The 112,237-nt window shown below is 63.7% G+C and carries 106 protein-coding genes and 1 pseudogene (1 of these 107 cut by a window edge); 53 read left to right on the top strand and 54 right to left on the bottom strand.

Translation table 11 applies throughout. From position 1 onward, the window contains the following. The 8 genes from ABD842_RS05845 to ABD842_RS05810 all read left to right on the top strand — a co-directional run. A protein-coding gene (locus tag ABD842_RS05845; RefSeq protein WP_345111356.1) for a HAMP domain-containing protein crosses the window boundary here: on the top strand, nt 1-269 show its end. 4,159 nt of this gene lie to the left of the window's left edge; only the last 269 of its 4,428 coding nucleotides appear in the window; the start codon falls outside the window, past its left edge; it ends in the stop codon at nt 267-269. Between the two features lie 73 nt (nt 270-342). Continuing rightward, the gene (locus ABD842_RS05840; RefSeq protein ID WP_345111354.1) at nt 343-885 is read left to right on the top strand and encodes a chemotaxis protein CheW; all 543 of its coding nucleotides are present in this window, start codon (nt 343-345) and stop codon (nt 883-885) included. 51 nt (nt 886-936) lie between these two features. Beyond that, on the top strand, nt 937-1,332 hold the full coding sequence (locus ABD842_RS05835) for a response regulator (RefSeq protein WP_345111351.1): 396 nt from the start codon (nt 937-939) through the stop codon (nt 1,330-1,332). A 76-nt stretch (nt 1,333-1,408) separates the two neighbouring features. Continuing rightward, nucleotides 1,409-2,500, top strand: a complete 1,092-nt coding sequence (locus ABD842_RS05830; protein ID WP_345111349.1) for a chemotaxis protein CheB — start codon at nt 1,409-1,411, stop codon at nt 2,498-2,500. Continuing rightward, a complete protein-coding gene (locus ABD842_RS05825; protein WP_345111347.1) occupies nt 2,497-4,134 on the top strand; it encodes a chemotaxis protein CheA in 1,638 nt (545 codons plus the stop codon). Before ABD842_RS05830 ends, ABD842_RS05825 begins: the two co-directional genes overlap by 4 nt. Before the next feature lie 75 nt (nt 4,135-4,209). After that, complete coding sequence (locus ABD842_RS05820; RefSeq protein ID WP_345111345.1) at nt 4,210-4,824, top strand: chemotaxis protein CheC; 615 nt, start codon at nt 4,210-4,212, stop codon at nt 4,822-4,824. A 148-nt stretch (nt 4,825-4,972) separates the two neighbouring features. Further along, the gene (locus ABD842_RS05815; RefSeq protein WP_345111343.1) at nt 4,973-6,064 is read left to right on the top strand and encodes an agmatinase family protein; all 1,092 of its coding nucleotides are present in this window, start codon (nt 4,973-4,975) and stop codon (nt 6,062-6,064) included. A 120-nt stretch (nt 6,065-6,184) separates the two neighbouring features. Beyond that, nucleotides 6,185-6,520 carry a phage holin family protein gene (locus ABD842_RS05810; RefSeq protein ID WP_345111340.1) on the top strand — a complete coding sequence of 112 codons (336 nt, stop codon included), beginning with the start codon at nt 6,185-6,187 and terminating at the stop codon, nt 6,518-6,520. Between the two features lie 80 nt (nt 6,521-6,600). Here the strand turns inward: ABD842_RS05810 and ABD842_RS05805 are convergent, their stop codons facing one another. From ABD842_RS05805 to ABD842_RS05790, 4 genes are all read right to left on the bottom strand, one after another. Beyond that, the gene (locus tag ABD842_RS05805; protein ID WP_345111337.1) at nt 6,601-7,404 is read right to left on the bottom strand and encodes a DUF4349 domain-containing protein; all 804 of its coding nucleotides are present in this window, start codon (nt 7,402-7,404) and stop codon (nt 6,601-6,603) included. 151 nt (nt 7,405-7,555) lie between these two features. Beyond that, nucleotides 7,556-8,860: a UDP-N-acetylglucosamine 1-carboxyvinyltransferase gene (gene murA / locus ABD842_RS05800; RefSeq protein ID WP_345111335.1), complete on the bottom strand. Its 1,305-nt coding sequence runs from the start codon at nt 8,858-8,860 to the stop codon at nt 7,556-7,558. A 112-nt stretch (nt 8,861-8,972) separates the two neighbouring features. Then, the gene (locus ABD842_RS05795; RefSeq protein WP_345111333.1) at nt 8,973-9,716 is read right to left on the bottom strand and encodes a DUF4290 domain-containing protein; all 744 of its coding nucleotides are present in this window, start codon (nt 9,714-9,716) and stop codon (nt 8,973-8,975) included. A 167-nt stretch (nt 9,717-9,883) separates the two neighbouring features. Continuing rightward, a complete protein-coding gene (locus tag ABD842_RS05790; protein ID WP_345111330.1) occupies nt 9,884-12,139 on the bottom strand; it encodes an ATP-dependent helicase in 2,256 nt (751 codons plus the stop codon). Between the two features lie 420 nt (nt 12,140-12,559). Between ABD842_RS05790 and ABD842_RS05785 the strand changes: the two genes are divergently transcribed. Continuing rightward, a complete protein-coding gene (locus ABD842_RS05785; protein WP_345111328.1) occupies nt 12,560-13,138 on the top strand; it encodes a DUF3109 family protein in 579 nt (192 codons plus the stop codon). Nucleotides 13,139-13,223: 85 nt separating this feature from the next. On the opposite strand, the gene ABD842_RS05780 is transcribed toward ABD842_RS05785, so the two are convergent. The 12 genes from ABD842_RS05780 to ABD842_RS05725 form a co-directional block, all read right to left on the bottom strand. Beyond that, nucleotides 13,224-13,589 (bottom strand): PIN domain-containing protein, encoded by a 366-nt coding sequence (locus ABD842_RS05780; RefSeq protein WP_345111325.1) that lies wholly within the window; start codon nt 13,587-13,589, stop codon nt 13,224-13,226. Then, a complete protein-coding gene (locus ABD842_RS05775) occupies nt 13,586-13,831 on the bottom strand; it encodes a hypothetical protein (protein WP_345111323.1) in 246 nt (81 codons plus the stop codon). Before ABD842_RS05775 ends, ABD842_RS05780 begins: the two co-directional genes overlap by 4 nt. A 101-nt stretch (nt 13,832-13,932) precedes the next feature. After that, on the bottom strand, nt 13,933-15,276 hold the full coding sequence (gene accC, locus ABD842_RS05770) for an acetyl-CoA carboxylase biotin carboxylase subunit (protein ID WP_345111319.1): 1,344 nt from the start codon (nt 15,274-15,276) through the stop codon (nt 13,933-13,935). Nucleotides 15,277-15,412: 136 nt separating this feature from the next. Next, a complete protein-coding gene (gene accB, locus ABD842_RS05765; protein WP_345111316.1) occupies nt 15,413-15,889 on the bottom strand; it encodes an acetyl-CoA carboxylase biotin carboxyl carrier protein in 477 nt (158 codons plus the stop codon). A 31-nt stretch (nt 15,890-15,920) separates the two neighbouring features. Beyond that, nucleotides 15,921-16,484 carry an elongation factor P gene (efp, locus tag ABD842_RS05760; RefSeq protein WP_345111313.1) on the bottom strand — a complete coding sequence of 188 codons (564 nt, stop codon included), beginning with the start codon at nt 16,482-16,484 and terminating at the stop codon, nt 15,921-15,923. Between the two features lie 211 nt (nt 16,485-16,695). Next, nucleotides 16,696-17,709, bottom strand: coding sequence for a beta-ketoacyl-ACP synthase III (locus tag ABD842_RS05755; RefSeq protein ID WP_345111311.1), 1,014 nt, complete (start codon nt 17,707-17,709; stop codon nt 16,696-16,698). Nucleotides 17,710-17,762: 53 nt separating this feature from the next. Beyond that, entirely contained in the window at nt 17,763-18,704 is a 942-nt protein-coding gene (gene plsX, locus ABD842_RS05750) for a phosphate acyltransferase PlsX (RefSeq protein WP_345111309.1), read from the bottom strand. 62 nt (nt 18,705-18,766) lie between these two features. Next, nucleotides 18,767-18,991, bottom strand: a complete 225-nt coding sequence (rpmF, locus tag ABD842_RS05745) for a 50S ribosomal protein L32 (protein WP_345111307.1) — start codon at nt 18,989-18,991, stop codon at nt 18,767-18,769. Between the two features lie 65 nt (nt 18,992-19,056). Next, nucleotides 19,057-19,590, bottom strand: coding sequence for a YceD family protein (locus ABD842_RS05740; RefSeq protein ID WP_345111304.1), 534 nt, complete (start codon nt 19,588-19,590; stop codon nt 19,057-19,059). A 76-nt stretch (nt 19,591-19,666) separates the two neighbouring features. Further along, a complete protein-coding gene (locus ABD842_RS05735; RefSeq protein WP_345111301.1) occupies nt 19,667-20,035 on the bottom strand; it encodes a helix-turn-helix domain-containing protein in 369 nt (122 codons plus the stop codon). A 333-nt stretch (nt 20,036-20,368) separates the two neighbouring features. Further along, on the bottom strand, nt 20,369-21,427 hold the full coding sequence (gene pdxA / locus ABD842_RS05730; RefSeq protein WP_345111299.1) for a 4-hydroxythreonine-4-phosphate dehydrogenase PdxA: 1,059 nt from the start codon (nt 21,425-21,427) through the stop codon (nt 20,369-20,371). 101 nt (nt 21,428-21,528) lie between these two features. Then, on the bottom strand, nt 21,529-22,983 hold the full coding sequence (locus tag ABD842_RS05725; protein ID WP_345111296.1) for a leucyl aminopeptidase family protein: 1,455 nt from the start codon (nt 22,981-22,983) through the stop codon (nt 21,529-21,531). Between the two features lie 220 nt (nt 22,984-23,203). On the opposite strand from ABD842_RS05725, the gene rsmA reads away from it, so the two are divergent. The 7 genes from rsmA (at nt 23,204) to ABD842_RS05690 (ending at nt 29,316) form a co-directional block, all read left to right on the top strand. Beyond that, nucleotides 23,204-24,034: a 16S rRNA (adenine(1518)-N(6)/adenine(1519)-N(6))-dimethyltransferase RsmA gene (gene rsmA / locus ABD842_RS05720; protein WP_345111292.1), complete on the top strand. Its 831-nt coding sequence runs from the start codon at nt 23,204-23,206 to the stop codon at nt 24,032-24,034. A 19-nt stretch (nt 24,035-24,053) separates the two neighbouring features. Then, nucleotides 24,054-24,461 carry a hypothetical protein gene (locus tag ABD842_RS05715; RefSeq protein WP_345111289.1) on the top strand — a complete coding sequence of 136 codons (408 nt, stop codon included), beginning with the start codon at nt 24,054-24,056 and terminating at the stop codon, nt 24,459-24,461. A gap of 7 nt (nt 24,462-24,468) precedes the next feature. Beyond that, nucleotides 24,469-25,425, top strand: coding sequence for an NAD(P)-dependent oxidoreductase (locus tag ABD842_RS05710; RefSeq protein ID WP_345111286.1), 957 nt, complete (start codon nt 24,469-24,471; stop codon nt 25,423-25,425). A gap of 103 nt (nt 25,426-25,528) precedes the next feature. Continuing rightward, entirely contained in the window at nt 25,529-26,002 is a 474-nt protein-coding gene (gene greA / locus ABD842_RS05705) for a transcription elongation factor GreA (protein WP_345111283.1), read from the top strand. Nucleotides 26,003-26,149: 147 nt separating this feature from the next. Then, complete coding sequence (locus ABD842_RS05700) at nt 26,150-27,022, top strand: nuclease A inhibitor family protein (protein WP_345111280.1); 873 nt, start codon at nt 26,150-26,152, stop codon at nt 27,020-27,022. Nucleotides 27,023-27,044: 22 nt separating this feature from the next. Next, nucleotides 27,045-27,629 (top strand): hypothetical protein, encoded by a 585-nt coding sequence (locus ABD842_RS05695; protein ID WP_345111277.1) that lies wholly within the window; start codon nt 27,045-27,047, stop codon nt 27,627-27,629. 22 nt (nt 27,630-27,651) lie between these two features. Then, nucleotides 27,652-29,316 carry a M28 family peptidase gene (locus ABD842_RS05690; RefSeq protein ID WP_345111275.1) on the top strand — a complete coding sequence of 555 codons (1,665 nt, stop codon included), beginning with the start codon at nt 27,652-27,654 and terminating at the stop codon, nt 29,314-29,316. A gap of 154 nt (nt 29,317-29,470) precedes the next feature. Here the strand turns inward: ABD842_RS05690 and ABD842_RS05685 are convergent, their stop codons facing one another. The 11 genes from ABD842_RS05685 to ABD842_RS05635 all read right to left on the bottom strand — a co-directional run bounded on the left by ABD842_RS05685 (nt 29,471) and on the right by ABD842_RS05635 (nt 44,235). Next, nucleotides 29,471-30,568, bottom strand: a complete 1,098-nt coding sequence (locus tag ABD842_RS05685) for a tartrate dehydrogenase (protein ID WP_345111272.1) — start codon at nt 30,566-30,568, stop codon at nt 29,471-29,473. Between the two features lie 119 nt (nt 30,569-30,687). Further along, nucleotides 30,688-31,995: a cation:dicarboxylate symporter family transporter gene (locus ABD842_RS05680; protein WP_345111269.1), complete on the bottom strand. Its 1,308-nt coding sequence runs from the start codon at nt 31,993-31,995 to the stop codon at nt 30,688-30,690. Between the two features lie 119 nt (nt 31,996-32,114). After that, on the bottom strand, nt 32,115-33,026 hold the full coding sequence (locus ABD842_RS05675; protein WP_345111266.1) for an AEC family transporter: 912 nt from the start codon (nt 33,024-33,026) through the stop codon (nt 32,115-32,117). Nucleotides 33,027-33,177: 151 nt separating this feature from the next. Then, nucleotides 33,178-36,072 carry a TonB-dependent receptor gene (locus ABD842_RS05670; RefSeq protein WP_345111263.1) on the bottom strand — a complete coding sequence of 965 codons (2,895 nt, stop codon included), beginning with the start codon at nt 36,070-36,072 and terminating at the stop codon, nt 33,178-33,180. A 127-nt stretch (nt 36,073-36,199) separates the two neighbouring features. After that, a complete protein-coding gene (locus tag ABD842_RS05665) occupies nt 36,200-37,558 on the bottom strand; it encodes an MFS transporter (protein WP_345111261.1) in 1,359 nt (452 codons plus the stop codon). 158 nt (nt 37,559-37,716) lie between these two features. Further along, nucleotides 37,717-38,991 (bottom strand): sensor histidine kinase, encoded by a 1,275-nt coding sequence (locus ABD842_RS05660; RefSeq protein WP_345111258.1) that lies wholly within the window; start codon nt 38,989-38,991, stop codon nt 37,717-37,719. After that, on the bottom strand, nt 38,991-39,671 hold the full coding sequence (locus ABD842_RS05655; protein ID WP_345111255.1) for a response regulator transcription factor: 681 nt from the start codon (nt 39,669-39,671) through the stop codon (nt 38,991-38,993). The genes ABD842_RS05660 and ABD842_RS05655 overlap by 1 nt, the downstream gene beginning before the upstream one ends. Before the next feature lie 200 nt (nt 39,672-39,871). Continuing rightward, the gene (locus ABD842_RS05650; RefSeq protein ID WP_345111252.1) at nt 39,872-40,993 is read right to left on the bottom strand and encodes a WG repeat-containing protein; all 1,122 of its coding nucleotides are present in this window, start codon (nt 40,991-40,993) and stop codon (nt 39,872-39,874) included. Between the two features lie 84 nt (nt 40,994-41,077). After that, nucleotides 41,078-42,001 (bottom strand): hypothetical protein, encoded by a 924-nt coding sequence (locus tag ABD842_RS05645; RefSeq protein WP_345111249.1) that lies wholly within the window; start codon nt 41,999-42,001, stop codon nt 41,078-41,080. 181 nt (nt 42,002-42,182) lie between these two features. Continuing rightward, nucleotides 42,183-43,622 carry a DNA/RNA non-specific endonuclease gene (locus ABD842_RS05640; protein WP_345111246.1) on the bottom strand — a complete coding sequence of 480 codons (1,440 nt, stop codon included), beginning with the start codon at nt 43,620-43,622 and terminating at the stop codon, nt 42,183-42,185. Nucleotides 43,623-43,659: 37 nt separating this feature from the next. After that, complete coding sequence (locus tag ABD842_RS05635) at nt 43,660-44,235, bottom strand: helix-turn-helix domain-containing protein (protein ID WP_345111244.1); 576 nt, start codon at nt 44,233-44,235, stop codon at nt 43,660-43,662. 465 nt (nt 44,236-44,700) lie between these two features. Here ABD842_RS05635 and ABD842_RS05630 point away from each other — a divergent pair, with 465 nt between their 5' ends. The 3 genes from ABD842_RS05630 to ABD842_RS05620 all read left to right on the top strand — a co-directional run bounded on the left by ABD842_RS05630 (nt 44,701) and on the right by ABD842_RS05620 (nt 47,930). Continuing rightward, on the top strand, nt 44,701-46,488 hold the full coding sequence (locus ABD842_RS05630) for a DUF885 domain-containing protein (protein ID WP_345111242.1): 1,788 nt from the start codon (nt 44,701-44,703) through the stop codon (nt 46,486-46,488). A 125-nt stretch (nt 46,489-46,613) separates the two neighbouring features. Then, nucleotides 46,614-46,970 (top strand): thioredoxin family protein, encoded by a 357-nt coding sequence (locus ABD842_RS05625; RefSeq protein ID WP_345111239.1) that lies wholly within the window; start codon nt 46,614-46,616, stop codon nt 46,968-46,970. A 207-nt stretch (nt 46,971-47,177) separates the two neighbouring features. Further along, the gene (locus ABD842_RS05620; protein WP_345111236.1) at nt 47,178-47,930 is read left to right on the top strand and encodes a YdcF family protein; all 753 of its coding nucleotides are present in this window, start codon (nt 47,178-47,180) and stop codon (nt 47,928-47,930) included. A 166-nt stretch (nt 47,931-48,096) separates the two neighbouring features. Here ABD842_RS05620 and ABD842_RS05615 read toward each other — a convergent pair whose 3' ends face one another. Beyond that, nucleotides 48,097-49,497 (bottom strand): NAD-dependent succinate-semialdehyde dehydrogenase, encoded by a 1,401-nt coding sequence (locus ABD842_RS05615; protein ID WP_345111234.1) that lies wholly within the window; start codon nt 49,495-49,497, stop codon nt 48,097-48,099. 271 nt (nt 49,498-49,768) lie between these two features. Here ABD842_RS05615 and ABD842_RS05610 point away from each other — a divergent pair, with 271 nt between their 5' ends. The 7 genes from ABD842_RS05610 to ABD842_RS05580 all read left to right on the top strand — a co-directional run bounded on the left by ABD842_RS05610 (nt 49,769) and on the right by ABD842_RS05580 (nt 54,130). Then, a complete protein-coding gene (locus tag ABD842_RS05610) occupies nt 49,769-50,302 on the top strand; it encodes an RNA polymerase sigma factor (RefSeq protein WP_345111231.1) in 534 nt (177 codons plus the stop codon). Between the two features lie 2 nt (nt 50,303-50,304). After that, nucleotides 50,305-51,147 carry an anti-sigma factor gene (locus ABD842_RS05605; protein WP_345111228.1) on the top strand — a complete coding sequence of 281 codons (843 nt, stop codon included), beginning with the start codon at nt 50,305-50,307 and terminating at the stop codon, nt 51,145-51,147. 98 nt (nt 51,148-51,245) lie between these two features. Continuing rightward, a complete protein-coding gene (locus ABD842_RS05600; protein WP_345111226.1) occupies nt 51,246-51,401 on the top strand; it encodes a hypothetical protein in 156 nt (51 codons plus the stop codon). A 58-nt stretch (nt 51,402-51,459) separates the two neighbouring features. Next, nucleotides 51,460-51,798, top strand: a complete 339-nt coding sequence (locus ABD842_RS05595; RefSeq protein WP_345111223.1) for an arsenosugar biosynthesis-associated peroxidase-like protein — start codon at nt 51,460-51,462, stop codon at nt 51,796-51,798. 80 nt (nt 51,799-51,878) lie between these two features. Next, nucleotides 51,879-52,538 carry a rhodanese-like domain-containing protein gene (locus ABD842_RS05590; RefSeq protein ID WP_345111220.1) on the top strand — a complete coding sequence of 220 codons (660 nt, stop codon included), beginning with the start codon at nt 51,879-51,881 and terminating at the stop codon, nt 52,536-52,538. 39 nt (nt 52,539-52,577) lie between these two features. Next, nucleotides 52,578-53,177 carry a TIGR04282 family arsenosugar biosynthesis glycosyltransferase gene (locus ABD842_RS05585; RefSeq protein WP_345111217.1) on the top strand — a complete coding sequence of 200 codons (600 nt, stop codon included), beginning with the start codon at nt 52,578-52,580 and terminating at the stop codon, nt 53,175-53,177. Nucleotides 53,178-53,236: 59 nt separating this feature from the next. After that, on the top strand, nt 53,237-54,130 hold the full coding sequence (locus ABD842_RS05580) for a hypothetical protein (protein ID WP_345111215.1): 894 nt from the start codon (nt 53,237-53,239) through the stop codon (nt 54,128-54,130). Nucleotides 54,131-54,165: 35 nt separating this feature from the next. Here the strand turns inward: ABD842_RS05580 and ABD842_RS05575 are convergent, their stop codons facing one another. From ABD842_RS05575 to ABD842_RS05565, 3 genes are all read right to left on the bottom strand, one after another. Beyond that, a complete protein-coding gene (locus ABD842_RS05575) occupies nt 54,166-55,485 on the bottom strand; it encodes an MptA/MptB family glycosyltransferase (protein ID WP_345111212.1) in 1,320 nt (439 codons plus the stop codon). Continuing rightward, nucleotides 55,482-56,951 carry a cellulose synthase family protein gene (locus ABD842_RS05570; RefSeq protein ID WP_345111209.1) on the bottom strand — a complete coding sequence of 490 codons (1,470 nt, stop codon included), beginning with the start codon at nt 56,949-56,951 and terminating at the stop codon, nt 55,482-55,484. The genes ABD842_RS05575 and ABD842_RS05570 overlap by 4 nt, the downstream gene beginning before the upstream one ends. A 124-nt stretch (nt 56,952-57,075) precedes the next feature. Further along, entirely contained in the window at nt 57,076-57,789 is a 714-nt protein-coding gene (locus tag ABD842_RS05565; RefSeq protein WP_345111207.1) for a glycosyltransferase family 2 protein, read from the bottom strand. A 172-nt stretch (nt 57,790-57,961) separates the two neighbouring features. Here ABD842_RS05565 and ABD842_RS05560 point away from each other — a divergent pair, with 172 nt between their 5' ends. The 4 genes from ABD842_RS05560 to ABD842_RS05545 all read left to right on the top strand — a co-directional run bounded on the left by ABD842_RS05560 (nt 57,962) and on the right by ABD842_RS05545 (nt 61,086). Further along, the gene (locus ABD842_RS05560; protein ID WP_345111205.1) at nt 57,962-58,432 is read left to right on the top strand and encodes a peroxiredoxin; all 471 of its coding nucleotides are present in this window, start codon (nt 57,962-57,964) and stop codon (nt 58,430-58,432) included. Between the two features lie 145 nt (nt 58,433-58,577). Further along, complete coding sequence (locus ABD842_RS05555) at nt 58,578-59,294, top strand: GAF domain-containing protein (RefSeq protein WP_345111203.1); 717 nt, start codon at nt 58,578-58,580, stop codon at nt 59,292-59,294. Nucleotides 59,295-59,411: 117 nt separating this feature from the next. Continuing rightward, a complete protein-coding gene (locus ABD842_RS05550; protein ID WP_345111200.1) occupies nt 59,412-60,401 on the top strand; it encodes an alpha/beta fold hydrolase in 990 nt (329 codons plus the stop codon). A 118-nt stretch (nt 60,402-60,519) separates the two neighbouring features. Then, nucleotides 60,520-61,086 carry a hypothetical protein gene (locus ABD842_RS05545; RefSeq protein ID WP_345111196.1) on the top strand — a complete coding sequence of 189 codons (567 nt, stop codon included), beginning with the start codon at nt 60,520-60,522 and terminating at the stop codon, nt 61,084-61,086. 15 nt (nt 61,087-61,101) lie between these two features. On the opposite strand, the gene ABD842_RS05540 is transcribed toward ABD842_RS05545, so the two are convergent. The 3 genes from ABD842_RS05540 to ABD842_RS05530 all read right to left on the bottom strand — a co-directional run bounded on the left by ABD842_RS05540 (nt 61,102) and on the right by ABD842_RS05530 (nt 64,162). Next, nucleotides 61,102-62,460 (bottom strand): 4Fe-4S binding protein, encoded by a 1,359-nt coding sequence (locus tag ABD842_RS05540; RefSeq protein ID WP_345111193.1) that lies wholly within the window; start codon nt 62,458-62,460, stop codon nt 61,102-61,104. 45 nt (nt 62,461-62,505) lie between these two features. Then, complete coding sequence (locus tag ABD842_RS05535; RefSeq protein WP_345111190.1) at nt 62,506-62,730, bottom strand: hypothetical protein; 225 nt, start codon at nt 62,728-62,730, stop codon at nt 62,506-62,508. 88 nt (nt 62,731-62,818) lie between these two features. Continuing rightward, the gene (locus tag ABD842_RS05530; protein WP_345111187.1) at nt 62,819-64,162 is read right to left on the bottom strand and encodes an NAD(P)/FAD-dependent oxidoreductase; all 1,344 of its coding nucleotides are present in this window, start codon (nt 64,160-64,162) and stop codon (nt 62,819-62,821) included. Between the two features lie 273 nt (nt 64,163-64,435). Between ABD842_RS05530 and ABD842_RS05525 the strand changes: the two genes are divergently transcribed. Both ABD842_RS05525 and ABD842_RS05520 read left to right on the top strand, forming a co-directional pair. Further along, complete coding sequence (locus tag ABD842_RS05525) at nt 64,436-64,804, top strand: hypothetical protein (RefSeq protein ID WP_345111185.1); 369 nt, start codon at nt 64,436-64,438, stop codon at nt 64,802-64,804. 243 nt (nt 64,805-65,047) lie between these two features. Continuing rightward, nucleotides 65,048-65,740 carry a carboxypeptidase-like regulatory domain-containing protein gene (locus tag ABD842_RS05520; RefSeq protein WP_345111182.1) on the top strand — a complete coding sequence of 231 codons (693 nt, stop codon included), beginning with the start codon at nt 65,048-65,050 and terminating at the stop codon, nt 65,738-65,740. A 73-nt stretch (nt 65,741-65,813) separates the two neighbouring features. Here the strand turns inward: ABD842_RS05520 and ABD842_RS05515 are convergent, their stop codons facing one another. From ABD842_RS05515 to ABD842_RS05505, 3 genes are all read right to left on the bottom strand, one after another. Next, complete coding sequence (locus ABD842_RS05515; RefSeq protein WP_345111179.1) at nt 65,814-67,298, bottom strand: APC family permease; 1,485 nt, start codon at nt 67,296-67,298, stop codon at nt 65,814-65,816. Between the two features lie 157 nt (nt 67,299-67,455). Then, entirely contained in the window at nt 67,456-68,007 is a 552-nt protein-coding gene (locus ABD842_RS05510) for a hypothetical protein (protein ID WP_345111176.1), read from the bottom strand. A gap of 38 nt (nt 68,008-68,045) precedes the next feature. Continuing rightward, nucleotides 68,046-68,615 (bottom strand): hypothetical protein, encoded by a 570-nt coding sequence (locus tag ABD842_RS05505; RefSeq protein WP_345111173.1) that lies wholly within the window; start codon nt 68,613-68,615, stop codon nt 68,046-68,048. Between the two features lie 153 nt (nt 68,616-68,768). Between ABD842_RS05505 and ABD842_RS05500 the strand changes: the two genes are divergently transcribed. Further along, nucleotides 68,769-71,501, top strand: a complete 2,733-nt coding sequence (locus tag ABD842_RS05500) for a hypothetical protein (protein ID WP_345111170.1) — start codon at nt 68,769-68,771, stop codon at nt 71,499-71,501. 166 nt (nt 71,502-71,667) lie between these two features. On the opposite strand, the gene corA is transcribed toward ABD842_RS05500, so the two are convergent. After that, entirely contained in the window at nt 71,668-72,888 is a 1,221-nt protein-coding gene (gene corA / locus ABD842_RS05495; RefSeq protein ID WP_345111167.1) for a magnesium/cobalt transporter CorA, read from the bottom strand. 176 nt (nt 72,889-73,064) lie between these two features. Between corA and ABD842_RS05490 the strand changes: the two genes are divergently transcribed. The 3 genes from ABD842_RS05490 to ABD842_RS05480 all read left to right on the top strand — a co-directional run bounded on the left by ABD842_RS05490 (nt 73,065) and on the right by ABD842_RS05480 (nt 76,345). Then, the gene (locus ABD842_RS05490) at nt 73,065-74,048 is read left to right on the top strand and encodes a hypothetical protein (RefSeq protein ID WP_345111164.1); all 984 of its coding nucleotides are present in this window, start codon (nt 73,065-73,067) and stop codon (nt 74,046-74,048) included. A gap of 73 nt (nt 74,049-74,121) precedes the next feature. Continuing rightward, complete coding sequence (locus ABD842_RS05485; RefSeq protein WP_345111161.1) at nt 74,122-75,414, top strand: MATE family efflux transporter; 1,293 nt, start codon at nt 74,122-74,124, stop codon at nt 75,412-75,414. A gap of 4 nt (nt 75,415-75,418) precedes the next feature. Next, nucleotides 75,419-76,345, top strand: a complete 927-nt coding sequence (locus ABD842_RS05480; protein ID WP_345111158.1) for a glycosyltransferase — start codon at nt 75,419-75,421, stop codon at nt 76,343-76,345. 8 nt (nt 76,346-76,353) lie between these two features. Here ABD842_RS05480 and ABD842_RS05475 read toward each other — a convergent pair whose 3' ends face one another. Then, nucleotides 76,354-78,009 (bottom strand): ArnT family glycosyltransferase, encoded by a 1,656-nt coding sequence (locus ABD842_RS05475; RefSeq protein ID WP_345111156.1) that lies wholly within the window; start codon nt 78,007-78,009, stop codon nt 76,354-76,356. A gap of 224 nt (nt 78,010-78,233) precedes the next feature. Here ABD842_RS05475 and ABD842_RS05470 point away from each other — a divergent pair, with 224 nt between their 5' ends. Both ABD842_RS05470 and ABD842_RS05465 read left to right on the top strand, forming a co-directional pair. Next, nucleotides 78,234-79,865 (top strand): hypothetical protein, encoded by a 1,632-nt coding sequence (locus tag ABD842_RS05470; protein WP_345111153.1) that lies wholly within the window; start codon nt 78,234-78,236, stop codon nt 79,863-79,865. Between the two features lie 104 nt (nt 79,866-79,969). Continuing rightward, nucleotides 79,970-80,947, top strand: coding sequence for an acyl-ACP desaturase (locus ABD842_RS05465; protein WP_345111151.1), 978 nt, complete (start codon nt 79,970-79,972; stop codon nt 80,945-80,947). A gap of 75 nt (nt 80,948-81,022) precedes the next feature. Here ABD842_RS05465 and ABD842_RS05460 read toward each other — a convergent pair whose 3' ends face one another. Next, nucleotides 81,023-81,658 (bottom strand): hypothetical protein, encoded by a 636-nt coding sequence (locus ABD842_RS05460; protein ID WP_345111148.1) that lies wholly within the window; start codon nt 81,656-81,658, stop codon nt 81,023-81,025. Nucleotides 81,659-81,728: 70 nt separating this feature from the next. Further along, nucleotides 81,729-82,010 (bottom strand): DUF427 domain-containing protein, encoded by a 282-nt coding sequence (locus tag ABD842_RS05455; protein WP_345111146.1) that lies wholly within the window; start codon nt 82,008-82,010, stop codon nt 81,729-81,731. A gap of 215 nt (nt 82,011-82,225) precedes the next feature. Between ABD842_RS05455 and ABD842_RS05450 the strand changes: the two genes are divergently transcribed. Both ABD842_RS05450 and ABD842_RS05445 read left to right on the top strand, forming a co-directional pair. Continuing rightward, nucleotides 82,226-83,338, top strand: coding sequence for a vWA domain-containing protein (locus ABD842_RS05450; RefSeq protein WP_345111143.1), 1,113 nt, complete (start codon nt 82,226-82,228; stop codon nt 83,336-83,338). Between the two features lie 185 nt (nt 83,339-83,523). After that, nucleotides 83,524-85,071, top strand: a complete 1,548-nt coding sequence (locus tag ABD842_RS05445) for a sigma 54-interacting transcriptional regulator (RefSeq protein ID WP_345111140.1) — start codon at nt 83,524-83,526, stop codon at nt 85,069-85,071. A 300-nt stretch (nt 85,072-85,371) separates the two neighbouring features. On the opposite strand, the gene ABD842_RS05440 is transcribed toward ABD842_RS05445, so the two are convergent. After that, complete coding sequence (locus ABD842_RS05440; RefSeq protein WP_345111137.1) at nt 85,372-88,626, bottom strand: Eco57I restriction-modification methylase domain-containing protein; 3,255 nt, start codon at nt 88,624-88,626, stop codon at nt 85,372-85,374. 139 nt (nt 88,627-88,765) lie between these two features. Here ABD842_RS05440 and ABD842_RS05435 point away from each other — a divergent pair, with 139 nt between their 5' ends. From ABD842_RS05435 to ABD842_RS05425, 3 genes are all read left to right on the top strand, one after another. Beyond that, nucleotides 88,766-89,359: a helix-turn-helix domain-containing protein gene (locus ABD842_RS05435; RefSeq protein ID WP_345111135.1), complete on the top strand. Its 594-nt coding sequence runs from the start codon at nt 88,766-88,768 to the stop codon at nt 89,357-89,359. A 97-nt stretch (nt 89,360-89,456) separates the two neighbouring features. Then, nucleotides 89,457-89,876, top strand: coding sequence for a hypothetical protein (locus tag ABD842_RS05430; RefSeq protein WP_345111132.1), 420 nt, complete (start codon nt 89,457-89,459; stop codon nt 89,874-89,876). 323 nt (nt 89,877-90,199) lie between these two features. Next, complete coding sequence (locus tag ABD842_RS05425) at nt 90,200-90,385, top strand: hypothetical protein (RefSeq protein ID WP_345111129.1); 186 nt, start codon at nt 90,200-90,202, stop codon at nt 90,383-90,385. A 116-nt stretch (nt 90,386-90,501) separates the two neighbouring features. Here ABD842_RS05425 and ABD842_RS05420 read toward each other — a convergent pair whose 3' ends face one another. After that, complete coding sequence (locus tag ABD842_RS05420) at nt 90,502-90,963, bottom strand: peptidylprolyl isomerase (protein ID WP_345111126.1); 462 nt, start codon at nt 90,961-90,963, stop codon at nt 90,502-90,504. 185 nt (nt 90,964-91,148) lie between these two features. Here ABD842_RS05420 and ABD842_RS05415 point away from each other — a divergent pair, with 185 nt between their 5' ends. Beyond that, entirely contained in the window at nt 91,149-91,781 is a 633-nt protein-coding gene (locus ABD842_RS05415) for a fasciclin domain-containing protein (protein ID WP_345111123.1), read from the top strand. Nucleotides 91,782-91,878: 97 nt separating this feature from the next. Here the strand turns inward: ABD842_RS05415 and ABD842_RS05410 are convergent. Next, nucleotides 91,879-92,058: pseudogene (locus tag ABD842_RS05410) on the bottom strand (ribosome small subunit-dependent GTPase A); the annotation flags it as partial. Nucleotides 92,059-92,309: 251 nt separating this feature from the next. On the opposite strand from ABD842_RS05410, the gene ABD842_RS05405 reads away from it, so the two are divergent. Both ABD842_RS05405 and ABD842_RS05400 read left to right on the top strand, forming a co-directional pair. Beyond that, entirely contained in the window at nt 92,310-93,251 is a 942-nt protein-coding gene (locus ABD842_RS05405) for a cytochrome-c peroxidase (RefSeq protein ID WP_345111120.1), read from the top strand. Between the two features lie 41 nt (nt 93,252-93,292). Then, the gene (locus tag ABD842_RS05400) at nt 93,293-94,777 is read left to right on the top strand and encodes a WD40 repeat domain-containing protein (RefSeq protein WP_345111117.1); all 1,485 of its coding nucleotides are present in this window, start codon (nt 93,293-93,295) and stop codon (nt 94,775-94,777) included. A gap of 131 nt (nt 94,778-94,908) precedes the next feature. Here ABD842_RS05400 and rsgA read toward each other — a convergent pair whose 3' ends face one another. From rsgA to ABD842_RS05375, 5 genes are all read right to left on the bottom strand, one after another. Continuing rightward, the gene (rsgA, locus tag ABD842_RS05395) at nt 94,909-95,835 is read right to left on the bottom strand and encodes a ribosome small subunit-dependent GTPase A (protein WP_345111114.1); all 927 of its coding nucleotides are present in this window, start codon (nt 95,833-95,835) and stop codon (nt 94,909-94,911) included. A gap of 51 nt (nt 95,836-95,886) precedes the next feature. Continuing rightward, nucleotides 95,887-97,140 (bottom strand): 3-deoxy-D-manno-octulosonic acid transferase, encoded by a 1,254-nt coding sequence (locus ABD842_RS05390; RefSeq protein ID WP_345111112.1) that lies wholly within the window; start codon nt 97,138-97,140, stop codon nt 95,887-95,889. 147 nt (nt 97,141-97,287) lie between these two features. Next, nucleotides 97,288-97,926: a peroxiredoxin gene (locus tag ABD842_RS05385; RefSeq protein ID WP_345111110.1), complete on the bottom strand. Its 639-nt coding sequence runs from the start codon at nt 97,924-97,926 to the stop codon at nt 97,288-97,290. Between the two features lie 92 nt (nt 97,927-98,018). Continuing rightward, complete coding sequence (locus ABD842_RS05380) at nt 98,019-98,480, bottom strand: Fur family transcriptional regulator (RefSeq protein ID WP_345111108.1); 462 nt, start codon at nt 98,478-98,480, stop codon at nt 98,019-98,021. Nucleotides 98,481-98,761: 281 nt separating this feature from the next. Then, nucleotides 98,762-100,072, bottom strand: coding sequence for an aspartate kinase (locus ABD842_RS05375; RefSeq protein ID WP_345111106.1), 1,311 nt, complete (start codon nt 100,070-100,072; stop codon nt 98,762-98,764). Nucleotides 100,073-100,159: 87 nt separating this feature from the next. Between ABD842_RS05375 and fbp the strand changes: the two genes are divergently transcribed. Beyond that, complete coding sequence (gene fbp, locus ABD842_RS05370) at nt 100,160-101,188, top strand: class 1 fructose-bisphosphatase (protein ID WP_345111104.1); 1,029 nt, start codon at nt 100,160-100,162, stop codon at nt 101,186-101,188. A gap of 70 nt (nt 101,189-101,258) precedes the next feature. Here the strand turns inward: fbp and ABD842_RS05365 are convergent, their stop codons facing one another. The 3 genes from ABD842_RS05365 to yihA all read right to left on the bottom strand — a co-directional run bounded on the left by ABD842_RS05365 (nt 101,259) and on the right by yihA (nt 103,084). Beyond that, complete coding sequence (locus tag ABD842_RS05365; RefSeq protein WP_345111103.1) at nt 101,259-101,870, bottom strand: DUF5606 family protein; 612 nt, start codon at nt 101,868-101,870, stop codon at nt 101,259-101,261. Nucleotides 101,871-101,901: 31 nt separating this feature from the next. Next, a complete protein-coding gene (locus ABD842_RS05360) occupies nt 101,902-102,390 on the bottom strand; it encodes an energy transducer TonB (protein ID WP_345111101.1) in 489 nt (162 codons plus the stop codon). 76 nt (nt 102,391-102,466) lie between these two features. Further along, entirely contained in the window at nt 102,467-103,084 is a 618-nt protein-coding gene (yihA, locus tag ABD842_RS05355; RefSeq protein WP_345111100.1) for a ribosome biogenesis GTP-binding protein YihA/YsxC, read from the bottom strand. A gap of 506 nt (nt 103,085-103,590) precedes the next feature. On the opposite strand from yihA, the gene ABD842_RS05350 reads away from it, so the two are divergent. The 4 genes from ABD842_RS05350 to ABD842_RS05335 all read left to right on the top strand — a co-directional run bounded on the left by ABD842_RS05350 (nt 103,591) and on the right by ABD842_RS05335 (nt 108,157). Further along, nucleotides 103,591-105,801: an OmpA family protein gene (locus ABD842_RS05350; RefSeq protein WP_345111098.1), complete on the top strand. Its 2,211-nt coding sequence runs from the start codon at nt 103,591-103,593 to the stop codon at nt 105,799-105,801. A gap of 128 nt (nt 105,802-105,929) precedes the next feature. After that, complete coding sequence (gene ubiE / locus ABD842_RS05345; RefSeq protein ID WP_345111095.1) at nt 105,930-106,655, top strand: bifunctional demethylmenaquinone methyltransferase/2-methoxy-6-polyprenyl-1,4-benzoquinol methylase UbiE; 726 nt, start codon at nt 105,930-105,932, stop codon at nt 106,653-106,655. Nucleotides 106,656-106,669: 14 nt separating this feature from the next. Next, nucleotides 106,670-107,389 (top strand): type IX secretion/gliding motility protein PorT/SprT, encoded by a 720-nt coding sequence (gene porT, locus ABD842_RS05340; protein ID WP_345111092.1) that lies wholly within the window; start codon nt 106,670-106,672, stop codon nt 107,387-107,389. Nucleotides 107,390-107,407: 18 nt separating this feature from the next. Beyond that, nucleotides 107,408-108,157: an SDR family NAD(P)-dependent oxidoreductase gene (locus tag ABD842_RS05335; RefSeq protein ID WP_345111089.1), complete on the top strand. Its 750-nt coding sequence runs from the start codon at nt 107,408-107,410 to the stop codon at nt 108,155-108,157. Between the two features lie 170 nt (nt 108,158-108,327). Here ABD842_RS05335 and ABD842_RS05330 read toward each other — a convergent pair whose 3' ends face one another. Both ABD842_RS05330 and cdd read right to left on the bottom strand, forming a co-directional pair. Further along, nucleotides 108,328-108,993: an alpha/beta hydrolase gene (locus ABD842_RS05330; RefSeq protein ID WP_345111086.1), complete on the bottom strand. Its 666-nt coding sequence runs from the start codon at nt 108,991-108,993 to the stop codon at nt 108,328-108,330. Nucleotides 108,994-109,072: 79 nt separating this feature from the next. Further along, a complete protein-coding gene (gene cdd / locus ABD842_RS05325; RefSeq protein WP_345111083.1) occupies nt 109,073-109,567 on the bottom strand; it encodes a cytidine deaminase in 495 nt (164 codons plus the stop codon). Nucleotides 109,568-109,806: 239 nt separating this feature from the next. On the opposite strand from cdd, the gene ABD842_RS05320 reads away from it, so the two are divergent. Continuing rightward, complete coding sequence (locus ABD842_RS05320; protein WP_345111080.1) at nt 109,807-111,156, top strand: saccharopine dehydrogenase family protein; 1,350 nt, start codon at nt 109,807-109,809, stop codon at nt 111,154-111,156. A 4-nt stretch (nt 111,157-111,160) separates the two neighbouring features. After that, complete coding sequence (locus ABD842_RS05315; protein ID WP_345111077.1) at nt 111,161-112,123, top strand: hypothetical protein; 963 nt, start codon at nt 111,161-111,163, stop codon at nt 112,121-112,123. The last annotated feature ends 114 nt before the right edge of the window (nt 112,124-112,237 follow it).

The raw sequence follows: 112,237 nt of genomic DNA, 5'->3' as shown, positions 1-112,237 counted from the left end.
TTGCCAACCGCAAAGCCGTGGCTACCAACCGTAGCGAGGCGGCGAAGCGGGCGGCGGCTACTCCGGCCGCCAACCGCCAGCGCGGCGTGGTACCCACCGCTGAGACTGCCCCGGCCGCCAGCCGTGCTTCCGGGAGCAAAACGGAGGCTCCCGCCGGTCAGCGGGCGGCGCGGCGCAGTGCTGCGGCGAAGCCGGCCGCGGCCCCAGCCCCGGCCGCCAGCAATGGCAAAGCCGCCCCAAAGGCGCAGGCGAAAAATAAAGCCAAGTAATAGTATCCGATAACTCTTCGTAGGTAGTCCCATGCCCGAAAAGGCCAGGGACTACTTTTCAACCCCCCTGGGAATGCCTGAAATAGAATCGACCGGCGAGAAAAAGGTAGTAAAGCAGGATAAGCTGATTCAGCTGATCGTGTTCCGGCTTGGCGATGAGGAATATGGTATTCGCATCGAGCAGGTGAAGGAGGTGACGGTGACGCCGGAAATTGCCCGCATGCCCAAGACTCCCCCGTTCGTCAAAGGCATTGCCAACCTGCGCGGTGATATCATTGCCATCATCGACCTGGAGGAGCGCTTCAAGCTGCGCTCGGCCGGGGAGCCCGTCACGGGAGTCAGCTACACGCTGGCCGTCGAGGCCAAGGACTACACCATCGGGATTGTGGTGCGCGAGGTGCCGCAGCCGCTGTCGATTCCGGTTTCCATCATTGAAAAGGCCCCGGAGTTCATCCAGGACATCAACATTCACGACAAATACATCGAGGGCATTGCCAAAGTAGACGAGCGCATCATCATTGTGCTCGACATGCTCAAGCTGCTCACCCCGGAGGAAATTATGCAGCTCCAGCCCAAATCAGAATCTTCCCCTGCTCAGGGCCGTACTAGAGCCTGATTGCTGCGCTGCAATTCCTTTTCCCTTATTTCGCTTCACTGACCCAACCCTATGAAAAACCGCATTCTCATCGTAGACGATTCCTTCTACATGCGCACGATGCTCAAGAACATGCTTACCGATGCCGGCTACGAAGTAGTAGGTGAAGCTGCCAACGGCCAGCAGGCCCTGGAAATGGCTTCTGCCACCAAGCCTGATCTCATTACGCTGGATGTAATTCTGCCCGACAACACGGGATTGGACGTGCTGAAGGGTATCCGGCAGGAACAGCCGAATGTGAAAGTGGTGATGTGCAGTGCCGTAGGCCAGGAAATCATTGTCAACGAAGCCCTCGAAAGCGGTGCTACCGCGTACATCGTGAAGCCCTTCTCGGAAGAGAAAGTCCTGGAAATAGTAGGCAGCGCCCTGCAGAACGCTGCGGAAGAAGCAGGTTCTACCGAAGACTAACTACCTGCCTTTCCTGCGCTGCCCGACTTGTGATAGTCAGCCGGCAGCGCTGATTTCAGCGCGTTTTCCCCACTCAGTGTCCGATTTTTCTGCCCCTTTCACCCTGTTGCTCGGCGACTTGCCCACCTTGGTGCGCATGGAGTTGACCAAGCTGCTGCATGCCGAGCCCGATCTGCGGGTGGTCGGCGCGGCGGCCGGAGCCGGCGAGCTGGTAGCCCAGGCCCGCCGGCTTCGGCCGGGGCTGGTGATAGCCGCAGAAAACCAGCTGCTGGGCCTGGAGCAGCTGGCGCAGCAGCAGCCGGTTCCCGTACTGTTATACAGCAGCGCCGCGCCCCTGGCCGGAATGCTGCGCGAAGCCGCCCGCTGGGGAGTATTCGACCATATCCACCCGCTGCTGGGCCGCAATCATCCCGACTACGGAAACTACTGCCGGGACCTGCTACGCAAGATTCGCTCCGTACGGACTTCAGGCAACGGCCCGAAGGCTGCCGTGACAGTTGCACCCCGCCCCACGACCATGCCCATGCCACCCCGCCGGGTGGTCGTTATCGGGGGCTCAACCGGGGGAACCAAAGCAGTGGAAAGCTTGGTGCGCACCTTGCAGCCTCTGCCCGATACCACAGTTATCATAGCAGTGCATCTGCCGGCGCACTTCACTGATTCTTTCGTCGGGCGGGTGCGGCGCGCGGCCACCATGCCGGTACTTGCCGGGGTGCCCGGCACCTTGCTGACGGGAGGTACCATCATTATTGCTCCCGGTGGGCAGAACCTGATTATCCGGCCCGGCACGCACGGCGCCTGGCTGTCGTGGCAAACTGAGGTAGCCCACGATGCCAGTCCCACCTCCGATGAACCGTCGATTGACCTGCTGATGAAGTCGGTCGTGCGCGCCTTTGGGCGCTATACCACCGGTGTCATCCTGACGGGCCTGGGCACCGACGGCACGCTGGGTGCCCAGCGCATTCAGCAGGCCGGAGGAACCGTTCTGGCGCAGGACGCTGCTTCTTCAGCCGTGTTCGGGATGCCCAAATCGGTTATTCAGGCGGGGCTGGCCAGCGCCGTACTGCCGTTGGCAGAAATACCGCAGTATCTCAACCGTAGCGTCGGGGCCGTCCGCCCAACCCGCAATACGCTGGTGCCATCCTTTTCCCAAATCGTCGCACGATGAAGTCCCGGGAGCAGGAGTACCGCGAAATGTTCATGGCGGAAGCGTTGGAATACTACGACGCCATGAGCCGGCACATCAGTGAGCTGGAGAAAGACCCTACCGACGAAAAGGCTCTGCATGAGCTGTTCCGGGTCATGCACAACCTGAAGGCTAACGCCCGCGCCATGGGCCACGCCGACATTGGGGAGGTGGCCCACCGCATGGAAACCATTTTCGGGTTTATCCGCAGCAAGGAGCGAGCCTTCGAAGGCTCGCTGGTGCCCGTGCTCTTCACCGGCGTCGATACGCTGGGTGGCATGATCCGGGCCGTGGGCGACGGCGAGGAAACTGCCAATGCGGATGCCTTGCTGGCTAACCTAGAGCGGCTGGTGAATGGGGAAGAGCCGTTGCTGGAAGAAGACCAGAGCGCGACCGACGAAGATGCTACCCGCAAGCTGGAGCTGTCGGATCTGGTATACATCCAGATTAAAAAGCTGGATCATCTGCTGAACCTGGTCGGAGAGCTGATTATTGACCGGGACCGGATCATGACCCTAAGCCAGGAAATCGGCCATCCCGCGCTGCAAAGCACGGCCGCCCACCTGTTCCGCATTGCCGACGACCTGCAGTACAGCGTGATGGATGCCCGGCTGGTAAACGTGGGCTCCCTGTTCAACAAGTTTCCCCGGGTAGTGCGCGATGTGGCCACGGCCGAGCAGAAAGATGTGGAACTGACCATCATTGGTCAGGACATCCAGATTGACCGCAACATCCTGCAGATTATCACCGATGCGCTGCTGCACCTGGTGCGCAACGCCATCGGCCACGGCCTGGAGACGCCCGAAGTGCGCCTGAAAGCGGGCAAGCCCGCCGAGGGCCACCTGACCCTGTCGGCCCAGACCGAGCGCGACGACGTGCTGATCCAGGTAACTGACGACGGCCGCGGCATCGACGTGGAAAGCGTGCGGAAAAAAATTGTGGAGCGCGGCCTGGCGACAGCCGAGGTTGCCCGCCATCTGGATCCGGATTCGGTGCGGGCCTTCCTGTTCGAGCCCGGCTTTTCGATGGCCAAGGAGGTAACCGATATTTCCGGCCGCGGCGTGGGCCTCGACGTGGTGAAGCTGGCCATCGACTCGCTCGGCGGGCAGCTCCGGGTCGACTCAGTGCTGGGGCAGGGTACCACCTTTGCCCTGGTGCTGCCCACTTCCATTGCCGTAAAGGGTGCGCTGCTCTTCGAAATAGCCAACCGCAGCTACGCCATTCCGCTCATGCACACCGATTCGGTGGTGTCATTGTGGCCCGATGAGATGCACATTGTGGGCGGGGTACTGCTGGCCCGGGTGCTGAACGAAAGCGTACCCGTGGTGAACCTGCACGAGCTGCTGCACAGCGCGGAAGATGGCGCGCTGTCCGTGGCTACCAAAAGCACCCTTATCGGCCGGCAGGACATCATCATCGTAAACTACAACAACCGGAAGCTCGGCCTTATCGTCGACCGTTTCCTGCGGCAGCAGGACATTGTCATCAAGCCGATGAGCAAGCCTCTGGATCAAATTGACTTGTTTGGCGGGGTCACGCTGCTGGGTAGCGGACAGGTTTGTCTGGTGCTCGATGTGCCGGCCCTAACCCGACTGTTTTTAGCCAAACGACCGTAACAAACGTATTGCAGGCCTTGGGTTGCTTCATATTAGGCAGCTCTACTCAACTGATTGACTCCTATGGATTTGCACATGACGGAACTAGAGCGGGATATTATTCGCGAGATTCTGAACATAGGCTTGGCCCGGGCGGCTGACTCATTCGCTGCCATTGCGCAGGAAAAAGTGCTGCTCGAAGTTCCGAATCTGGATATTATGCCGGGGCATAACATGCTCGACAAAGTGCACGAGTACTCTGGTACGCACGCCGTCATCCAGTCCGATATCCGCGGGGACTTCAACGGTACCACGCTGATGTTCTTCTCGGGCCAGCACGTGCAGCGCCTCTCGCGGGTGTGCCTGCGCATGTCGGTGCCCGAGTCCATCGAGATTGACGAGATGCAGGAATCGTTGCTGCTCGAAATCAGCAACATCATCACCGGCGCCCTGGTCACGCAGCTGGCCAACATTCTCAAGGCCAAGATCTACGGCGCGCCGCCCGTGGCCCCGCGCGGCGACCTGGCCGATTCCCTGACCAGCCTGATGAGCCACGAATCGATGGTGCAGCCGCTGATTTTTTCCGTCATCACGCAGTTTTCGGACAAGGAAAACTCGGTGGAGCTGCCGCTGATGCTGTTCTTTGACCGTACAACCTTCGATAAGATTCTCGAAATCATTCGTACCTACGATTTTCTGGGCGGACAATAGCCCATCGGCTGGTCTACGTTATGGCGTAGCAGCAAGCTGTCCTGTTAAGCACGGTGCCCCGGCTGGTCGACGACCAGCCCCGGGGCCTGCCTGACAGGACAGTTTTTTTATTTTCGCCCTTTCCTTTCTTCGTTAAGCCCCGAACCCTATGCCGCAATCTGCCACCTCCAGCCTGGAGAAAAAGCTGGCCAGCTTCGACCCCAATGCCCTTGGCGATACCGCCGGCGGAGTGTATGGTCTGCCCTTTACCGTAGAGGAAGCCCAGGTCGTTATTGTGCCCGTGCCCTGGGAAGTCACCGTATCGTACCGCGCCGGCACCGCCGAGGGCCCCGAAGCCATCCGGACAGCCTCTTTGCAGGTAGACCTCTACGACCCGGACCTGCCCGATGCCTGGCGTATGGGCCTGGCCATGGAAGAGTCGGACGAAAAGGTAAGCGCCGACAGCCGGGAGCTGCGCACGCTGGCCGCTGACTACATTGCCTGGCTGGAAGCCGGCCAGCCGGCCGCCCAGGCCAGTAAGTTTGCCGGCGCCACCGCCAAGATCGGGGTGCGCGGCAAAGCTCTGGTGGACTGGCTGAAGCAGAAAACCGGTGCCCATCTCGATGCCGGCAAAGGCGTGGTGGTGCTGGGCGGCGACCATAGTACCCCGCTGGGCTACCTGCACGCCCTGGCCGAGCGTCACGAGGAGTTTGGCATCCTGCAGATCGACGCGCACTGCGACCTGCGCCCGGCCTACGAAGGATTTGAATACTCGCACGCCTCCATCATGTACAACGCCCTCAAGCTGCCCCAGGTGAAGAAGCTGGTGCAGGTCGGCATCCGTGACCTGTGCCAGCAGGAAGCCGAGCTGGTGGCGCAGTCGGGCGGGCGCGTGGTGATGTTCCACAACCGGTTTCTGTCGAACGAGAAGTTTGCCAAGAAGTCGTGGAAGAAAGTATGCGGCAAAATCATTGCCCAGCTGCCCTCCAAGGTGTACCTGAGCTTCGACATCGACGGGCTGGACCCCAAGCTCTGCCCGGGCACCGGTACGCCGGTGCCCGGCGGCCTGGAGTTTGAAGAAGCCCTGTACCTGCTGCGCTCCATCGTCGAGTCGGGCCGCACCATCATTGGCTGCGACCTGAACGAAGTAGCGCCCGGCGACACCGAGTGGAACGCCATTGTGGGCGCCCGCCTGCTGTTCCAGATGGCGCACTGGATGGGCGTCTCCCAGGGCCGGCTCAAGGCCCGGGTGGCGGAGTAGCCGCCGGCCCCAACGCCCACCGGAATTTTGCGTATCGTTGTCCGACCTGCCGCGGGGTGGGTCGGACTTCCTTTGTCCCCGTTTTTTGCCCCACCAAACACCATTCAACCACCACCACTTATGGGATTCATCCTCAAACTGCTGCTCACCGCCATCCTGACCTACGTGCTGGCCAAGTTCCTGCCCGGCGCCCACATCGGCGGCTTCACCGACGCTATTCTGCTGGTGGTGGTGCTGGCCGTGCTCAACGCCGTGCTCAAGCCGATCCTCAAAATCCTGGGCTTTCCCATCACGGTGCTCACGCTGGGGCTGTTCCTGCTGGTCATCAATGCCGTCATCGTGCTGCTGGCCGACTATTTCCTGGCCGGCTTCAAAGTCGATGGCTTCTTTGCCGCGCTGCTGTTCAGTATCGTGCTGTCGGTGGTAACGTCGGTGGTGGATATGGTGATAGATTAGGCTGGTACTACAGTGCTTTTACCCGCAAAAAGGCCGGTCACGCGCGTGACCGGCCTTTTTTGCGTGGAGGCGTCCTCGGCTTAAGCGGCCGCGTGCGGCCGGCGGCGCCAGAGCCAGCCGCCGGCCGCGCCCAGCAGGAGCAGGGGCCAGACCGTAGTAAGCACCACTGCCACCGCCACCAGCACCGACCAGCCGCGGTTGAAAGCTGCCAGCAAGCGGGGCACGGCGGGCGGCTCGGGGCTGGTAATTTCTGCGGCGGCAATAACCTGGTAGTAGCGCAGGGTGAGCGAAGCCCAGGTGCTCTGCCGGCCGTAGTCCTTCAGCTGGACCTGGGCCGCCGCAATTTCCGCGCGGGCCTGGCGGGCCTGCTCTTCCAGAAGCTGGATTTCGGCCGGGGTTTTGGCCTGCCGCCGCAGCAGCTGGTACCGGCTTTCGGACGCCTGCCGGGCGCGCAGCCGGCTGCCGGCCTCGAGTACGTCGGCCGTTACGTCGGCCGAGGTTACGTCCTTGCTTTCGATGCGGCCCAGCCTGCCCAGGGCCTGCAGGAGGGGCATAAACTCCGTGGGGGGCACTTTGATGGTCATTTCCTGCCAGTGCTGGCCTTCGGAGCGGGTTTCGTGGGCCGTGCCGACGTAGGCCGCGTGCTCGCGCAGCAGCTGATCCGTCTGGCTGGCTGCCTGCTCAAAATTATCCACGGCCAGCTTCAGCTCTCCGTGGTAGATGACGCTGCGGCCGGGGGCCGCCGCCGCCGTGCCGGTGCCGGACGAAGCCGGGCTGGCGAATTCGGGCGTTAGTCGGGGCGGGGTGGCGCTTTCTTCCTGGGCGGCCTGGCTGCACCCTGCCAGGCCCAGTCCGAGCAGGACCGGGTAGAACAGATGTTTCATCAGAAGTCGGAATAAGGGTTGGAAGGAAAGCTGCGCAGCCTGGCTCTTTATGCGCCGGGCCGTGGCAGGTAACCCGCCGCGGCCCCAAAAAGCCGAAAGCCCGGCCTTGTCGGGCCGGGCTTCGGAGGTAGCTGCGCAAAGGCGGCTGACCCTACAGCCGCCGGATCTGCGCGCCCAGCGCGTTCAGGCGCTTATCAATGAACTGGTAGCCGCGGTCAATCTGCTCCACGTTCTCAATCACGCTACGGCCTTCCGCCGAAAGCGCCGCAATAAGCAGGGCCACGCCGGCCCGGATGTCGGGGGAGGTCATGGTGATGCCGCGCAGCTTCTGGCGCTGGTCGAGGCCGATGACGGTGGCGCGGTGCGGGTCGCAGAGAATCACCTGCGCGCCCATGTCGATGAGCTTGTCGACAAAGAACAGGCGGGACTCGAACATCTTCTGGTGAATCAGCACCGTGCCCTTGGCTTGGGTGGCTACCACGAGCACAATGCTGAGCAGGTCGGGCGTGAAGCCGGGCCAGGTGTGGTCCGATACGGTCAGGATACTGCCGTCGAGGTAAGTGGCAATTTCGTAGTGGTCCTGGGCCGGAATGTGGATGTCGTCGCCGCGAAATTCGAGCTGGATGCCCAGCTTGCGGAAGGTATCGGGAATGATGCCCAGCTCCGGAATCTGGCAGTCCTTGATGGTGATTTCGGAGCCCGTCATGGCGGCCAGGCCAATAAAGGAGCCGATTTCAATCATGTCGGGCAGCATGCGGTGCTCGGTACCGCCCAGGCGCTGCACGCCTTCGATGACGAGCAGGTTGGAGCCGATGCCGTTGATTTTGGCACCCATGCGTACCAGCATCTTGCAGAGCTGCTGCAGATACGGCTCGCAGGCGGCATTGTAGATAGTGGTCGTGCCCTGGGCCAGGGCGGCCGCCATCAGAATGTTGGCCGTGCCGGTTACGGAGGCCTCATCCAGCATCATGTAAGTGCCGGTCAGGCCCTTCTCGGCCTTGATGCGGTAGAAGTCGGTGCCTTCCAGGGTGAGCTTGCCGCCGAGCTTTTCCAGGCCCAGGAAGTGCGTGTCCATGGGCCGGCGGCCGATTTTGTCGCCGCCCGGCTTGGGCAGCTGGCAGCGGCCGAAGCGGCCCAGCATCGGTCCCAGAATCATTACGGAGCCGCGCAGAGCACCGGCCTGGGCAATAAATTCGGGGGTGTCGAGGTAATCCAGATTGACGCTGTCGGCCTCGAATACGTAGGTGTCGGAGGCCAGCTTGCCCACTTTCACGCCCATGTCGCGCAGCAGCTCGATGAGCTTGTTCACGTCGCGGATGTCGGGGATGTTGCTGATGGTAACGGGCTCGGCGGTCAGCAGCACGGCGCACAGAATCTGCAGTGCTTCGTTCTTGGCGCCCTGCGGCACGATTTCGCCTTTCAGCGGAGTGCCGCCGATTACTTCAAATGAGGCCATAGTTTTTTGAGCTGCAAGCTGCAAGCTGTAAGCTACAAGCGGCAAGCTAAATGTCGGTTTGAAAAAATGGGGAGCTGTAAGCTTGCGGCCTATAGCTTGCAGCTCCTAACTACTATTGCGGGGGTTGCTGGGGCTCCTGGCGGCTCTTTTTGCCGCCCCGGCGCTGCTTGTCGCGGCGGTTGTTGTTGCCGCGGCGCACTTCCCGGTCGCCGCCCCGCTCACTGCGGTCGGCCCGCTCACTGCGGACCGGGGCGGCCACGAAGGCCGCGCGGCTACTGCTGGCCACCGGCACGGCCGGCGTGCTGAACTCAAACAGGGCTTCAGCATCCACCCGGATCGGGTCAAGCTCCAGCTTGCCGCCGGAAAGCTCCTTCAGGTGCTTGAGAATGGTGACGTCCTTGGCGTTTTCCTTGCTGTAGGAGCGGTACAGGAACTTCATGGTGCGCCCGATGGCGATGGTAGCCTGCTCCCGCTCGGCCGGGTCTTCCAGGCTGATGGCCTGGGCAATCATGGTGTCCACGCTGGCGCCGTAGGGCTTGAGCTTGGGGCCTTTGCTGGGGTAGGCCACGCGCTGGGGCTCCTTGGCCAGAATGTCCAGCTTGTGCAGCTCGAAGGGCGCATCCACGTCCAGCTCGCCATCGGTCATCTCGAAGATGTGGTTCCAGACTTTCTGCTGGGAGTCGGGCTGCTCGCGCAGGGAGGAGTTCAGGCGAAAGATGAGCTGCACGATCTGCTGGGCGCGCTTGGTGCGCTCGTCCCGGTCGTCGATGGTGCGCAGCTGCTGAATAAGCTCGTAGGTGCTCTGGCCGTATTCGCGCAGCAGCAGCTCGTGTTTGAAAGGGGAAGGTAAAGCCATCAGAAAAAGGCGAAGCCGCGAATAAAACGGCTGTGGAAAGCAGGAAAAGGCGACGCCAAAGCATCAGCCGGTAGGGGCAGGGCCGAAAAAAGGATGGCCGGCGTGCCCAAAAAACAGGCTGCCAGACGCGCCGGCAGCCTTAGGTAAGGTCAAGTTACTATGTTCGGCTAACTAACGACGCGCAATTTCGCAAAACTCAGCAATAACGTCTTCTCACCGACTTCCTCGAACTGAATGATGGCCTTCACCGAGCCATCCTGCTTTTCGAGCTTGGTCACGGCGCCGAACCCGAACTTGGGGTGCTCCACGCGCTGACCAGTCTGCAGGTTGCTGGTATCACTGGGCTTGAAGTCGGCCGGGGCCACGTACTTCGTCGCCACCGTCTTGCGGGGTGGGGTGGGCAGCAGGTTGCTGCGGCGCTCCACCACGTGGCCGAAGGGCGAGTCGCCGGAGCCGGAACCCGGGCCGGAGGAGAACTTGAAGTCGACGTACTGGGGGTCAATTTCGTCGAGGAAGCGGCTTTTCTCGCAGCTGCGCAGGTTGCCCCACTGGTAGCGGGAAGTGGCGTAGCTGAGCGTGAGCTTTTTCTCGGCCCGGGTAATGGCCACGTAGAACAGGCGGCGCTCCTCCTCCAGGTCGGCCCGCGAGGTTATCATCATCTGGCTCGGGAAGAGGTTTTCCTCCATGCCCACGATGTACACGTTGCGAAATTCCAGGCCCTTAGCCGAGTGAATCGTCATGAGCGTGACGGACTCGCCCTCGTCCTTGGCGTCTTTCAGGTCGGTGTCCGTCACCAGGGCAATGTCCTGCAGGAAGGCCGCCAACGACTTGTCTTCGCGCTCGGGGTCCTCGGTGAAGGCTTTCACGCCATTGAGCAGCTCCTGGATGTTCTCGTAGCGGGAGAGGCCCTCGATGCTCTTGTCGGTGAACAGCTCCTCGATCATGCCCGAGTTCTTGGCAATGAACTTGGCCGCCTCGAAGGCGTCCTCCTTACCGGCCAGCACCGCGTAGCTCTTGATCTGCTCGGCAAAGCCCTCAATCGGGTTGGCAATGCGGGTCGTCAGAAACGAGTTGGCGTTGCTGACCACTTCCCACAGCGTGTGGTTGGCTTCCTCGGCCGTGTTGATCAGCTTGCTGATGGTGGTGTCGCCGATGCCGCGCTTGGGGTAGTTGATGACGCGGCGCAGGGCCTGCTCGTCGTTGTGGTTCACCGTCAGGCGCAGGTAGGCCACCAGATCCTTGATTTCCTTGCGCTGGTAGAACGAGAGGCCGCCAATGATTTTGTACTTGATGTTGAGCTTGCGCAGGGCCTCTTCCATAGCCCGGCTCTGGGCGTTGGTGCGGTAGAGGATGGCGAAGTTCTCGTAGGACAGATGGTGGTTCATCTTGTCCTCGAAGATGCTGTTGGCCACCAGCTTGCCTTCCTCGTTGTCGGAGGCGGCCTTGAGCACTTCAATCAGGGTGCCTTCCTCGTTGTCGGAGAAGACGTCCTTGCGCAGCTGGGCCTTGTTGTTCTTGATGACCGAGTTGGCCGCCCGCACGATGTTCTTGGTGGAGCGGTAGTTCTGCTCCAGCTTGAACACCTGCAGCTCGGGGTAGTCCTTCTCGAAGTTGAGGATGTTGGTGATGTCGGCGCCGCGGAAGGCGTAGATGCTCTGCGCGTCGTCGCCGACCACGCAGATGTTGCGCTCCTTGGCCGCCAGCTTGCGCGTAATCAGGTACTGGGAGTAGTTCGTGTCCTGGTACTCGTCGACCATCACGAACTTGAAGATGTTCTGGTACTTGTTGAGCACATCCACGTGGTCCTTGAAGAGCACGTTGGTGTTGAACAGCAGGTCGTCGAAGTCCATGGCGCCGGCCTTGAAGCAGCGCTGCTGGTACTGCTGGTAGATAGCCCCGATCTTGGGCCGCAGGGCCGCCTCGTCGTCCTGCTTAATCACCGGGTCCTGCAGGTACTGCTGCACCGAAATCAGCTTGTTCTTGGCCGCCGAAATGCGCCCCAGCACCATGTTGGGCTTGTAGAGCTTGTCGTCGAGGTCCATTTCCTTCACGATCTGGCCCAGCAGCGTTTTGCTGTCCTGGGTGTCGTAGATGGTGAAGTGGCGGGGGTAGCCGATTTTGTCGGCCTCCGAGCGCAGGATGCGGGCGAAGATGCTGTGGAAGGTGCCCATCCACACGTTCTTGGCCTCGGGGCCCACCACCTTTTCGATCCGGGCCCGCATCTCCTTGGCGGCCTTGTTGGTGAAGGTCAGGGCCAGGATGTTGAACGGGTCGACGCCCTGCTCAAGCAGGTTGGCAATGCGGTAGGTGAGCACGCGCGTCTTGCCCGAGCCGGCGCCGGCAATAATCATGCACGGGCCTTCGATCTGCATCACGGCGCCGGCCTGGGAGGGGTTCAGAAGTTTCTGGTAATCTAATGCCATTCGTCAGGGTAATTCAGCGCCTCGGCTATAGAGGCAAAGGTAAGGCTTTCGGGGCGAGTGCGGAAACGGCGGCTGCCAAGGTGCTAAATTCTTTGGTGGGCTGGCATTTCCTTTAGCAACCACCAAAGCGCTCCGGATGGTTTCCGGGACATTCGACGGCGCAGGCCGCCAATCATTATTGGTTCAACAAAGCCTTGCCTGGCATCCTGCGCTGCCCATCCCGGCCGCACTGCCTGTACATGTATTTTCAAAAAACAAAAAATACATGTACACAGCTGTCCTGGTAGCTGTACATGTATTTTCAAAAAGTGGAAAATACATGTACAGGCTGCTGCTCTCAGCTCGCTGGCTTTAGCCAGTCCCGGCTGCACATGAGGTCAAAACAGCCGTATCTTTGCAGTTCGCTTCTTCGCAACTGCCATGATCATCATCCAGAATACCGTCATTTCCGACGACGTCCGCGACAACTTCTTCGTCTGCAACCTCGAAGCCTGCAAGGGCGCCTGCTGCGTGGAAGGCGACCTGGGCGCGCCCCTGGAGGACGCCGAGCTGCGGATTCTGGAGCAGGAGTACGCCAACATCAAGCCCTTCCTCACCGAGGCCGGCCAGCAGGCCATCGAGGCCCAGGGCCTCTACATTAAGGATTGGGAAGGCGACTACAGCACCACCACCATCAACGACCGGGAGTGCGCCTACGCCCTCTACGACGAGCGGGGCATTCTGAAGTGCGGCATCGAGCAGGCCTACCTGGCCGGGGCCACCTCGTTCAAAAAGCCCATCAGCTGCCACCTGTATCCCATCCGCATCAGCAAGTACGACGGCTTCGAGGCCCTGAACTACGACCGCTGGAACATCTGCAACCCCGCCTGCAGCTTCGGGGCTAACCTGGGCGTGCGCATCTACCAGTTCCTCAAGGAGCCGCTGATCCGCAAGTACGGGGAGCAGTGGTACGGCGAGCTGGTGACGGAAATCGAAACCAACAGCCCGCCGGTGAATTGAACAAGAAAGGCCAGCTGAGAAGTTGGTCTTTCTTATTTAATAGGGGTGAACAGTGCTTATAGCTGAGCAATGAGACAGCCCATTTTTACTTCGCCAACGGATTTACTACTTCCAGCCCTAGTACGCGCCGAAAGTGACCATCCTCTGAAACCAGGGTGCGGCCCTGCAGCCAGGCACTCGCGGCCACAATGGCATCGGCCGCTCGAAGTCGGTAGAGCTGTCCGAATCGTATGGACACTTCAACAACTTCGGCCGAAACAGGGATTATTTGCAGAAGCTCGAATGTGGCCTCAAAGTAAGCCTGCGCTTCGGGCAACAGGCCGTGGAATCCCAATACTTCCACCTGACTAATAGCAGAAACAGCCGTTTCCGGGTTCTCAACCCAGGTGTGCAACTGCAAGGCGGGCTTGGCCGAATGAATGAGGATGTTGCTGTCCAGCAAATAACTCATTGCTCAAAGGGAAGGTCGCGGCCGGCACGCTGCTCCCGCTGCCACGCCAGCGGGTCAGGAATATTGCTCACATCGGCTCCTTTGGCGATAATGAGCAGTAATTCCTCCCGCGTCCGCTTGGGCTTCAACGGCTTTTTTGACACCGTACCATCAGCCGCCACCTGCAACCCTACGGCATCCGCTACGCGCACTAGCTGGCGATAATCGGCATCGTCGGGAATGGTAAGTCGGTGCGGTTCCATATAGGCAAGATAAACAGTAATTCGCTTTTGTGCTTCGCCCAATAGCAAAAACGCCCCAACAAAGCTGTTGGGGCGTTTTTGTAAAAAGGAATCTGAGCGGCTTACAAAGTCGAAAAGTCGAAGGAGTCCAGGAAAGCCGTGGTGAACACGCCTTCCTTGAACTTCTCGTCGTCCATGAGCTTGAGGTGAAACGGAATCGTGGTCTTGACGCCTTCCACCACGAACTCGCTCAGGGCGCGCTTCATCTTCACGATGCACTCCTCCCGGGTCTGGGCCGTGGTGATGAGCTTGGCAATCATCGAGTCGTAGTTCGGCGGAATGGCGTAGCCGGCATACACGTGGGTATCGATGCGCACGCCGTGGCCGCCGGGAATGTGCAGCACCGTGATTTTACCGGGCGAAGGGCGGAAGCCGTTGCGCGGGTCTTCAGCGTTGATGCGGCACTCCATGGCGTGCATCTTGGGGAAGTAGTTGTTGCCCGAAATCGGGACGCCCGCCGCCACCTTGATCTGCTCCTTGATCAGGTCGTAGTTGATGATTTCCTCGGTCACGGGGTGCTCCACCTGAATGCGGGTGTTCATCTCCATGAAGTAGAAGTCCCGGTTCTTATCGACCAGAAACTCAATGGTGCCCACGCCCTCGTAGCTGATGGCGCTGGCGCCGGCGACGGCGGCGTTGCCCATCTTCTCGCGCAGCTCCGGCGTCATAAACGGCGACGGCGCTTCTTCCACCAGCTTCTGGTGCCGGCGCTGGATGGAGCAGTCACGCTCCGAAAGGTGGCACACGCGGCCGTACTGGTCGCCCACAATCTGGATTTCGATGTGGCGGGGCTCCTCCACGAATTTCTCCAGGTACATGCCGTCGTTGCCGAAGGCGGCCTTCGACTCGGTGCGGGCGTCGTCCCAGGCTTTCTGAAACTCGTCGTCCGAGTGAATCACGCGCATGCCGCGCCCGCCGCCGCCGGCCGTGGCCTTCAGAATCACGGGATACTTGATTTTGGCGGCAATCTTCTTGCCCTGCTCCACCGAATCCAGCAGGCCCACCGAGCCGGGAATGCAGGGTACGCCGGCCTTGATCATGGTGGCTTTGGCGGTGGCCTTATCACCCATCTGGTTTATCATCTCGGGCGAGGCGCCGATAAACTTGATGCCGTTTTCCTGGCAGATGCGCGAGAACTCCGCATTTTCACTCAGAAAGCCGTAGCCGGGGTGAATGGCGTCGGCGTTGGTGATTTCGCAGGCCGCAATCAGGTTGGGCATGCTCAGGTAGGAGAGCGTGGAAGAGGGCGGCCCGATGCACACGGCTTCATCGGCGAACTTCACGTGCAGGCTTTCCTTGTCGGCAGTGGAGTACACGGCCACCGTCTTGATGCCCATTTCCTTGCAGGTGCGGATGATGCGCAGCGCAATTTCGCCCCGGTTGGCAATCAGTATTTTCTTAAACATTGGGTCTTAGGGTCTTGGGAACTTGGGGTCTTGGATGGGAAAAAGGAAAGGGCCTTGCGGGCCTGGAATCGGGTTTGGTGCGTAGCAACCAAAAAAACCAACCCTCCAAGACCCCAAGACCCTAAGACCCCAAAAATTACATCGGCTCAATCAGGAACAGCGGCTGGTCGTACTCCACCGGGGTGGCGTTTTCAACCAGGGCTTTTACTACGCGGCCCGAGGCTTCGGCTTCAATCTCGTTGAAGAGCTTCATGGCTTCGATGATGCAAATCACCTGACCTTTTTCCACCAGATCCCCCACGTTCACGAAAAGCGGCGACTCCGGGCTGCTGGAGCGGTAGAAAGTGCCGATCATCGGGGCTTTCAGCGCCACGTGGTTGGTGGCGGCCGGCGCGGCCGGGGCCGCGCCGGGAGCCGCCGGGGCCGGGGCGGGAGCCGGAGCCGGAGCCCCGGCGGGCTGGGGAGCCGCGGGCGCGGCCGAGTAGCTGCTCACCACTTTCGTGTTGGGCTCGCGCTGCACCGAGATTTTAAACTCCTCGGTTTCGATGTTGACTTTGTTCAGGCCGGACTTGGCAATGAAGTCGATCAGGTCTTGTAGTTCTTTGGCTTTCATAGAGGCGCTGGAGGTGGACTTGTGCGGCTGCTTATTTGACTCTTTCGACATAGGAGTAGTCGCTTGTCTTGACGCGGATTTTGGTGTCGGTATCAATGAACAGGGGCACCTGAATCCGGGCGCCGGTTTCCACCGTGGCCGGTTTGAGCGTGTTGGTGGCCGTGTCGCCTTTCAGGCCGGGCTCGGTGTAGGTCACGATCAGCTCCACGGTGGTGGGCAGCTCGGCCGTGAGAGGCTGCTCGGTCTCGGCGTGAAAGAGGATAGTCGCTTCCTGACCTTCCTTCATCAGGTCGTGGAAGGGCACCATGGCCTCGGGCAACGATACCTGCTCGAAGGTGGCATTGTCCATGAAAGTGTAGCCGTAGTCGTCCTTGTACAGGAACTGGTGGGGGCGCTGCTCCACGCGGGCGGTGGTTACTTTCACCCCGGCATTGAACGTGTTGTCGAGCACCTTGCCGGTCTTGATGTTGCGGAGCTTGGTGCGGACGAAGGCCGGGCCTTTGCCCGGTTTTACGTGCTGAAACTCGGTAATGACGTACAGGTCATTGTTGTATTCGAGTACCAGCCCGTTGCGAAAGTCTGCGGTGGTGGCCATGGTGGTGGGAGGGGAGGAATTGATAAGTAGTAATTAATAATTAAGAAGTAGAAATTCGAACAGACCAGTGACAACTCCGGGATGGAGGGCGGATCAATTCTGAATTCCTGATTCCAAATTACTAATTCAAAAAAAAGGAGCCGTCCCGGAAGGTGGCGGGGCGGCTCGTCGGGAGTGCAAGTATAGGAGTTTTCCGCGTTTGGGCCGTGAGCTAAACGGTTTGCGGGTCCGGTTTCGGGTCGTAGGCCCACTTGAGGAAGATGGAACCCCAGGTAAAGCCGCCGCCAAAGGCCGCCAGAATCAGATTGTCGCCCTTGCGCAGGCGCGGCTCGTAGTCCGACAGGCACAGCGGAATCGTGGCGTTGGTGGTGTTGCCGTAGCGCTGAATGTTGAGCATCACCTTGTCGGGACCCACACCCATGCGGTTAGCCGTCGCATCGATGATGCGCTTGTTGGCCTGGTGGGGCACCAGGAAGGCCACGTCATCATTCGTTAAGTGGTTGCGCTCCATCACCTGGGCCGCCACGTTGGCCATGTTGGTTACGGCGAACTTAAAAACCGTGGCGCCTTCCTGGTACAGGAAATGCTCCCGGTTGGCTACCGTCTCCGCCGATGGTGGACGGCGGCTGCCCCCGGCTTTCTGGTAGAGGTACTGTTCGCCGGTCCCATCGGAGCGCAGCACCTGGTCGAGCAGGCCGAAGCCGTCGGTGCTGGGCTCCAGCAGCACCGCGCCGGCACCGTCGCCGAAGATGATGCAGTTGGCGCGGTCCGTATAGTCCACGATGGACGACATCTTGTCGGCGCCGACCACAATGACCTTACGGTACATGCCGCCCTGAATGTACTGAGCACCGGTGGCCAGCGCAAACAGGAAGCCCGAGCAGGCCGCCTGCATGTCGAAGCTGAAGGCATTGGAGGCCCCCACGCCGGCCGAAATGATGTTGGCCGTGGCCGGAAACACCATATCGGGCGTGGTAGTAGCGCAGATAATCAGGTCAATGTCGGCGGCACTGGTACCGGTTTTGTCCAGCAGCTGCTGCACGGCTTTGATGCCCAGCACCGAGGTGCCCTGGTTTTCGCCCTTCAGAATCCGCCGCTCCTTGATGCCCGTCCGGGTGGTGATCCACTCGTCGGTGGTGTCCACCATCTTTTCCAGCTCGGCATTGGTCAGCACGTAGTCGGGCACGTAAGCGCCCACTCCGGTAACGGCGGCAGTGATTTTCATTGGAACGCGCAAAAGCGAAAGTCAGCCCACGACGGGCGCCGGCTGACTTAGGACTAAGACTTGAAAGTAGATTTTATCTGATCCGCAATGCCGGATTCGGCCATTTGGTAGCCCTGCAGCAGCATGTTGCAGATGGCCTGCGGCGTGCTCACGCCGTGGCCGATGATGGCGTTGTCGTTGATGCCCAGAATGGGGCTGCCGCCAATGGCTTCGTAATTGAAATTGTCGAAAAACGGGTCGTGCATCTGCTTGGCGTCGAGAATCTCGTAGATCGACTCCGCCATTTTCAGCAGCACGTTGCCCGTGTACCCATCGCAGACCACCACGTCGGTTTTGTCATTGAACAGGTCGCGGCCCTCGATATTGCCGACGAAGTGAATGTGCGGGTTCACTTTCAGCAGCTGGTGCGCGGCCTGGGTGATGGCCGTGCCTTTGCCTTCTTCTTCGCCCAGGCTCATCAGGCCCACTTTGGGCCGGGCAATGCCGAGCACGTACTGGGCGTAGAGGGAGCCCAGCTCGCCGAACTGCTCCAGCATTTCGGGCTTGCACTCGGCGTTGGCACCCACGTCCAGCAGAATACCGTAGCCACCGGCCAGCTTCGGAGTGAAGTTGGCAATGGCCGGGCGCAGCACGCCCGGAACGGTCTTCACGCTGAACATGGCGCCCACGAGCATGGCGCCCGTGTTGCCGGCCGAGCAGAAGGCTTCCACTGCGCCCGTGTGCAGCAGGCGGTAGCCTACGGCAATACTCGAGTCCTGCTTCTGCTGGTAGGCTTTGGCCGGATGCTCGCCCATCTCAATAATCTGGGAGGCGTGCACAAGTTCCAGGCTGGCAGCCGCGGACCCATGCTGCTGGAGCATGGGTCGCACGGCTTCTTCCTGGCCAATGAGCACAATCTGAGCTTTGCCGGCCAGCTTTGCAGCCGCCAGCACCGCGCCGTCGACGGCAGCTTGGGGAGCGAAATCACCCCCCATTGCGTCCAGGGCTATCTTCATGTACGAGGTATCAAGAGGTACGGAGTCGGGAAGACGGACCGGGGCGACCGGCCAGGCGGCGCTTATTCTTCGTCGGAAGCAGGAGCGGCGGCCGCAGCTACGGGAGCGTAGTCCTTGATGGCTACTTTGCCGTGCAGGTACAGGTCGCCGTCTACGACGTAGGCCTTATGACGCAGGTGCAGCTCGCCGGTGTTGGCGCAGATGGTGATGGCCTTCGGAGTCAGCTGGTGGTGGGTGCGACGTTTGTCGCGGCGGGTTTTGGAGGTCCGGCGTTTAGGATGTGCCATGAGGAGGAAATAGAAACGGTGAGTGTTGAATTTTAAAAAGTCGGGGACAGCGGCCGGGCCGCTGCTTAGTTCAGGTTGCGCAGGGCGTCCCAGCGCGGGTCGCCGGCAGAGTCATCGTCGTCACCATCGCCGGGCTGGCGGGTGGTGAAGATGAGCTTGCTGTCGGACTCCGGATTTTCGTCGGGCTCGTTCTGGAAGCGCGGGTGCAGCTTTTTCATTGGCAGGGCCAGCCCGATGTAGTCGAACAGGTGCTGGGCAATGGGCAGGGTCTGGGTTTCGGGCGTGATTTGCAGCACGTTGTCGTCCAGCTCCAGCTCCCGGTCGCCGAAGCGCACCAGCAGCTGCTCTTTGATATCGACCGGCTGGTCAAACTCGTCCAGGCTCCGGTCGCACACGAGGCGCACGGTGCCGGTGATGTGGAAGTCCAGGGTGATAAGGCGGTCCGTCTTGGTCAGCTCCACGTCGGCGTGGAGGGTGCCGTCCTGCACGAGGTTCTGCTCGAACTGAGCAAAAAAGGCCCGGTCCAGCTCAAACGCAAAGTGGTGCGTTTTGAAAGCCAGTTTGGCAATTGCCAAGTCGTATTGGGAGTCCTTCTTCACGGAAATTTTATTGCAGGGGGCAAAAGTAGTACGTTTTCCCCGTTTTTGAAAAGTAGCGGCTTACGGGCGGCGCGGGCTAAGCGTTTTTGAGAATAAAATCGGAAGGAATACCGAGCCGCTCATACAGGCGCTTGGCCAGGTCGAGCGAAACGCGGCGCTTGCCGCTCAGGATCTGGGAGAGGCGGCCGGCCGGCACTTCCAGCAGTTGCGCCAGCTCCTTTTGCTTGAGCCGCATCTGCTGGCGCTTCAGCTCAATCATTTCGGCCAGGGAAGTCGGCAGATTGGGTATCGGCAGCAGGCCCAGCTTGCTTTCGTAGGCGTCCAGGGCCATGATAAGCTCCCGAAACTCCGTTTCCAGCGCGGCGTTGCCTTCCACCCCGGCCGCCACCAGTGCATCGAGGCGGCGCAGGGCAGTACGGTAATCAGCGGGCGTCTGGAGCGTCATGCAGAAGGGGTAAAGCAACCCAACCGCCGAGCTTCAGCGGTTGGGGACTGCAAACTTACGGCAGAATTTTAAACCCGCAAAGTATATTTCGTTTTCGGAAAGAATATTTCGTTTTGGTGCTGATTTGCGGTTTCGTTTAATTGGTGATTTTGGGCAGCAATAGCCTGACTGCCTGACGCCTGGGATGGGTGAAACGGGTGGCTCAGCGGTGGTGCCACTACCGGCCCGCCGCCGCTGCCAGCGCAGGCCAGCCAGCGGCGGCACCAAGAGGCCACCACCCGATGAAGTGCGGTGGCCTGAGGAAGCTCCGAAGGGCAGCGCGAGCGAAAAAAATTACTCGTGGCGGCCCCCACGGGGCGCGGGACCCGGAATCAGGGGCTTGAGGTCGGCGTACTTATTGCGCTGCTGCACCAGGTCGCAGGCCATGTATACGGCTTCACGGAACGAGGTTTCGTCGGCCTTAAACTGCCCGGCGAGGCTGTAGGCGGTGCCGTGGTCGGGCGAGGTGCGGATGACGGGCAGGCCGGCCGTGAAGTTGACGCCCCGCTCGAAAGCCAGGGTTTTAAACGGAATCAGGCCCTGGTCGTGGTAGAGAGCCAGCGTCGCGTCGAACTTGCGGAACTGGCCGGTGCCGAAGTAGCCGTCGGCGGGGAAAGTGCCATACACCAGGTGGCCTTCCTGCTGGAACTGTTTGATGACGGGGTTGATCAGGTCGGCCTCCTCCGTGCCCAGCAAGCCATTTTCGCCGGCGTGCGGGTTCAGTCCCAGCACCGCCACGCGGGGCTTGTCGATGCCGAAATCCAGCTTCAGGGACTTGATCAGAATGCGCAGCTTGGCGATGAGCAGCTCCTTGGTGAGGCGGGTGCTTACCTCGCGCAGCGCAATGTGGCCGGTGGCGGTGGCCACGCGCAGCTCCTCGCTGGCCAGCAGCATCAGGCTTTCGGGGGCGCCAAAAAAGCTGGTCAGGAACTCGGTGTGGCCGGGGTAGCGAAAATCGTCGGCCTGGGTATTTTCCTTGCTGATGGGGGCCGTCACCAGCGCGTCGAGCAGGCCGTCCTTCAGGTCGCGGGCGGCGGCCAAGAGCGACTGCCGGGCGGCGCGGCCGGAGGCTTCGCTGGGCTGGCCGGGGGTGAGCGTGAAGTCGTCTTCCCAGCAGGTCACGGCGTTGGGCTTGCCGGCGGCAATATCGGCGGCGGCCCGCACCTGGCGGAAGGTGAGGGGCTCGGCCTGCTTTTCCACGGGGAAGTCATCGAACAGCACCGTGGCCGTGCCATACACCACGGGCGTGCAATACTTGAGCAGGCGGCTGTCGAGGAGGGTTTTATAGATGATTTCCGGCCCAATGCCGGCCAGGTCGCCGACTGAAATACCGAGGCGGGGAAGGTTACTCATGGTGTGGTGGTGGGTGCTTGGGGCTGATACTATGCTCGCTCGTCGTGCTGGGCCTGTCGAAGCGGTAGAGATGCTTCGGCAAGCTCAGCATGACGGGCTGTTTATTTCTGGTTCACGAGGAAATCGTAGAGCAGTCGCACGCTGGTGCCGGTGCCGCCTTTGCCGCGGTAGGAGTCGGGGGCGGTGAGGTAGGCGGGGCCGGCAATGTCGAGGTGAATCCAGGGCGTGCCTTCAATGAAGCGCTCCAGGAACTTGCCGGCGGAAATGGCGCCGGCCTCGGCCTTGCCCAGGTTGTTGATGTCGGCAATGTCGGACTTGATGTGCTCGGCGTACTCATCCCAGAGGGGGAATTCTACAATCCGCTCGTGGGTGCGGTGGCCGGCCTGCTTGAGGGCCAGCATCTGCTCCTCATCGGCCGTGCCCATGGCCACCAGGCCTTCCTTGCCCACGGCCCGGGCGGCGGCGCCGGTGAGCGTGGCAATGTCGAATACCAGCTCCGGGTCGTACTTTTTGGCAAAGGCCAGCGCATCGGCCAGGATCAGGCGGCCTTCGGCGTCGGTGTTGAGCACTTCCACGGTCAGGCCGCTGTACATCGTCAGCACGTCGCCGGGCACGTAGGCCATGCCGCCGGGGCGGTTGTCGGTGGCGGGCACCAGGCCGATAACGTGGACCGGCACCTGGTTTTTGGCCAGCGCGTAGAGTACGCCCGTCACGGCCGCCCCGCCCGACATGTCGCACTTCATCATGTCCATCGAGCCCGGCGTGGGCTTCAGGCTTAGTCCGCCGGTATCGAACACCACGCCCTTGCCTACCAGCACGTAGGGCTTGGCGTTGCGGGCATTTTCGGGCTTCCACTCCATAATGGTAAACGTGGGCGGCTCGGGGCTGCCCAGGTTCACGGCCAGCAGGCCGCCCATGCGCAGGGCTTCCAGGCGGGGCAGGTCGAAGATTTCGGTCTGGTAGCCCGCCTCGTCGCCGGCCTCGGCCATGCGCTCGGCAAACTGGGTGGCGTTGAGCTTGTTGAGCGGGGCGTTGATCAGGTTCCGGGCCAGGCATACGCCCTGCAGCACGTTTTGCAGCGCCTGGATGGCCGCGGCTGAAGCCGCGCCGACGAGCAGAATCCGGGTCAGGTCGGCCGCTTTCTTCGCTTTCTCGTCCGTTTTGTAGCCCTCAAACTCGTAGGCCGTCAGGTACAACCCTTCAGCCAGAGCCAGGGCCAGCGTGCCGTCGGCCCCATTGGCGAGGTCCTGCACGTACAGCTCCGCCACTTTGTCGGCCTTGAGCTGGGCGTGGAGCTGGTGGCCGCTTTTGCGCACGGCTTCGGCAATCAGGTGGGCGGAGCCCTTCGCGCTGGCCACCACGAAGTAGTGGCGGTGCGAGTAATGATTGACCGTAATGAGCTTGGAGTCAGCGGCTAGCTGGGCGGCCACGTACTGGCGGGCGGCTTCGGGCAGGTCGGCCAGCGCGGCGGGCAGCTCCGTGGTGCCGGCGGGCAGCAGAAAGACGGAATCAGCGTGGGCGGGCAGCGTGGCGGCGTGGGCTAGTTGAATCGGCATATACGGACGTATCTTTGGGACCATTTAGGCCGCGCAAGGTAGGCGTTTTTTTAGAGGAGCTAGAAGCAAGGAGTTAGAAGACAGGAGGCCAGCTATGGTTGGACTTTGGGTTTTAACTGTCGTCTTTTATTTTCCGAATTTACCGCTGCTGGCCGCGTAGTACTTTCCCGCCTCCAGCGGTTGCCTCCTGGCTTCTAACTCCTGTCTTCCAGCTCCTCCCATGGACCACGTCAGCCCGAAAAAACACCTCGGCCAGCACTTTTTGGCGGAACCCGAAATTGCCCGCCGCATTGTCGAAGCCCTGCGCCTGCCCGACGGGGTGCAGGAAGTGCTGGAAATCGGGCCCGGCATGGGCGTGCTCACCGGCGACCTGCTCCAGCACTCCGAATACCAGACCACCGTCATCGAAATTGACCGCGAGTCGGTAACCTACCTGGAGCGCAACTTTCCCGCTTTGCACGGGCGCATCATCTCGGCCGACTTTCTCAAGCAGGACCTGAGTCAGCTGTTTCCGGGCCAGCCGCTGAGCATTATCGGCAACTTCCCCTACAACATCTCCACCCAGATTTTCTTCAAGGTGCTCGACCACCGCCAGCAGGTGCGCGAGGTGGTGGGCATGCTGCAGAAGGAGGTGGCCGAGCGGATGGCCGAAGGGCCGGGCTCCAAGGTCTACGGCATCCTGAGCGTGCTGCTGCAGGCCTACTACACCGTGGAGCTGTTGTTTCTGGTGCCACCCCACGTGTTTATTCCCCCGCCCAAGGTGCAGTCGGCAGTGCTGCGGCTGCGGCGCAACGACACCGAGAAGCTGGCCTGCGACGAGAAGCTGTTCTTTAAAGTGGTAAAGCAGGCCTTTGCCACCCGCCGCAAAACCCTGCGCAACGCCGTGAAGCCCTTCGGCATGAGCGCCGAGGTCACCACCGACCCCATCTTCACCAAGCGCGCCGAGCAGCTCAGCGTCGCCGACTTCGTCTGGCTGACCAACTACGTGGAGAAGCACCGCGCCGGCGGCACGGCGGACTTTGAGCCGGCAGTGGCCGAAACGGAAGAGTAGGGTCTAGCGAAGCTACCCAATGAAAATCAAGCTTGGTTTGTCCTTCTTCCTGATTGTGCTGGCCGGATTGCTATGGGTAATAAGCGTGTCTAAATCAACGGATTCGGGTAGCTGGATGCCCGTCAGCGGCACGGATAGCTACTATTCCAGAGCTGATTATGAAGGCTTTATCCTCCTAGGGTATAGCAGCGGTTGGTTTTCTTCACCGGAACTTTTACTTGGTGAAATTGATGGCTTCGCCAAAGCGGGGAATCTGCTGATTGTTCGCAAGTCAGAACCGATGCGTTACTTTCTTTATAATGCTGATGCGCCCGACTTGGCCTCGGCAAAAGCATCATTTGTCGGGCCCTTGCACAGAAGTAAGCTGAATCCAATGCTGGTTCAGCAAGCCGGTGATTCAACCATTCATTTCTCGCCTTTCCCCTGATTTAGCCGTGTCCCTCTGCCTCGTCATCGACGAAATGCACCCCTCGCTGCCCGCGCTGCTGGAGCCGCTGGGCGTGCGGCTGCACTACCGCCCCGAGCTGACGGCCGCCGAAGTGCCCGCCGCGCTGGCGGCCCAGCCCTACGACGGTCTGGTCGTGCGTTCCAAGCTGCGCGTCACGGCCGGGCTGCTGGCCCACGGCCCCCGGCTGCGCTACGTGGCCCGGGCCGGCGCCGGCGTCGACAATATTGACGAGGCGGCAATGCAAGCCGCCGGCGTGACGCTGCTCAACGCCCCGGAAGGCAACCGCGACGCGGTGGGCGAGTACGCGCTGGGGCTGCTGCTGGCTTTGTTTCGCAACGTCGCCCGGGCCGACCAGGAAGTGCGGGCCGGCCGCTGGCGGCGCGAAGCCAACCGGGGCGAGGAAATTGGGGGCAAAACCATCGGGCTGCTCGGCTACGGCCATATGGGGGCGGCGTTTGCCCGGCGCCTGAGCGGCTTCGGCTGCACCGTGCTGGCCCACGACAGCAACCCGGCCTGCCCCGGCGACCAGCACGCGCTGCTGGTGCCGCCGGCGGAGCTGCAGGCCCGGGCCGACGTGCTGAGCCTGCACATTCCCTACTCGGCGGCCAACCACAACTTCGTCGACGAGGCGTTTCTGGGCGGCTTCCGCCACCCGATCTGGCTGCTGAATACGGCCCGCGGCGAAGTGCTCGACCACGCCGCGCTGGTGGGCGGGCTGCACAGCGGGCAGGTGCGCGGCGCGGCGCTGGACGTGCTGGAAAATGAAAAGCTGGGCCAGCTCAGCGCCGAGCAGCAGGCACGGTACGATTGGCTGAAAACCGCCCCCAACGTGCTGCTTTCCCCGCACATCGGCGGCTGGACCCACCAGTCGTACGCCCGGATCAATGAGGTGCTGGCGCACAAAATCGGGGCTTTTCTGCGGGCGGCGGTCCGGCCCGGCTAGCGGAAGTTGTCCGGGATTCGTATATTTGTCTCAGAACCTGTTTGGAGAACGGTCGGCGTCGCTGACCGTTCTTCTTGTTTTTTAGCTAATGACCCCACCGACCATGTCTTCTGTAAATTATTACACTCCCGAAGGCCTGCAAAAGCTCAAGGACGAGCTGCAGGAGCTGAAAGTCCGCGGCCGGGCGAAAGCCGCCGAAGACCTGCGCGAAGCCCGCGACAAGGGCGACCTGAGCGAGAATGCCGAGTACGACGCGGCCAAAGACGCCCAGGGCCTGCTCGAGCTGAAAATATCGAAGCTGGAGGAAGTGCTGGGCAACGCCCGCGTCCTCGACGAAACCAATCTGGACCTCACCAAAGTGCTCATTATGAGCAAGGTGAAGCTCAAGAACCTGAAAAACAACATGATCCTGGACTACCTGCTGGTGGCCGAGGAGGAAGCCAACCTCGCCGCGGGCAAGATTTCCGTCAAGTCGCCGATTGGCAAGGGCCTGCTGGGCAAGAAAGCCGGCGACACCGCCGAAATCACCGTGCCGGCCGGTAAGCTGCAGTTCGAAATCCTGGAAATCAGCCGCTAGCGGCAACCGGACAAGCACGCGCCGCGGGACATTTTCCGGCGTGGCAAAAAGGGCGAAACCAGCGGTTTCGCCCTTTTTGCGTTTTGCCCCGTACTTTGGCGCAGTCAGCCTATCCAACTCACTTTCATTTTCTCCCCAAGCCCCGCCATGCCCTCCATCTTTTCCCGTATCGTTTCGGGCGAGCTGCCCGCCTACAAAGTCGCCGAGGACGATGCCCACCTGGCGTTTCTGGACATCACGCCGCTGGTGGAAGGCCACACGCTGGTGATTCCGAAGCGGGAGGTGGACTACATCTTTGATTTGCCCGCGGCCGAGCTGGCGGCGCTGCACCTTTTTGCCCAGCGCGTGGCCCAGGGCGTGCGCGCGGCCGTGCCCTGCAAGCGCGTCGGCGTGGCCGTTATTGGCCTCGAAGTGCCCCACGCCCACATCCACTTGATTCCGATGAACAAGGTGGCCGACCTCAACTTTGCCAACCCCAAAATCAAGGTGGCCGAAGCCCGCATGCAGGAGCTGGCCGCCGCCATCAGCGCCGCCGTACCCGGCGCGGCCGGCAAAACGGGCCAGGCCGGGAAGCCGCTGGAATCCAAAGCCGAGCGCGAAACCACCGAAGCCAACAAAGCGCCCGCCCCCGACGCCGCCATGGAGCAAATCACCAACCTGACCAAGGATCTGCTGTTCGTCAGCGAGTCGGAAGCGCCGCTGACGCCGGTTGCGTACGCCGCCCCGGCCGGGGCACTGACCGAGGCCGCCCTGCTCAAGCTGACCGGTGAGGCCGCCGGCACCCCCGTCGAATCTGTGGAGCTGACCCACTTTCTGCGCAACCACACCGCCGACGACGGCGTGCTTGGCGACCCGGAGCTGGCCAACCGCTACAAGGCCCTGCAGATGTATCTGAAGCAGGAGCTGACCGACACCAAGGTGTACCGCGTCGGCAGCAGCCCGCAGGTGACGGCCTACGCCCTGGGCAAAACCACCGGCGGCCAGCTGGTCGGCTTCAAAACCGTGCTGACCGAAACCTGAGCCGCCGCCGTTTCTCCTGCTGATGAGCGAAGTTCCTCTTCTTGCCCTGCTGACGCTGCTGGTCGTGGGCGGCGGCATTCTGACCCTGCAGCATATTCCCCTGCCCGAAAACTTCAAGGACAAGGAGTACGCGCACCATCTGACCCGGGACGAAAAGGCCGCCCTGGCCCAGGGCGACACGGTCCTAAAAGTTCACAAGGCGTATCAGACGATCTGGAAAACCTACTCCGACCAGGGGCCGCTGCGGGTGGTGCCGGCCGGAAAGGGTCAGTACCGGTTTGAGCCCTACGGGCGCTGGCAGCGGCTAAGTAAGCAGGGGCGGGTGGAGGCGGACTGGGGCTTTACCAAGAACTCCCCGGAATCCTACTGGCGGCAGTACCGGCCCGACGGCTCCCTGGACTTTATGCTGTATTCGGTGCCGGCGGTTAGCGAGGCAGACACCGTCGTTGACACCCGGATGGTGTACTTCACCCTGGGCAGTTCTAAGGACACGGCCGTGGTGGCCCACAGCTTCAGCAAAGGCAACAAGGAGGTTAAAAAGCCCTTTTTCTCGTACGACTCCCGGGGCAAGCGGCCGGTGCCGGCCGGCTGGCAGTTTTCCCGGTGACGTGTTTCCCGTTTTCCCCAGCATGACTTTTTCCTTTTTTTCGGTAGCCCCGCGCTGGGTTTTGCTCCTGATTGCCGGTAGCCTGGCCGCCCGGCAGCCGGTAAGGGCGCAGCGCCCCGCGCCCCTGACCAGGCCCCTGACCAAAGCCCTCAGCCGCGTTAGTGCGGCCGACTTTAAAGCCCACGTAGCCTATCTGGCCGATGATAAGCTGCAGGGCCGGCAGCCGGGTACGCCCGGCTACCAGCTGGCCGTGGACTACGTGACCCGGCAGCTGCAAAAGCGGGGGGTGCAGCCCGCCGGCGAAAACGGGACTTTTGTGCAGAAGGTGCGGCTGCGGCGGGCCTTTGCCGAACCGGCGGGGGCGGTGTTGAGCAGCCCGGGGCACTCGTACCAATACGGGCCGGACTTTACCCTTTACCCCAACCCCCAGCAGCCCGCCGCCACGGTTACGGCCCCGGTGGTTTTTGCCGGCTTCGGTATCAGCGCCCCCGAGCTGGGCTACGACGACTACGCCGGCCTGGATGCCCGGGGCAAAATCGTAGTAGTGACGCGCCGGGAGCCGCGGCAGCTGGCCGGCAACGAAAAGCTCTACGCCACCGACCTGCTCACCATTCTGCAGGCCGCCGCCCAGCACGGCGCGGTGGGCGTGCTGCTGGCCGCGCCCAAGCCCAAAGCGTCTTTGCCCAACCCGGCGAAAGGGCTGGTAAGTGTGCTGGACTCCGCCGGCCGCGTGGTCGTGTCGCGCTCCTACGCCTCCGCCCAGCTGCAGGTGGTGGGCTCGGTGAGTGCCGAAGTGCTGCAGCGCCTGTTCGTGGGCGCGGCCCAGGATACCACCCGCACGTTTGCCGCCCTGCGGGCCGGCCAAGCCGCTTCCCAGCCGCTGCCGGGTACGCTCACGGCCACGACGCGCAGCCGTTATAAGGATGTGGACAGCTACAATGTGGTGGGTAAAATACCCGGTTCCGATGCGCGGCTGCGCGACGAGCACGTGGTGCACAGCGCCCACCTCGACCACCTCGGCTTCGGGGCGGCCGTGCAGGGCGACTCGCTCTACAACGGCGCCCACGACAACGCCACCGGCGTGGCCAGCGTGCTGGAAATTGCCCGGGCCTACGCCAGCCTCCGGCAGAAGCCGAAACGCTCGGTGCTGCTGGTGCTCGTGACGGGGGAGGAGCTGGGGCTGCTGGGCTCGGCCTACTTCGCCAAATTTCCCACGGTGCCCAAGGCCAGCATCGTGGCCGATATAAACACGGACATGCCCACCATCATTGCGCCTTTGCTGTCGGTGGTGCCGCTGGGGGCCGAAAACTCCTCGCTGGAAACCGAGGTAGCCACCGCTGCCGCCCGGCTGGGGCTGACGGTGGAAGCCGACCCCGAGCCGGCCCAGAACCGCTTTATCCGCTCCGACCAGTACAGCTTCGTGGTCCAGGGCATTCCGGCTGTGCACGTCAAGTACGGCAACCGCACGGCCGACGGCCGGAACAACCTCAGCGAGCAGGTGCAGAAGTGGCGCGCCGCTACCTACCACAAGCCCCAGGACGACATCCACGGCACCTTCGACTTCGAGGCCGGCCGCACGTACGCCCAGCTCAACTTCCTGCTCGGCTACCAGGTGGCCCAGAACCCGCAGCGCCCGACGTGGAAGCCGGGGAATTTCTTCGGGCGCCGGTTTGGGGGCGGGCAATAGCCGGCTCCTGCTGTTCGCTTTTTAGGTAAGTTGAATGCGGCTGGCACTAGGCGTTTTCTCGCCTGCCAGTCCACAACAGGCAACAGGTCAACTTGCTTGCCAGAGCCGCGCGGGAAAATTTTGCCCGTGAAACGCATAGGCAGGCCAACAGGAGCTAGTGGCCAGTGGCCGCCGTCGGCTCCGTTTCGAGCGCCCGGCACACGGCCTCCGTCATCTCGGTGGTTGAGCTGGTACCCCCCAGATCAGGAGTACGGACGCGCTGATCCTGCACTACTGTTTCGATGGCGGACATGAGCCGGGTGGCCAGCTCCGTTTCCCCCAGAAACGCGAGCATCAGCTGCGCCGACCAGATGCTGGCCAGGGGGTTGGCCACATTCTTCCCGACCAGGCCAAAGGCCGAGCCGTGAATGGCCTGAAACAGGCTGGGATAGTGGCGCTCAGGATTCAGATTGGCGCTGGGCGCGAGCCCCATGCTCCCCGTCAGCGCCGCTCCAAGGTCGCTCAGGATGTCCCCAAACAGGTTGGAGGCGACAAACACGTCCACGGTTTCCGGTTGGCTCACCATGCGGGCCGTCATCGAATCGACCAGCTGCTGGTCGGTGGCTACGGCGGGGTAGTGGGCGGCAACCTGCTGAAAGACCTCATCCCAGAACACCATGTTGTGCTGCATGCTGTTCGACTTGGTCACGTTGGTAACGAGCCGGTGACCGTGCTGCCGGGCGTAGTCGAAGGCAAAGCGCATGACGCGCTCCGTCACGCGGCGCGTGAAGACGATTGACTGAATCGCCACTTCCCCCGGCTTGCCCTGGTGCACCCGCCCGCCCACCCCGGCATACTCCCCTTCCGAGTTTTCGCGGATGCACACCATGCTGATGGGATGCCGGTGCGGGTTTAGCAGCGGACTGACGACGCCCGCCAGCAGGCGCATGGGCCGCAGGTTCACGTACTGGTCGAAGCCCTGGCGGATGGTCAGCAGCAGGCCCCACAGGGTGATGTGGTCCGGAATGGCGGGGCTGCCCACCGGACCCATCAGAATAGCATCGAAGCCGCCCGCTTCCAGCTGCTGCAGCCCGTCGGCGGGCATCATGCGCCCGGTTTTGTGGTAGTAAGCCGAGCTCCAGTCGAATTCCCGGCACTCGAAGCTGACGCCGCCGTGCAGCTGCGCCAGCCGGTGGAGCACCTGCTGGCTGGCGGCAATAACTTCGGGGCCGATGCCGTCGGCGGGAAAAACCGCGAGGTTGATAGTTTTCATAGGGTGACCTGAAAGGGATAGTCGGTCTTTGCCAAGGGTCCTGGCCTGCTTTCCCGGTAGCAGCGGCGGGCTGGCGGTGGGAGCAAGCCTCTGCCAGGGCGGGCCGGCGCACCGCCGTTTTACCGCTCCGCCCGGCCCGGCCGGGGCGCGGCGGGCTCCACGGGCAGGTTGGGCAAGGAAGGACTATACTGCTCCATGGCCTCGGCAACCGTCGACACGGTCGTTTTGCCGCTCAGCATCCGCACGGCCTGGGCGTGGTCGAGGGCGCCTTCGTTGTGGGCCAGGAAGATGGTGGCTACGCCGTTGCCAATGAAGTTGGTGATGGAGCGGGCCTCCGACATAAACCGGTCGACGCCCAGCAGCAGGGCCAGGCCTTCTACCGGAATTACCTTGATGGCCGTGAGCGTGCTGGCCAGCACCACGAACCCGGAGCCCGTCACGCCGGCCGCACCCTTGCTGGTGACCATCAGAATGCCGATGATGGTCAGCATCTGGGCGCCGGTCAGCTCTACGTGGAATACCTGGGCCAGAAAGAGGGTGGCCAACGACAGGTAGATGGTGGTGCCATCGAGGTTGAAGGAGTAGCCGGCCGGCACCACCAGGCCCACCACCGACTTGGCGCAGCCCAGGCGCTCCAGCTTTTCCATCAGGCCCGGCAGGCCGGCTTCGGAGGACGAGGTGCCCAGCACAATCAGCAGCTCCTCCTTGATGTAGCCCAAAAAAGCCAGGATGCTCAGGCGGCAATAGCGCAGAATGGCGCCCAGCACCAGAAACACGAACAGGGCGCAGGTCATGTACACGGTAAGCATGAGCTTGGCCAGCGGCAGCAGCGTGGCAATACCGTACTTGCCAATGGTAAAGGCCATGCCGCCAAAAGCGCCGATAGGCGCAAAAATCATGACCAGATGCAGGCCCCTGAACACGTACTTCGAGGCCCAGTTGAGCCGGTCGATAACCGGCTGGCGGCGGGGGTAGCGGCTCAGCACCATGCCCACCACGATAGAGACGAGCAGCACCTGCAGGGTCAGGTTGTCGGCCAGAAAGTGCAGCCAGGAAAACTCGCCGGCCCGCTGGGTGAACTCGCCGATGGCCGCGCCGTTGAGGTTGTCGGTGGCCACGCCGGCCCCGGGCTGAATCAGGTAGGCCACGCCCATGCCGATGAGCAGGGCCAGCGTCGTCACGAGTTCGAAGTACAGCAGAGCCTTGCCCCCAATCCGGCCCACCTTCTTCAGGTCGCCCATGCTACTGATGCCCAGCGTGATGGTGAGGAAGATGATGGGGTTGATGAAGAGCTTGACCACGTTGATAAACGCCTTGCCCAGCACGTCCATCCTGACGGCGACGGCCGGTGCGAAGTGGCCGAGCAGGGCGCCGGCCACGATGGCCGTCAGCACCCAGAATGTCAGATTGGTGACAACTTTTTTCATGGAATCGGAAGAGTAAACCAGAGTGCGGATACGGAAAAAGGCGGCCGCCGGCCTTCGCAATACGGAAACCGAGCACTTTGCCCGGGCCAGATGCCGGCCGGGCCGGGGCCGTTACTACCCTAGCCGCTGGTCAGCCACCAGGCCAGCAGCGCCAGCCAGGGCAGGGAGAGGGGAATGCCCAGCCCCACCATCTGCGCGGCCAGGGGCGGATTCAGCCCGTACCGGTCGGCCACCACGGCGGCCGTGTTCATGGGGCCGATGGCCGCGCCCAGCACGCACAGGTCCACCACGCGGCCGGGCTGCTGGGCCAGGCTGTGGTAGAGGCCGTAGATCAGCAGCGGCGCCAGCACCAGCTTATAGGATAAGCCCAGCACCAGGGCCCGGCTTTGGTGGCGGGGGACGGTCAGGTTCATCTGCAGCCCCACCGAGAGCAGGGCAATAACGGAGAAGGGCGCGCTCAGCTTTTCCAGCACCCCGCGCACCAGCTCCGGGTGCTGGTAGCCCAGGGCATTGGCCCCCATGGCCAGCACGAAGGCCAGAAACGGCGGAAACCGCAGCACATCGCCCAGCATGGCTTGCCATGAGGGCTCCTGCGCCCCGTACCAGGAAGCCACGGCCACGCCCAGCGTCACGCCAATCAGAAACGAGCCGGCCTGACTCATCATAATGCCCAGCTCCAGCCCTTCGCGGCCGTAGAGCAGCTCGAAGATCGGGAAGCCTACAAACGAGGTGCTGCTGATGCCGGCCGTCAGAATCAGGGCGCCGATGGTGCCGCGGGAGAACTGCAGGCGGCGGCCCAGGGCGCTGAAAAACAGGTAGCTCACGCCAAATATCAGCCAGGGCGCCAGCACCGGCAGCAGGAAGTGCCGGTCGAGGCGAGCCACGGACAGGTGCAGGAAGGTAAGCGCCGGCATAAAAACCAGCACCAGCAGCTGGTTGAGTACGGCCGGTGTGCTGGCCGGCACCAGCTGCCACCGGCGCAGCACCGCCCCCAGGCCCAGGCACACGAGCAGCAGGACCAGGTTTGTCATGGGCAGGGGCAGGGCAGAGTCAGGTAGAAAAGCAGGCCTAGCGGGTGAGCGGAGCCGAAGCATCCCTGCCGCCTCGTTGCAGCGAAGGCCGCCAGATGCTTCGGGTAGCAATACTTCGTCTCCGCTCCGCCCCGGGGCTGGCATTTGGGCTTTAGAAAGTGAACATCAGGTTGGTGTAGTAGTACGCGCCGTTGAAGCCAAACTGCGCGACGTTGCGGGAGTAGGGAATTTCGCCGTTGGAGTAGCTGGCAAAGCGGGTAGCGTCCACCTTGTCGGGGTACACGTTGGTGATGTTGTTGGCGCCCACCGTCACCGACACGGCCTTAACCGGGGTATACACCAGGGCCAGATCAAACAGGGTCTTGCCGTCAAACTCCTGGCTGATGTGCCGCGGGTTGGGAATGGCCGTGGTAGCGGTAGGCTTTTCGAAGGCCGTGACAGCGCCGAAGTACGAGGCCCGGGGCGTGATGCTGAACTTGCCTATCTGGTAGGTAGCCGACAGCAGAATCTTCTGCCGCGGCTGGGCCCGCTCAATCAGGCCAATACTTACCGTGTCGATCAGCAGGATGCGGTTGGCCGTGCCGGCCTGCAGCGCGGCGGGCGTGTCGCGGGTGTTCACGATGTTGGTGGCATTGAAGGTCAGGGCCAGGCTGGCGGTGAGGCGACTGGCCTCGGTGAGCTCCGTCTTGTAGGTCGTCACCAGGTCAATGCCGCGGGTGCGGGTGTCGATGGCGTTGGTGAAGAAGCGGATTTCGCTGATGCCGTCGAAAGCCGGCGTCTGCAGGGCCTTGATGCCGGTGTTGCCCGCGCCTTTGATCAGCCGCTCACTGTTGATGATCCGGTCGTTGATGTCAATCTGGTAGGCATCCAGCGTGAAGAGCACGTTCTCACTGATCTTGGCGGCCACGCCTAGGCTGTAGTTCCAGGAGGTTTCGGCCTGGGGGTCGGTCACGCCCAGCGGCACCAGGCGCGGGTCGTCGTTGCGCAGCTGCTTGGTCTGGACAATGGCCCCGCTCTGCACCGTGGAAGTACTCACGCTGTTGAAGGTCTGCTGCAGCGACGGCGCGCGGAAGCCGCGGTTGACGGAGCCGCGCAGGGAAATGTCCTCCGTTACCTTGAAGCGGGAGGCAAACTTGCCCGATACGTTGCTGCCGAAGTCGGAGTACCGCTCGTAGCGCAGGGCCGTGGTCAGCAGCAGGCGCTCAGTCAGGTCACTTTCCACGTCCACGTACACGCCCACGTTGGAGCGGGTGGTGTTGGTCTCATCGTCGGGGGCAATGCCGGGCCGGCCGCTGGAGCCCGGGGCCTTGGCGGTGCGCGGCGGAGTGGCCGTAGGGGCCGCCAGCGCAAACGGGCCGACGAAGTAGGACTCCGGGCTGCCGCGCTCCAGAATAAACCGGTCGACCCGGAACTGGCTGCCCAGGGCCAGATTAAACGACTTGGTGCCGAAGAGGCCCTCGTAGTTGCGCGACACGTTTACCTCGCTCGTGCTCTGGCCGAAGGCGCTGCGGCCCACGTAGAAGTCGGTGGGCGAGGCCGCCCCCATGGAGGGGTTGGAGGTATTGTTGGCGTTCAGGTCGAGGTAGTTGTAGCCGTAGCCGGTGCTGAAGTCGAGGTTCCAGCCCCCGGCCAGCTTGCGGCTCACGCCCACCACGCCGGAGTAGTCTTCGCTGCGGCCGGGCAGCTCGGGCAGGTAGCCATCGGGGTGGATGGGGCTGTAGTTGACGTTGCCGGGCTGGGCATTGCGGAAGAAGCCGTAGGCCAGAATGTCCTTGCGGGAAAAGCCGCCGAAGCTGTACACCGACCAGCCGCTGCCGCCCACGGGCACGCCCAGGTTGAAGAAGCCCTGGTAGATGTCGGCCTGGTTGCTGCCGTACACGCCCACCTTGAAGGGCTGCCCCACCTGCGGATAGATATTGCCCCGCTCGGCGCGCTTGGCATTTTCGCTCGCAATCTGGGCCGCCGTGGGCACGCCCGGCAGGGCCGGGAAGGCCGTGTAGATGCCCCCCACGTAGTCGTCGGAGCGGTTGGTTTGCTCCTGCCGCTGATACTGCAGCGTCAGGTTCAGGTAGCCGGGGTTGGTGCTGCCCAGCTTTACGCCGTAGTTGGCCCCGGCCAGGTACTGGGCCCCGTCGCCTTCCTTGGTGATGCCGAACTGGGTTTTGACGGTAGCCACCCCGGTGCTTTTGTTCAGGCCCAGGTTGATGACGCCGGCAATGGCGTCGGAGCCGTATTGGGCCGCGGCCCCGTCGCGCAGCACCTCGATGCGCTCAATGGCCAGCGACGGAATGGCGTTCAGGTCGGTTACCACGGTGCCCGCGCCCACGGTCACGTTCAGATTCAGGGCCGAAAACTGGTGACGGCGCTTGCCGTCCACGAGCACCAGCACCTGGTCGGGCGAGAGGCCGCGCAGCGAGGCCGGGTCGGCGTAGTTGGCTACCCCGTTTACGCCGGTTTTGGCCGAGTTGAACGAGGGCGAGTTGAACTGCACCTGCTGGCCCAGATCGGTCTGCCCCGTCAGCTGCAGGTCCTTGGCGTTGAGCACATCCACCGGGGAGGGCCGCTCCACGTCGGTGCGGGGCAGGCCGCGGGAGCCGACGACGGTAACCCCGCTCAGGTCGGTGGTGCTCGTCTCCAGGCGCACCTCCAGCGTGGTCCGGTCCCCGACGATGAGCTGCTGGCTTTTAAAGCCGATAGCCGATATCACCAGCGTGGCGCCGGGCTTTACCGTGAGCGAAAAGCGCCCGTCGGCGTCGGTGCTGGTACCGTTGGTGGTGCCTTGCTCCACTACGGTAGCACCCGGAATAGCCTCGCCCGCCGGCCCACCCATGATTCGTCCCTTCAGCGTCACATCCGCTACCTGGGGGGCGCTGCTGAGCACCGCGCCGCTTGGCGCTTCCAGGGGCAGCGCCGCCCGCCGCTCCGGCAGCGGGTAGCCGGTAGTCGGGCCGGCTACCGCCGCCCCCGGTAAGGCCAGCAGCAGAAACAATACCTGTCCGGGCAGCAGGGGCCGGCAGCGGGGAATTGAGAGTAAAGGCTTCTTCATGTGGTGGGATTGGGGTTGAACAGGTAGGAAAACGAAGAAAAACACGATAAGCCGGCAGGGCCGGAGCCGGCCGGAAGCTGGTGCACAACCTGCTGCCGGTTTAGCAAGACCCTGGACCGGCAGCAGGTCAGGCCGCCGCGGGGAGGTCCTGGTCGTGGAAGGACGTCACGCGGGTTTCGGCCATCAGCAGCGCGACTACCAGGGAAATGCCAATGCAGCCCGACACGTACCAGTAGAAGTACGACTCGTGCCCGATGCCCTTGCACCACAGGGCAATGTATTCGGCGGTGCCCCCAAACACGGCCACGGTCAGGGCGTGCGGCAGGCCGATGCCCAGCGCCCGGATTTCCACCGGAAACAGCTCCGACTTCACCACCGCGCTGATGCTGGTGTAGCCACTGACCGCCACGGAGGCCAGCAGCAGCAGCGCCAGCGCCACCCAGGGCGTGGTGGTGTGGCTCAGGGCCGTCAGCAGCGGCACGCTGCCCAGCGTGCCGAGCACCCCAAACCCGATCAGCAGCGGGCGCCGGCCAATGCGGTCCGACAGGCTGCCGAAGGCTGGCTGCATGGCCGCAAAGCCCAGCAGGGCCAGAAAGCACGTGTTGGTGGCGGCCCCCTTGGTCATGTGGGCCGTATTCACCAGAAACTTCAGCATGTAGGTGGTCAGGGTGTAAAACGCCAGCGTGCCGCCCAGCGTCAGCCCCACCACCTTGAGCACGGCCCGGGGGTAGCGGCGCAGCACTTTGAGGCTGCCGCGCAGCTCCTCGGACTGGGTTTTCTGCTGCTCGAAGGCCGCCGTTTCATCCAGGTTCTGGCGCAGGTACAGGGCTACCACGGACAGCAGGGCCCCAATCACGAAGGGAATCCGCCAGCCCCAGGCCAGCAGCTCGGCCTCGGTGAGCAGTACCTTCAGCAGCACCAGCTGGATGCCCAGGGCCAGCAGCTGGGCCGCAATCAGGGTGAAATACAGGAAGCTGGAGTAAAACCCGCGGCGGCGGCGGGTGGCCATTTCGCTCAGGTAGGCGGCCGAGACGCCGTACTCGCCGCCCACGCTCAGGCCCTGCAGCAGCCGCGCCGTGAGCAGCAGAATGGGCGCCACAATGCCCACGGTCTGGTACGTGGGGGTGAGGGCAATGAGCAAGGAGCCCAGCGACATCAGCAGCACCGACAGCGTCATGGACTGCTTGCGGCCCACTTTATCGGCAATGCGGCCGAACATCCAGCCGCCGATAGGCCGCATCAGAAAGCCCAGCGCGAAGATGCCCGCCGTTTGCAGCAGCTGGGCGGTGGTGTCGTCGGAGGGAAAAAACGAGGCGGAAAAGTACAGGGAAAACGACGAGAAGGCATACCAGTCGTACCACTCCACCAGGTTGCCCACCGAGCCGCTGAAAATAGCCTTCAGACGGCGGCGCGAAATGGTTTCCAGCCCGGCACGCTCCCGCCGGGCGGAGTCGAAGGCGGGAGCAGGGGAAACGAGTGCGGCCACGGAGCAGAGAAATCAGGTGACGTGCTGGCGGTGCCGCCCAGTAAGTAGTTACTTACTCATCAGCACCAAGCAAATGAACACCCTGATTTTGAGGAAATTTCATAGAAACCTTAAGGTAAGCCTGAAATTTGGCCGCTGCCGCCCTTCCCCACCCGGCGTTAGTCGCCTCCGGGGGCGAATACCACCCGAATGTGGTGCCACCCTTCGCCGTAGGTGTACTCGACGCGGTGATGGTAGAGCTCACTGATGCGCTTGACGATGGCCAGGCCAATGCCGATGGAGTCCAGCGCGGCGTTGCCTTTCCGGAAGCGCCCGAACAGCTCACTGACCGGCACGGAAGGCGCGTGGCCGGTATTGTGCAGCCCCAGCTCGGTGGCCGACAGCACGAGCCGGATTTCGCCGCCGGGCAGGTTGTGGCGGATGGCGTTGCTGAACAGATTATTCAGCAGCAGCTGGGCCAGGGATTCGTCCAGGGGCACCCGCACGCCCGCCGCAATCTGCTGGGTGGTGCGCAGGCCCTTCATTTCGGCCAGATCGGCAAACGCCGCCTCGGTAGCGGGCACCAGCCGGCTCAGGTCGGTGAGCGGGGCGGGGTGCGACTCGAAGTGCTCCAGCTTGGCCAGCAGCGTCAAGGACTGGTTGATTTTGGCCAGGCGCTCCAGTTCGTCGTGCATGGCGGTGAGCATCAGCAGCTGCTTTTCGGTCAGCTCCGAGTCCATGAGCAGCTCGATTTTGGCTTTCATGCTGGCAATGGGCGTTTGCAGCTCGTGGGAAGCATTTTCGGAGAATTCCTTCAGGCCCTGGTAGTCGCTCTGCGCCCGGCTGGTCATCTTCATCAGGAAGTCGTTGAGCACGTTGAACTCCATCGTGCGGCTGGGCTGCAGGCCGAGGGTGGTTTTCTGGCTGAGCTGAAACCGCTCGATGCCCTGCAGAATAGCGTTGAAGGGCTTCAGGATGTACCAGGAAATTACCTCGCTGAGAATAACCACTAAAGCCAGCAGGAAAACGAACGTCCAGGCAAAGACCAGCACGATACCCGTCAGGTACTCGTCGCTGGGCATCACCACCACGGCCCGGCTGGTGATGGCGTAGCGCTGCCCCCGGATGCGCGGGTAGGTGGCCAGCCGCACCACGCTCACGCTCGACTGCAGCGCCGGGTCCCACTCCCGGCGTACCTGCACCAGCTGAGTGCGGCCCGCGGTGTCGGCCGCCGTAAGCCGGCGGATGCGCACGTTGGCCCGGGCGGGGTGGCCGCTGTAGTCGCGGCCGCGGCCGAGCTGGGCGGCAATGATTTCGTTGAGGTGGCGCAGCTTGCCGATGGTGGTCTGGGTGACGCTGCGCGACATGGCCCCGTACACGATGGCAAAGCCCACGGACAGCACGAACAGCGTGATAACCGCGTAGGCAAGGGTGTAGCGGTAGTTGAGCTTCACTACTGGGCCGCGTTTAGCTTGTAGCCCAGCCCGTACACGGTGCTGATGTAGTCCTTGCCGCCGGCGTCGGTGATTTTCTTGCGCAGGTTTTTTACGTGCTGGTACACGAAGTCCACGCTGTCGAGGTTGTCGGTGTAGTCGCCCCAGAGGTGGGCGGCAATGGCCTGCCGGGTGAGCATGCGCCCTTTGTTGTTGATAAAATACAGCAGCAGATTGGTTTCCTTGCGCGTCAGGCTCAGCAGCCGGCCATTCACCCGGCACTCCATCGACTCCAGGTCGGCGGTGAGGTCGAGGAACGTCAGCACGTTGTTTTTGTGGGGGTTGCGGCGGCGCATGATGGCCTTGATGCGCGCGTGCAGCTCGGGCAGCGGAAACGGCTTGGTGATGTAGTCGTCGGCGCCTTCGCTCAGGCCGGTCAGCTTAAAGTCCAGCGCGTTCTGGGCCGAGATGATAATTACGCTGCTCTCCACGCCTTCCTTGCGCAGCAGCTTGAGCAGGTTGATGCCGTTGCCGTCGGGCAGCATGATATCCAGTAGCACGCAGTCGTAGGTGAACAGGATCAGCTTTTCGCGGGCCTGATCAAACGTAGTGGCCACCTCACAGAGGTAGTGCTCCTGGGTGAGGTAGCTGGCAATGCTTTTGGCTAGCTCCAGATGATCTTCAACGAGCAGGATTTTCATAAAGAGCGGACTGGATGGCAGCAGGATGCTGTGTCAAGGTACTGTGCTTCCCACAATTGTGCGCATCATACCGCACGGCACGGTGATGGTGTGCCGCTGGCGCGGCAGGGGAGATACAATCTCCCCGTCGTGGGCTGGTCACGAGTTACGCTGCGCTAAACTCGCGCCAGTGGGGGGGGTGCTCATTTCTCTAAGATTACTTACAGCGATACCTGGAAAAGACGGTACCCGTTTTCCGTACGGATAAACCCAAAATGATTCTGGTAGTCGTCTTCCGGTTTGCCTGGCGAAGGTTGGTAGGTCACGACCACCACAAAGGCAGGGTATTTCTCCTGGAAATGCTCGCTGCAATCCGTCCGAAAAGGCTGAAAGTCCGGGCTCGTAAAAATGAGTGAATTCAGGCTTTCGGGGAAGACCACGACGTTTTTCGCGCCGCGATGCAGCGCCCCTAGCTTCGGCCGTAACACCGGCTCATAAAATTTATTTACAAACTCTGCCCGCTCAAAATGAGGCCAGCCATTAAATGGGCGGGCACTGGCAGCTAGTTCTGTAAAGCACAGGGGTGCTACTTTGTTGGCCTCGCCAGTGCGTACGGCGGGCACAAATACAGTATACAGCCACTGTGTGAATTCTTTCTCATAGTCTACAAATGAATAACGGTCGCCATTTACCGCCCGAAAAGTCAGGCTAGTAGCCGTATCGGGAGTTGGAGTATTGACCTGTAGTGAATATGGGTTTAGCCCCGCCCACTTGTGCCCGGGCAGGCTGTCTACCACTATTTCGTTACGCTCATTCAGCAGCACCGTGCGCCCGCCCACCCAGCCCGGATGCTCGCAGCGCATCGTGTCGGCCTCACCGCTCATGCATTCGGCCCGCGCCCCGATAAGCCCGAACGCCAGCCCGTTATGAAACGGGGTAGCGGCATTGTAAATGGCTGGAATAACCACCCGCCCTTGGCTATCAAAAAAGCCTACCCGGTTATGTTTCTGGCTTTTGAAACGAATTTTGCCCTCGCTTTCACAGTCAAACGTGAAGTCGAACATATACACGCTGTCGCGCCCTACTTGCCGGCCATTTTTCAACAGGTAATAACTAGTTCGGATGGTGGCTTCGCTTACGGCGATGATGTGTCGGAAATTTTGGGCTCTGGTAAAGCCACCAAACTTGGCCGGAACTCGGATGTGCCCGTCTGCATCCTGGTAGCCGTGTCGGGCTTTGCCTTGCCTCCCTTTGGTGAACTGCGTCCAGACTTCATCCGGAGGCTGCTGGGCGAAGGCAGCAGTGACGGCCAGGAGCAGGGCGGCAAGGAACGGGAGTTTCATCAGCTTCGGGGTTGAAGCCGGGAAGGTAGCAGGCGGCGGGCTTAGTGCCGCTCTGGCATAGCCAGCTGCCCAAACCTGCGGACCCTACCGCCGCCGAAACGTCTGGGCCAGGGCCTGGAACGTGGCCAGGTGCTCGTCGAAATGGTTGTCGGTGATGCCGACGATGAGGTAGTACTTGTCGGTATCGGCGAAGAGCATGACCTGGTACACGAGCTGGGGGCGGCCCTGGGCGTCCTGGCCGTCGGCAATGACTTCGTAGCCCCGCATCCGGTTGATGGTAATCGGGTAGCTGGAGCGCACGTGCAGGGTCTGGCCGTTGGGCGTCTGCCGGAGGTGCAGCAGGCTGTACTGCTCCTGGTCGGCGTCGGCCACATCCACGGCTCCCAGGGAAGTACCCACGATGACGGCGGCTTGGTCGGGGCCCTGGGGGGCGGGGCGGCCATCGGTGGTGTAGAGCAGGCTGCCGGCCAGGTTTTTGGCAAACCGGAAGCGGGTGCCGGCCACGTTGAGGCCAAACGGGGCAGCCGGCACTTCGGCCCTGGTCTGCGGCGCGTAGAAGGTGGAAAGCAGCGCGGCCTGCACCGGGCCGGCCGCAGCGGGAGTGGCTTCCGGATAGGTGCCCGTCACCAGCACCGTTTGCGTGGCGTCGCCGAAGAGCAGAATCTGCTTCTGGTAGGCAGTGCCGCCGGCTTTCTGGCTGACCCGCAGTAGGGTAGCCGGGGTGCCGTGCAGGCTTACGGCCTGCATCTGCAGCAGCCTCATGCCCCGGGCCGCCAGGGCCGCCTCACTCATGCCGGCCGTGAGCTGCTGCACCGGCGTGGGCAGCTCCGCCACCAGAATGGAAGCTCCGGTGGCCTTGTGCTCCAGCCCGCTGAAGCTGGCGGCGGCCGTGAAGCCCGGCGGCGGAATCAGGCTGACGTGGGTGCCGCCAATGCGGACGTGGTCCTTGCCCTGGGCCTGGATTTCGCCGGCCAGCAGCAGACAGAGCAGAAGGAGCGTAGCGCGCATAAGGGGGTGGAAAAATAGGCACTAGAGCGAAATAACTGCTGCGGGCTAAGCTCCGGCTTTCGGCAGCGGCCCGCCCATGCGCCTGCCGAGGGCGTAGAAACGAGGCTCTTGAAATATAGGGTATTGCCAGTAGTTGGTGGCTCTGCGGGCGCGGACGGGGCCCCACGGCGGCAAGGCGGGGCTACCGCGTCGGGCCCTTATCCACCCCGGCCTCCAGCCGGGCCTGCACGGCTACGGGCAGCTTGCTGAGCAGGTCCAGGCCGGTGGCGGCCTCAATGGCGTCTACCGACACGCGGTAGCGGCTCCAGTCGGGACTCACGCTGTTGTCGTTGGGCGTATCCACGGCCAGCACCCGGGCCTGGGTCGGGATGCGTACTAGGTCGTCGGAGCCCTCGGGCAGCAGCACCAGCACCTTCCACACCCGGGCCGGCACCGTCACGCGGCCGTTGTCGAGGGTGGTGGCCAGGCCCGCCGTACCGGTGCCGCCCCGGCCGTAGCTGCCCATGATGACGTAGATTTCCTGGCCCCGGCTCACCTGGGTGCGGCCCCATTCCTCGAGGCTGCTCCAGGTGCGCTGGTTGTTGTTGCCGGCCTGCGGAATCATGTTAGTCATCAGAAACGTGGCCGAGTTGTCGTCCAGGTCGGTGGTGCGGTCGGCGCTGGGGCAGTTGTGGCCCCGGTCGAAGCCCGAGCCCGAGTAGGAGCGGGGCGTGACGGCGTAGAACCCGCGGGGCAGGGCCGGGTCGGGGCGGAAGTCGTCCTGGCGGGGCGCGGTGCCCATCCAGGCCCGGTTCAGGTGCCAGCTCACCCAGGTCGGCGTGCCGCGGCCGGCATTGTAGCTCAGCGCAAACTGGGGCTTCACCAGCAGGTAGTTGCCCGGGTTGTCGGGGCTGGTGGTAGCGCCGCTGGGGTTGCCCAGGGCCAGATGGTCGTCGCGGCTGCTGACCACGGCCGTGGCCTGGCGGGTGGTGGCCGGCGGCAGGGAAGTGCCCGCCGGGGTGCCGGGGCCGGCGGCGGGTGCGGTAGCCGGGCCGGCCGCACCGGTAGCCGTTTCCAGCACGATGTCGTCGAGGTTGAGCCGGCCGCGGCCCGGGTCGGTCTTGCGGATTTCCAGCCGCAGCGCCCCGGCCGTGCCGCCCTCGAACGAGGTGACGACCAGCCGGGGCCCCTGGGTGCGCACGGGCGGGCCGATGCGGCGGAAGCTGCGGCCCCCGTCCACGCTGCCCCACAGCTCCCAGGTGCTGGCCGGGTCGTCGCCGTAGGCGGCGGCGCTGATGCGGATGGCGCGCACCCCGGCCGGGGCGTCGAAGTTCATGCGCAGGCGGCCCAGCCCGCGCAGGCGGGCGGCGTGCTGGCCGTTTTTGTGGTCCTGCTCCGAGGAGCCGATCAGCGCGTCCTCGAAGCGCCAGGGGCCGGTGGTCAGGGCCTCGTCGGCAGAAGCGTAGGCGCCCTTGCTGCCCGCCTCGAAGGTTTCGGGGAAGCGGCCCGGAGCCTGGGCCGCGGGCCCGGCCGACTGCACCGGAATGGCGGGCGGGCCGCTGGGCAGGGCAGTGTGGGCGGTTTCGGACTGCTGGGAGCAGGCCAGCAGCGTGAGGGGCAGAAGAAACAGAAGGCGGGCCATAGGGGCGAAGGTAAGCAATGAGACCAAGGGCGGCCGGTTAGGCGCGGCCCTCAGCAAACAGCTTCTCCAACGCCCCGATTTCCAGGTCCAGGGCCTGAATGCGGGCTTCGAGCAAGGCCTGGGGCAGGGCCCCGCAGCGGGTGAGCTTGTCGCGGGCGTCGGCGAGGCGGTCGGTGTACCAACGCCGGTCCCGGGCCTCGGGGTCGGGGCTGCCGTCGGCGGGGGCGGGGGGCAGGGCCGCCAGCAGGGGCGTGAGCACTCCTATGCGCCGCCGCAGCGGCTGGGCCTTGCGGTGCAGCAGCGTACGCTGGTAGCGGGCATTGACGGCTTCGTGGCGGCACACCACCAGCCGCCACCGGCCCGGGTCCTGGTCAGAGAGGGGCGGGGGCTGGGTTTCGCTGGCATCTACCGGCGGCTCGGCTTTGGCCAGGCCGGTCAGGCCGAAGAGCTGCTCCACCAGCGGCAGCAGACGCTGCATGGCCTCCAGCGGCAGGTTGCGCCGGCCGCCTTCCGCGTGGGCCAGCAGGTCGCGGGCTACGCGCAGGTGAATGGCCAGCTCCAGCTGGGTGAGGCCCAGCAGCTCGCGCACCTGGCCCAGCAGAGTAGCAGCCATCGTTTTGGGGAGTAGGTAAGGTGTCACAAAATAGCGGTAAGAATTTAAAAGTGTGACGGATTCTGTCACAAAATTTTTCCGGCGTAGATAAAGTGTGACAACATCTGTCACACTTTTAGCTGTTTTTCATGAAACTGTGACAAGGCGGCCGCGGCCGCCCGTAGCGGGAAGGGCGGCGGGCCGTGGGAAAACCTTAGCTTCGCCCTCGGTTGAAACGTGGGCCCGTGTGCCGTTGTCCCGTTTTTGCCGAAGCCGCGCTATCCGCACCCCGCACTTCGGGCAGGGCGACCTGACCCAGCCGCTAAAAAAGGCGCTGGCTCCGCTTTGGCTTGCAGCCCTGGCCGGTCGTTGTGCGACAATAGCCCCGCGGACCGGCTGGTACGCCCGCGCTGTTGCCGGGCCAGCCAGCTGCGGCTCATTGAATCGTACCTTCCTGACCTCCTGACTCCCTCCTTACCCTTTTACATGACCACCACCACCTCTACTTCCCAACTGCTGCTGCTGGCCGCCGGCTGCCTTGGCGCCCTGACCCTGGGCGGCTGCGAACAGGGCCAGCAGGCCGGCACCACGGCCGTGAAAACCGCCGACGCGGGCTTCGACCAGTTCAAAACCCGCTTCATCGACTCGCTCTGGTACTATAACCCCGAGTGGGCCTCCGACCAGGGCTACCACCGCTACGACTCGCTGCTGGTGATTCCGACGGCCGGCCGGCGGCAGACCGAAGCCGCGGCCCAGGCCCGGCGGCGCAAGGAGCTGGCGGCTTTCGAGGTCGGCAAGCTGTCGGTCAACAACCAGACCGACTACCGGCTGATTGAAAACTACCTGAACCGCAGCCTCTGGCAGACCGACACGCTACGGGGCTGGCAGTGGAACCCGGCGGGCTACAACCTGGGCGGGGCGGTGTCGGAGCTGCTCAGCGGCCGCCACCACCCGCTGGACCGCCGCCTGCGCAACATTTCGGAGAAGATTTCCCACTCGGTGGAATACTACGAGGCCGCCAAGCAGAACATCAGCCGGCCCACCCGGGAGCACACCGACCTGGCCATCCTGCAAAACGAGGGCGGGATGGAAGTGTACGGGGCGGCCCTGCTCGACTCCATCAGCCGCTCGGGCCTGTCGGAGCAGGAAAAGACCGACTTCCGCACCCGCATTGCCACCACCAAACAGGAAACCCGGAGCTACATCGACTTTTTGCGCAACGAGGTGAAGCCCAAGGGCCAGTTCCGCTCGTTCCGCATCGGCAAGGCGCTGTATGACCGCAAGTTTGCCTACGACATCCAGTCGACCTACTCAGCCGATCAGGTGTACGCCAAGGCCCAGCAGCACAAGCGCGAGCTGCTCCACGACATGGGCCGGCGTGCGGCCCGGCTCTGGCCCAAGTATTTCCCCGGCCAGCCCCAGCCCACCGACTCGATCCTGCTCATTAAGACGGTTATCGGCAAGCTGTCGGAAAAGCACGCCAGGCCGGCAGAGTTTGCCGCCGCCGTCAAGCAGCAGATTCCCACGCTCATCAAGTTCGTCAACGACAAGAAGCTGCTGACCCAGGACCCAAGCAAGCCGCTGGTAGTGCGCGACACGCCGCCCTACATGCGCGGCAGCGCCGGCGCCTCCATCTCGGCCCCCGGCCCCTACGACAAGGCGGCCAACACCTATTATAACGTGGAGCCCGTGCCGGCCGAGTGGACCGCGGCCCAGGCCGAAAGCTACCTGCGCGAGTACAACGACTACACCCTGCAGATCCTGAACATCCACGAGGCCATTCCCGGCCACTACACCCAGCTGGTGTACGCCAACCGCAGCCCCTCGCTCATCAAGTCTATTATGGGCAACGGAGCCATGATTGAGGGCTGGGCCGTGTACACCGAGCGGATGATGCTGGAAAGCGGCTACGGCGGCAACACCGACGAAATGTGGCTCATGTGGGACAAGTGGAACATGCGCGTCACGCTCAACGCCATCCTCGACCACGACGTGCAGGTCAACAACGCCTCCGAGCAGGACGTGGTGGGGATGCTCATGCGCGAAGGATTTCAGGAGGAAGCCGAGGCCCGCGGCAAGTGGAAGCGCGCCACCCAGAGCCAGGTGCAGCTCAGCAGCTACTTCACGGGCTACACCGAAATCTATGATCTGCGCGAGGAGCTCAAAAAGGCGCAGGGGAAGAGCTTCGACCTGAAAACCTTCAACGAGCAGTTTCTGAGCTACGGCAGCGCCCCGGTAAAATACATCCGGACCATGATGCTGAAAAAATCCTAGCCCGCTCAACCGCACTGCGTTGCTTAACAGGTCTGCCCGGGGGGAATTTCCGGGGCGGTTTTTGTGTCTGCTCCCTGACCACCGGGAGTATTTTCTTCCCTGGTTTTGCTGAATTTCCCCTGATTATGAAAGAAGTTGCCCGCCAGCAGGTTATTGATACCAACGATGAGGGTCTGCGTCGCTACACCCACGACCATCTGAAGGTATTCGTCAAGTTTACCTCCGACAACTGCGAAATCTGCGAGCAGCTGGCGCCCCCCTTCGCCAGGTTCGCCGACGATGCGCTGTTTGAAACCATCCTTTTCCTGCGCCTGGCCTCGGAAGAAAACCCGGTGGCCCGCAAGCTGATGCAGCAGCGGGTAGCGCCGTTCTTCGTCAGCTACTGCCAGGGCCGGGTGCTGGAGTGCGACACGCTGACCACCGAAGCCGAAGTGTACGACATGCTGCAGCGCCTGCGTGAGCTCCTGCCGCAGAGCAACTAAGCGGCGGCCAATCCGTTAGCCGGCCGTTTTCTGCCAGAAGGCTGATTATTGCCCACCCAAAGCCCTTTGCTGCCCTGCGGTAAAGGGCTTTGAGTATTTCCGGCCCCCGGGTACGAGGAAGCAGTGTCGCCGGCCCAGGCGGAGTGCTGCCTAAGTTTCGGCGCCCCGGGCACGGGTGCCCGGCTTTTTCCCGCTAGCTTCGCGGCCGTGTTTTTCCTGCTTTCCAAACTGCTGCTCTACGCCCTGCTTCCGGTCGGAATCTGGCTGCTCGTGCGCCTGGCGCGCCGTCCCTTCTGGCGCCGCCGACTGCTGTGGGCCGGGCTGGTGCTGTTTCTGCTGGGAACCAACAATGCCCTCAGCAACGAAGCCCTGCTGGCCTGGGAGCTGCCGCCCGCGCCCCTGCGCCACCTCGCGCCCCACGACGCGGGCGTGCTGCTCACCGGCATCACCCAGATCCGCAAGTCGCCCCACGACCGGGTATACCTGGGCAACGGGGCCGACCGGCTCACCAATGCGCTGTGGCTGTACCGGGCCGGGCGCATCCGCCGCCTCATCATCAGCGGCGGCTCGGGCGCCGTGGGCGCGGTAGCCCACACCGAAGCCCGCGACCTGTACACGCTGCTGCGCCTGGCCGGCGTGCCCGCGGCCCATATCCTGCTGGAGGAGCGCAGCCGCAACACCCGCGAAAATGCCCAGCTCACCAAAGCGCTGCTGGCCCGCCACCCCGATATAAAGTCCCTGGTGCTCATCACCTCGGCCTTTCACCAGCGCCGGGCCCTGGGCTGCTTCCGCCGCGTGGGCCTGCAGCCCACGCCCTGGCCCGCCGACTTCCGCACCACCGACCGCCAGACCGACCCCGCCTACTGGCTGCTGCCCAGCCCCGTGGCCGTGGGCCAGTGGCTGCTGCTGGCCCACGAGGTAACCGGCTACGTCGCGTATAAGATGCTGGGCTACTGCTGAAGACGGTGTGGAAAGGGCAAGCAAAAAGAACGTCATGCTGAGCAAAGCGAGGAATCTCGCGTGCTGACGCAGGAGTGGTACTCATACATCAGCAAGCGAGATTCCTCGGCCTCGCTCGGAATGACGTCCTGTAGTGGCTGGGGTTGAGTAGGGCTGCCCGGTAGCGCTACTCTACCTTCTTGCTGCCCGCCGGCTTTTCCTCCCTGGCTACCCAGATGCTTTTCTGGTTGACAAACTCCCGGATACCGAGGTAGGACAGCTCCCGGCCGTAGCCCGACTTCTTGACGCCCCCAAACGGCATCTCCGGCGCCGACTTCACCATCGAGTTCACAAACACGGCGCCCGCCTCAATGCGGCGCGCCACGGCTTCCCCGCGCTGCGGGTCCCGGGTCCACACCGAGGCCCCCAGCCCGAAGCGGGAGTCGTTGGCCAGGTGGATAGCGTGCTCCTCGTCGCGGGCTTCCAGCACGATGGCCACCGGCCCGAACAGCTCCTCGCCGTAGGCCCGCTGCCCCGGCTTCACCCGGGAGATGATCATGGGCCGGAACAGCGCCGTGCCCGGCTTCGACTGCCCGCCGAACAGCTCCACCTTCGCCCCGGCCCGCACCGAGTCCTCCACCTGCTGGGTTAGCTCGTCGGCCAGGTCGGGGCGGGCCAGCGGCCCGTACTGGGTGGCCTCATCGAGCGGGTCGCCGGTGCGCAGGGCCAGCAGGTGGGTTTTGAGCTGGCTGATGAAGGGCTTGATAATAGACTTGTGCACGATAAAGCGCTTGGCGGCAATGCAGCTCTGCCCGGCATTGATCATACGGGCCTGAGCGGCGGTCTGGGCCGCCAGCGCCAGGTCGGCATCGGCCAGCACCACAAACGGGTCGGAGCCGCCCAGCTCCAGCACGGTTTTCTTGATGTTGGCGCCCGCCGCGGCCGCCACCTTGGAGCCGGCCAGCTCGCTGCCCGTCAGCGTCACGGCCATCACGCGGTCATCGGCAATCAGCTTTTCGACCAGGCCGGAGCCGATGAGCAGGGTGCGGAAGGTGGCGGGAGGAAAGCCGGCCGCGTGGAAAATGGCTTCCAGGGCCAGGGCGCACTGGGGCACGTTGGAAGCGTGCTTGAGCAGGCCCACGTTGCCGGCCATCAGGGCCGGGGCGGCAAAGCGCACCACCTGCCAGAAGGGGAAGTTCCAGGGCATCACGGCCAGCACCACGCCCAGCGGCTCGTAGGCAATGAAGCTGCGCTGGGCCGTCGTCCTGATGGGCTCGTCGCGCAGGAAGTCCTCGGCGTGGTCGGCGTAGTAGTCGCAGGTGAGGGCGCACTTCTGCACCTCGGCGCGGCCATCGGCGACGGGCTTGCCCATTTCCAGGGCCATGAGGCGGGCCAGCTCATCCTGCCGGGCCCGCAGCAGGTCGGCGGCGCGGTGCATGAGCCGGGCCCGCTCGGCAAAGCTCGTCCGGGGCCAGGTGCGGGCGGCTGTGGCCGCCTGGGTCAGGATCCGCTCCGTTTTGGCCCACGAAAAGGCGGTGAAGCGGCGGAGCACGCGGCCCGTGTAAGGATTAAAGGACTCGATGGCCATAGAAGGGGAGTAGAAACGGGGGCTTGATGCTGGTCAGTACGCAAACCCGGCGCCGCGGATCGGGTTTGGCGGCTGCTGCCCCGGCGCGGGGCGCCAAAACCCCGACCCAAGCCCGGCCGTAGCAGCAAAGGCCGCGGGGTTTTTGCTTTCGGGGCAAACCATAGCGCCGGAAAACGCTTTATCTGTACATTCGCCTCACTGTTGGCCGGTAGTGCTACCTGCGTCAGCTTCTCTTACAGTTGCTCCCGTGACACCAAACTCCCCTGAGTCATTGATACCCGATGTTGAGGAGCTGCTCGTGCAGCGCCTGCGCGACCGGGACGAATCAGCCATGACGCTCTTCTACGACAAATACTCGGCGGCGCTGTACGGCGTGATTCTGCGCATCGTCAAGACCGAGGAAGTGGCTGAGGACGTGCTGCAGGAAGGGCTGGTCAAGATCTGGCACTCCTTTGCCTCCTACGACCCCTCAAAAGGCCGCTTATTTACCTGGGTGCTTAACGTTTGCCGGAATTTAGCCATCGACAAAATCCGGTCCCGACAGTACCGCGTAAGTAGCCGTACGCAACCTCTAGAGGATAGTGCCGCGTTGCGCCAGGCCGCCGTTCCCACGTTTCGGCCCGAGCACATTGGTTTGCAGGAAATGACGAACAAGCTCAATCCCGAGCAGAAGCAAGTTATTGACCTGCTCTATTTTGGCGGATTTACGCAAAGCGAAGTGGCAGAAGAACTCAACTTGCCCCTCGGGACGGTGAAAACCCGGGCCCGGGCGGCTATCAAGGTATTGTCAAAATTGATTCGATAGTCGTGGACATTCAGGAATACATCGAATCAGGAATTCTCGAGGAATACGCCCTGGGCGTACTCCAGGAGGCCGAGCGCGTCGCCGTCGAGCGCCGGGCCGCCGAAAGCCCCGAAATCCAGCGGGAGCTGAACCTCATTGTGGAGGCCGTAGGCGCTTACGCCGAAGCCCACCTGCAGACGCCGCCCGCCGCGATGCGCGAGCGGGTGCTGTCGGGCTGGCAGACGGCCATTCACGCCGCGGCTCCGGCCGTGGCTGCGGCTCCGGCCCCCGTGGCGGCCGAGCCGGTTGTGCGGCAGCTGGTGCCCGAAGCCGAAGCTCCGGCTTCCCGCTTCAGCTGGCTGATGGCGGCCTCCGTGGCGCTGCTGCTGTTCAGCGCGGCGGCCAACATGGTGCTCTACAACCGCTGGAAGGACGCCGAAACCAGCCTCGTTATTGCCCAGAACGAGCAGAGCCGGGTAGCCACTACCATGCAGGCGACCAACAAGAGCCTGGCCAGCCAGGTGCAGGTGCTGCGCAACGACGAGTTCAAGACCATCGACCTGACGGGCACGCCCGCCGCGCCGACGGCCAAGGCCCGGGTGCTGTACAATGTGGCTACCAAGGCCGTGTTTGTGGACGTGCGCAGCCTGCCCGCCCCGCCGGCCGGCAAGCAGTACCAGCTGTGGGCCCTCGACCAGGGCAAGCCGGTGGACGCCGGCATGCTGGCCGCCGCCACTACTGCCGGCGACAGTCTGCAGCAGATGAAGGACATCGGTAGCGCCCAGGCCTTCGCCATGACGGTGGAGCCCGAGGGCGGCAGCGAAAACCCGACGCTTTCGACGATGACGGTACTGGGTAAGTTCTAGCCGCTCCGGAAGGGCTTCCGGCCGCGGCCGGAAGCCCTTTTTCGTGCCGTGCCTGCGGGAAGCTGCCTTCCCGCAGGCACGGCACCATTCTCAACCTGTTGGAGCGCTTTGCCCAGCTCCGCTACGACCACCGCGCGTGGCTGAAGCTGCGGGAGCTGTCGGGGCTGAGCAGTGCCGACGTTGCCCTGCAGCAGGCATTGCACTACCCGGGACGATGGTGGACCGGCGGCTACCACTTCGTAATTAGCATTTGACTTTCCTGACTACGCCGGGCGCCGTCAGTCCTGTTTCTCTTTTTTACCTTTCTGTCCCATGGAAAAAAGCACCTACTACAATCCGGCCGACCTGGCCAAGTTTGGCAACATCACCGAGTGGCAGCCCGAGATGGGCCGCAAGTTCTTCGACTACTACGGGGAGGTGTTCAAGGAAGGTGCCCTCACGGAGCGTGAGAAATCCCTCATTGCCCTGGCCGTTGCCCACGCGGTGCAGTGCCCCTACTGCATTGATGCCTACACCACCGACTCCCTGCAGAAAGGTGCCGACGAGGCCCAGATGATGGAAGCCGTGCACGTGGCGGCCGCCATCAAGGCCGGCTCGGCGCTGGTGCACGGGGTGCAGATGATGAACAAGGCCAAGGAAGTTTCGATGTAATTGTCGGTGCCGCCAAGTGGCAGCGCCGGCCAACCCGGAGCGGTTCCGGCCGGCGTAGCCACCTGGCGGCGCCCGTACCCATGATGCCCCACCTACCCACCCTTCGGCCCCTGAGTGCCCGCCCGCCTGCCGACCCCGTCGGGGCTGGTGAGCCAGCTCCATGTGTGCCGGCCGGGCCGCCACGGAAAGGCTGGCTTCGGCGGCTGGCCCGCGCCAAGGCGCCCCTGGCGCTGACGCTGCTCTGCCAGCTGGTGCTGGCCGCCTGCGGCAAAGATCCGGCGGCGGCCCAGCCCGGCCCCAGTCCGGCCTATGCCCAGCTGCTGCGCACGCTGTACCGCGAAACGGTGCCCCTGATTCAGCCCGCCGAGCTGGCCCGGCTCCGGCAGCAGCCCGAGGCCGTGGTGCTGCTCGACACGCGCACCCCGGCCGAATACCAGGTGAGTCATCTGCGCGGGGCCCGGCTCGTGGATTTCGCGCAGTACGAGCAAGCCTCCTTCCGCGACCTGCCCCGCGACCGGCCGGTGGTGGTGTACTGCTCGGTGGGCTACCGCAGCGAGCGGGTGGGGGAGCGGCTGCGGGCGCTGGGCTTCACCAACGTGCGCAACCTCTACGGCGGCATCTTCGAGTGGATAAATGAAGGCCACCCGGTGTACAACGCCCAAGGCCGCACCACCAAGGTGCATCCGTATTCCGCCCTGTGGAGCCCCTGGCTGACGCGTGGCACCAAGGTCTACGAATAAGGTAGCCGTAGCTCGATTCTCAACTCCTTATCCGCTTTCGTGCAGCATCTGCTCATCTTTGCCCGGCACCCGGAGCTGGGGCGCGTCAAGACCCGGCTGGCCCGCACCCTCGGCGACGCGGCGGCGCTGGCCGTCTACGGGGAGCTGCTGGCCCTGACCCGCGCCGCGGCCGGGGGCCTCGCGCAAACCCATAAAACGGTTTGGTTTGCCGACCACGCCCCCGCTGAGCCGGACGCCCAGTGGGCGGGCTACGAAACCCGGCTGCAGCCGGCCGGCGAGCTGGGCCACAGGATGAGCGCCGGCTTCGCCCAGGCTTTTGCGGCCGGCGCTACCGCCGCCGTCATTATTGGTACTGACTGCCCGGCGCTGACCACGGAGCACCTGCAGGCGGCGTTTGCCCACCTCGAAACCCACGACGTGGTGCTGGGGCCGGCCGAGGACGGCGGCTATTACCTGCTGGGGCTGAAAAAAGTTTACTCCGCCCTGTTTGCCGGCAAGGTCTGGAGCACCGACTCCGTTTTGAGCGCCACGCTGGCCGATGCGCAGCATCTGGGCCTGCGGGTGGCGCTGCTGCCCCGGCTGCAGGACGTAGACACGGAGGCCGATCTGATGACCTGGCGCGCGAAAACCGGGCGCTGAGAAAAACACCGTTGGCCCGCGTCCGTACTGTACGCCATTATTCAGTTGTTTTCGTGCGTATGCGTCAGTCCCTTCACTTGTTTTTCCTGCTCATCGTGGCGGCCGGCCTGCCGGCCTGCACCCCGGAAGAGGCGGAGAAAAAGGCTACTCCCGCCAAAACCGTAGCCCCGGATGCGGCCCTGAAGCGCCTGCTGCCGAACTTCAACCAGCAGTGGGCCATGCACAAGCTTTGGGAAGATGGGCTGGCCGAAGTAGCTACCTATGAGGCAGAGCGGGAGATCTACAAGAAAAAGCGCCGGTTTGAGTACACGCTGATAACCGTCAAGGAGGAGTTCAATGGGCAGTTCAACGTCAAGACCGACGACTACCAGCGGCCCGACATCTTTCCGGTTATGAAGGTGAACCAGTTCGGCCGGATTCCGACCGAGCAGTACCCGTACCACCTGCTCACCTCCCTGTTTTTCCGCCGCGACCAGCCCGTGGCCCTGCACAAGCTGACCACCTCGTCGCAGGAATGGTGCGGCAACACGTTCAAAGCCCTCACCGACGAGGGCAGCCACTACGCGCAGTCTTACAACTCCTACTGGGATGGGCAGGGCGTGGGCCAGCGCCGCCTGCGCCACGATGTTCTGTTTGAAGATGCGCTGCCCTACACGCTCCGGGCGCTGAACTTTGAGGCCCGCCCCGCCTTCAGCGCCACCATCTGCGACCTGCAGCAAACCAGTAAAGTTACCCCGCCGGTCTACTATGCGGCCCGGGTGATGGTGGCCGAAGGGCGGCCCGCCGACACGGCCGAAGCCGCCTGGCTGGTGACCGTGAAGCTGGATGCGCAGAAGGAAAACGCGTACTGGTTTGCCCGGGAATACCCCAACATTCTGCTGCGGCAAACCACCTGGGACGGCCGCAGCCTGCGGCTCAAAAAGCACCGGCGCTACGCCTACTGGACCCACTAAGCCGGCTGGGTGCCCGACAATCGCAGCCAGCCCCGCTACCCTCGGGTGGGTGATTCCAGGGGCCGGTGCGCCAGCTCCCAGCCCAGCACGGCCAGCACCACCACGTACTCCGCCGCCACCAGCGTCAGGCTTTCGGCATACCCGGAATTCCGGTACGCCGCATACGACAGTACTGCCAGGCCCGACCAGACCAGCGCAAACCGGAACCGGGTGAATACGCTCAGCGCCACCAGCGGGGTCAGGTACCAGGGGTGCACGGTGGTGGCCAGCAGGTAGTAGCCCGTCAGCGCGGCCAGCGCGGCCAGGGGCAGGGTGCGCAGCGTGGGCTGCCGCTCGCGCCAGCCCAGCACGGCCACCCACGCCACGGCCACCAGGCCCAGGTGGGTGCCGATGAGGGCAATTTCGTTGTAGCCCGTGCGCCAGTAGCCCACGGCCCGCATTAGGTAGTAGAGGCTGGCATTGAACTCGAACTTGTGAAAGTACAGGTCGAGGCTGCGGCTGAAGTTGCGGACCAGCTCCAGGGACAGAAACGGCCCGAACAGCACCATGAGCCCCATTGCCAGCAGGCTGGCGTAGGCCAGGAAAGCGCGCCACCCCAGCCGGCGCAGCAGCAGCGGCAGCAGCAGCAGGGGCAGCAGCTTGGCGGCCACACTCACCGCCAGGGCCCCGGCCGAAAGCGTCCGGCGCCCCTGCGTCAGGGCCCAGATGGCGGCCAGCAGCCCGCAGGTGGAAAGCGCCTCGAAGTGCAGGTTGCCCGCCAGCTCCACGACAACCAACGGATTGAGCAGATACAGGAATGCCTGCCGGGGCGGCTGGCCAAAATGACGCAGCAGCGCCACCAGCAGCGCGGCCGTAGCCGCTTCGGCCGCCAGCAGCAGCAGGCGCAGCACGATGACAAAGCCCCGGGCGCTGCCGGGAAACAGCTTACTGGCCAGGCCAAATGCCGCCTGGCTCACGGGCGGATACACCGAGTAGTAGTGCGGCGAATTGAGCAACGGGTATATACTGGCCGGAGCAGCGGTGGGGCGGCCCGACAGCAGCTCGTCGGGGCGGTACCGGTACGGGCTCTGGCCCGCCACCACCAGGGCGCCGTCCCAGCGGAAGCGGTGGTAGTCGTCGGAGAGGGCGGGCAGGGCCGGCAGCCAGAGCAGCCGCAGCAGCAGGGCCGCCAGCAGCCCGTAGCGCAGGGGCAGCGGCCGGTACAGCAGCCAGGCATAGCCGCCGAAAGCGGCAGCAAACAGCAGCAGCAGCGACCCGAAGTCGGGGCGCGGGGTGGCGTAGGCCAGCAGCACGTACGCCACCCCGCTGCCCAGCACGGCCGCGCCCTGCCCCCACGCCGGCCCCGGCGCCCTCATGCCGCGCGGCGGTTGTGGCGCACCGAGTAGTAAAACACCAGCCCGAAGCCCGTGACCAGCAGCAGGTGAAACGGCAGCAGCCCCAGGTTGCCCAGGTAGACCCCGGCCCCGAGCCCGAACAGGAAGTACAGCGTGAGCACGCCTTCCAGCACCGTGCGCACATCCGGGCGGCCGGTGCGGTAGCGCTGCCGCCAGTGGCTCGGCGGCGGCCGCAGCCCCAGCTTCGGCGTGCGGATGAAGGCGGTCTTGCGGCCCGCCAGGCCGCCGAGCACGGCCAGCGTGTTGTGCAGGGAGAGGCCCATCGACATGGCCAGAAACAGCACAAACTTCGGCACGAAGCCCAGCCAGGAGGCGGCGGGCGTAGCCAGCCGCCAGGCGGTGAAGTAGTAGTACACCAGCGGGGCCAGCGTCAGCAAAAACACCGAGGCCAGCTGAAACACGAGCCGCAGCTCCGGCAGATGCTCCCGGGCAAAGAGCAGGGGCACGCTCAGCAGCGCCATCAGCAGAATGGCCATGAACACGGTGCTGTTGAGCAGGTGAAACGTGGCGTGCAGCTTGGTGCCCGCCGTGGCGTCGGAGCGGAAAACCTGGCCCAGGTGCTTGCGCGCCGTTTCAGCCCCGCCCTTGTTCCAGCGAAACTGCTGGGAGCGGAGCGCGTCCATGGCGGCCGGCAGCTCGGCGGGGGCGGCCACCCGGGGCAGGTACACGAAGCGCCAGCCCCGCAGCTGGGCGCGGTAGCTCAGGTCGAGGTCTTCGGTGAGCGTGTCGGCGTGCCAGCCGCCGGCGTCGTCGATGCAGGTGCGCCGCCATACGCCCCCGGTGCCGTTGAAGTTGATGAAGTGCCCGCCCGTGCTGCGGCCCACCTGCTCGACCAGGAAGTGGGCATTCAGCCCAAAGGCCTGCAGGCGGGTGAGCAGCGAGTCGTCCTCGTTGAGGTGGGTCCAGCGGGTCTGGACCACGCCCACGGCCGGCTCGTGGAAGTAGGGCACGGTCCGGCGCAGAAAGTCGGGCTCGGGCACGAAGTCGGCGTCGAAGATGGCCACCAGCTCGCCGTCGGTGGCCAGCAGGCCGTAGGCCAGGGCCCCGGCCTTGAAGCCTTCCCGGCTGGGGCGGCGCACATGGTCGATGCGCCGGCCCCGGGCGCGGTGGTAGGCCACGCGGGCGGCGGCCAGGGCCACGGTGTCATCAGTCGAGTCGTCGAGCACCTGGATGTGGAGGCGGTCGGCGGGGTAGTCGAGGGCGGCAATGGCGTCGATGACGCGCTCCACCACGTACAGCTCGTTGTAGATGGGCAGCTGCACCGTCACGCGCGGCCAGGCCGCCGGCACCGCCGGGGCGGGCGGGGGCAGCTGGCGGTAGGCCCGGCGGGCCAGGCGCGTCAGGTGGAGCTGGGCGAGGCTGAAGCCCAGGATAAACGTGAGACACAGGCCATAAAGAACCAGAAGCGCAATTTCCAGTTCGTGCATCAGCGGAGAGGGGGCATGCGGAAGGGGGTAAGGCCAGCCGGAGCTGGAAAAGCAAAATGGCCCGGACCGGGCCGGCGCGTAAAAGTACGGCGGGCCGCGGGCAGTACGACCCGGCGGACGCGGTTTACAAGTACTTAAAAATCGTCCATAGAATCTTGTAGCCCGCCCCCAGCGTGCCCTTCACCGTGCCCGACACCTTCGACACGCCGATGCGGCGGCGGTAGCGCACGGGCACTTCCTGGCTGCGCAGCCGGAGCTTGGCGGCCTTGAGCTGCATTTCCACCGTCCAGCCGTAAGTCTGGTCCTGCATGCCGATCTGCTGCAGGGCCTCGGTGCGGATGGCCCGAAACGGCCCCAGGTCGGTGAAGCGCGCCCCGTAGAACAGGCGCATGAGGGAAGTCGCCAGCCAGTTGCCGAAAATCTGCTGGGGCAGCATGGCGCCGCTTTCCCGCTCGCCCAGGGCCCGGGAGCCGATAACCAGGTCGGCCTCGCCGCGCAGGATGGGGGCCAGCAGCGCGGGCATCTCCTCGGGGTAGTCGGAGTAGTCGCCGTCGAGAAACACGATGATGGCGGGCTGCTCGGCGGCGGGGCGGGCAAAGCAGTGGGCCATGCCCGCCAGGCAGGCGTAGCCGTAGCCGGGCCGGTCTTCGCGTAGCACCGTGGCCCCGGCGGCCCGGGCTACGGCCCCGGTCTGGTCGCGGGAGTTATTGTCGACGACCAGCACTTCCCGCACTAGGCCGGCCGGAATTTCGGCCAGCACGCGCCCGATGGACTGCTCTTCGTTGTAGGCTGGAATGATGACGTCGATAAGCGGGGCGGCGGGCAGGGGGGGAGGCATGCGGAACAAACGAGAAGGCCGGAAAAACGGATTGTGGTGCGTCAAAGCACCCCGACCCGCGGGCACAAAGATGCAGCGGGGAGACGGCAGAATCGTTACGCCGCGTAAACCTTCGGGCGGCCAAACCGTTTTGCCGCTACCAAACTCCTCCTTCTTTCTATTCCCCGACCCCATGCTCAACGTAGGCGACCAGGCCCCCGACTTCACGCTGCCCACCACTTCCGGCGCCGCTTTCCGCCTGGCCGGGCTGCGCGGCCAGCGCAGCCTGGTGCTGTATTTCTACCCCAAGGACGATACGCCCGGCTGCACCGCCGAAGCCTGCTCGTTCCGCGACCAGTACCAGGACTTTCAGGAGCTGGGCGCCGAAGTGGTCGGCATCAGCTCCGACAGCGCCGCTTCCCACCAGAAATTTAGCCGGAAGCACCAGCTGCCGTTTGAGCTGCTGGCCGACGAGGGCGGCCAGGTGCGCAAGCTCTACGAAGTGCCCCGCGCCCTGCTGGGCCTGCTGCCCGGCCGCGTCACGTTCGTCATTGACCAGCACGGCGTTATTCGCTACATCTTCAACTCGCTGAGCGGCGCCGCCGACCACGTGAGCAACGCCAAGAAGATTTTGCAGGGCCTGGCGGAGAAGGCCGGCGGGTAGTGGCCCGCTGGTCCGGCCGGGCCGCCGGTGGGCCGGGTTGCGCCGGCCGCGGGCTCAGGGTGAGCCTGTTCGCCCAATTAAAGGCTATTTTTGTGGACCTCTACGCCCCGTCCACCCCAAACCAGTTGTGTCTTGAGTTACTAGTATGACGAACCTGCCCGACAATCTGATTCCCGCCGACGATGCCAGCCGGGTACGCAGTCTGCATAATTTCCAGATCCTCAATACCACCCCTGAACCGATCTTCGATGAGTTTGTAGCCTTGGCGGCCCAGTTATTTAACCTGCCCGTCTCGCTTATTTCTTTGGTCGATGAGGGGCAGGTGTTCTTTAAGGCCAACACCGGGCTGCCCGGCCTGGAGCGGGTGGAGCGCACGGAGAGCCTGTGCTCGGCGGCCATTCTGCAAAACCAGGTGCTGACGTACAGCGACTTGTCGGAGGAAGGCTGCGGGTTGGTGAACCCGTACGTAGCCCAGTCGGCCGGAATGCGCTTCTATGCGGGCGCCTCGCTGCGGATGCCCGACGGCGAGAATATTGGCTCCATCTGCGTCATTGGCCGGGACCCGCGCACCATTGCGCCGGAAGAAGAGGAGTTGCTTTCGTATCTGGCGGAGCTGGTGAGCCTGACCATCCAGCTGCGCGCGGACTATCTGCACCAGGGCCGCACTGCCGACTGGCAGGCCGCTCAGCAACAGCTGGAATCGCTGCTGCACGACCACGCGGCGTTTGTCCGCTACCTGACCACGCGCACCGGCACCGTTTCCGCCAGCCCCCAGGATTTGCCCAGCATCCAGAGCCGGTTGCAGGAAGTGCGGAGCACTCTGACCCATTTTCTGGCTGAAGCGAATTCCTCCGGCCGCTGATTCACTGCCGGCGCCGACCAACGACTGTCTTATAGCTGGCACTCCGCTTTTTAGCGCGCTGGTTCGGGCCGGACAAGGCGTTTGCGCGTAGTAGCCGGGCTCCCTACTTTCCTCGTGATGCCTCGTTTTCTGCTGCTCCCCCTGTTCGCGTTATGGTTGACGGCCTTAGCGGGCGCGGCCCAGCCCAATCCGCTCAACGCCACGCTCGATGGCTACGCCTACCCGTTCCCGGTGCAGGTGCTGCCCCTGAAGCTGGAAGGGCAGAACCTGCGCATGGCCTACATGGACGTGCCGGCCGCGGCCAAAGCCAACGGCCGCACCGTGGTGCTGCTGCACGGCAAAAACTTCTTCGGGGCCTACTGGCACGAAACGATAAGGACCCTTGCCGCCGCCGGCTTCCGGGTGGTGGTACCCGACCAGCTCGGCTTCGGCAAGTCCGACAAGGCCGATGTGCACTACTCCTTTCACCAGCTGGCCCAGAACACCCGGCGCCTGCTCGATACGCTGGGCGTGAAAAAGGCCGTCATCGTGGGGCACAGCATGGGCGGCATGCTGGCCACGCGCTTTGCGCTCCTGTACCCGGAAATGACGGAGAAGCTGGTGCTCGAAGACCCCATCGGGCTGGAGGACTACCGGGTGGGCGTGCCGTTTCAGAGCGTAGACCAGGCCGAGGCCACGGAGCGCAGGAGCACCGAGGCCAGCATCCGGAAGTACCACGCTACCTACTACCCGGGCGGCTACCCCGCCGCCCACGACCAGTGGCTGCTGCCCCTGGCCGCCCAGACCCGCAGCCCCGACTTCGCGCAAGTGGCCCGCGCCAATGCCCTGACCTTCGACATGATCTACCAGCAGCCCGTGAGCTACGAGTTTGGCCAGCTTAAGGTGCCCACGCTGCTTATCATCGGCCAGCAGGACCGCACGGTGGTGGGCAGAGGGCTGATCAAGGACCCGAAGGTGCTGGCTTCCATGGGCCAGTACCCGGCCCTGGGCCGCCGCACCGCCGCCCAGATCAAGGGCGCCAAGCTGGTAGAGCTGCCCGGCGTGGGCCACATTCCCCATCTGGAAGCCCCAGCGCAGTTTCATCAGGCCTTGCGGGCTTTTCTGTAGTAGGGGTCCTGACCGTGCTTGCCCAGAGTGCCGACGGCAAGAATGTGGTATAATCGGGGCTTCAACGAAGCCGTAACTTGTCTTTCTTCGTATTCCCCACCGCTTTACCAATCCCGCTATGCCTGGTTTGTTCGCCGAAATCCTGAAACGCGCCCAAAGTGAAAAACGCCTTTTAGGCGTACGCACCTCCCAAGCGGAGGGAAGATTTTCCGTGGGCTACGTCATCAGCTACAGTGACGAGCTGCTGATGCTGCGCGTCATCAACCGGGATGGGATGCAAACCGGAATTCAGTCCTTCAATATGCAGGACATTTTTCAGCTTGATTTCGATGACCGGTACATCCGAAACATCGAGCTCAAAGAGAACAATCTCGACAAGGTGTACGCCGGGCTGAAATCCCCAGCCTTTATGGAGCAGGAATACCTAACCGTTCCCCTGCTGCTCTCCCGCGCGCTGCAGGCCCGGCAACTGGTGTATCTGACTTCTCAGGTAGGACCCGACCTGTATGGCTACGTGCGGCAGGCTACGGAGGAAGAGCTCCTGCTGGAGTGCTACACCGAATTTGGCGAGCCTGACGGAACAACAGCTATTCGGGTGGACAACATCCGAAGCTTCATCTGGAGCGACGAAGACACGCGGATGATTGAGCTGCACCTGAAGCTACGGGAGCAAGCCGGTCGGTAGCGTGGCGCCGGAGCGCTAGCTCAGAATCCGCAGCGAATCGGAATGAATTAGCGGCGAAGCCTGGTAGCGGCCTTCGCGGGGGCCGTTTTCCAGGTTGAGCACGCCCCGGGGGCAGGCCGTGGAGCACATCCCGCAGCCCACGCAGGAGGCCCGGATGATGGGCTCCCCGCGCTGGGCGTACTGCTGCACGTCGATGCCCATCTCGCAGACGTTGGAGCAGTTGCCGCAGCTGATGCACTGGGCGCCGTTGGTGCTGATGCGGAAGCGGGAAAAGTGCTTTTGCAGCAGCCCCAGGTAGGCGGCCATCGGGCAGCCGAACCGGCACCACACCCGCGCCCCCATAATAGGGTAGAAGCCCACCCCAATCACGCCCGAAAACACCGCGCCAATCACGAAGCCGTAGGATTTGCTCAGCCCCTCGGCCACCGGCTGCAGCGCGGGCACCGCGCCCGAGGACGCCGCCCACAGCAGGGTCGTGACCAGGATGATGAAGCCCAGCACCGCGTAGATGATCCGGACCTCCCAGCGCCAGGCGGCGCGGCTTTTGTCGGCCAGCTGCCGGTACGGGTCGCCGGCGGTTTCGGCCAGGCCCCCGCAGCCGCACACCCAGGAGCAGTACCAGCGCTTGCCGTAGAAGTAGGTGAGCACCGGCGTGGCCAGAAACGACAGCACCGCGCCCCAGAACACCATGAACACGCCCAGCGCCTGTCCGTCCTTGATCAGGTAGCTCACGGTGCCCGGAAACAGATAGTCGTACTTCAGGGGCCAGAAGTAGGAGAAGTAGAACTCGGGCTGCTGAAACAGCAGCAGCAGCCCGGGGATGAGAAAGCCGAAGCCCAGCTGGAAGAACATCACCGAGCCCGTCCGGATCAGCTGGTAGCGGGAGTGGCGGTACTTGTAGAGGGCCCGGCCGCCCATCAGCAGCACGGCCAGGGTGTAGAAGGTGCCGTAGAGAAACCACTGGTCGGCGGCCCGGCCCCGCAGCGCCTGGCTGAACGGGTCGAGGGTGCGAATCAGGTTTTCCAGGTACTTGGGCCACCAGTAGAGCAGCACGTAAAAGCCCGTCAGCACCAGGCCCAGCACCCAGGCCACGGCGCCGCGGCTGGTGCTGGCGCGCAGCCAGAGGTTGTTTTGCTGCACCCCGGCCGGCTTTTGGCCAAACTTCAGCGCGGCCCAGGCCAGCGTGCCGGCGCTGAGCAGGGCCAGGGCCAGGTACATGCTCAGCCGGGCCCGGTAGGCGTCGGCATCGGCGGCGGCGGCCAGCAAAGCCAGCAGCCCCAGGGCCACGGTGGCCAGAGTCAGCTTTTCGGCCGCCGGGGTGGCCGGCAGCGGCGGGTGGGCCAGCGCCAGGCTGGTTTCGGCGGTAGTAGACATAAGCGGGAAGATCAAGGAAAGGAGAAGCAAGCCGGCCGCGCCGGACTAGTGGTGATGGTGGCCTTCGTCGGGCTTGCCGAACAGGTTTTTGAGCGAGGCCAGCACGTAAAGGGCCGCCCAGCATACGTACAGCCACCGGAAGCCCTCGGGCAGCCGGTGAACGAAGAAGTGCAGCACCAGATGGGCGCCGGCACTCATGATGAGCCCGGTAAGGGCAATGAACTGGTAGCTGTTGAGGGCGCTGGGCTTGTAGAGCTTGGAGAAATCCACTGCGGAATTGGTTAAAAGTTGGGAGGGAAAGGCTAAGGGCAGGAGCCGGAACGGAATGAAGCGGGCGGGAGCCGCCGGGAGCCGGCCGTCAGCCCTGTCCGCTCAGCCGGGCGAAGAGGCCCTTGCGGCGCTGCAGTACCACGGGCTGCTGGGGAAACTGCTGGTTGTAGTGCCGCACGATGGCCGGCTCGTGCTGGCGGAAAAACTCGGGGTCAAAGTTAGCCGCCCCGAGCTGGGCCACGACGGTGGGCAGCGGGGTGCGGGCCTCAATCCAGGCGGCGCACACGGCGTGGCGCAGGCGCAGGCCCAGGCCATTGAAGCCCGTCACGGCGCGGCTGCCGGTGGCTTCGAAGGTGATGCGCAGGGCGTGGCGGCCGTTGGGGTGCTCCCAGTAGAAGCTGTCGAGGCCGGGTGTGGGGCGGGCGGGCACCAGGCCGTAGGTCTGGTATTCGAGGTTGAAAAACTTGGCCGAGTTGAACCAGGTGCCGCGGCGGTAGGGCGTGGGCGTGCCGCAGAGCGTGTGGGCCACCGTTTCGCCCTGCAGGCGGCCCGTGTACCAGAGCTGCTCAATCGGCACCTCCCCCGCGCCGGGCTGGCGGTGCTGGGCGCAGTCGCCGGCGGCGTACACGTGGGGCAGGCTGGTTTGCAGCAGCGCATCAACCAGGATGCCCCGGTCGGTTTCCACCCCGGCGCTTTGGGCCAGCGTCAGGTTCGGGGTTACGCCGGTGGCCAGGCCCACCCACTGGCAGGCAATTTCCTCCCCCGCCGTCGTGATTACGGCCCGCACCCGGCCAGCGGCGTCGGCCAGGATTTCGCGCAGCTCGGTCTCGTAGCGCACGGCCACGTGGTTCTCGTCGAACTGCCGCTGAATCAGGCGGGCTTCCTCGGGCGGCAGCACCGAGCCCCAGTAGTGGGTGTCGCGCACGAGCACCGTGGCGGCAATGCCGCGGGAGTGCAGCATTTCGGCCAGCTCCACCCCGATCAGGCCCCCGCCCACCACCACGCCGTGGCCGATGCCGTGGGTATCGCGGGTCATGGCTTCCAGATCGGGCAGGCTGTAGAGGCCCTGCACGCCACGCAGGTGCTGCCCGGGCCAGTCGGCAAAGCGGCTGACCGAGCCGGTGGCCAGCAGCAGCTTGTCGTAGGGCAGGGGCGGGCCGGTGCTGAGTTGCACGGTTTGCTGGTCCAGGTCGAGGCCGGTGGCGGTGGCGTGCACCAGCTCCAGCCGGTTTTCAGCCCAGAACCAGTCCTCGTAGGGCTTAATGTCGGGGTAGCGCAGGTGGCCCATGTACACGTACATCAGCGCCGTGCGCGAGTAGTGGTGTGCCGTCTCGTCGGCTACCAGGGTGATGTGGGCCGCGGGCTGCTGCCGGCGCACCGTGAGGGCCGCCGTGACGCCGGTGATGCCGTTGCCGATAATAACGAGACGCATAGAAAGCGGAGTAAGAAGCAGGGCCCGGACGAAAGCCGCCGCGGCCGGGGCCAAATGTAACCCGGCCACAGCACAATACGCTCCCTGACCGGTCATGGTCGGCGCGGGCCGCTCGCCTGGGCCCAGCGCGCGCGCGGATCGGGGCCGCCCGGCGGCGGTGGCGGCGGCGGGAAGTACGGCCGGGCCGCCGCGCCGGCCGCGCGCCGAAATGGCCGAACCAAGCCCCGGCAGGGTGCGTAAGAGAAGGCAGACTTCACCATAACTCCCACCGCCATGGCCATCGATAAGGAAGATACCACCGAAAAACGCATCCCGGAAAACGAGCAGCTCGAAAACGAGAAAGCCTTTAAAAAAGGGCAGAGCAACGGCAAGGAAAGCGATGACGCCTCGGCCCACCGCAACGTGGGCGCCAACGGCTACACTCAGCGCTCCGACCAGAAAGACCAGCTGCAGAACCTGCACATTGGCGGCAGCGAAACCACTCCCCAGGGCGGCAACGACCACCACACCGACGGCGAGCAGGCCCAGGGTCCCGGCTTTACCAAGGAAGGCAGCTACGAGATGGGCAACGGCGTCCGCAGCCAGGACCAGGAGTTTGGCGAAGAAGCCCCCAGCGGCCCCGCTACTCCCGCCCACGACTAACTCCCGGCCGCTCCGGTCACCCCCGAGGCTCCCCGCATCCGTGCGGGGAGCCTCGTTTTTTGGGGCTCCCGCTACGCAAAGGTTTGCGCCGGGGTTATTATAAAATTATGTTTGTGCAGTGCTAATTCTATATCTTTAGAAACCAATGCTGAGCTCCCCGGAAAATCGGCCTTGGCTGCATCCAGTCAACCTGCTTTTCTTCTGCCCAAACTCCACTCTTCAACTAAGCCTAACCGCAACTTTATGAATTCAGACAAATACTCTTCCGAGCCGGAAAACGACGACGCTCTCCTGCAGGACGAGGAGCAGGATATGTCCTCCGGCAACCGCAAACTGGGCATTATCGTGGGGGCCGTGGTGCTGCTGGCCGGGCTGGGCTACGCCTTTGTGCCGGGCAAAACCGGCCGCGCGCCCATTGCCAGCGTGATGCCCTCCGTGATGCTCGGCGACGCCACCGTGACCGGCGACCGGCCCGCCGAGGAAGTGGCGGCAGCAGAGGAAGACGACAAGCCGGAGGAAGCCAAAAAGCCCACGGCCACCGCTACGGTAGCCGCCCGGCCCGCCCCGCGCCCGGCCGCCACGCCGGGCACGGCCCCGACCGGGGCAGTGGCCGCGCAGCCCGTTGCCGCCCCGGTGGTAGAGGAAGCGGCGCCCGCGCCCGCCCCCGCCCCGGAGCCAACCAACGTGACGCTGTCGGGCCGGATTCTGGATGAGGAAGGCAAGCCGATGGCCGGGGCTACCGTGATGCTGAAAGGCTCGCGCAAAGTAGCCAGCACCGATGCCAACGGCAACTACTCGATGGAAGTGCCCGCCGGCGACAACACCCTCACCTACGGCTACGGCGGCTATCAGGACCAGGAGATGCGCGCCCGCGGCTCCCAGCCCGTCAACGTAACGCTGGTGCCCCGCGAAGGAGCTAAGCGCCGCCGCAAGTAAAGTTCTGGACCAACCCCAGCAAAAAGCCCTGCCGTGAGAACGGCAGGGCTTTTTGCTTTCGGGTGAGTGTGGCCTATTCCACCGGGGTCTTAGTGGCAAACCGGTTGCCGAACAGGAAGTACACCGGCACACCCAGCGCTACCAGAATCAGGCCGCGGCCGGAATACTTGGCCGTGTCGGGGGCAATGAGCAGGATGACGCAGAAGATGGAGGCCAGCACCACGTAGAGCAGCGGCACCAGCGGGTAGCCCCAGGCGCGGTAGGGCCGGGGCGCCTCGGGCCGGGTACGGCGCAGCACGAAGATGCCGATGATGGTGACGACGTAGAACAGGATAACCGAGAACATGACGTAGTTGAGCAGCTCCCCGTACGAGCCGCTCAGGCAGAGCAGACAGGCCCACAGGCACTGCACCCACAGCGCCCGGCCGGGGACGCCGGCGCGGTTGAGCCGGGCCAGGCCGGGGAAGAACAGCCCGTCCTTGGCCATGGCAAAGTAGGCCCGGGCCCCGCTGAGGATGATGCCGTTGTTGGCCCCGAACGTGCTCAACATAATCAGGATGGCCAGCACGTAGGCCCCCGCCGGCCCCAGCACCGACTCGGCCACGGCGGTGGCCACCCGGTCGTCGGTGGCGTACATGATGCCGCGGCCGGCAATGGTGGTGGCCTCGGGGGAGCCGGCCAGGGGCAGCACCAGCAGGTACACGATGTTGATCAGAATGTAGAGGGCCGTCACGATGGCCGTGCCGATGGCCATGCTGCGCACGAGCGTCCGCTCGGGGTTCTGGATTTCTTCGCCGGCAAAGCCGATGTTGTTCCAGGAGTCGGAAGAGAACAGGGAGCCCGACATGGCCATGCCGATGGCAATCAGCAGGCCCGAGCCGCTGATGGGCACGGTGGCCGCCGTCACGCCGGGGGCGGCGTGGCGGGTGGCCGTCCACAGGTCGTGGAAGTTGGCCTGAATGGCGGCGGAGTTGATGCCAAAGGCCACGCCCAGGATGATGAGCAGGGCCAGGGCAATAAGCTTGGTACTGCCCAGCACGTTCTGAATCAGCTTGCCGGCCCGCACCCCGCGGGCGTTGATGGCCGTGATGCCGATGATGAGGATAATGGCCAGCAGCTGCACCGAGGAAAAGGTGAAGTTCCAACCGAAAATGGTGGTTTCGAACAACACGTTCTTGACGCTGAACCAGGGAACCAGCACCCCGGTGAACTTGGCGAAGGCCACGGCCACGGCGGCAATAACGCCGGTTTGAATCACCAGAAACAGCGTCCAGCCGTAGAGAAAGGCCGTCAGGCGCCCGAAAGCCTCGCGCAGGTACACGTATTGCCCGCCCACTTTCGGGAACATGGAGGCCAGCTCGCCGTAGCTGATGGCACCGGCCATGGTGATAAAGCCGGTCAGCAGCCACACCACCAGCAGCCAGCCCGCGCTGCCCACCTGCCGGGCAATATCGGCCGAGACGATGAAGATGCCGGAGCCGATCATGCTGCCGGTGACCAGCATAATGGCGTCGAAAAGAGTAATGGCGCGCTTGAAGTGGCCTTGTTGTTCAGACATTGGAAAGAGTACAGGGAGGGTATAGGGGCCGGAAGATAGAAGGTTGCAAAGGATTAATGCCAACATTCTATCCGGTTCCCACGGCCCCGGCCGGGTTCAACCCGGCACTCCGGCTCCGAAATCCGGCCCGCCCGAACCATCTGCCGCCGTCCGGGGTCTAGAACTCGCTGCGGTCGTACCAGCTGCGCATGCGCCAGGGGGCATCCTTGTTTTTGCGCACCAGCACCAGCCGGGCCGAGCCGGCCCCGGTGAAGCTCTGGTCGTCGCGCTGCTCGATGCTGAGGCTGAAGGAGCGCTCCACGTACACCAGCGTATCGGAAAAAGCCGTGTCGGAGGTGGGCAGGTACTGGGTCCACTGCAGGTTGGCGCTGCGCGAGGCCCGGAACAGCTTGTAAGTGGTGTTGATTTCCACGTCGCGGTTCCAGGTGCGGTCGATGTTGTTGGCGAAGTCGCGGAAGGTAAACGTGAAGCGCCGGTCGAGCAGCTGCCCATACAGGGTAGAGTCGCGCAGCTGGTAGCTGGAGCGGAACCGGTCGAAGAAGCCACGCACCGTCACGGGGTTGCCCAGCAGCTTGTTGGGGTCCGTCACGGCATCGTCGAGGGCCGGGGCAAAAGGATTGCAGGCGGCCGTGCCCAGCCCCAGCAACGCCGGGAGCAGGCCCCTGCGCAGGACGGGCAGCAACGGCGACGAAAGCGGCGGGTGTATCATAACAGCTTCGCCAGCAAGCGTCGGCGACCCGAATATAGCTAGTGGCTGATAAAATATTTCTTCAGGTCGGTCCAGGTGGCCTGGGCGCCCGTGGTGCGCTGGTCGCGCCAGCCGGCAATCTTCCACTCGTTGTTGCGCCGGCGCACCACCAGTCGGATGCTGCCCTCGAGCAGGGCCGGCCGAAAGGCAGTGTCCTGCTGCACGATGCGCAGCTGGTAGAGCGCCGACACCTCGGCCGAGTCGGTCGTGAAAAACTGGTCGCGCCGGTTGGTGAGCGTGAGCTGGTTGGCCGGGGTAGCGGGGGCGCGGCGGCGCAGGCTGTTGAAGTAGTCGCGCTCCTCACTCACGCTCCAGTTGGCAAACAGCGCCGCGGTGGTCCCTGCCGCCGTAGGATCGGGCACGAACCGGTAGGCGGGGCCGCTGAAGCACCGCTCGTAGTTGGCCGGGTTCAGGCGCTCCACGGCGGTGGTGAAGTTACTGAGCAGAATATCAATCTGGGTGGGCTGAATCCACTCACTGACGGCATCGGCGGGCTCGGGCTCCCGCAGTTGAAAGCAGCCGGGCAGCAGCAGCACCAGCAAAAGCAGTAGGAGAGGGGCGCGCCGCATACATCAGGTTTGGTAGCTCAATATACGAGGGAGAGCCGCAGAATGGCGCGGCCGCCGCCGCCTTTCCGGGGGGCGGGGCCGGGCCGGCCAACTAACTTGCCGCTGCCAGCGTCCGAATAGCTAATTTTGCCGCCCGCCACTCCCATTCCCTGCATGTCGCAAAAGCTCTTGGTATTTCTGGTAGGCCTGCTGCTGGTGTCAGCCCTGGGCTCCTACGTGTACTACCGCCGCAGCGTGGCCCGCGTGCCCGTGGATGCCTGGAGCCTGGTGCCCGACGACGCCGTGTTCGTGATGGCCACCCACGACCACCCCACGCTGATGCGCCACCTCAAGGAAACCCAGCTCTGGGACAACCTGACGGCCGTGCGCTATTTCCAGCAGGTGGAAGACAACCTCACCATGGTCGACAGCATAGCCAATGGCCGCAACGTGGTGCTGCGCTTTCTGGGCCGCAAAAAGGTGCTGACTTCCATCCACGTCACCGGCCCCACTGCCTTCGACGTGCTGTTTCAGGTGCCCATCGGCAGTGTGCGCGAGTACCGGCAGGTGCGCACCCTGGTCGACGGGCTGCGCCGCAACGACCAATACCGCATCAGCCGCCGCGACTACCACGGCCATGAGCTCACCGACGTGCACGCGAAGGGCACCGGCCGCGGCCTCACGTTCTTCAACTACCGCAACCATATTATCATGAGCGCCAGCCCGGCGCTGGTCGAGGCCGTCATTCAGCGCCTCGACCACCCCGGGCTGCCCTCCGTGGCGGCCGATTTTCAGAACACCGACTTCTTTCAGCTCAAGGACGTGGATGCCACGCTGCTGGTCAACTACCGGCGCATGCCCCAGTTTCTGGGCCTGTTCTTCCGGGCCGAAGTGGGGCCGGGCATCGGGGTCGTGACCAGCCTGGCCCGGAACGGGCAGTTTGAAATGAAGCTGGCCGGCAACAAAGTGGTGTTCAACGGCTTTGCCAACCCCGAAACGACCCGCAACACCCTGCACCAACGGCTGCGGGGCCAGCCCGCCCAGCGCCTGCGCATGGCCGACGTGCTGTCGTTGCGCACGGCCGTGCTGGTGCACCTGGGCCTGGATAAAGCCGCCAGCCTGCGCGGGCCCCGCCCCAGTGCGCCCCCCACCGATTCGCTGGCCGTCCGCACGGCCCCGCTGGTCGACAGCCTGGCCGCGGGCCTGGGGCAGGAAGTGGCCCTGTGCTACCTGGCCTCGCCTTCGGCCCGCACCCGGGCGGCCAAGCTGGCGCTGGTGTACTGCCCCAACCAGGTGCGGGCGGCCATCTGGCTGGGCCAGCTGCGGCGCCTGAGCGGGGCCAGCCCCAGCTTCGAGCGGGTAGGGCCCTACCAGCTGTACCAGACCGGCGTGCCCGAGCTGCCCGCCCGCCTGCTGGGCTCGTTGTTTCAGGGGTTTGCCGCGCCCGTCGTCACCCAGGTCGGCAACTACCTCGTGTTTGGCGACGATACCGCGGGCCTGCGCCAGTGGCTGACCGATGTGGCAGCGGGGGAAGTCTGGGCCCGCTCGCCTACGCAGGTGGCCTTTCTACAGGAAACCCAGCCCCTGGCCCGTATGAGCGTGTTTCTGGATACCCGCAACAGCTGGAACGTGCTGCTGCGGGCCCTGGTAGAGGAGCGCCGGGCCGGGCTGCTGCGCAACGAAACCCTGTTCAAGCGCTTCCCGCAGGTGGCCCTGCAGCTGGTGCCCGCTACCAACGAGGACGACCCCAACGCCCAGTACTACACCCAGCTGGTGCTGCGGCACCCGGCCCTGGGGCCGGCCGTGGCCCGGCCCCAGTCGCGCAGCGGCACGGGCGGCACGCTGGCCTTCAAAACCCCGCTTACCAGCTCGCCCGCCCTGGTACCGGTGACCGGGGCCACCCGGCCCGGGGCCCTGGTGCAGGATGCCCGCCACGTGCTCCACTACGTGACCCCCGACAACGTGGTCAGCTGGTCCGACTCGCTGGCGGCGCCGCTGGTCGAGCCCCTGCAGCGCCTGCCGGCCACGGGCGGCTACCTGTTTGCGGCCGGCAGCCGCCTGCACCTGCTCGACGAGCGGGGCCGCGAGGCGCCCAACTTCCCCCTCAACCTGCCCGACACGGTGCAGGCCAGCTCCCTGACCGTGTCGCCGGGAACGGCGGGGGCGGCGCGGCTGCTGGTGGCCGGGGGCGGGGGCAACCTGTTTCTCTACGACGTGCTGGGCACGGCCTACCCGGGCTGGCAGCCCAAGCGCATGGAATTTGCCCTGGCGGCCCCGCCGCACTACCTGGTCGTGGGTGGGCGCGACGTGGTGGTGGTGCCCCTGGAAAACGGCTACGTCTACGCCTTCGACCAGCAGGGCAGCGTGTACCCGGGCTTTCCGATCAGCGTGGGGGCGCGGCTGCACACGGGGGCCTTCGTGGAAAGCGGCCTCACCCTGAGCCGCACCCGCCTGACGGTCGTCACCCAGCACGGCGAGCGGGTGACGTTCAACCTGAGCGGCGACATCGTGAGCCGCAGCCGCGTGGCCACCTGGAGCCGCAGCTCCGTGTTTCGCCTGGTGCCCGACCAGAACCAGCGCCGCTACGTGGTAACCCGGGAGGAAGGCGGGGTGCTGAGCTTATTCGAGCCCACCGGCCGGCTGCTGCTCAGCCGCACGTTTGTCACCTCGGGCCCGAAGCCCACGCAGTTTTTCGACTTCGGCGCCGGCCGCCGGGTGTTCGTCCTCACCGAGCCCGGCCCGCGCAAAGCTTACCTCTACGACGCCAAAGGCCGCCTGGTCGGCGGGCAGCCCTTCGACAGCAGCACCCCGCAGGTGGGCCTCACCTACCATGCCGCCACGGCCGAGTACCAGCTCTACCGGGTAGTCGGCCCCGAGCTGCGGCGCACGGCGCTCAAGTTTGAGTGAGCCCGGCTTCGGCCGGGGTCGGGAGTGCGGCGAATTACACTTTGGCAGGAGGGCTCCTAAGGGGCGGGCAAGGACTGCCTAAGGCGTGGGTATCCGGAAAATGCCCCCAGTCCCCCGCTGGCGAATCGGGCCGGATTTTGAACAAAACCAGGAACCCCGCCAAGGCTTACCGGTTGCTCAGCCAGCCCTTGCGGTAGAAGTAGATCATCTGCCCGCTGACGATGACTGCCAGAATGCCGAGCAGCACCGGGTAGCCCCAGGGCTCGTAGAGCTCGGGCATGTTCAGGCGGTTGATGGTGCCGTCGGGGGCTTCGCGCTGGAAGTTCATGCCGTAGAGGCCCACCACGAAGCTCAGCGGAATAAAGATGCTGCTGATGATGGTCAGCACTTTCATCACCTCGTTCATGCGGTTGCTCTGGTCCGACAAGTACAGGTCCACGAGGCTGCTGACCGATTCGCGGTAGCTCTCGGCCAGGTCCATGGCCTGGATGGCGTGGTCGTAGCAGTCGCGGAAGTAGAGCTTCATTTCCTCGGAAATCACCTCGTCGGGCATGCGCAGGATTTCGGCAATCTTCTCCCGCTCGGGGTACACCAGGCGGCGGAAGCGCACGATGTCCTTCTTGATGTGCAGAATGCGGTTGAGCACCCGCCGGTCGGAGCGGCCCACGAAGATGCGCTCCTCCAGGGTTTCGATATAGTCGCCGATGGCGGCCATGGTGGGGTAGTAGTGGTCGAGCACCACGTCGGTCAGCGCGTAGGCCAGGTAGAGCACCGGCTTCTGCTTGATCTTGCTGAAGCCCGAGCGGATGCGGACCCGCACGCTGTCGAGGCAGTCGTCGTAGTCGTCCTGAAAGCTGATGATGTAGTTGGGCCCGGTGAAGATGGAAAGCTGGTCGTCGTCGATTTCGAGCAGGGCCGTGAAGTCGGTCATGCGCGTGACCATGAACAGGCGGTTGTCGTCGAAGAGCTCCACTTTGGCCCGCTGGTAGTCGCCCAGTACGTCTTCCATCTGCAGCGGGTGCAGGTCGAAGTCGGCCATCAGGCGCTCCATCAGGGCCAGGTCGTTGTAGCCGCGCACGTCGATCCAGTGCCGCAGCTCGGGGTGACCCCGAAAGAAGGCCCGCAGCTCCTCGTAGCTGCCGTATTCCTTTTCCTCAAAAAACTGCTCGTCGTAGGAAATCAGAAACAGCCGGGGCACCAGCGCGTTTTCCCCGACGGTGAGCGTGCCCGGCCGCTGGCCCACGCTCAGGTCCCGGGCCTGGCGGGTGGCTACCCGGTCGGAAATACCCCCCGGCTGGGCTTCCGCGGATACAGCTTCAGGATCGGGAGCCGGCGCGGGAGCCGGGGGCAGCGGGCTGTCAGCCAGGGGGGTATCGTTGGAGGGCATAAGGCTAAGGGGGGTAGGGCGCAGAGCGGGTGAAGGTACGTAGAGTAGCGGGCTCCGCGTTGCGGGCCGCGGCCGGGGTCGTAAAAGTAGCCGCGGGCTGCCGTGCCGGCCCGCGGGGCGTGCTATTTACTCGTACTTTCGCCCTTCGTGCCCCGCCCGTTGCCATGCCGTTGAGAGTGTCTTCCGCCTTATCCAGTCTGCGGCTCCTGCCCGATGCCCGCTACGCGGTGCGCATCCTGGCGGGGGCGCGGCATGAGGCCCCGGAGCTGCCGCTGGCGTTTGAGTCATTTCTGTACCTGCGGCCCGAGCACCTGCGGCTGCAGCGCTTCGCGGGCGAGCGGCTGACGTTTTACCTGGAAGATCAGGCCGCGGGCCGCACCGTGGCCCAGCTGCCCGTCTTCGCCCGGCAGGGCGCGGCGCACAGCCCCTGGCAGGCCCCGTTCGGGGCGGTGCAGCTGGCGGCGGGCGTGGGTGCGCCGCTCGTGCGGGCGTTTCTGCAGCTGGTGGAGGCCGAGCTGGCAGCCCGGGGCTTCCCCCGGCTGCACCTGCGCAGCTATCCTTTCGCCTACGACCCGGCCGGCAGCGCCGTGCTGACCCAGGCGCTGCAGCAGGGTGGCTACCGCGTGGCGCTGGCCGAGCTGAACCACCATCTGCCCCTGGCCGCCGGCTTCGAGGCCCGCCTGCACCCCTCGGAGCGGCGGCGGCTGCAGAAGTGCCGCCGCCACGGCCTGCACTTCGAGCAGGAGCCGCCATATCTGCTGCCCCGGGCCTACGAGTTTCTGGCCCGCTGCCGGCAGGAGAAAGGGCAGGAGCTGTCGTTGGCGCTGGAGCGCCTGCAGGAATTGTTCCGCCTTTTTCCGCGGGAGTACTTCCTGTTCTCCGTCCGCGACGCGGCCGGGGAGTGGGCCGCGCTGACCATCGCCGTGCAGGTAAGCCAGCAGGTGCTCTACAACTTCTACCCCGCCAGCCCCCTGGCGCTGAATGCCTTCAGCCCGGTGGTGCTGCTCAACGAGGGCCTGCACGCCTTCGGGCAGGCCAGCGGCCTGGGCCTGCTCGACCTGGGCACGTCCACGCTGCCCACGGGCCTGAACCAGTCGCTGCTGCAGTTCAAGCGCCACCTCGGCGGCGTGCCCAGCCTTAAGCTCACGTTCGAGAAGTAGGCGGGTGCCGTTTCCGCGGGCGGGCAGAAGGGCCGGCCCGGCGGTTGGCGCTGCGTGCACTACTTTTGCCCTTATGCCGCCCGCCGCCGAAACCAGCGCCCCGTCCGAAACCCGCGCCGTCGTGCTGGGCCGGTTTCTGCGCGGCTCGGCCGGGTCGGGCGTGGCCATCGGGGCCCGCACGGCCGGGGCGCTGCTGCTCAACAAGCTGCTGGCCGTGTACGGCGGCCCCGGCGGCCTCACGCTGCTGGCCCACTTCCAGAACCTGATGGCCCTGTTTACCACCCTGCCCAACGAGGGTGTGCACGTGGGCCTGATCAAGTACCTGGCGCCGCTGCGGGCGGGCTCGGGGCGCTACCGGGCCTGGCTGGGGGCGGCGGGCGGCCTCAATGCCGCCGTGCTGCTGCTGGGCACGGCGGTGCTGTTTGCCGGGCGCACCCCGCTGGCCGGCATCTTTCAGCCGTCGGCCGGCTGGCTGGCGCTGTTTGCCCTGGGCATCGGCCTGCTCACGGCCCACGTGTTTCTGACGGCGGTGCTGCTGGCGGCCGGGCGGCTGGGGGCCTACGTCGCGCTGACGGTGGTGCTGAGCGCCCTGGGCGTGGGGGCCGTGGCGGCGGTGCTGGCGGCGGGCTGGCCGGTGCAGCAGGCCCTGCTGGCCTACCTGCTGGCCCAGGGCCTGACGCTGCTGCCCACGCTGGCCGTATGCCGGCGGCAGGGGCTGCTGCCCTGGCTGCGCGGCCCGGTCAGCCGGCCCGCGGCGCGGAGCTTGGGCCGCTTTCTGCTGATGGCCGTGAGCGTGCTGCTGTTCAGCAAGGCCGTGGACTTCATGCTGCGCGACGTGCTGATCCTGCGCTTCAGCCTGGCCCAGACCGACAACTGGCAGGCCGTAGCCAAGCTTTCCGATAACTACACCATGGTGTTTTCGGCGCTGATGAGCAGCGTGTACTACCCGCGCCTGGCCCGGCTGGCGGGGGAGCCGGCCGCCCTGCGCCGCTACATGCGCACCGTGCTGCTGCTGCTGGCTCCGGCGCTGGCGCTGGGCCTGGCCGTCCTGTTTGGGGTGCGCGACTGGCTGCTGCCCCTGCTCTTCGACCAGCGCGTGGCGGCGGCCCGCACCCTGCTGGCCCCGCAGTTCGTCGGCGACTGGGCCAAGTTTCTGACCTGGACGCTGCTGTTTCTGCTCATGGCCCAGGCCAAGGTAGGGCGCTACGTGGCCGTGCAGGCCGGCTCGGCGGTGCTGTACGCGGGGCTGCTGGCCGTGCTGCTGCCCCGCTACGGGCTGCTGGGCGCGCCCCTGGCCCACGCGGCCCGGTTCGGGGTGCTGCTGCTGGGCTGCGGGCTGTACTTTCGGGACTACCTACGCCGCTGATTTTATGAACCAAGCTGCCGCTGCCTCTCCCGTCGTGACCATCGTGGCGCTGTGCTACAACCACGCCCGCTTTGTGCGCGAAGCCCTGGACTCCATCCGGGCCCAGACGTATCCCAACCTGGAGGTGTGGCTGGTGGATGATGCCAGCACAGACGGGAGCGTGGCTATCCTGCGCGAATATGCCGCGGCCAACCCCGCCTGGCACACCCTGCTGCTGCCCGCCAACGTGGGCAACTGCGCCGCCTTCAACCAGGCGTTCCGCCGGGCCCGCGGCGAGTTCTTCATCGACTTTGCCACCGACGACGTGCTGCTGCCCACCCGCGTAGCCGAGCAGGTGGCGGCTTTCCAGCAGCTCGATGCCAGCTACGGTGTGGTCTTCACCGATGCCGAGCTCATCGATGAGACCTCCCGGCACGTGCGCTACCACTACCGTCGCCCCGCGCCCGGGCAGCTGCACCCCCGACCGGCGTCGGGCCACGTGTTTGCCGAGGTGCTGCGCCGCTACTTTATCAGCACGCCCACCATGCTGATGCGGCGCAGCACGCTCGCGCACCTGGGCGGCTACGACGAAACGCTGGCCTACGAGGACTTCGACTTCTGGGTGCGCGCCGCCCGCGACTTTCAGTTTCACTTCCTCGACGCCGTCACCACCCGCAAGCGCCTGCACCCGGGGGCCATGTCGCGGCGCGGCTACCGGCCCCACGACCCGTTTCTGGCCTCCACCATCACCGTGTGCCGCAAGGCTCTGGCGCTGTGCCGCACGGCGGAGGAGCGGGCCGCGCTGGCCGTGCGCCTGCGCTGGGAGCTGCGGCTGGCGGTGCGCTGGAGTAATTTTGCCGAAGCCGCGGAGCTGTACGCCCTGCTGCGCGAAGTACGGGCCGTGCGCCCCCTGGACTGGGCGCTGGGCCATTACGCCCGGCTGCGGCGGTAGCGCGGGGCTTAGCGCACTTCGTAGAGCTCCACCGGCCCGTCCCGGGTTACGAGCCGCCGCCGCGGAAACCGGGCCAGCACGTCGGCGGCCGAGTAGCGGATCAGCTTGCGGGTCAGCTCGTCGTTGGTGAGCGTGCGGCGGTTGAGCAGCAGCCAGGCTTTTTCACCCGCCCCGCGCGCCACCGAGTCGGCGGCGGCGTAGCGGCGGAACTGCAGGCCCGTGGGCACCCGGAAGCCGTAGGAAAAGTCGTAGTTGCCGAGCAGAAACTCATCGACGAACACCACGCCCCGCCTGGGCTCGGCCAGCTGCCCGCGCAGCACCCGCTGCTGGGCCTGGTGCGCCGACCGGCCGGGCTTCTGCATAAAATACAGGGGCCGCACCGCCAGCACCGCCGCCAGGGCAACTACTGCCAGGCCGGCAAACGCCGCCGTGCCCGGGCGGCGCCAGGCGGGGAGGGGCGCCCCCGGGTTCAGCTGGGCCAGGGCCCCGAGCACGGTGGCTGCACCGAAGTACAGCGCCAGCCCGCCGTAGATAACCGACACGCTGTTGTGCAGCCAGCCCGCGGCCAGCAGCAGCGCCAGCGCCAGCCAGCCGCCGCCGCGGCCGGTTTGCCCAAAGTTGCGCAGCCCGAAGCCCGCGGCCAGGCACAGCGGCGGCAGCAGGGGCGTGGTCATGCGCGGCAGCAGCGTGATGGGGTTGTAGGAAGTGAGGGAGGTGCTGCCCAGCCAGTAGAACGCCAGGGTCGTGCCGGTGAGAGCCAGCCAGAAACCGGCATCGGAGCCCTGCTGCTGGCGCCGGCCGAAAGCCGCGGCCAGCGCCAGCAGCAGCGCCACGCCCAGCCCGCTGCCCACGAAGAAAGCCAGCGGCTGATAGGTGACGCGCCCGAGCAGCGCAGCCCGGTTGCCGACCAGAAAGTTGCCTTCCCGCAGAAACTCGTTGGTGTGCTCGATGAGGTGAATCCGGTACAGCGCGTCGTGGGTGAACACCGCATAAAAGGCCAGGTAGCCCGCCAGCAATACCGTGCCCCCAAACAGCGCCGCGGCCCAGAACCGGCCGTTTTGCTGCCGCCAGACGTCGAGGACCAGGAGCCCGCAGTAGCAGGGCAGGTAGTAGACAATGGTTTCCTTGCTGAGCAAAGCGGCGAAGTTGAGGGCGGCGAAGCCCAGGCCCCAGGCCAGCTGCGCCCCCGGGCTCTGCCGCCCGCGCAGCAGCGCCATGGCACAGCACAGGCACCAGAACATCAGAATGTTATCAGGGTACAGGTAATTGGTTAGGTTAAGCGTGAAATAGTGCAGGCCCAGCAGCACCATGGCCCCGGCCGCCACCACCGGCTCCCGCCGGCGGTAGCCGAGCCAGACAACTACCGAGCAGCCCAGCGTGCACAGCAGCGGCCAGAGCGTGGTGCTGATGGTGCCGATGCCAAGGAGCCGGTACAGCAGCGCCACCGGCCCGAAAATCAGCCACCGCTCCTTCAGCGGATCGTGCAGCAGCCCCTGCGGGTCGGGCAGCACGCGGAAGGTGCCGCCGGCCAGCTGCGCGGCGTAGCGGGCGTAGAAGTAGTCGTCGAGGTCGTAGAGGCCCTCGTGGGTGAGCAGAAAGTAAGCCACCGTGAACAGCCCCACAAACAGCAGGGTCAGATCGGGCAGGCGGGAGGAAAAGGGCAAGGGCTTCACCCTGCAAAGCAACCGAATATTACCCGGCAATAGCTAATCCGCCCCTGATCCGTGCCGGCAGAACGCCCGCGCCGCCGGCCGGCGCCGGAAAGCCCGCCTGGCCTGGGCCCCGGGCTTTCCGGTGCCCGGGAGTTGGGTACCTTTGAGTCGCCGGCGGGTGGCGCCTGATCTGCCGGCTCCCGCGCCCGTTTTTTCTATTTCCCAAGCTTCCCTTGTTGCCCAGCCCCAAATTTCTGCGCGTGGTAGTGTTGCCGGCAGTCTTGCTGCTGCTGGCCGGCGCCGGGCTGGGCTGCTACTACGAAACCAACGACGACGTCAGCATCACCCTGCTGCTGCGGGGCGTCACGGCGGCGGCCCCGGTCACCGACCTGCACCTGTACTTTCACGGGCTGGCGGCGCTGCTGGCCACGCTCTACCGTCACTTTCCGGCTGTGCCCTGGTACGGGCTGCTGCTCTACGGCCTGCTCTACGCCGCGGCCGTGCTCAGCTTTGCCGTGCTCGACCGGCTGCTGCGCGGGCAGCTGACCGGCGCCGCCCTGCTCGGGGCCCTGGTAGTGTTCTTCGGCGTGGCCTGGCTGGAGCACGGGCTGTGGTTCAACTACGTGCGGGTCCCGATTCTGCTGGCGGGCGGCGGCCTGCTGTTTGCTGCCCAGCGCTCTGAGCAGCGCGCGGCCCTGCTGTTGGGGCTGTTGGCCATCAGCCTGGCCGCCCTGATCCGGCCCAGCGCGGCCCTGCTGGGGCTGGTGGCGGCAGGGCCGGGGGCGCTGTGGCTGGCCCGGCGCCGGGCCGTGGTGCTCATTGGGGCCGTGGCGTTGCTGCTGGGCGCGGGGCAGGGCCTGCTGCTGCTCACCCGCTCACCCGCTGCCGCCACCTACCGCCGCCTCGACGTGCTCAAATCCAACCGCAACGACTTCCGCCTCACCCGCCCCCGGCCCCGCACCGCCGCCGACCGCCGGGGCCTGCAGGCCGTGGCGCTGTGGGCGTTGGGAGATTCGGCGCTGGTCAATGAGGAACTGTTCCGGCGGGCCGCGCCCTTCGACGCCGGCTGGTTTGTGCGCACGCAGGTGCCGGCCAAGCTGGCCGGGCTGGGCGCTCAGCTGGGGCGCGACTATTTTCCCCTGCTGCTGCTGCTGCTGGCTTTGGGCGCGGAAGTGGCCCGCAACCCGCGCCGCTACCAGGGACGGCGCCGGTTCTGGCTGGTGCAGGCCGGCTTCGGGCTGCTGATTCTGGGGCTGGGCACAGTGCTTAAGTTTCCGCCCCGCCTGGGGCTGCCCGTGCTGGGGCTGTGGGCGCTCAGCAGCCTGAGCTACGTGCTGCCCGTGCCGCGCCGGCCCCTGCGCCTAACGCCCGTCAGCGTGGTGCTGCTGGTGCTGGTCGGGCTGCTCTACGGCTACAAAACCTGGCACCGGGTGCAGGTGCTGGGACAGGAGCAGCGGCAGAATCTGGCCCGGCTGCACTATTTGCAGCGGGCGGCTGTTCAGCCCGTATGGGTGGTAGCGGGCCTCGAAAGCACTTTCAAGGCCCGGTCCCCCTTTGCGGAGCCCGATCTGGCCCCGCACTCCGTGCTCAACCTCACCGGCTGGGTGACCCTCGATCCATCCCAACCCGCTTTTCGCCAGTATCTTACCGGCTCCCGGGCGTGGCCCACGGCGCTGCACCGGCTGACGCGCCGCGCCGACGTGGGCTGGCTGCTGGCGCCGGAAGCGGTGCCTTGGTTAAGTACCTATCGGATAAGCCCGAAAACCGCTGGTCCGGTGCACCTCGTATTTACGGCTGCCGGGCCTTCGCCGGCGGCGGCGGCGGGGCAACCCCAACCGTACCAAGTCCGGGTGGAACCGATGGAATAGTGGCAAAAGCCAAAATTTTGTAGGGTGTCCTCCCGGTCCGATTTACGTATCAGTGTAGAGTGATGCCTACATTTGGCCCCTTATTCATTTCGAACTCTCCTGCCATGATTGCAACTGTAGCCTCCCGCGCGGAGGTGCTTCAGCATCTCGAACCTTTTTTGAAAGCTAATCTCGATGGTTTTCTGAAAAGAGTTGATGAAAGCTGGCAGCCCTCCGACTATATGCCGGACCCGCGTTCCGAAACGTTCTTCGACGAAGTAAAGGCGCTGCGCGAAGCGGCACAGGGCCTGAGCTACGACCTGCTGGCCGTGCTGATCGGCGACACCATCACCGAAGAAGCGCTGCCCAACTACGAAGCCTGGTTCCATCAGCTCGACGACATGAACAAGGACCCGGACAATGGCTGGGCCCAGTGGATCCGGGGCTGGACGGCGGAGGAAAACCGCCACGGCGACCTGCTCAACCGCTACCTCTACCTCTCGGGCCGCGTAAACATGCGCGAGTTTGAGGTCAGCACCCAGTATTTGATCAACGACGGCTTCGACCTGGGCACGGCGCACGACCCCTACAAGGCGTTTGTGTACACCAGCTACCAGGAAGCGGCCACTAACCTCTCGCACCGCCGCGTGGGTACCCTGGCCCGCAAGGCCGGCGACGCCCAGCTGTCCAAGATCTGCGGCATGATTGCCGGCGACGAAGCCCGCCACGCCCGCGTGTACCAGACGTTCGTGGAGAAGATCTTCGAGGTAGACCCATCCGAAATGATGCTGGCCTTCGAGGACATGATGCGCAAGAAGATCGTGATGCCGGCCCACTACATGCGCGAGCTGGGGGTGGAGATGGGCAAAACCTTCGGCCACTTCACCGACGCCGCCCAGCGCCTGGGCGTATACACCAGCCAGGACTACACCGACATCCTGGAAAGCCTGATTACTACCTGGAAGCTGGACCAGGTTTCGGACCTGAACGGGGCCGCCGAAAAAGCCCGCGACTATATCATGGCCCTGCCCAACCGCCTGCGCCGCGTGGCCGACCGTATGCCGGTGCCTAAGCTCGAATACAAGTTCAAGTGGATTGAGTAACCGCACTTCAGAAACCACAAAAAAGCCGCTGCCGGAATCCGGCAGCGGCTTTTTTTGTGAAAACAGGCGCGGATGCTACCTGGCGGCCTTGGGCTCGTTGACTACCTCCACCTGCCGAAACGCCAGGCTGCTTTCCGCCATCCGGTAGCGGATGGTGCGCAGGCCCCCGCTCGGGCAGCAGGCGGCATCGGCGGGCTGATAGACGGGGAAACTGCGCCGCAGCATGTTGCCGCGCACCTCAAACTGGTCCTGGCCCCGGTAGCCACGCGCCGCAGCACTGGTGAGCGGGGGCAGCGGCTCCATCGGCTCCCAGTCCTGCCCGCCAAACCAGTAGCCGCGCACGGTGCCGGCCGCGTTGCGGCTGTCGTCGCGCAGGAAGATGAGCAGCTCGTCGCCGGGGCCGGTGGTGAGCTTGGCCAGCTGGGCTTGCTGCACTTCGCCGGCTATGGTATCCAGGGCCGTGGTTAGCTCCTGCCCATTCTGCTCGGCCCGCACCGCCAGCACCCGCGTCCCGGCCGGGCCGCGGGTGCTGACCACGTACCGGTAGGATCCGCTGGTCAGCTCCCGCCGGAAGCCGGGGGCAACGGCCGCGGGGGCCGGAGCGGAGGCGCGGGTGGGGGTGGGCCGGCCGGTGGTAGTTTCGCGGGTACTGTCGCAGGCCGTCAGGGCGGCCAGGGCCAGCAGGCTGCTCAGGCAAAAAGAAAAGCGCATGGAAGGGAGTGGGGGCGGAAAGAGCCCCCAAGATACGCGCTGCCGGGCGGGCTGGGGTAGTTCGGGCCGCTTACTCCACCACTTTCACGCCCTTCCAGAAGGCCACGTGGCCCTTTATTTGTTGGGCCGCATCCTTGGGCTCGGGGTAAAACCAGGCGGCATCCTTGTTCAGCTCCCCGTTGACGCGCAGGGAATAGTAGCTGGCGCGGCCTTTCCAGGGGCAGGAGGTGTGGGCAATGCTGTCCTCGAAAAACTCGCTTTTCAGCGAGTCGGCGGGGAAGTAATGGTTATTTTCGACGACCACGGTGTCGTTGCTTTCGGCCAGTACGGTGTCGTTCCAGAGAGCTTTCATATTTTGGGGTCTTGGTTTTGGGAGGCTTGGTTGTGGGGGGCTCAGGAGCTTGGCTATCAGGCTGGCTTAGTGCTTTGTCGGCGCAGGTCCCGCTTGCCTGACCCGGTAAGCGGCTACTGCCAGAACGTAAACCAGGCCCCCCACAGCCAAGACCCTAAGACCCCTACTGAACATTGCTGCCCGCCGGGTTGTTCTTGGGACTTAATTCCTTTCCTATGGCTGCTGGTTTCCGTTTCCGGGATTTCGTGCCCGATGACTCGCCCGAAAAAGGGTTTGAGTCGCTCTTTAAGATCTTTATGCAACTGGTCACCATCACGTCGGGCGACGTGGCGGAGGCCCTTTCCTGGCTCAACGAGCTCGACAAGCAGTACGGCCTCACCGAAGGCGAGTACGGCATCGGCAATTTTATCGAGGACCTGAAGAAAAAGGGCTACATCGACGAGAATGAGCAGGAGAAGGGCGCCTTTAAGATTACGCCCAAGACCGAGCAGGGCATCCGCAAGAGCGCCCTGGAGGAAATCTTCGGCAAGCTCAAGAAGGGCAACACCGGCAACCACCGCACCCCCCAGGTCGGGCAGGGCGACGAGCTGAGCACCGACCTGCGCGAGTTCCGCTTCGGCGACGCGGTAGACCAGATTTCGATGACCGAGTCCATCCGCAATGCCCAGCTCAACCACGGCTTCGGCGAAAGCGGCGACGACTTCACCCTGGCCGAGAGTGACCTGGAAGTGCGCGAAACCGAGCACAAGACCCAGACCAGCACCGTGCTGATGATTGACATCTCGCACTCGATGATCCTGTACGGGGAGGACCGCATCACGCCCGCCAAGAAGGTGGCCATGGCCCTGGCCGAGCTGGTGAAGCAGAAGTACCCCAAGGACTTCCTCGACGTCATCGTGTTCGGCAACGATGCCTGGCCCATCACCATCAAGGATTTGCCCTACCTCGAAGTCGGCCCCTACCACACCAACACCGTGGCCGGGCTGGAGCTGGCCCTGGACCTGCTGCGCAAGCGCAAGACGCCCAACAAGCAGATTTTCATGATCACCGACGGCAAGCCCACCTGCCTCAAGGAAGGCAACGGCTACTACAAGAACAGCTTCGGGCTGGACCGTAAAGTCGTCAACAAGACGCTGAACCTGGCCGCCGCCGCCCGCCGCCTCCACGTGCCCATCACCACCTTCATGATTGCCTCGGACCCGTACCTGCAGCAGTTTGTGGAGGAATTTACCCAGGTAAACCAGGGCAAGGCCTACTACAGCGGCCTCAAGGGCCTGGGCCACCTCGTGTTTGAAGACTACAAGAAGAACCGCCGCAAGACGCTGTAGCCCAGGCGGTGACTCTGCCAGCAGGCCGTCGTTCCGAGCGTGTCGAGGAGTCTCGCATGCAGTCGTGTGATTACTGATCCAGCCTCAGCACGCGAGATACTTCGGCTTCGCTCAGCATGACGTTCTTCATTTTTTTGCTTCCTGTTCCCCTTTGACTTTCCATCTGACCACCCTTGACCAGCTCTATGGCTTATACCAAGCTTTCGACCACTGAACTGCAAAGCATTACCACCCTCGGCGACCTGAAGAAGGCGGGCTACCAGCCCCGCTCCGTGAAGCAGGAGCTGCGCGACAACCTCATTGCCAAGCTCCAGGCCAAGGAAGACGTGTTTCCCGGCATCTTCGGCTACGAGGAAACCGTGATTCCGGACCTGCAGCGCGCCATTCTGAGCATGCACCACATCAACCTGCTCGGGTTGCGCGGGCAGGCCAAGACCCGCATTGCCCGCCTGCTGGTCGAGCTGCTCGACGAGTACATTCCGGTAGTGGCAGGCTCGGAGCTCAACGACGACCCGCTGCAGCCGCTGAGCGTCTATGCCAAGCACCTGATTGCCGAGAAGGGCGACGCCACGCCGGTAAGCTGGATGCACCGCTCGGACCGCTACACCGAGAAGCTGGCTACGCCCGACGTATCGGTGGCCGACCTGATCGGCGACGCCGACCCCATCAAGGCCGCCACGCTGAAACTGCCCTACTCCGACGAGCGGGTGATTCACTTCGGCCTGATTCCCCGCTCGCACCGCGGCATCTTCGTCATCAACGAGCTGCCCGACCTGCAGGCCCGCATTCAGGTGTCGCTGTTCAACATCCTGCAGGAAGGCGACATCCAGATCCGGGGCTTCAAGGTGCGCCTGCCGCTCGACATCCAGTTCGTGTTTACGGCCAACCCCGAGGACTACACCAACCGCGGCTCCATCGTGACCCCGCTCAAGGACCGGATCGACTCCCAGATCATCACCCACTACCCCAAATCCATCGAAATCGGCAAGCGCATCACCCGCCAGGAAGCCCGCATCAAGGAGGCCCAGGACGGCATGGTGACCACCAACGAAATCGTGCGCGACCTGGTGGAGCAGGTGGCCGTGGAGGCCCGGGCCTCGGAGTTCGTCGACGCCAAGAGCGGCGTATCGGCCCGCCTGACCATTGCGGCCTACGAAAGCCTGATCAGCGCGGCCGAGCGGCGCGCCCTGATCAACGGGGAGAAGAAAACCTACGTCCGCATTGCCGACTTCATTGCCGCCGTGCCCGCCGTGACGGGCAAGGTAGAGCTGGTGTACGAGGGCGAGCAGGAGGGTGCCGGCCTGGTGGCCGAGAAGCTGATGGGCAAAGCCATCCGCACGCTGTTTCTGACCTACTTCCCCGACCCCGACAAGCAGAAGAAAAAGAAGACCATCCCGAACCCCTACAAGGAGGTGCAGGACTGGTTCGGGGCCGGCAACACCGTGGACGTGCTCAGCGACGCCTCCGACAAGGACTACCACAAGGCCCTGGAGCAGGTGCCCGGCCTGCGCAACATCGTGACCTTCCTGCACCCCAACGAGGACGCCGAAACCACCTGGTTCCTGATGGAGTTCTGCCTGCACGGCCTGGCCGAGCACAGCCTGATTTCGCGCAACCGCGTCACGGCCGGCACCCAGTTCAAGGACCTGCTCTCCTCGATGTTCACCATGCCCAGCTTCGGCGGCGACGAGGACGAGGACGACGAGGAAGAAAAGCCCCGCAAGCGCCGGTAGCACGGCAACGTCAGTCAGGCTGAAATGCGTCTGTCATCCTGAGCGGCGCGAAGCAAAGCGAAGGACCTTCCTCTTTCCGTACTGCTAACCCTGTTTCAACGCGCAAAGCCCTTTACCAGCAGTTGGTAAAGGGCTTTGCTCAGTTAAAGGGACTTCACAGAGAACGAAGAGGAAGGTCCTTCGCTCTGCGGACGCCAGATGAAGGATGACAGACGTCTCTGCTGACCAGCGACTTTAACAACTGACGATTTTTGCAGCTTATTTTTCAAAAAGTAAGAAATAAGCTGCAAAAATCGTCAGCTATCCGGCGGGGGCGGGGCGGCCTTCCACCAGGGCTATTTCGGCGGGGGTGAGCTGGTAGAGCTGGTAGACCAGCGCATCGAGGGCGGTATCCTGGCGCTGGAGGGCGTCGCGGCGCTGCTGCTGCTGCTGCTGAAACTGAGTGAGATAGTCGAGCCAGGTACTTTTCTCGGGCAGGCTGAGCTTACGGCCCAGGGCTTTTTCGAGGGCCGTGCTCCAGGTGGGCCAGGGCTGGGTGAGGGCCAGCTTGCCGCTCAGCGGCTGGCTCAGCCCCAGCTCCGCCCGAATCAGCCGCGCCGTTTTGGCGTCGGCTTCGTGCAGCTCCTTGTGGCCCGCTAGCAGAGTTTCGGCAGCGGTGATGAAGGGCTGCTGTTCGGCGGGGGGGATGTTGGGGATGGGAAATTGGCGTAAATCTTCTGGGTAAATGCTAGAATAACTTCCCTGAAGTGTGTCAGTACTTAAGAATTTAGTGAAGTAATAAGTGATAAGCTTTGAGGAGATGATTGTCAATATATATTTCAAATATATATTACTTTCTTTTATTACATTCCACTTATTTTCAGGTTTTTGGAAAGATAAAACATTATCATTCCAAAGAATCATGTGCATTAAGTTATCATTTGAATATACGTGTTCATTGTCAAAATAAGCGTATATCCTGTTGTTGTTTCCGCTTATTCTGCGAACAATAATCTTTTCACTTTCAAAAAGTAATTTGTACTTAGGTCTGTGGAAAAAATCTTTCTTAGAATCATAATCTATAAACGAACCATCATCTATAAGGCTATACCTGCTGAGATTAGTCCCAGTGACATACTTTTTGAAACCGGGTGAATATTCTTTGTGAATGACATCGTCTTTCTTGAAAGCAACGGGGCTTCCAATCTTTGCATGAGCTACCACACCTGTATTGATACATGCAAGTTCACCTAGTAGCGCTGAGTTGCTATGAAGCTTCTTATACAGTTCAATATCAGCGTTGCTTACATTCGTTTTGAACGAAGTATTTTTGAGTTGATTGAAAAAGGATTGATCAATTCTGGTTTCTTTCCCGTTGATCGAATTTTCAAATGAGTCTAACTTTATGATTATGCTATTTTCTTTCTGATGCTTCTTCTTGGCAATGTAAATGCACGTTTGCCTGGCTACATTCTCAAATATTATGTTTTCGCCAAAATCGACTATCTCAAGGAGTTGATGGTCTTTAAGTATTGATTCTCTAATAGCTTTATTGTACTTCTCTTTCAAGAATGAAGTTGGCAGGATGAATGAATTATATCCTTCTTCATTCATCAAGTTAAAGCTTAATGCAATGAAGCAGGTGTATAGATCCCAGTGGCCGACTAGGAATTTCTTGTATGTTTTCTCTAAATATTCAACGTCGTGTCTGTTGTTTTCCGATAAAGTCCAGTTTGACACATACGGTGGGTTTCCAATGACCACGTCGAACCCACCCTGCGCGAATACTTCCGGGAAGGCGGTGGGCCAGTCGAAGGCGCGGGGGCCGGCCACGGCGGGGTCGGAGATGAGGGAGTTGCCGCAGCGGATGCTGTGGTCGAGGGAGGTGAGGGGCTTGCCGGGGTTGGCGGTTTGCAGCCACAGGCTCAGCCGCGTAATGTCTACCGACTCGGGGTTGAGGTCGACGCCGTAGAGGTTGTGCTGCAGGATGTGGCGGTCGAGGTCGAACACCTTGAACTGCCCGGCGCGCAGGGCGGCCAACTCCCGGTTTACCTGCTCGCCCTCGCGCAGCAGGTAGCCGAAGGCTTCGTTGAGAAAAGCCCCCGACCCGCAGGCTGGGTCCAGCACCCGGATGCCTTCCAGGGCCGTGGCGTAGGTTTCCCAGGCCGCCAGGTGCTTCTGTACCCGCGCCGAGGGCTGCACCAGCTTGTTGCCGGTGCCGAGGCGGATGGTGGCCCGGTCGTCGTCGGTGAGCTCGGGCAATTGCTCCAGGCCGGCCTCGCGGCGGCGCTCCAGCAGCCACCCGCCCACGGCCTGCCGCACGATGTAGCGGGTGATGTACTCGGGCGTATAAAAGATGCCGTCCTGCTTGCGCTTGCCCTGCTTGGGGTCGTGGGCCTGCCCGCTGAGGCGGGCGCGCTCGGCTTCGAGGTCGGAGAGGCTCTGCTCGAAGATGTGACCCAGAATGTTCACGTTCAGGTCGGAGGCAAAGTCGTACTGCTCCAGCTGAATGACGGGGGTAAGGGTGCGGTCCTTGATGGTGAGCGAGTCGAGGGCCGGGTCTTCGGCAAACAGGCCCCCGTTGAAGCGGTTGATGCCGGCCAGCGGGTTGCCCTGGTCGATGCTCTGAAACAGGCCGCGCACGGTGCGGTACACCTTGTCGTCGGCGGGGTCGAACACGTTCTGGCGCACGGCATCGAGCAGGCGGCGGAAGGTGAGGCGCGGAATGATGTTCTTATCCTCGCAGAAGCACACGAAGATAACCCGGTCGAGCAGCTTCTGGGTATGGGCCAGCAGGTCCAGCGGGGGCACGGCGGGGTTTTGCTCAATCAGGTGGTCGAGCAGCTGGCGGCGGGCGGTGCTGTAGTCCTTATAGAAGGACTTGGTAATGCGGACTTCCTCCTGCTGGCGCTGCTGCAGGGCCTCGTCCAAGGGGGCTTCGGCCCGGCCGGGGGCGGGCAGCAGGTGGGCGGGCAGCAGCAGGGCAAAGAAGCGCCGGAGCTGGGCTTCGTCATCGGGCAGGGTTTCGAGGTTGAACACCTCGGCCCGGAGCTGGTCGTTGGCCGCGTACAGGCGCAGCTCCACGAAGTTGGAAGCCAGCACCCAGCGGCAGGTAGCGCCATACTTGCTGGGGTAGCTGAAGGCCTGCTCCACCGGCGTTTCGGCCCGGCCGCCCGTGCTGCGGCGCTGCTTGGCGTCGAGGCCCGTGCGGGCATCCTTGAGCTCTACCACGGCCCGCACCGGCCCGGCCAGTCCGCCGCTGGGCACGCTCACGAAGTCGCCCAGGGCGCCGTCGGGCTTGGTGCCGTCGGTGAGGGTCTTGAGCTCCAGCTCCAGCTGGCGGTGGGTGGTGTTCTGGTACTCGTAGCCCAGCACCTGCCCGAATAGCAAGTTCAGAAACTCGGCCTGCAACGCTTCCTCCTTGCGGCTGCGCACGTAACCGTCTTTGATAGCCTGCTGCCAGCGGCGCAGGTGGGTTACCCGGCCCGCGAAATCGGGCAGGGCAGTGGCGGGCTGGAAATTAGTGAAGGGAGCAGGGAGGGCGGCAGCCGGAAACAGCGGTAATAGCTCGGGCATGAGGATAGCTCAGATAAAGTGGGCCGGGAAGGTAGGAAGGAATCGGGGTGCAAACCGCACCTAAACGGGAAGGCGGCCGCATGATTTTGCAGCTTATTTTTTACATTTTGAAAAATAAGCTGCAAAATCTTCTTGGCCTATGCCCCGCAAGTCCATTCCCTCTACCACCCTCGTAGCCCAGGTACGCAAGCACTTCGGCCTGGAGCAGCAGGAGCTGGCTGCCTACTTAGGCATCAGCCGGCCCTACGTGGCCGACCTCGAAGCCGGCCGCCGCGCCCTCACCAGCCGCGTCCTGCTCCGCCTCAACCCCCTGGCCGCCCTGCTGCCCGCCGACGCCCCGGCCCGGCCCGCGGCCCCCGCGCCCGAAGTGCCCCCGCCCGGCCTGCCGGATGCCGACCTGCTCCTGGCCCGCCTGGACACCTGCCGCCACCAGGCTGCCCAGCTGCGCCGGGAGCTGAAGAAGCTGGCCGCTGCCCAGGCCGGGGCCCGGCGCTGGCTGGCCGTGCTGCCCGGCCTGCTGGCCGCCCCCGATCTGCCCGCCGCGCTGACTACCCCCGCCGAGGCCGCCCGCGCCCGGCAGTGGCTGCTGACCCGGCAGGCCCGGGCCCACATCGATCTGCACGACGCCGCCGATGCCGCCCGCTACCACCTGCTGCGCCTGCGCGCCGCGGCCCTCGAAGCCGAGGCCGCGGGCCTCAGGGCGCTGCTCCCGCCGGATTTGGTCGAAGAATAAGCCCAAGTAGTCGAAAAAACGCCCGGATTCTTGGCACCTGCCCCGGCCGCTGCTATATTCAGTACGTCTATTTTTTCACCCTAACCCCTTACCCATTATGGCACTTGACCTCACCCTTCTCACCACCCGCGCCGAGTGCGACGAAGTCCTCCAGGACCTCGAAGCCGAGCTGGACACCTACCAGACCCGGGACTCCAACCTGGGCTACACCGACCGCCAGGTAGTGCGCAGCAAAGCCGAAACCGCCGTCCTGCTCACCGGGGTGGAGGCGGAAATCGGCATGTACACGACTATGCTGGCCACGCCCGGCCTGTCGGCCCGCCTGCTCAAGCAGAATCAAAGCAAGCTGCGCCGGGCCATCGACCGGCGCGACAACCTCAAGGACCAGGGCGGCGCCCGCAGCGGTTCGGCCCGCATCCTGGCGGCCATCGACGCCGCCCAGATCGACGCCCAGGTAGCGGTGCTCACCGATGCCCAGACCCAGGTGACCACCCACCGCGCCACGCTGGCGGCCTAGCTGCCCTTTGGTTTCTGTTGTCACTGAGTGCCCCCGTATCGTTATCCTCCGCCTATTGTAACCTTAAACGGCCGCTCCGCGCAAGCAGGGCGGCCGTTTTTGCCTTGAGCGCCGGGCCGTGGTCCGCGCCGGCAGCCTCGGCCCGCTGAAAAACCGGTTCAGCGAGAAAACAGCCCGATTCGCACAGAAGTAGCGGCGGCTGGGCGGGTTTGCCGAACCGGGCAGCTGCCAGCGCGTTGCTTTGTATCATTCCAACGGCCCAAAGGGCTACGGAACTACCCGCCGCCACTTCTCACGCGGCACCTTTCGGCCTCAGGAAAGCTTTGTTTGTTGCCCGCCTCGCCGTCCTGCTTTTCTCCCTGGCCCTGCTGCTGCCCGCCGCCCCGGCCGCGGCGGCCGATGGCTCGCCCTTGGTGCGGGCCGCCGGCAAAGGCCGCGTGCTGACGCACCGCCCCAACTACAAGCGCTACAATGCCAACCGCCCCCGCTGGTTTTTCCAGCGCTGGTAGGTCGCCCTGCCGGGAAAAACAGCCGCCTGGTTTTTCACACGCCTCTGCTGCCGTTGCACAAAAAAGCCGCCGGAGGTCCGGCGGCTTTTTAACTTATGGGAAAGGCTGGTGGCGGGTTAGGCCTGCTCGCCCACCACGATCTTCTGAATCTCGTCGTTGGGCTTGATCTGGTCAATCACGTCGAGGCCTTCCACTACTTTGCCGAACACGGTGTGCACGCCGTCGAGGTGGGCGGTGTTCTGGCGGTCGTGGACCACGAAGAACTGGGAGCCGCCGGTGTTCTTGCCCGCGTGGGCCATGCTCAGCGCGCCGCGCTCGTGGTGCTGGTTGCCGCCCTTGGTTTCGCAGTCGATCTTGTAGCCGGGGCCGCCGGTGCCGGGCGTGCCCTTGGCACCGTCGCGGGAGTTGGGGCAGCCGCCCTGAATCACGAAGTTGGGGATGACGCGGTGAAACTTGAGGCCGTCGTAGAAGCCTTTCTGGGCCAGGTCGGTGAAGTTCTTGACGGTGTTGGGCGCGTCCTGGTCGTAGAACTCGACTTTCATGACGCCTTTGCTGGTGTGGATTTCGGCAGTTTTCATGCGGAGGGGATGTTAAAGGAAGGAGAATGTCGGCTATACGCCGCCGGGGGCAAAGGTAGCCATTTCGGCTGCGGCCGAAACATCCGATCTAAAACCGAGTTTCGTTAGCACTTCCTACCATATCGGAAGCTGAATATCCCGATATTGGCCCCACTCAACCAACCTCAACCCCCTTTCCGCGTCCGATGAAAAAGACCTTCCGCCACGCCTCGTTTGCCCTGAGTGCCGCCGTATTACTGGCTGCCGGCCTCAGCAGCTGCGGCGACACTGCCACCACCGAAACCACCACCGCCACCGACGCCGCCATCGTGGCTGACTCGGCCAACATGTCGACCGACTCGGCCCGCATGGGCAACCCCGACGGCGTAATGGTAGATGGCGTGGCCATGACCCCCGACAAGACCATCATCCAGAACGCCGTACAGGCCGCCAGCGTAAGCACCCTGGTAAAAGCCATATCGGCGGCTGATCTGGGCGGGACGCTGAGCGGCCCCGGCCCGTTCACGGTATTTGCCCCCACCAACTCGGCTTTCATCTCACTGCCCAAAGGCGCCCTGGATGGCCTGATGAAGCCCGAAAGCAAAGAGAAGCTCAAAGGCGTGCTGACCTACCACGTCATTGCCGGCCGCCTGCTGGCCGCCGACCTGAAAGACGGGCAGGAGCTGACCACCGTGAACGGTGAGAAAATCAAAGTAGCCCTGAAAGACGGCAAGGTGATGATCAACAACGCCACCGTGCAGATTGCCGACGTGGTGTCCAGCAACGGCGTTACCCACGTTATCGACCAGGTATTGCTGCCCCCGGCCCCGGCCATGTAGCCCCCGGTTTTTCCCGGTGATTGAAAAAAGCCCCGCTGGTATAGCGGGGCTTTTTTTTGGCAGGACTTGTAGCCCAAAGAAAGGCTCAGGTACTTATTTAGTGCCGGTTGTCCTGGCCGGCGAGCATGCTCAGGTAGCTGTCGTAGCGGGGCAGGGCAATCTTGCCTTTGTCCACGGCTTCGCGCACCACGCAGCCGGGCTCGTGCACGTGCTGGCAGTTGTGGTAGCGGCACTGGTTGAGCAGGGCGCGCATCTCGGGAAAGTAGTGGGCCAGCTGGGCGGGCGGAATGTCGACCAGTTCAGGAGGCCGGTCAGGTAGGTGGTATTACTTGTATATTCATAAAACAGGCTCCTGGATCAGCGCTTTGCGGGCAAATGACGGTACAGGTATTTATCCAATACCGGTTACAGCCGCGTTCATCCAGCTAAACCGGCCATTTGACGAGTAATGAGCCCTATTCGCCAAATGGAGTCTTGGTAGCCCGGTTTATTTGTTTATGTTTGCAATGCGAAATATTAAACAAAACAATGCGGCTCTCCTCTGCCTCATATGGCTGGATACTGATTCTCTTTCTGGGATTAATTATATCTGGGTGCTCTGCTTCCTCCCAGCGCCCGGAGGGCAAGCCAGTTAACCGGGCTGCCCTCCGGGCGCTGGGCAAGGTGTTGTTCTTCGAGCCGGCGCTTTCTATCAACGGCAAACGGAGCTGTGCTTCCTGCCACCGGCCTGACAAAGCCTTCACTGACCACCGCATTACCTCCCGGGCCCTGCGCTTTACGGCCAACGTGGGCCGTAACGCGCCTACGTTGCTTAATGCGGCCGGCCAGCGTCGCTACTTCCACGACGGGCGGGCCACCACGATGAGCGAGGTGATTCGCCAGGTTATCAGCAGCCCCGTGGAGATGGGCAGCAGCTACGCTCTGATTACGGCCCGGCTGAATCAAAGCTCCCTGTATTGCCACTGGTTTGATCAGGCCCTACACGCCCCGATCGGGGAGGCCACGATTAATGCGGCCCTGACGGCGTACGTCGAAAGCCTGCGCAGCCGCGATGCCCCCTACGATGTGGCCCGGCGGCGTGGCCGGTCCCTGCCCGCGGCGGCTCAGGCGGGCCAGCAGCTGTTTTCCCTCGCCCGGCTGGGTTGCGCGGGCTGCCATGCCGGCTCCTCCTTCCGCGACGGGCAGCGCCACGAGGTACGACCCGGCGAATGGGTGAAAACCCCGACCCTGCGCAACGTGGCCGTTACGCCGCCCTACGGCGCCGATGGTCAGGCCGCTACGCTGGCGCAGGCCATCCGCAGTCCGTTTCACCAGCTACAGCTCACGCACCCGCTGCAGCCGCAGCAGGAAGCCCAGCTCATTGCCTTTCTGCAGGCCCTCACCGACACAACTTCCACCGAACACCGCTCCCCGCTCACGCTGCCGGATCTGCCCGACCTGCCCGACCGCCGGGTGGGAGGGCTCTACTAACCCGCTTGCACACTTTTACACACCCCTTTTGCCACTTGCTTATGCTCCTCAAATCCTCTGCTCTGCTCCGCGCTGCCCTTGGCGCAGCGCTTCTGTACAGCGCTGGCGTCCAGGCCCAGACGACTACCCCTGCCCCCGCAGTCAGCTCCTGGCTACAGGGCGACATCAAAACCAAGGCCGCCCTGCTGGGCGTCGACTACAGCCCCGATGGCAAACGCCTCGTCACCTGCGGCCTGGGCCGCGACATTGTGGTGTACGACGTGGCTACCCGCCAGCCGGCGCTCACGCTGAAAGGCCACACCGACGATGTGGTCTGCGTGAAGTTCAGCCCCAATGGCCGCTATATTGCCTCGGGCGGCGTTGATCACGCACTGATGCTGTGGGATGCCATCACCGGGGAGCTCCTTCGTAAAAACACGGACCACACCGATTATGTGCGCGACGTGGCCTTCAGCCCCGATAGCAAGCGGCTGGCCAGTGCGGGCTGGGATGGGCAGGCCCTGGTCTTCGATACGTTCAGCGGGCAGCGACTGGCCTCGCTCAAAGCCCCGGCGGCCGCCGATGCGCCCCCCGTGCCCACGGCCTACGACCGGGCCAAAACGGCGAAGGGCCGTACCGGCAACGTCACGTCGGTCGCGTTTAGCCCCGATGGCTCGGAGGTGCTCACGGCCAGTGGCGACCACGCGCTGCGCATCTGGGACACGGCCACCTGGGAACCCAAAATGGTACTGTCGGGCCACACCGATGAGGTGTGGGATGCGCGCTACTCGCCCAACGGCAAGTATGTGGTAAGTGGCGCCTGGGACAATACGGCTCGCCTATGGGACCTGAAAGTCCAGCGGACCGTCCGCGTGTTTCCCGCGCACGTCTCCGATGTGTGGGCCACCTGCTTCAGCCCCGACGGGCAGCTGATTGCCACCGGTGGCGGCGACCGGAAGGTGCGCGTTTGGGATATGGTGACGGGCATGCTGGTCCAGGACTTGTCCGGGGAGCTGCACACGGCCGAAGTTGAGAACCTGGCTTTCAGCCCCGACGGCACCAGCCTGGCCAGCGTGAGCCGCGACGGCACGCTCAAGATCTGGCAGGTACCCGGCACGGCCATTCGTATCGGGTCCTATGCCCAGTACAACTTTGAGAAATGGAGCCGCAAAGGCGAGTTTGAGAAAACGGCCGACTTTGAGGCGCGGATGGCCCGCAAGGCGGAGCAGATGAAGGTATTCCAGGAGGAAGGCCTGGCCTTGCTGCTCAAGAGCTACGGCAACGCCGCCGACTGGTCGAACTTTACGCTGAAGGAGTACAACGCGGATACGGAATACTATACGTTGGGGTCGGCCCTGTTCCCAACCGTGAGCTACCGCGTTAAGGTAGCCCCGCGCGAGGCCGAGCAGTTCCGCAGCAGCTTCTCCCGGGTGACGTATGGGCCGCCTTCCTTCGTATACACGGATGCGGTTATTCAGCTCGATAAAGTCAGCGCCACGGTGGTGGGCAGCAGCGGCCCGCCCCATCAGTACACCATCACCCACTAGCGGCGGCGCGGATCGGTGGCACCCGCCCCCGACGGCGCCCGTAGCCCACTTAAGCTTACGCCCCACAAAAGCAGCCGGCCAGGCTGTTCTTGTGGGGTGTGAGCATTTGGCCCCCGAAGGGCCGCCGGCCGCTAGTGCCGGTTGTCCTGGCCGGCGAGCATGCTCAGGTAGCTGTCGTAGCGGGGCAGGGCAATCTTGCCTTTGTCCACGGCTTCGCGCACCACGCAGCCGGGCTCGTGCACGTGCTGGCAGTTGTGGTAGCGGCACTGGTTGAGCAGGGCGCGCATCTCGGGAAAGTAGTGGGCCAGCTGGGCGGGCGGAATGTCGACCAAGCCCAGCTCCTTAATGCCGGGCGTGTCGATGATGTAGGTGGCGGGGCGCACTTCCAGCATTTCGGCGAAGGTGGTGGTGTGCACGCCCTTGTCGGAAAACTGGCTGATTTCGGCGGTTTTGATGTCCAGATCGGGCACCAGCGCGTTGATGAGGGTGCTCTTGCCCACCCCCGAGTGCCCCGACAGCAGCGTGACCTTGCCATCGAGCAGCGCGTCGATTTCGGCCAGGCCCTCGCCGGTGTGGGCCGAGCAGCGCAGGCCCTCGTAGCCGGTGCGGCGGTACATTTTCAGAATCTGCTCCTGGTAGCCCGCCAGCTCCTCGTCGTAGAGGTCCACCTTGTTGAAGATAAGCCGCACGGGAATCTGGTAGGCCTCGGCCGTAACCAGAAACCGGTCGATAAACCCAAACGAGGTGGCCGGCGACACCAGCGTGACGACCAGCAGGGCCAGGTCGAGGTTGGCCGCCACAATATGGGCGTGCTCACTCTTGTGCACCGAGCGGCGGATGATGTAGTTGCGCCGCGGCTCGATGTGGTGAATTACGCCCGCGCCCTCGGTCTGCTCCTCCACAGTGAAGTCGACCTGGTCGCCCACGGCCAGCGGGTTGCTGACCTTGAGGTTCTTGTTCTTGAATTTGCCCCGCAGCCGGCAGCGGTGCAGCAGCCCGGTAGCCGTTTCGCGCACGAGGTACCACGAGCCGGTAGATTTGATTACGATGCCGGTCATGAGGGGAAGTGGTGAAATTGTGAAGTTGTAGCCGTCATTGCTGCGCTCTGCTCACAATGACGATTCTTTGCCCAGCCAGCGCATGATGGTGCTCGTAGCACCGGCCTGGGCCCGGACGTACTCCCGGTTTCGGGCCACGATGGGCAGGCGCTGGGCGGGGTTGTAGACCAGAAACTTCAGAGCCGTTTCCAGCTCCTCCGCGTCCTTTACCGCGTCGGCGCCGCCGCGCTGCACCAGGTCTTTGGCCTCCTCAAACTTCTGGAAATTCGGCCCGAACAGCAGCGGCAGCCCAAAAACGGCCGCCTCCAGGGTGTTGTGCAGGCCCTTGCCGAAGGCGCCGCCCACGTAGCCCAGCGTCCCGTAGCGGTACAGCTCCCGCAGCAGCCCGATGGAGTCGATGAGCAGAATCCGCGCGGCCGGGGCCGTGTCGGCCGTGGCCCGGGAGTAGCGCAGCACGCGGCCCGGCAGCACGGCTTCCACCTGCTGCAGGCCGGCTTCGTGCAGCTCGTGCGGGGCCACAAGCACGCGCAGGGCCGTGGGTGCCAGGGTGCGCAGGGCGGGGGTGAGCACCGCAATATCCGCGGGCCAGCTGCTGCCTACCACCAGTACCGGGGCGCCGTCGGCCACGAAAGCCGTCAGCACAGGCAGCGTTTTCGGCGGTGCCGCGGCCGTGGCCACCACGGTATCGAAGCGCGTGTCGCCGGCCGTGCTGACCCGGGTAATGCCGATGCGGCGGAGCAGCTCGGTGGAGGCTTCGTTCTGAGTGAAAATGTGGGTGAAGCTCCCCAGCATACGGCGGAAAAGGCCGCCCCAGGGCTTGAAGAAAGCCTGCCCGGGCCGGAAAATGGCTGATACGCAGATGGTGGGCACCCGGCGCCGGTGCAGCTCGGTCAGGAAGTGGTACCAGAACTCGTACTTCACAAACACCACCAGCCGGGGCTGCACCGCGTCCAGAAAAGCGCGGGCGTGGGCGGCCGTGTCGAGGGGCAGGTAGAAGATGTAGTCGGCCCCCGGCCAGCCCTGGCAGATTTCATAGCCCGAGGGCGAGAAGAACGTCAGCACCAGCTTATGGCCGGGGTACTGCTGCCGGTAAGCCTCCAGCAGGGGCCGGCCCTGCTCAAACTCGCCCAGCGAGGCGCAGTGAAACCATACCCGCGGCGCCGTCTCAGCCAGCAGCGTCTGCCGGATGTGGGCCAGCAGCCCGCGGCGGCCAGCGGTCCACTGCGCGGCTTTGGGCACCCAGGGCGCCAGCAGGCGCAGGAGCAGGGCGTACAGCCACAGGCCGATGTTGTAAAGAAAAAGCAAATCCGGGTGCTAAGAGCTGGGGGCCGGGAGCCGGAAAAAATCCGGCCGGCCCGACAAAAATAGGCGTTTGGCAGCGGGGAAACGAAAAAAGCCCCAACCGAATGGCTGGGGCTTGTCACGGGCTTTATTACGGGCCGCGGCCGGCGCTTAGTGGGCGCCCTGCTTGCCGAGGTAGCTGGCCACGCCTTCGCGGGTGGCTTCCATGCCTTCCTTGCCTTCTTCCCAGTTGGCGGGGCAGACCTCCCCTTTCACCTCGAAGTACTGCAGGGCATCGACCATGCGCATGGCTTCGTCGATGCTGCGGCCCAGCGGGCCGTCGTTGACGACCTGGTGGCGCACGATGCCGTCCTTATCAATCAGGAACAGGCCGCGGTAGGCCTGGGGCGAGCCGACGAAGGTCATTTCCCCGGCCTCGTTGTAGTCGTAATGGCCCCCGAGCACGTCGTAGTTGGAGGCAATGGTTTTGGTAGAATCCGCCACCAGCGGGTAGGTGACGCCCTGAATGCCGCCGTTGTCGCGGGGCGTCTGCAGCCAGGCGAAGTGGGAGAAGTGCGTATCGGTCGAACACCCCACGACGGCCACGCCTTTGGCCTCAAAATCGGCCAGCCGGTCCTGGAACGCAATGATTTCGGTAGGGCACACGAAGGTGAAGTCGGCGGGGTAGAAGTAGAAGATAACGTGCTTCTTGCCCAGGTAGCGGTCGAGGGAGAAATCCTCTTCGAATTCGCTATCAATGACGGCCGTAGCCTTGAAAGAAGGAGCACGCTTGCCAACGAGAACTGCCATGTTGAAAATGTAAAAAGTGAAAAAGGGTACTGATGAACTGAGATTTTAGAACTGAGAGCTTGGAGGGGAGAGGCTATAGCACATCGCAGCGCTCAGGTTTTGGTGCCGGTAATATGCAGCGAAAACGTGCGGGGCTGAAAGCCGGGCAGGCCCCGGGCGGCAAAGAACTTCTGGAGCAGCGCGTCGAGCTGCGGGTCGCAGTAGTCGATGATTTCCTGGGTGGCGGTGCAGTGCAGATGGTGGTGGGCCGAGCAGTCGGCGTCGAAGCGGCGGGCCGCGCCCTGGGCCGCCGCCACGCGGCGCACCAGCCCGGCGGCCACGAAGCTGTCGAGCGTCTTGTAAACCGTGCCGAGCGAGAGCAGCGGCTGGGTGGCCCGCACCTGGCGGTGCACCTGCTCGGCAGTGGGGTGACCGGGCAGCAGCAGCAGGCTTTCCAGAATCACGAGGCGCTGCCGGGTGGCCCGCAGGCCGGTACCAGCCAGGCGGTCGCGGAGGATTTCGGCGCTCCGGTCGGGCGGCAAAGCAGCAAATGAAGGCTCAGAAAGTGATGACACAGGTAAGAATGATTCTCCACAAAGGTAGTGGTAGAAGGAAAAACCGCGCTAAAAGGTTTGGCGCAGGACCGTAAATTCTTTCCGCCCCGAGCTGAATGAGCTTCCGCGCGCCGCTGCAAAAAGCTATTTTTATACATCTACTGCTGCTAGATATAGGTGCCAGTAAAATTCACAAAAACAGTGTTTTATGAAAATGTATGCTAATCCGGGTAGTGCAGCAGCCGGCACGCCGGGCCTGACGCGGGCCGGGCCGAAAGCGGTGAGGATACTCACCGGTGGGGCTACTGCACAAACTCACTGCCCCCGCGGCACACCACCTGCAGGGTCTGCCGGCTGCGCTGCTCGAGCAGGACCTCCCGGCCGGCCGTCAGCCGCCGGATACTGGCCGGGTCGTAGTTCCTGATGGTGTACAGCTCCAGCCCGGTATTGTAGTGAATGGTGAACTGCTCCCGCAACAGGGCCAACAGCTTTTCCAGGCGGTGCGCCACCAGGTCGGTGCAGACCGAGAAGGAAATGGCCGAGTTCTGCATCATGTTGATCTTGAGCCGCACCTGCGCCAGGGCCCCGAAAATCACCTGCAGGTTTTCCTCCGAAATGAAGGTCAGGTCCTTGGACTCAAAGGAAATCAGGCACTGCCCGGACTTGCGGATAAACGCGGGGGCCAGCAGCGCGTGGCGGCCTTCCCCGATGCGGGTGCCGGCCGCCGTGGGGTCCAGAAACGACTTCACAAACAGCGGAATCTGCCGCACGGCCAGGGGCTTTATCGTTTTGGGATGAATAACCGACGCCCCGTAGTACGCCATTTCGATGGTTTCCTGGTAGCTGATTTCCGGGTAGCGCACCGTGTCGGCGAAGAACTTGGGGTCGGCATTGAGCAGGCCCGCCACGTCCTTCCAGATGGTCACCGACCCGGCCTGCAGGCAGTAGGCGAAGATGGCGGCGGTGTAGTCGGAGCCTTCCCGGCCCAGCGTGGTGGTGGCGCCGCCGGCGGTGCCGCCCACGAAGCCCTGGGTGACCAGCACGTTCACCTCGCGCAGCAGCTTGGGGACGGCCGTCCGCAGCTGGGCTTCGGTAGCCAGCCAGTCGAGGCGGGCCTCGCGCCAGCACGCATCCGTACGCAGCAGGGGCCGGCAGTCCAGCCAGCGCGTGGGCTGCTCGTCGTTCAGCGCGCAGGCAATCAGCTGGGAAGCCAGCAGCTCGCCGAAGCTCACAATCTGGTCGTATTGCTCATCGTACTCCCGCTGCGCGCTGACGCCCGCCAACCGGGCTGCCAGGTCCTGGAAGGCCCCATCAAAGGCCTCTTGGATAGCGGCCTCCGTGTGGGGCCCAAAGCCGGCTGCCAGCTCCCGGGCAGTCGTGCGGTGAAACGCTTCGAGCGTAGTGAGCGGCTGCGCGTAGGCCTGCCCGGCGTAAGCCAGCCGAAAGATTTCTTCCAGCGCATTGGTGGTCTTGCCCATGGCCGAGACGACGACCAGCAGTGGCCCCTGGCGCCGCTGCTCCCGAACGATTTCCATCAGATTCCGGATGGCGGCGGCGTCCTTTACGGAGGCGCCGCCGAACTTGTAAACCCTCAGTGCGTGCTGTTGCTGCATGCGCCAAAAGTAGGCAGCCGGCCGCAGATGTGGCGAAAAAGCTTAGTTTTGTAGGCCAGTCCCACTGCTCATTTTCCCACCCCTTTTATGGATCACAACAAACTGGCCCTGCCCGTCGGTACTACCCTCGACCGCTTTATCATGCGCAAGCAGGAAGACTTTCCCTACGCCACCGGGGAGCTTTCGCAGCTGCTGCGCGACATTGCCCTGGCGGCCAAAATCGTCAACCGCGAAATCAATCGCTCCGGCCTGATCGACATTGCCGGGGCCTACGGCAACCGCAACGTGCAGGGCGAGGAGCAGCAGAAGCTCGACGTCATCGCCAACATCCGCTTCATCCGGGCTTTGCGCAACGGGGGCGAGGTGTGCACCATCATTTCCGAAGAAGACGAGGAGATGATTCAGACCGGCAACGTGCAGGGCAAGTACGTGGTAGCCATCGACCCGCTCGACGGCTCTTCGAACATCGACGTGAACGTGAGCATCGGCACCATCTTCAGCATCTACCGCCGCGTGTCGGCCACCGGCACCGAGGGCACAGCCCAGGACTGCATGCAGACCGGCACCAACCAGGTTGCGGCCGGCTACGTGATTTACGGCTCCAGCACCATGATGGTGTACACGACCGGCAACGGCGTCAACGGCTTCACCTACGAGCCGTCGCTGGGGGAGTTCTTCCTCTCGCACCCCCAGATTACCTCGCCCAAAACCGGCAGCGTCTATTCCGTCAACGAGGGCAGCTCGGACCATTTCTCCGAAGCCATGGCGGGCTACATTGCCCACTGCAAGCAGCAGGGCTACTCGGCCCGCTACATCGGCTCTTTGGTCGCCGACTTCCACCGCAACCTGCTCAAGGGCGGCATCTACATCTACCCGGCCACCCAAAAGAACCCGGCCGGCAAGCTGCGTCTGATGTACGAGTGCAACGCCCTGGCCTTCATTGTGGAGCAGGCCGGCGGCAAGTCCAGCGACGGCCGCAACCGCACCATGGAGCTGGAGCCCAAAGGCCTGCACGACCGGTGCCCGCTGTTTATCGGCTCCACCGAGCTGGTAGAAAAAGCCGAGGAGTTTATGGCCCGCGAATTTACTGATGCCACCGCCGAGGCGCTGAAATAGCCGAAACGGCAAACACAAAAAAGGCTTCCCGCTGAGCGGGAAGCCTTTTTTGTGTTTGCCAGAAGCGAAGCTACTCCGCTTTCTTCTTGCCTTTTTTGGCGGGCTGCTCCTCGGTGATTTCCGGGTTGATGGGCTCGGTGGCTTCCGGCTTGGCCGGGATGATGCCCGCGGTGCTCAGGGCTTCGTCATCGGCCGGCACATCCTCTTTAGCGGCCTTTTTCTTGGCTTTGGGTTTGGCATCCCCCGCAGAATCAGCACTGGCTTCAGGAGTTTCCTCGGCTACCGGCGCCTGGTACTCAAGGCGGCCGCTCACGGCTTTGTACCACGAAACCAGCTTTTTGATGTCGGACATGTACACCCGCTCCCGGTCGTAATCGGGGATGATGTCGCCCATAAAGGCGGCCAGGTCGCGGTCTTCCGATTTGTTGGTTACGGCGAGGTCGGTGCCGAACTTCTGGTAGATGCGGTCAAATACCTCCGTCAGGGGCACCGTCTGGTCGTAATCCTGGGTGTAGATGGAAATCTCCTGGAGCAATGACACCTTGTTGCGGGCCGAGGCCACGGAGCGTTTGCCGTTCTCGGCAAGGGATTCCACGATAACGCCGGCCCGGGTTGGGCTCACAAGGCGGTAGAGGCCGGGCATTCCGCTGATGGCGGCAATTTCCTTCAGGTCGTAGGGCATAGAAAAAGCAGTTGGGTAAGAAAATGCGAAGTTATTCGGCTGCGGCAGCCGCCTGGCCGGGGGCTGGCAGCTTAAAGGCGATGGGCAGGCTGGTCAGCACGGCGTAGTCGGGCTTGTTGAACTTGAGCAGGCGGGTGATGCGCAGCGCTTCTTCGCCGCAGCCGCCCCCGATGTTTTTCACCAGCTTGATGCCCGACATCGTGCCATCCGTGTTCAGCGTGAAGCTCACGATGCAGGTGCCCTGAATCCGGTTGCGGCGGGCCATGATCGGGTAAGTCAGCTGCTTGTCGATGAACTCATACATGGCCGTCTGGCCGCCCTCGTAGTACTCGGCTACCGGAATCACTTTTGGGCGGGCGGGCTTCGGAACGCTTTCCACACCTGGCTCTTCCGCCGGCGCAGGAGTCGTCAGCTCGGGGGTCGGCGCGTCGCCTTTGATTTTTATTTTGGTTTTTTGCGCAAATGCCGGGGCAGCTCCGGCCAACAGGCCCAGGGCCAGCACAAACGTGATTTTTTTCATGGGAAAAACCGGAGAAGAAAACTGAGAAAAGGAGGAGGGAAGTTGCGGCAGGGGCGTTGGCAATTACGGGGCCAATCTACGCATTCTCCGCCGTTTGGGCCAGTTGCCGGTTTACCTCCTCTATAAAGGATAGAATCTCGGTGCGGCCCGTTTTCTCTTCCGCCGACGTGATGAAGTGCCGCGGCAGCTCATCCCAGCTTTCGCCCATCTTCTCCAGGTACGAAACCACATTCTGCTGGGTCCGGGAGCCGGACTGCTTGTCGGCTTTGGTAAAGACCATCACAAATGGTACGCCCTGCGTCCCGAGGCCTTCCATGAAATCGAGGTCGGGCTGCTGGGGCTCGTGGCGGGAGTCGATCAGCACGAACACGCAGGCCAGGTTTTCCCGCCGCCGCATATAATAGTTGATCATCTTCATCCAGGCGGCCCGGGAGTCTTTGCTGACCTTGGCGTAGCCGTAGCCGGGCAAGTCGACCAGATACCAGGCGTCGTTGATCAGAAAGTGGTTGATCAGCTGGGTTTTGCCGGGTAGGGAGGAGGTCTTGGCCAGGCCTTTCTGCCCCGTGAGCATATTAATCAGGGAGGACTTACCCACGTTGGAACGGCCGATGAAGGCGTATTCGGGCAGCACGGGCGGCGGACACTGGTCAACGCGCGAGTTGCTCATCAGAAATTTGGCTTCGCGGATAATCATAAGCGGAAAAAACGAGGTTCAGTTGCAAAGGTAAGGGAATGGGCCGGGGCGCCCGAATGATAAATTTTCTTTAAAAACCCTTGTTATTTATAAAGCACAACTATATTTGCGCGGTTTACACCCTGTCTGCAGTGATAAGGGAAGCTCGCATAACCCGCTAAAATGTAGCTTGAGTAAAGTTTTTTTCATAATTGGATGTGGCAAAGGTCGTATTATAAAATTTCTATCTTTGCCCGCAACTCGCCTTGTTCCGTGCGGTGTGAAGCATCGACCAGTGACCAGTTGAAATCCCTTTTTGGCTTCTACCGCTAGAAAAACAGTTGGCTGGCTTAACCCTGGAACGGGTTTTCAGTATAAGAGGCAACTCTTAAAAACGGCAGCCGCAACGGGTGGCCGCGGTTTCTGTGAACCTCCCTGCAACTCCTTATTCCCAAACCCCTCCTAAAATGGACAACTTAGTCAGAAGGTTATTGAAAGCCTCTTGCGCCTTCGCTCTTGCCGCGGCCGTGGCCCAACCTGCCCTGGCCCAGAGCAGCCGCAAGCAGCTGAAGACTGGCAACAAGTACTTTGAGCAAGAAAACTACCGGGCCTCGATTCCCTTCTACGAGCAGGTACTGGCTAAGGAGCCCAATAATGCATTGGCTCTGTTCCGCGCCGGTATCGCCTACATGTCCTTTGACAAGGAAAAAGCCAGCGACTATATCTACAAGGCGCAGCGGTTGAAACCGAAAGTGTCGAAAGATGTGGAGTACTGGCTGGGCCGCGTGGACCACCTGAACTATAACTTTGACGAGGCTATTTCTCACTTCCAGGCCTACAACGCCACGCTGAAGAAGAAGGACACCCGCAAAATGGCGCTGGCGCAGTTGATTCAGCACAGCAAAAACGCCAAAGTGCAGTTCAACAGCCCTAAAGACATCTTTGTAAAGAACCTGGGTCCTACGATCAACACCAGCTTCTCGGAGCACAGCCCGGTAATCTCGGCTGACGACAAGATGCTGCTATTTACCTCGCGGGGAGAAAGTGTAACCGGCGCCGGCAACACGGCCAGCACCGACAAGGGCAACATTGCTTCCGACGGCGAATACTTCGAGGATATCTTCGAAGCCAAGCGCGTGGACGATGAGAACTGGGAAAAGCCCCGTTCGCTGAGCGGCGTGCTCAACGGCAAAGGCCACGACGCCTCGATCCAAGTGTTCGACAACGACCAGAAGATGCTGCTGTACCGGCAGGACGAGAACGGGGACGTTTTCTACTCCGAGAAAGCCGGTGGCGACTGGACGGCTCCCAAGAAGCTGAATAACAATATCAACTCGAAAGCCTTCGAGTCGGATGCCTTCATCACGCCCGATGGCCTGACGATTTTCTTCTCCACAAGCAAGTTCTCCGAAGACAACACGCTGGACATCTATTCCGCTACCCGGCAGGCTGGCGGCGACTGGGGTGAGCCTAAGTCGGTCGGTGGGGTCATCAACACCAAGTTTGATGATGACAGCCCGTACCTGAGCAAGGACGGCAAGACGATGTACTTCAGCTCGCGGGGTCATAACACGATGGGCGGCTACGACATCTTCAAGTCGGAGTACGACGAAATCGGCCGCAAGTGGGGCACGCCCGAGAACATGGGCTACCCCATCAACACGCCCGATGACGACACGTACTACCGCCTGAGCCCGGATGGCAGCTACGCTTACCTGTCGAGCTACCGCATTGGCGGCTACGGGGAGAAGGACATCTACACCATCAACTACATCAAGAACGCCATCATCCGCGGTAAGGTGTTCACCATGCGCGACAGCACGGTTATTCCGGGCGTAGAACTGGTGTTCAATGGTACCCAGGCCGACAAGACGGCTCTGAGCTACCGCGACGTGACCAAGCCCGTAACCGGCGACTATCAGGTAAGCGTGCTTTCGGGCCGTACCTACCAGGTAGCGGTTTCGAAGGATGGCAAGAACATCACGACCGAGGAGTTTGCCGTGCCGATTTCGACCAATGACTCAACCGTCATTGAGAAGAACTTCTACGTTCCCTACGTCGATACTACCAATACCGGCTTTGCTGGTCTGAAGAAGATCTACTTCGATACCGACAAGTACAAGCTGCGTCCGGAGTCGATCCGCGAGCTGAACAACATCAGCGGCATTCTGAAGGCTAATCCCGGCCTGAACATTTCGATTGAAGGCCACTGCGACAGCCGCAACACGGACGAGTACAACATTGTGCTGGGCCAGAACCGCGCGGATGCCGCCTACAACTACCTGAAGAAAAACGGTATCACCGAAACCCGTATGACGACCGTGAGCTACGGCGAGCGTCGTCCGGATGCCCCGAACGATTCGCCGGAGAACATGCAACTGAACCGCCGCGTGGAGTTCCGTCCGATTCTGAAGGAAGGTGAGTCGATGCCGACGCTGAATCCTGGTGCTGGTACCTCGACCGGTACCGGTACCGGTACTGGTATGAGCACCGGGACGATGTCGACCGGTACCTCTACCACCACGGCTGCTCCGCTGCAGCCCGGGAAGAGCAAAGTGAAGATGGCCGACGGCACCAAGGTGAAAACCAAGGTGGACGAGGACAGCGACAAGGTGAAAGTGAAAGCCAAAGGCCCCGATGGCGAAGAGTCGAAGACCAAGACCAAAGACGGTACCATCGACGCGAAGACCAAGGACGCCAGCGGTGAGAAAACTAAAGTAAAGACCGACAACGACTAAACTGTCTGTCAGCTAGCCTGAAACGGGCCGGGCATTTTGCCCGGCCCGTTTTTTTTCAACATAATGCGGCGCGCGGCGTTATGTTTGGGCAATTCTGCCCCGTTTCTTCCGTTCTTCGCCTCAGAAGTATGTCCGTTGTTCCCTATAAAGATGATGCCGCCGGCAAGAAGTCGCAGGTTGCCCAGATGTTCAACAGCATCGCGGGCAAGTACGACTTCCTGAACCACTTCCTGAGCGCCGGCACCGACATTTACTGGCGCCGCAAGGCCGTGAGTGAGCTGACGGCCCTGCGCCCGGCCCGCATCCTGGACATTGCCACCGGCACCGCCGACTTCGCCATCGAAAGCCTGCGCCTCTCGCCCGAAACCCAGGTTACGGGCGTGGATATCTCGGAAGGCATGCTGGAGGTAGGACGGCGCAAGCTGGTGCAGAAGGGCCTCACGCACCGCATTCAGCTGGAGCTGGGCGACTCCGAAAGTCTGCCGTTTCCCGATGACCACTTCGATGCGGTAACCGCGTCGTTCGGAGTGCGTAACTTTGAGAACCTGCAGAAAGGGCTCCGGGAGATGCACCGGGTGCTGCGGCCCGGCGGCAAAGTGGTGATTCTGGAGTTTTCCAAGCCCACGGCCTTTCCCATGAAGCAGGCGTACAACTTCTACTTCAAGCGTATTCTGCCGGTCTTTGGCAAGCTGATTTCCAAGGACCGCGCTGCCTACACCTACTTGCCCGAGTCGGTACAGGCTTTCCCGGATGGCCCGGATTTCCTGGCTATCCTCCAAAACGTCGGCTTTAAAACCCCTGCATGGCAACCCCTCACGTTCGGCATAAGCTCCATTTACACGGCCCAAAAATAGGCCGTATCGTTCTGGTGGCGCTGGCCGCCCTGGCGGTACCGCTGGCGGCGCAGGCCCAGAAATCGGGCCGGGCCAGCAAAGGCAGCAAGGGGCAGGTGAAGTCCATTACGGTGGATAACCTGCCCGGCTACGATGACAAGTGGTTCCACCCCGGCATGTACATCGGGCCGAACTTCTCCCGCTACAAGATTGAGCAGTCGGCGGCCTACACGCAGGCGCGCAACGTGTCGGCCAACTCCATTGTGAGTCCGGGCCTGTCGGTGGGCTTTATTGCCGATGTGCGCCTGGCTTCCAACTTCAACCTGCGCTTTCTGCCCGGGGCCAGCTTCATTACCCGGCAGGTCGAGTTCAAGCCCTTCGGCTACTCGCCCGCCGATTCCATTCTGACCCAGGAAGTCGGCGGCACCCAGATCGACCTGCCGCTGCTGCTCAAGTTTAAGTCGGACCGCCGCCGCAACTCGCGGGTGTACGTGGTGGGCGGCATCAGATCCAGCGTGGGCGTGGGCAACCGGCGCAAGGACCCGGCCCGCAACCTGCTGCGCGCTTCCGCCAGCGACGTCGCCATTGAGTACGGCGTGGGCATGGACCTTTTTTACCCTTTGTTCAAGTTTGCGCCCGAGCTGCGCTTTTCCCACGGCCTCACCAATATGCTGGAGCCCGGCAACGACGTGTACAGCCGCAGCCTGCAGAGCATGAAGAGCAACACCGTCACGCTGTATCTGAACATTGAATAGCGGCTGCCCGCCCGCCCCATGACTCGTACTGCTTTCGTAACCGGGGCATCCTCCGGAATTGGCCGGGCTACGGCCGTGGCGCTGGCCCAGACGGGCTTTCAGCTGATCATCACCGGGCGGCGGCGCGAGCGGCTGGAGGAGCTGGCCCGGCAGCTGGCCCCCACGCCGGTCCACATCCTGACCTTCGACGTGCGCGACCGGGCCGCCGTGACTGCCGCCGTGGCCAGCCTGCCCCCGGATTTTCAGACGGTGGACGTGCTGGTCAACAACGCCGGCGGCGCGCACGGGCTGGCTCCCATTCAGGATGGCAACCCCAGCGACTGGGACGAGATGCTCGACAGCAATGTGAAAGGGCTGCTCAACGTGAGCCAGGCGATTTTGCCGGGCATGAAGGAGCGGCAGCGGGGGCACATCATCAACATCGGCTCCATTGCCGGCCACGAGGTGTACGCCAACGGCAACGTGTACTGCGCCTCGAAAGCGGCCGTAGCGGCGCTGTCGAAGGCCATGCGGATTGATCTGCTGCCCCTGCACATCCGGGTGGCGGAGGTAAATCCCGGCGCGGTGGAAACCGAGTTTTCGCAGGTGCGCTTCAAGGGCGACGCGGCCCGGGCCGCCAAGGTGTACGAAGGCTACGACCCGCTCAGGCCGGAAGACATTGCCGAGGTCATCCAGTTTATGGTGACGCGGCCCGCCAACGTGCACATTGCCGAAATAACCGTGTTTGCCGGCGCCCAGGGCGCCGCCACGCTCATTCGCCGGGAGTAAGCATAAGGCAGCTCTGGCGCAGGCCGCCGCTGTGCGTCCTGGACCCCGAAGAAAGAACAGGCAATCCAGCAAGCCCTGCCGCACTCCCGCGGCAGGGCTTGCTGCTGAAAGGCGCTTTCTGTATTCCCGCGAGCCGACTGCTACAGCACCGCCTTGCCAGGACGGCGAAGCTAAGCCAGGCGCTGGTGCAGCTGCTGCAGGAGGGCGGCATTCATTCCGTGCTTGCCCACGAAGGACAGCACTTCGGGTTCCACGCCCAGGCTTTGCAAAAACTGCTGCTGCCGGGTGAGCTCATCGGGGCTGATAAACGGGTCCTGGTCGCCGCAGACCAGCGTCACGGGCAGCTGCCGCAGCAGGCCGGTAGCCACGGGGAAATCCATATCCGGAGGGAAAGCGCCGGCCCAGAGCACCAGCCGGGCGGGGCGGAAGCGGGCCCGGGCCAGCCAGCGGCTGACGGTGGCAGCACCCTGCGAAAAGCCCAGCACGGTTACCGCCACGTCGGCGGGCACCGCGGCCAGCACGGGGTCGGCCAGCTGGTTGAGGTAGGCCACGTAGTCGTCGATTTCGGCCAGCCGGTCTTCCCGCGTCATCCAGGTAGCCCCGATGCGGCCCCCGGTGCCGTTGAGGTAAAACCGGGACAGGCCTTCGGGGGCAATGATAACGGTAGTGGGGTCGGCCTGCGTCAGGCCGTGGAAGTGGCGGATGAAGTAGGCGGCCAGCTGCCCGTAGCCGTGACACACGAACCACACCTGCCGCGTAGCCGCCGTCAGCTCCCCGGACTGGTAGTAGCGCGCCGTGCGGCGCACCGGCAGCTGATGTTCCCGGGCTGGGGGCATAAAGTGAGGAGTGTATAACTTGTCTTGATGCTGAGCAGGCGGCCTGTGGCCCCCGCGCCGCTACCGTCGTCCCGGCCGGCTAGCTGCGCGCGGGCAGGTCGTCGGCGTTGAACTGGAAGGGCAGCAGGTCGGCCAGGGAGCGGAAGCGGTAGATGCTGCCGTTGGGGCCGGGCAGCAGCAGCGGAATAGGCTGCTCCTGGCGGTTTTCGTACTCCGTCATCACCTGCCGGCAGGCCCCGCAGGGCATGGCCGGGCCAAACGGGCCGGCAGCGGGCCGGGCGGCCACGGCCATAGCCACGATGCGGCGCGTCGGCTGACTGGCGGCCAAACCAAAGAGGGCGGTCCGCTCGGCGCAGAGACCCGAAGGGTAGGCGGCGTTTTCCTGGTTGGTGCCCCGAAATATGCTGCCGTCGTCGAGCAGCAGGGCGGCACCCACGTGAAAGTGCGAGTAGGGCGCGTAGGAATGGTCGGTGGCGGCGCGGGCGTTTTGCCAGACGGTGGCCTCGACGGGGGTGAGTTCGGCTTCGGAATCCAGCACCTCGACGGTGATGGTCAGATGGAGCGGGTGAGCCATCGGGGAATTAAAGGAACAGATTCCGGGACCGAATGGCGGCCCCGTGGGAGGAAGGGGCGGTGAATGTACTACAATTCTGCCGTATCCGAGGACATTTGTCTGACTCCGGCCGGGAGGCCAACCCACCCGCGCCAGCCCAGCAGGGGCGGAGTGCAGAATAAATCCGGCCGGAGTTCCGGCAGTGGCGGCGCAAAATCCTAGTTTCGTGCCGGCTTACCCTTCCCCCCCTCTCTCCGCTCATGTCCCGTATTCTTCTGCTCGGCGCCGGCCGCTCGGCGTCTTCCCTGATAACGTACCTGCTGCAGCACGCGCCCACCGAAGGCTGGCAGCTCACCGTGGCCGATGTCAATCCGGCCCACCTGCTGCCCGTGCTGGCCGCCCACCGCGCCTACGCCCGCGCCGTGCCGTTCGACATTCAGCGCGAAGAGCTGCTGGACGAGCTGGTGCCCGCGGCCGACATTGTTATTTCGATGCTGCCGGCCCTGTTGCACCTGCCCGTGGCCCGGGCCTGCGTGCGCCACGGCCGCCACCTGGTCACGGCCAGCTACGTGAGCGAGGAAATGCGCGGGCTGGATGCCGAAGCCCGGGCCGCCGGGGTGCTGATCCTGATGGAGTGCGGCCTCGACCCCGGCCTCGACCATATGTCGGCCATGCAGGCGCTGGGGCACATCCGGGCGCGGGGCGGGCAGCTGACGGCATTTAAGTCGTACTGCGGGGGGCTGATGGCGCCCGCCTCGGAAGGCGACAACCCCTGGCGCTACAAGTTCACCTGGAACCCGCGCAACGTGGTGCTGGCCGGGCAGAGCACGGCCAAGTTTCTGGAGCACGGCCACCCGCGCTTCATTCCCTACCAGCAGCTCTTTGCCCGCACCGAAATGCTGGACGTCCCCGGCTACGGGCAGTTTGAGGGCTACGCCAACCGCGACTCGCTCAGCTACCGCGCGCCCTACGGCCTCGACGATATCCCGACTATTCTGCGCGGCACCCTGCGCCGGCCGGGCTACTGCGCCGCCTGGCAGGCATTGGTGCGCCTGGGCCTCACCGACGACTCCGTGCACCTGGGAAACTCCGCCGCCATGACCTGGGCCCAGCTGCTGGCCTCGTATCTGCCGGTTGGCAAAACCGAAACCAGCCTGCCGCAGCAGCTGGCGGCTTATCTGGGCCTGGAAGCCAATGGTGCCGAAATGCAGCGGCTGCAGTGGCTGGGACTGTTTACCGAGACGCCCGTGGGCCTGGCCGATGCCACCCCGGCCCAGCTGCTGGAACGGCTGCTGACCACCAGATGGGCCTTGGAGCCCGGCGACCAGGACATGATTGTGATGCAGCACCTGTTCGCGTTTGAAGCCGACGGCCGGATGTTCCAGCGGACCTCGTCCCTGGTCGTGCTCGGCGATGATGCCACCCACACGGCCATGGCCAAAACGGTGGGGCTGCCCGTAGCCATGGCCGTGCGGCGGCTGGCCCAGGGCAAGATCCTGCACCGCGGGGTCGTTATCCCGACGCATGTCGACCTGTACGAGCCAATACTGGCCGAGCTGGCGGCCGACTATGGCATTGCCTTCGTGGAACACGAGCAGGCCCTGCGCTAACTGAATGCATCCTTCCCTGGCGGCGGTCCTGGCTTACCTGCACCTGCGGGCCCGCGTGCTCGGGCGGCAGCTGGCGGAGCTGGGCCTGGTGCGTGGGGTGCTGCTGGGGGCGCTGCTGGTGTTATTTGTGGGCAAAGCCGTAGAAACCCTGGCCACGCACGCCGACCTGCAGTGGCTGGTGCCGGTGCTGGGGCTCGGCAGCTGCCTGGGCGCCCACCGGCGGCGCACGGACCTGACGTTTCTGCACCTGGCGTCGCCGGACGCCCGCCGGTGGCTGTGGGTTGAATACACCGTGCTGCTGCTGCCGCTGGGAGGTATGCTGCTGAGTCTGGGCCACGCCGGCGCCGCGGTCTGCCTGCTGCCCGTGCCCGTGCTGGCCACGCTGCCGCTGCCCCGGGCGCTGAACCGCCCGGGGGAAAGATGGACTAGTATTTTTCGCAGCGAAGCCTTCGAGTGGGTCAGCGGGTTCCGGCAAAGGGGACTGGCGCTGCTGTGGCTGGGAGCGGTTGGCGGGGCAGTCTGGCAGCGGCATACCCTCGTGCCCGCCGTCGGGCTGGTGGGGTGGGCGCTGGCCCTGGGCGGGTGCTACGACACGCCGGAGCCCCCGGAGATGCTCCTGCTGCACCGAGGCCGGGCGGGGGGCGTTTTGGCCCGCAAGCTGCTGCTGGCGCTGACGCTGTACGGCCTCACGGCCGCGCCGCTGCTGTATCTGGTGTGGCTGAGCCCCGCCGGCGGGGCGGGTACGGCGCTGCTGGGCGGCTGGGGCGCCCTGGTAGTGAGCATGGTCGTGCTGGCGAAATACGCCTTCTACCCCCACGCCACCCTGCTCCGGCTGACCCAGGGCGGCGTGGTGGCCGTGGCGCTGCTGCCCCTGCTCAACTCGACCTACACGCCGCTGCTGCCGGCCGTGTTGGGGGGACTTATCTGGAAAAGCCGGCAGCGGCTCCAACAGCACTGGCATGATTAACGTCGAAAGAGTAGACTTGTTCCTAAATAGCCTCTTTCTTTTTAGTCAGATGCCAATTCCAGATTCCACAAGCTACGGCCATGATTCGGTCGTTAAAAGAGGCGGATTTGTTGC

Source organism: Hymenobacter algoricola, from assembly GCF_039539525.1.
Taxonomy (GTDB): Bacteria; Bacteroidota; Bacteroidia; order Cytophagales; family Hymenobacteraceae; genus Hymenobacter; species Hymenobacter algoricola.
This window is presented reverse-complemented; position numbering and strand designations above follow the sequence as displayed.

Excerpts from the sequence above, each read along its gene's own strand:
- ABD842_RS05840 (WP_345111354.1), top strand. The coding sequence starts at position 343 with ATGCCTGAAATAGAATCGACCGGCGAGAAAAAGGTAGTAAAGCAGGAT.
- ABD842_RS05835 (WP_345111351.1), top strand. The coding sequence starts at position 937 with ATGAAAAACCGCATTCTCATCGTAGACGATTCCTTCTACATGCGCACG.
- ABD842_RS05825 (WP_345111347.1), top strand. The coding sequence starts at position 2,497 with ATGAAGTCCCGGGAGCAGGAGTACCGCGAAATGTTCATGGCGGAAGCG.
- ABD842_RS05820 (WP_345111345.1), top strand. The coding sequence starts at position 4,210 with ATGACGGAACTAGAGCGGGATATTATTCGCGAGATTCTGAACATAGGC.
- ABD842_RS05815 (WP_345111343.1), top strand. The coding sequence starts at position 4,973 with ATGCCGCAATCTGCCACCTCCAGCCTGGAGAAAAAGCTGGCCAGCTTC.
- ABD842_RS05810 (WP_345111340.1), top strand. The coding sequence starts at position 6,185 with ATGGGATTCATCCTCAAACTGCTGCTCACCGCCATCCTGACCTACGTG.
- ABD842_RS05805 (WP_345111337.1), bottom strand. The coding sequence starts at position 7,404 with ATGAAACATCTGTTCTACCCGGTCCTGCTCGGACTGGGCCTGGCAGGG.
- murA (WP_345111335.1), bottom strand. The coding sequence starts at position 8,860 with ATGGCCTCATTTGAAGTAATCGGCGGCACTCCGCTGAAAGGCGAAATC.
- ABD842_RS05795 (WP_345111333.1), bottom strand. The coding sequence starts at position 9,716 with ATGGCTTTACCTTCCCCTTTCAAACACGAGCTGCTGCTGCGCGAATAC.
- ABD842_RS05790 (WP_345111330.1), bottom strand. The coding sequence starts at position 12,139 with ATGGCATTAGATTACCAGAAACTTCTGAACCCCTCCCAGGCCGGCGCC.
- ABD842_RS05785 (WP_345111328.1), top strand. The coding sequence starts at position 12,560 with ATGATCATCATCCAGAATACCGTCATTTCCGACGACGTCCGCGACAAC.
- ABD842_RS05780 (WP_345111325.1), bottom strand. The coding sequence starts at position 13,589 with ATGAGTTATTTGCTGGACAGCAACATCCTCATTCATTCGGCCAAGCCC.
- ABD842_RS05775 (WP_345111323.1), bottom strand. The coding sequence starts at position 13,831 with ATGGAACCGCACCGACTTACCATTCCCGACGATGCCGATTATCGCCAG.
- accC (WP_345111319.1), bottom strand. The coding sequence starts at position 15,276 with ATGTTTAAGAAAATACTGATTGCCAACCGGGGCGAAATTGCGCTGCGC.
- accB (WP_345111316.1), bottom strand. The coding sequence starts at position 15,889 with ATGAAAGCCAAAGAACTACAAGACCTGATCGACTTCATTGCCAAGTCC.
- efp (WP_345111313.1), bottom strand. The coding sequence starts at position 16,484 with ATGGCCACCACCGCAGACTTTCGCAACGGGCTGGTACTCGAATACAAC.
- ABD842_RS05755 (WP_345111311.1), bottom strand. The coding sequence starts at position 17,709 with ATGAAAATCACTGCCGCCGTTACCGGAGTGGGCGCTTACGTGCCCGAC.
- plsX (WP_345111309.1), bottom strand. The coding sequence starts at position 18,704 with ATGAAGATAGCCCTGGACGCAATGGGGGGTGATTTCGCTCCCCAAGCT.
- rpmF (WP_345111307.1), bottom strand. The coding sequence starts at position 18,991 with ATGGCACATCCTAAACGCCGGACCTCCAAAACCCGCCGCGACAAACGT.
- ABD842_RS05735 (WP_345111301.1), bottom strand. The coding sequence starts at position 20,035 with ATGACGCTCCAGACGCCCGCTGATTACCGTACTGCCCTGCGCCGCCTC.
- pdxA (WP_345111299.1), bottom strand. The coding sequence starts at position 21,427 with ATGAGTAACCTTCCCCGCCTCGGTATTTCAGTCGGCGACCTGGCCGGC.
- ABD842_RS05725 (WP_345111296.1), bottom strand. The coding sequence starts at position 22,983 with ATGCCGATTCAACTAGCCCACGCCGCCACGCTGCCCGCCCACGCTGAT.
- rsmA (WP_345111292.1), top strand. The coding sequence starts at position 23,204 with ATGGACCACGTCAGCCCGAAAAAACACCTCGGCCAGCACTTTTTGGCG.
- ABD842_RS05715 (WP_345111289.1), top strand. The coding sequence starts at position 24,054 with ATGAAAATCAAGCTTGGTTTGTCCTTCTTCCTGATTGTGCTGGCCGGA.
- greA (WP_345111283.1), top strand. The coding sequence starts at position 25,529 with ATGTCTTCTGTAAATTATTACACTCCCGAAGGCCTGCAAAAGCTCAAG.
- ABD842_RS05700 (WP_345111280.1), top strand. The coding sequence starts at position 26,150 with ATGCCCTCCATCTTTTCCCGTATCGTTTCGGGCGAGCTGCCCGCCTAC.
- ABD842_RS05695 (WP_345111277.1), top strand. The coding sequence starts at position 27,045 with ATGAGCGAAGTTCCTCTTCTTGCCCTGCTGACGCTGCTGGTCGTGGGC.
- ABD842_RS05690 (WP_345111275.1), top strand. The coding sequence starts at position 27,652 with ATGACTTTTTCCTTTTTTTCGGTAGCCCCGCGCTGGGTTTTGCTCCTG.
- ABD842_RS05685 (WP_345111272.1), bottom strand. The coding sequence starts at position 30,568 with ATGAAAACTATCAACCTCGCGGTTTTTCCCGCCGACGGCATCGGCCCC.
- ABD842_RS05680 (WP_345111269.1), bottom strand. The coding sequence starts at position 31,995 with ATGAAAAAAGTTGTCACCAATCTGACATTCTGGGTGCTGACGGCCATC.
- ABD842_RS05675 (WP_345111266.1), bottom strand. The coding sequence starts at position 33,026 with ATGACAAACCTGGTCCTGCTGCTCGTGTGCCTGGGCCTGGGGGCGGTG.
- ABD842_RS05670 (WP_345111263.1), bottom strand. The coding sequence starts at position 36,072 with ATGAAGAAGCCTTTACTCTCAATTCCCCGCTGCCGGCCCCTGCTGCCC.
- ABD842_RS05655 (WP_345111255.1), bottom strand. The coding sequence starts at position 39,671 with ATGAAAATCCTGCTCGTTGAAGATCATCTGGAGCTAGCCAAAAGCATT.
- ABD842_RS05650 (WP_345111252.1), bottom strand. The coding sequence starts at position 40,993 with ATGAAACTCCCGTTCCTTGCCGCCCTGCTCCTGGCCGTCACTGCTGCC.
- ABD842_RS05645 (WP_345111249.1), bottom strand. The coding sequence starts at position 42,001 with ATGCGCGCTACGCTCCTTCTGCTCTGTCTGCTGCTGGCCGGCGAAATC.
- ABD842_RS05640 (WP_345111246.1), bottom strand. The coding sequence starts at position 43,622 with ATGGCCCGCCTTCTGTTTCTTCTGCCCCTCACGCTGCTGGCCTGCTCC.
- ABD842_RS05635 (WP_345111244.1), bottom strand. The coding sequence starts at position 44,235 with ATGGCTGCTACTCTGCTGGGCCAGGTGCGCGAGCTGCTGGGCCTCACC.
- ABD842_RS05630 (WP_345111242.1), top strand. The coding sequence starts at position 44,701 with ATGACCACCACCACCTCTACTTCCCAACTGCTGCTGCTGGCCGCCGGC.
- ABD842_RS05625 (WP_345111239.1), top strand. The coding sequence starts at position 46,614 with ATGAAAGAAGTTGCCCGCCAGCAGGTTATTGATACCAACGATGAGGGT.
- ABD842_RS05615 (WP_345111234.1), bottom strand. The coding sequence starts at position 49,497 with ATGGCCATCGAGTCCTTTAATCCTTACACGGGCCGCGTGCTCCGCCGC.
- ABD842_RS05595 (WP_345111223.1), top strand. The coding sequence starts at position 51,460 with ATGGAAAAAAGCACCTACTACAATCCGGCCGACCTGGCCAAGTTTGGC.
- ABD842_RS05590 (WP_345111220.1), top strand. The coding sequence starts at position 51,879 with ATGATGCCCCACCTACCCACCCTTCGGCCCCTGAGTGCCCGCCCGCCT.
- ABD842_RS05580 (WP_345111215.1), top strand. The coding sequence starts at position 53,237 with ATGCGTCAGTCCCTTCACTTGTTTTTCCTGCTCATCGTGGCGGCCGGC.
- ABD842_RS05575 (WP_345111212.1), bottom strand. The coding sequence starts at position 55,485 with ATGAGGGCGCCGGGGCCGGCGTGGGGGCAGGGCGCGGCCGTGCTGGGC.
- ABD842_RS05570 (WP_345111209.1), bottom strand. The coding sequence starts at position 56,951 with ATGCACGAACTGGAAATTGCGCTTCTGGTTCTTTATGGCCTGTGTCTC.
- ABD842_RS05565 (WP_345111207.1), bottom strand. The coding sequence starts at position 57,789 with ATGCCTCCCCCCCTGCCCGCCGCCCCGCTTATCGACGTCATCATTCCA.
- ABD842_RS05560 (WP_345111205.1), top strand. The coding sequence starts at position 57,962 with ATGCTCAACGTAGGCGACCAGGCCCCCGACTTCACGCTGCCCACCACT.
- ABD842_RS05555 (WP_345111203.1), top strand. The coding sequence starts at position 58,578 with ATGACGAACCTGCCCGACAATCTGATTCCCGCCGACGATGCCAGCCGG.
- ABD842_RS05550 (WP_345111200.1), top strand. The coding sequence starts at position 59,412 with ATGCCTCGTTTTCTGCTGCTCCCCCTGTTCGCGTTATGGTTGACGGCC.
- ABD842_RS05545 (WP_345111196.1), top strand. The coding sequence starts at position 60,520 with ATGCCTGGTTTGTTCGCCGAAATCCTGAAACGCGCCCAAAGTGAAAAA.
- ABD842_RS05540 (WP_345111193.1), bottom strand. The coding sequence starts at position 62,460 with ATGTCTACTACCGCCGAAACCAGCCTGGCGCTGGCCCACCCGCCGCTG.
- ABD842_RS05530 (WP_345111187.1), bottom strand. The coding sequence starts at position 64,162 with ATGCGTCTCGTTATTATCGGCAACGGCATCACCGGCGTCACGGCGGCC.
- ABD842_RS05525 (WP_345111185.1), top strand. The coding sequence starts at position 64,436 with ATGGCCATCGATAAGGAAGATACCACCGAAAAACGCATCCCGGAAAAC.
- ABD842_RS05520 (WP_345111182.1), top strand. The coding sequence starts at position 65,048 with ATGAATTCAGACAAATACTCTTCCGAGCCGGAAAACGACGACGCTCTC.
- ABD842_RS05515 (WP_345111179.1), bottom strand. The coding sequence starts at position 67,298 with ATGTCTGAACAACAAGGCCACTTCAAGCGCGCCATTACTCTTTTCGAC.
- ABD842_RS05510 (WP_345111176.1), bottom strand. The coding sequence starts at position 68,007 with ATGATACACCCGCCGCTTTCGTCGCCGTTGCTGCCCGTCCTGCGCAGG.
- ABD842_RS05505 (WP_345111173.1), bottom strand. The coding sequence starts at position 68,615 with ATGCGGCGCGCCCCTCTCCTACTGCTTTTGCTGGTGCTGCTGCTGCCC.
- ABD842_RS05500 (WP_345111170.1), top strand. The coding sequence starts at position 68,769 with ATGTCGCAAAAGCTCTTGGTATTTCTGGTAGGCCTGCTGCTGGTGTCA.
- corA (WP_345111167.1), bottom strand. The coding sequence starts at position 72,888 with ATGCCCTCCAACGATACCCCCCTGGCTGACAGCCCGCTGCCCCCGGCT.
- ABD842_RS05485 (WP_345111161.1), top strand. The coding sequence starts at position 74,122 with ATGCCGCCCGCCGCCGAAACCAGCGCCCCGTCCGAAACCCGCGCCGTC.
- ABD842_RS05480 (WP_345111158.1), top strand. The coding sequence starts at position 75,419 with ATGAACCAAGCTGCCGCTGCCTCTCCCGTCGTGACCATCGTGGCGCTG.
- ABD842_RS05465 (WP_345111151.1), top strand. The coding sequence starts at position 79,970 with ATGATTGCAACTGTAGCCTCCCGCGCGGAGGTGCTTCAGCATCTCGAA.
- ABD842_RS05460 (WP_345111148.1), bottom strand. The coding sequence starts at position 81,658 with ATGCGCTTTTCTTTTTGCCTGAGCAGCCTGCTGGCCCTGGCCGCCCTG.
- ABD842_RS05455 (WP_345111146.1), bottom strand. The coding sequence starts at position 82,010 with ATGAAAGCTCTCTGGAACGACACCGTACTGGCCGAAAGCAACGACACC.
- ABD842_RS05450 (WP_345111143.1), top strand. The coding sequence starts at position 82,226 with ATGGCTGCTGGTTTCCGTTTCCGGGATTTCGTGCCCGATGACTCGCCC.
- ABD842_RS05445 (WP_345111140.1), top strand. The coding sequence starts at position 83,524 with ATGGCTTATACCAAGCTTTCGACCACTGAACTGCAAAGCATTACCACC.
- ABD842_RS05440 (WP_345111137.1), bottom strand. The coding sequence starts at position 88,626 with ATGCCCGAGCTATTACCGCTGTTTCCGGCTGCCGCCCTCCCTGCTCCC.
- ABD842_RS05435 (WP_345111135.1), top strand. The coding sequence starts at position 88,766 with ATGCCCCGCAAGTCCATTCCCTCTACCACCCTCGTAGCCCAGGTACGC.
- ABD842_RS05430 (WP_345111132.1), top strand. The coding sequence starts at position 89,457 with ATGGCACTTGACCTCACCCTTCTCACCACCCGCGCCGAGTGCGACGAA.
- ABD842_RS05420 (WP_345111126.1), bottom strand. The coding sequence starts at position 90,963 with ATGAAAACTGCCGAAATCCACACCAGCAAAGGCGTCATGAAAGTCGAG.
- ABD842_RS05415 (WP_345111123.1), top strand. The coding sequence starts at position 91,149 with ATGAAAAAGACCTTCCGCCACGCCTCGTTTGCCCTGAGTGCCGCCGTA.
- ABD842_RS05405 (WP_345111120.1), top strand. The coding sequence starts at position 92,310 with ATGCGGCTCTCCTCTGCCTCATATGGCTGGATACTGATTCTCTTTCTG.
- ABD842_RS05400 (WP_345111117.1), top strand. The coding sequence starts at position 93,293 with ATGCTCCTCAAATCCTCTGCTCTGCTCCGCGCTGCCCTTGGCGCAGCG.
- rsgA (WP_345111114.1), bottom strand. The coding sequence starts at position 95,835 with ATGACCGGCATCGTAATCAAATCTACCGGCTCGTGGTACCTCGTGCGC.
- ABD842_RS05385 (WP_345111110.1), bottom strand. The coding sequence starts at position 97,926 with ATGGCAGTTCTCGTTGGCAAGCGTGCTCCTTCTTTCAAGGCTACGGCC.
- ABD842_RS05375 (WP_345111106.1), bottom strand. The coding sequence starts at position 100,072 with ATGCAGCAACAGCACGCACTGAGGGTTTACAAGTTCGGCGGCGCCTCC.
- fbp (WP_345111104.1), top strand. The coding sequence starts at position 100,160 with ATGGATCACAACAAACTGGCCCTGCCCGTCGGTACTACCCTCGACCGC.
- ABD842_RS05365 (WP_345111103.1), bottom strand. The coding sequence starts at position 101,870 with ATGCCCTACGACCTGAAGGAAATTGCCGCCATCAGCGGAATGCCCGGC.
- ABD842_RS05360 (WP_345111101.1), bottom strand. The coding sequence starts at position 102,390 with ATGAAAAAAATCACGTTTGTGCTGGCCCTGGGCCTGTTGGCCGGAGCT.
- yihA (WP_345111100.1), bottom strand. The coding sequence starts at position 103,084 with ATGATTATCCGCGAAGCCAAATTTCTGATGAGCAACTCGCGCGTTGAC.
- ubiE (WP_345111095.1), top strand. The coding sequence starts at position 105,930 with ATGTCCGTTGTTCCCTATAAAGATGATGCCGCCGGCAAGAAGTCGCAG.
- ABD842_RS05335 (WP_345111089.1), top strand. The coding sequence starts at position 107,408 with ATGACTCGTACTGCTTTCGTAACCGGGGCATCCTCCGGAATTGGCCGG.
- ABD842_RS05330 (WP_345111086.1), bottom strand. The coding sequence starts at position 108,993 with ATGCCCCCAGCCCGGGAACATCAGCTGCCGGTGCGCCGCACGGCGCGC.
- cdd (WP_345111083.1), bottom strand. The coding sequence starts at position 109,567 with ATGGCTCACCCGCTCCATCTGACCATCACCGTCGAGGTGCTGGATTCC.
- ABD842_RS05320 (WP_345111080.1), top strand. The coding sequence starts at position 109,807 with ATGTCCCGTATTCTTCTGCTCGGCGCCGGCCGCTCGGCGTCTTCCCTG.
- ABD842_RS05315 (WP_345111077.1), top strand. The coding sequence starts at position 111,161 with ATGCATCCTTCCCTGGCGGCGGTCCTGGCTTACCTGCACCTGCGGGCC.